This window comes from Arthrobacter sp. OAP107 (assembly GCF_040546765.1).
GTDB lineage: Bacteria > Actinomycetota > Actinomycetes > Actinomycetales > Micrococcaceae > Arthrobacter.
This window is the reverse complement of the sequence record NZ_JBEPOK010000001.1, coordinates 2786823-2902165: the sequence shown is the minus strand read 5'-3', so window position 1 is coordinate 2902165 and position 115343 is coordinate 2786823. Positions and strand designations below refer to the sequence as shown.

General features: G+C 61.7%; 82 protein-coding genes and 6 pseudogenes (2 of these 88 cut by a window edge). 45 read left to right on the top strand and 43 right to left on the bottom strand.

All coding sequences use genetic code 11. The features are described 5' to 3' along the window. The 3 genes from ABIE00_RS13440 to ABIE00_RS13430 form a co-directional block, all read left to right on the top strand. Positions 1 to 351 carry the 3' portion of a nuclear transport factor 2 family protein gene (locus ABIE00_RS13440; RefSeq protein ID WP_354263354.1) on the top strand. It extends 93 nt beyond the left edge of the window, so only the last 351 of its 444 coding nucleotides appear in the window; its start codon lies beyond the left edge, outside the window; its stop codon occupies positions 349 to 351. 72 nt (positions 352 to 423) lie between these two features. Further along, positions 424 to 951 carry a cupin domain-containing protein gene (locus ABIE00_RS13435; RefSeq protein WP_354260998.1) on the top strand — a complete coding sequence of 176 codons (528 nt, stop codon included), beginning with the start codon at positions 424 to 426 and terminating at the stop codon, positions 949 to 951. Positions 952 to 963: 12 nt separating this feature from the next. Next, positions 964 to 1458: a cupin domain-containing protein gene (locus tag ABIE00_RS13430; protein ID WP_354260996.1), complete on the top strand. Its 495-nt coding sequence runs from the start codon at positions 964 to 966 to the stop codon at positions 1456 to 1458. A gap of 1093 nt (positions 1459 to 2551) precedes the next feature. Here the strand turns inward: ABIE00_RS13430 and ABIE00_RS13425 are convergent. From ABIE00_RS13425 to ABIE00_RS13390, 8 genes are all read right to left on the bottom strand, one after another. Continuing rightward, positions 2552 to 3331, bottom strand: coding sequence for an isocitrate lyase/PEP mutase family protein (locus ABIE00_RS13425; protein ID WP_354260994.1), 780 nt, complete (start codon positions 3329 to 3331; stop codon positions 2552 to 2554). Positions 3332 to 3435: 104 nt separating this feature from the next. Next, positions 3436 to 4935 carry an aldehyde dehydrogenase family protein gene (locus ABIE00_RS13420; protein ID WP_354260992.1) on the bottom strand — a complete coding sequence of 500 codons (1500 nt, stop codon included), beginning with the start codon at positions 4933 to 4935 and terminating at the stop codon, positions 3436 to 3438. Positions 4936 to 4968: 33 nt separating this feature from the next. Next, a complete protein-coding gene (locus ABIE00_RS13415) occupies positions 4969 to 5997 on the bottom strand; it encodes a zinc-dependent alcohol dehydrogenase family protein (protein ID WP_354260990.1) in 1029 nt (342 codons plus the stop codon). Between the two features lie 302 nt (positions 5998 to 6299). Continuing rightward, the gene (locus ABIE00_RS13410; protein WP_354260988.1) at positions 6300 to 7703 is read right to left on the bottom strand and encodes an MFS transporter; all 1404 of its coding nucleotides are present in this window, start codon (positions 7701 to 7703) and stop codon (positions 6300 to 6302) included. A gap of 535 nt (positions 7704 to 8238) precedes the next feature. Beyond that, positions 8239 to 9564, bottom strand: a complete 1326-nt coding sequence (locus tag ABIE00_RS13405; RefSeq protein ID WP_354260986.1) for an MFS transporter — start codon at positions 9562 to 9564, stop codon at positions 8239 to 8241. A 306-nt stretch (positions 9565 to 9870) separates the two neighbouring features. Then, positions 9871 to 11253 (bottom strand): MmgE/PrpD family protein, encoded by a 1383-nt coding sequence (locus tag ABIE00_RS13400; protein WP_354260984.1) that lies wholly within the window; start codon positions 11251 to 11253, stop codon positions 9871 to 9873. A 177-nt stretch (positions 11254 to 11430) separates the two neighbouring features. Continuing rightward, on the bottom strand, positions 11431 to 12186 hold the full coding sequence (locus ABIE00_RS13395; RefSeq protein ID WP_354260981.1) for an SDR family NAD(P)-dependent oxidoreductase: 756 nt from the start codon (positions 12184 to 12186) through the stop codon (positions 11431 to 11433). Between the two features lie 457 nt (positions 12187 to 12643). After that, a complete protein-coding gene (locus ABIE00_RS13390; RefSeq protein ID WP_354260979.1) occupies positions 12644 to 13426 on the bottom strand; it encodes an IclR family transcriptional regulator in 783 nt (260 codons plus the stop codon). Positions 13427 to 13670: 244 nt separating this feature from the next. Between ABIE00_RS13390 and ABIE00_RS13385 the strand changes: the two genes are divergently transcribed. Together ABIE00_RS13385 and ABIE00_RS13380 are read left to right on the top strand one after the other, a co-directional pair. Continuing rightward, positions 13671 to 15827 (top strand): amylo-alpha-1,6-glucosidase, encoded by a 2157-nt coding sequence (locus tag ABIE00_RS13385; protein ID WP_354260977.1) that lies wholly within the window; start codon positions 13671 to 13673, stop codon positions 15825 to 15827. A gap of 77 nt (positions 15828 to 15904) precedes the next feature. Next, positions 15905 to 17254, top strand: a complete 1350-nt coding sequence (locus ABIE00_RS13380; RefSeq protein ID WP_354260975.1) for an MFS transporter — start codon at positions 15905 to 15907, stop codon at positions 17252 to 17254. 894 nt (positions 17255 to 18148) lie between these two features. On the opposite strand, the pseudogene ABIE00_RS13375 reads toward ABIE00_RS13380, so the two are convergent. The 4 genes and pseudogenes from ABIE00_RS13375 to ABIE00_RS13360 all read right to left on the bottom strand — a co-directional run bounded on the left by ABIE00_RS13375 (position 18149) and on the right by ABIE00_RS13360 (position 23547). Further along, a pseudogene (locus tag ABIE00_RS13375) lies at positions 18149 to 19193 on the bottom strand (zinc-binding dehydrogenase). A 325-nt stretch (positions 19194 to 19518) separates the two neighbouring features. Then, complete coding sequence (locus tag ABIE00_RS13370; RefSeq protein WP_354260973.1) at positions 19519 to 19764, bottom strand: hypothetical protein; 246 nt, start codon at positions 19762 to 19764, stop codon at positions 19519 to 19521. 207 nt (positions 19765 to 19971) lie between these two features. Next, positions 19972 to 22500, bottom strand: a complete 2529-nt coding sequence (locus ABIE00_RS13365) for an ATP-binding cassette domain-containing protein (RefSeq protein ID WP_354260971.1) — start codon at positions 22498 to 22500, stop codon at positions 19972 to 19974. A 114-nt stretch (positions 22501 to 22614) separates the two neighbouring features. Beyond that, positions 22615 to 23547 (bottom strand): ABC transporter permease, encoded by a 933-nt coding sequence (locus tag ABIE00_RS13360; protein ID WP_354260969.1) that lies wholly within the window; start codon positions 23545 to 23547, stop codon positions 22615 to 22617. A gap of 966 nt (positions 23548 to 24513) precedes the next feature. Here ABIE00_RS13360 and ABIE00_RS13355 point away from each other — a divergent pair. Together ABIE00_RS13355 and ABIE00_RS13350 are read left to right on the top strand one after the other, a co-directional pair. Then, positions 24514 to 25800, top strand: coding sequence for a substrate-binding domain-containing protein (locus ABIE00_RS13355; RefSeq protein ID WP_354260967.1), 1287 nt, complete (start codon positions 24514 to 24516; stop codon positions 25798 to 25800). Positions 25801 to 26008: 208 nt separating this feature from the next. Continuing rightward, entirely contained in the window at positions 26009 to 27295 is a 1287-nt protein-coding gene (locus ABIE00_RS13350) for a substrate-binding domain-containing protein (protein WP_354260965.1), read from the top strand. A gap of 794 nt (positions 27296 to 28089) precedes the next feature. Here ABIE00_RS13350 and ABIE00_RS13345 read toward each other — a convergent pair. Continuing rightward, positions 28090 to 28497: an aldehyde dehydrogenase family protein gene (locus tag ABIE00_RS13345; RefSeq protein ID WP_354260963.1), complete on the bottom strand. Its 408-nt coding sequence runs from the start codon at positions 28495 to 28497 to the stop codon at positions 28090 to 28092. Between the two features lie 628 nt (positions 28498 to 29125). Between ABIE00_RS13345 and ABIE00_RS13340 the strand changes: the two genes are divergently transcribed. Together ABIE00_RS13340 and ABIE00_RS13335 are read left to right on the top strand one after the other, a co-directional pair. Further along, entirely contained in the window at positions 29126 to 29554 is a 429-nt protein-coding gene (locus tag ABIE00_RS13340; RefSeq protein ID WP_354260961.1) for a universal stress protein, read from the top strand. A 278-nt stretch (positions 29555 to 29832) separates the two neighbouring features. Beyond that, positions 29833 to 30929, top strand: a pseudogene (locus tag ABIE00_RS13335) (IS256 family transposase); the annotation flags it as partial. Positions 30930 to 31343: 414 nt separating this feature from the next. Here ABIE00_RS13335 and ABIE00_RS13330 read toward each other — a convergent pair. From ABIE00_RS13330 to ABIE00_RS13315, 4 genes are all read right to left on the bottom strand, one after another. Beyond that, a complete protein-coding gene (locus ABIE00_RS13330) occupies positions 31344 to 32357 on the bottom strand; it encodes an alcohol dehydrogenase catalytic domain-containing protein (RefSeq protein ID WP_354260959.1) in 1014 nt (337 codons plus the stop codon). Positions 32358 to 32471: 114 nt separating this feature from the next. Next, a complete protein-coding gene (locus ABIE00_RS13325) occupies positions 32472 to 33944 on the bottom strand; it encodes an aldehyde dehydrogenase (protein WP_354260957.1) in 1473 nt (490 codons plus the stop codon). An 88-nt stretch (positions 33945 to 34032) separates the two neighbouring features. Beyond that, positions 34033 to 35385: an MFS transporter gene (locus tag ABIE00_RS13320; protein ID WP_354260955.1), complete on the bottom strand. Its 1353-nt coding sequence runs from the start codon at positions 35383 to 35385 to the stop codon at positions 34033 to 34035. A gap of 78 nt (positions 35386 to 35463) precedes the next feature. Continuing rightward, positions 35464 to 36867: an MmgE/PrpD family protein gene (locus ABIE00_RS13315; protein ID WP_354260953.1), complete on the bottom strand. Its 1404-nt coding sequence runs from the start codon at positions 36865 to 36867 to the stop codon at positions 35464 to 35466. Between the two features lie 296 nt (positions 36868 to 37163). On the opposite strand from ABIE00_RS13315, the gene ABIE00_RS13310 reads away from it, so the two are divergent. Beyond that, positions 37164 to 37964: an IclR family transcriptional regulator gene (locus tag ABIE00_RS13310; RefSeq protein ID WP_354260951.1), complete on the top strand. Its 801-nt coding sequence runs from the start codon at positions 37164 to 37166 to the stop codon at positions 37962 to 37964. A 281-nt stretch (positions 37965 to 38245) separates the two neighbouring features. Here ABIE00_RS13310 and ABIE00_RS13305 read toward each other — a convergent pair whose 3' ends face one another. Continuing rightward, entirely contained in the window at positions 38246 to 39181 is a 936-nt protein-coding gene (locus ABIE00_RS13305; RefSeq protein ID WP_354260949.1) for an AraC family transcriptional regulator, read from the bottom strand. 262 nt (positions 39182 to 39443) lie between these two features. Here ABIE00_RS13305 and ABIE00_RS13300 point away from each other — a divergent pair, with 262 nt between their 5' ends. The 9 genes and pseudogenes from ABIE00_RS13300 to ABIE00_RS13260 all read left to right on the top strand — a co-directional run. Further along, entirely contained in the window at positions 39444 to 40793 is a 1350-nt protein-coding gene (locus ABIE00_RS13300; RefSeq protein WP_354260947.1) for an ABC transporter substrate-binding protein, read from the top strand. Between the two features lie 62 nt (positions 40794 to 40855). Next, positions 40856 to 41827: a carbohydrate ABC transporter permease gene (locus ABIE00_RS13295; RefSeq protein WP_354260945.1), complete on the top strand. Its 972-nt coding sequence runs from the start codon at positions 40856 to 40858 to the stop codon at positions 41825 to 41827. Further along, positions 41824 to 42762 carry a carbohydrate ABC transporter permease gene (locus ABIE00_RS13290; protein ID WP_354260943.1) on the top strand — a complete coding sequence of 313 codons (939 nt, stop codon included), beginning with the start codon at positions 41824 to 41826 and terminating at the stop codon, positions 42760 to 42762. The genes ABIE00_RS13295 and ABIE00_RS13290 overlap by 4 nt, the downstream gene beginning before the upstream one ends. A 38-nt stretch (positions 42763 to 42800) precedes the next feature. Continuing rightward, on the top strand, positions 42801 to 43862 hold the full coding sequence (locus ABIE00_RS13285) for an NAD(P)-dependent alcohol dehydrogenase (RefSeq protein ID WP_354260941.1): 1062 nt from the start codon (positions 42801 to 42803) through the stop codon (positions 43860 to 43862). Positions 43863 to 43913: 51 nt separating this feature from the next. Beyond that, a complete protein-coding gene (locus ABIE00_RS13280) occupies positions 43914 to 44918 on the top strand; it encodes a carbohydrate kinase family protein (protein ID WP_354260939.1) in 1005 nt (334 codons plus the stop codon). 2 nt (positions 44919 to 44920) lie between these two features. Further along, complete coding sequence (locus ABIE00_RS13275; RefSeq protein WP_354260937.1) at positions 44921 to 46402, top strand: mannitol dehydrogenase family protein; 1482 nt, start codon at positions 44921 to 44923, stop codon at positions 46400 to 46402. Positions 46403 to 46445: 43 nt separating this feature from the next. Next, positions 46446 to 47000, top strand: coding sequence for a hypothetical protein (locus ABIE00_RS13270; protein WP_354260935.1), 555 nt, complete (start codon positions 46446 to 46448; stop codon positions 46998 to 47000). Positions 47001 to 47117: 117 nt separating this feature from the next. After that, the gene (locus ABIE00_RS13265) at positions 47118 to 48119 is read left to right on the top strand and encodes a LacI family DNA-binding transcriptional regulator (protein WP_354263352.1); all 1002 of its coding nucleotides are present in this window, start codon (positions 47118 to 47120) and stop codon (positions 48117 to 48119) included. 531 nt (positions 48120 to 48650) lie between these two features. Continuing rightward, positions 48651 to 49055: pseudogene (locus tag ABIE00_RS13260) on the top strand (hypothetical protein); the annotation flags it as partial. Between the two features lie 398 nt (positions 49056 to 49453). Here the strand turns inward: ABIE00_RS13260 and ABIE00_RS13255 are convergent. Beyond that, positions 49454 to 49606, bottom strand: coding sequence for a hypothetical protein (locus ABIE00_RS13255; protein ID WP_354260933.1), 153 nt, complete (start codon positions 49604 to 49606; stop codon positions 49454 to 49456). A gap of 616 nt (positions 49607 to 50222) precedes the next feature. Between ABIE00_RS13255 and ABIE00_RS13250 the strand changes: the two genes are divergently transcribed. The 3 genes and pseudogenes from ABIE00_RS13250 to ABIE00_RS13240 all read left to right on the top strand — a co-directional run. After that, on the top strand, positions 50223 to 51242 hold the full coding sequence (locus ABIE00_RS13250) for a zinc-dependent alcohol dehydrogenase family protein (protein ID WP_354260931.1): 1020 nt from the start codon (positions 50223 to 50225) through the stop codon (positions 51240 to 51242). Positions 51243 to 51314: 72 nt separating this feature from the next. Further along, a complete protein-coding gene (locus tag ABIE00_RS13245; protein ID WP_354260929.1) occupies positions 51315 to 52163 on the top strand; it encodes a helix-turn-helix transcriptional regulator in 849 nt (282 codons plus the stop codon). Positions 52164 to 52309: 146 nt separating this feature from the next. After that, positions 52310 to 53671: pseudogene (locus ABIE00_RS13240) on the top strand (IS1380 family transposase); the annotation flags it as partial. A gap of 570 nt (positions 53672 to 54241) precedes the next feature. Here ABIE00_RS13240 and ABIE00_RS13235 read toward each other — a convergent pair. Beyond that, on the bottom strand, positions 54242 to 54799 hold the full coding sequence (locus ABIE00_RS13235; protein WP_354260927.1) for a TetR/AcrR family transcriptional regulator: 558 nt from the start codon (positions 54797 to 54799) through the stop codon (positions 54242 to 54244). Between the two features lie 156 nt (positions 54800 to 54955). Between ABIE00_RS13235 and ABIE00_RS13230 the strand changes: the two genes are divergently transcribed. Next, positions 54956 to 55792, top strand: coding sequence for an oxidoreductase (locus tag ABIE00_RS13230; RefSeq protein WP_354260925.1), 837 nt, complete (start codon positions 54956 to 54958; stop codon positions 55790 to 55792). Positions 55793 to 56246: 454 nt separating this feature from the next. Here ABIE00_RS13230 and ABIE00_RS13225 read toward each other — a convergent pair whose 3' ends face one another. The 4 genes from ABIE00_RS13225 to ABIE00_RS13210 all read right to left on the bottom strand — a co-directional run bounded on the left by ABIE00_RS13225 (position 56247) and on the right by ABIE00_RS13210 (position 63892). Next, the gene (locus tag ABIE00_RS13225; protein ID WP_354260923.1) at positions 56247 to 57308 is read right to left on the bottom strand and encodes an aldo/keto reductase; all 1062 of its coding nucleotides are present in this window, start codon (positions 57306 to 57308) and stop codon (positions 56247 to 56249) included. A gap of 264 nt (positions 57309 to 57572) precedes the next feature. Continuing rightward, positions 57573 to 60812, bottom strand: a complete 3240-nt coding sequence (locus ABIE00_RS13220; protein WP_354260921.1) for a 2-oxoglutarate dehydrogenase E1 component — start codon at positions 60810 to 60812, stop codon at positions 57573 to 57575. 908 nt (positions 60813 to 61720) lie between these two features. Then, entirely contained in the window at positions 61721 to 63061 is a 1341-nt protein-coding gene (locus ABIE00_RS13215; RefSeq protein ID WP_354260919.1) for an MFS transporter, read from the bottom strand. Between the two features lie 54 nt (positions 63062 to 63115). Further along, positions 63116 to 63892: an SDR family NAD(P)-dependent oxidoreductase gene (locus ABIE00_RS13210; RefSeq protein WP_354260917.1), complete on the bottom strand. Its 777-nt coding sequence runs from the start codon at positions 63890 to 63892 to the stop codon at positions 63116 to 63118. A gap of 576 nt (positions 63893 to 64468) precedes the next feature. Here ABIE00_RS13210 and ABIE00_RS13205 point away from each other — a divergent pair. Then, on the top strand, positions 64469 to 65878 hold the full coding sequence (locus ABIE00_RS13205; RefSeq protein WP_354260915.1) for an aldehyde dehydrogenase family protein: 1410 nt from the start codon (positions 64469 to 64471) through the stop codon (positions 65876 to 65878). A 477-nt stretch (positions 65879 to 66355) separates the two neighbouring features. Here the strand turns inward: ABIE00_RS13205 and ABIE00_RS13200 are convergent, their stop codons facing one another. The 3 genes from ABIE00_RS13200 to ABIE00_RS13190 all read right to left on the bottom strand — a co-directional run bounded on the left by ABIE00_RS13200 (position 66356) and on the right by ABIE00_RS13190 (position 69231). After that, a complete protein-coding gene (locus ABIE00_RS13200) occupies positions 66356 to 67546 on the bottom strand; it encodes an MFS transporter (RefSeq protein ID WP_354260913.1) in 1191 nt (396 codons plus the stop codon). Positions 67547 to 67780: 234 nt separating this feature from the next. Next, positions 67781 to 68629 carry an HpcH/HpaI aldolase/citrate lyase family protein gene (locus ABIE00_RS13195; protein WP_354260911.1) on the bottom strand — a complete coding sequence of 283 codons (849 nt, stop codon included), beginning with the start codon at positions 68627 to 68629 and terminating at the stop codon, positions 67781 to 67783. A 35-nt stretch (positions 68630 to 68664) separates the two neighbouring features. Beyond that, the gene (locus ABIE00_RS13190) at positions 68665 to 69231 is read right to left on the bottom strand and encodes a MaoC family dehydratase (protein WP_354260909.1); all 567 of its coding nucleotides are present in this window, start codon (positions 69229 to 69231) and stop codon (positions 68665 to 68667) included. 222 nt (positions 69232 to 69453) lie between these two features. On the opposite strand from ABIE00_RS13190, the gene ABIE00_RS13185 reads away from it, so the two are divergent. The 3 genes and pseudogenes from ABIE00_RS13185 to ABIE00_RS13175 all read left to right on the top strand — a co-directional run bounded on the left by ABIE00_RS13185 (position 69454) and on the right by ABIE00_RS13175 (position 72528). Beyond that, positions 69454 to 70629 (top strand): acyl-CoA dehydrogenase family protein, encoded by a 1176-nt coding sequence (locus tag ABIE00_RS13185; RefSeq protein ID WP_354260907.1) that lies wholly within the window; start codon positions 69454 to 69456, stop codon positions 70627 to 70629. Between the two features lie 477 nt (positions 70630 to 71106). After that, positions 71107 to 71531: pseudogene (panD, locus tag ABIE00_RS13180) on the top strand (aspartate 1-decarboxylase). A gap of 259 nt (positions 71532 to 71790) precedes the next feature. Continuing rightward, positions 71791 to 72528 carry a GntR family transcriptional regulator gene (locus ABIE00_RS13175; RefSeq protein WP_354260905.1) on the top strand — a complete coding sequence of 246 codons (738 nt, stop codon included), beginning with the start codon at positions 71791 to 71793 and terminating at the stop codon, positions 72526 to 72528. A 149-nt stretch (positions 72529 to 72677) separates the two neighbouring features. Here the strand turns inward: ABIE00_RS13175 and ABIE00_RS13170 are convergent, their stop codons facing one another. The 5 genes from ABIE00_RS13170 to ABIE00_RS13150 all read right to left on the bottom strand — a co-directional run bounded on the left by ABIE00_RS13170 (position 72678) and on the right by ABIE00_RS13150 (position 78236). Further along, on the bottom strand, positions 72678 to 73070 hold the full coding sequence (locus ABIE00_RS13170) for a nuclear transport factor 2 family protein (protein ID WP_354260903.1): 393 nt from the start codon (positions 73068 to 73070) through the stop codon (positions 72678 to 72680). 241 nt (positions 73071 to 73311) lie between these two features. Beyond that, positions 73312 to 74415, bottom strand: coding sequence for a mandelate racemase/muconate lactonizing enzyme family protein (locus ABIE00_RS13165; RefSeq protein ID WP_354260901.1), 1104 nt, complete (start codon positions 74413 to 74415; stop codon positions 73312 to 73314). A gap of 231 nt (positions 74416 to 74646) precedes the next feature. After that, a complete protein-coding gene (locus ABIE00_RS13160) occupies positions 74647 to 75981 on the bottom strand; it encodes an MFS transporter (RefSeq protein ID WP_354260899.1) in 1335 nt (444 codons plus the stop codon). 117 nt (positions 75982 to 76098) lie between these two features. After that, positions 76099 to 77286: a CaiB/BaiF CoA transferase family protein gene (locus tag ABIE00_RS13155; protein ID WP_354260897.1), complete on the bottom strand. Its 1188-nt coding sequence runs from the start codon at positions 77284 to 77286 to the stop codon at positions 76099 to 76101. 20 nt (positions 77287 to 77306) lie between these two features. Beyond that, on the bottom strand, positions 77307 to 78236 hold the full coding sequence (locus ABIE00_RS13150) for an HpcH/HpaI aldolase/citrate lyase family protein (RefSeq protein ID WP_354260895.1): 930 nt from the start codon (positions 78234 to 78236) through the stop codon (positions 77307 to 77309). A gap of 891 nt (positions 78237 to 79127) precedes the next feature. On the opposite strand from ABIE00_RS13150, the gene ABIE00_RS13145 reads away from it, so the two are divergent. The 4 genes from ABIE00_RS13145 to ABIE00_RS13130 all read left to right on the top strand — a co-directional run bounded on the left by ABIE00_RS13145 (position 79128) and on the right by ABIE00_RS13130 (position 82947). Continuing rightward, a complete protein-coding gene (locus tag ABIE00_RS13145) occupies positions 79128 to 79832 on the top strand; it encodes a transporter substrate-binding domain-containing protein (RefSeq protein WP_354260893.1) in 705 nt (234 codons plus the stop codon). A gap of 202 nt (positions 79833 to 80034) precedes the next feature. Then, positions 80035 to 80460 (top strand): VOC family protein, encoded by a 426-nt coding sequence (locus ABIE00_RS13140; protein ID WP_354260891.1) that lies wholly within the window; start codon positions 80035 to 80037, stop codon positions 80458 to 80460. A 40-nt stretch (positions 80461 to 80500) separates the two neighbouring features. After that, on the top strand, positions 80501 to 81403 hold the full coding sequence (locus ABIE00_RS13135; protein ID WP_354260889.1) for an SDR family NAD(P)-dependent oxidoreductase: 903 nt from the start codon (positions 80501 to 80503) through the stop codon (positions 81401 to 81403). Between the two features lie 275 nt (positions 81404 to 81678). Continuing rightward, positions 81679 to 82947, top strand: a complete 1269-nt coding sequence (locus ABIE00_RS13130) for a CaiB/BaiF CoA transferase family protein (RefSeq protein ID WP_354260887.1) — start codon at positions 81679 to 81681, stop codon at positions 82945 to 82947. Positions 82948 to 83120: 173 nt separating this feature from the next. Here the strand turns inward: ABIE00_RS13130 and ABIE00_RS13125 are convergent, their stop codons facing one another. From ABIE00_RS13125 to ABIE00_RS13105, 5 genes are all read right to left on the bottom strand, one after another. Continuing rightward, entirely contained in the window at positions 83121 to 84056 is a 936-nt protein-coding gene (locus ABIE00_RS13125) for a LysR family transcriptional regulator (RefSeq protein WP_354260885.1), read from the bottom strand. A 417-nt stretch (positions 84057 to 84473) separates the two neighbouring features. Then, entirely contained in the window at positions 84474 to 85865 is a 1392-nt protein-coding gene (locus ABIE00_RS13120) for an MFS transporter (protein ID WP_354263351.1), read from the bottom strand. Positions 85866 to 86209: 344 nt separating this feature from the next. Next, positions 86210 to 87271: a zinc-dependent alcohol dehydrogenase family protein gene (locus ABIE00_RS13115; protein ID WP_354260883.1), complete on the bottom strand. Its 1062-nt coding sequence runs from the start codon at positions 87269 to 87271 to the stop codon at positions 86210 to 86212. Between the two features lie 425 nt (positions 87272 to 87696). Then, positions 87697 to 88635: a LysR family transcriptional regulator gene (locus ABIE00_RS13110; RefSeq protein ID WP_354260881.1), complete on the bottom strand. Its 939-nt coding sequence runs from the start codon at positions 88633 to 88635 to the stop codon at positions 87697 to 87699. Positions 88636 to 88817: 182 nt separating this feature from the next. Then, a complete protein-coding gene (locus tag ABIE00_RS13105; protein ID WP_354260879.1) occupies positions 88818 to 89828 on the bottom strand; it encodes a zinc-dependent alcohol dehydrogenase in 1011 nt (336 codons plus the stop codon). 524 nt (positions 89829 to 90352) lie between these two features. Between ABIE00_RS13105 and ABIE00_RS13100 the strand changes: the two genes are divergently transcribed. The 8 genes from ABIE00_RS13100 (at position 90353) to ABIE00_RS13065 (ending at position 99882) form a co-directional block, all read left to right on the top strand. Beyond that, positions 90353 to 91132 carry an SDR family oxidoreductase gene (locus ABIE00_RS13100; RefSeq protein WP_354260877.1) on the top strand — a complete coding sequence of 260 codons (780 nt, stop codon included), beginning with the start codon at positions 90353 to 90355 and terminating at the stop codon, positions 91130 to 91132. A gap of 43 nt (positions 91133 to 91175) precedes the next feature. After that, complete coding sequence (locus tag ABIE00_RS13095; RefSeq protein ID WP_354260875.1) at positions 91176 to 91580, top strand: nuclear transport factor 2 family protein; 405 nt, start codon at positions 91176 to 91178, stop codon at positions 91578 to 91580. A 211-nt stretch (positions 91581 to 91791) separates the two neighbouring features. After that, positions 91792 to 92943 carry an ABC transporter permease gene (locus tag ABIE00_RS13090; RefSeq protein ID WP_354260873.1) on the top strand — a complete coding sequence of 384 codons (1152 nt, stop codon included), beginning with the start codon at positions 91792 to 91794 and terminating at the stop codon, positions 92941 to 92943. Continuing rightward, entirely contained in the window at positions 92940 to 94235 is a 1296-nt protein-coding gene (locus ABIE00_RS13085; RefSeq protein WP_354260871.1) for a sugar ABC transporter substrate-binding protein, read from the top strand. The genes ABIE00_RS13090 and ABIE00_RS13085 overlap by 4 nt, the downstream gene beginning before the upstream one ends. A 97-nt stretch (positions 94236 to 94332) precedes the next feature. Continuing rightward, on the top strand, positions 94333 to 96903 hold the full coding sequence (locus tag ABIE00_RS13080) for an ATP-binding cassette domain-containing protein (RefSeq protein WP_354260869.1): 2571 nt from the start codon (positions 94333 to 94335) through the stop codon (positions 96901 to 96903). 161 nt (positions 96904 to 97064) lie between these two features. Further along, positions 97065 to 97595, top strand: coding sequence for a cupin domain-containing protein (locus ABIE00_RS13075; RefSeq protein WP_354260867.1), 531 nt, complete (start codon positions 97065 to 97067; stop codon positions 97593 to 97595). Between the two features lie 139 nt (positions 97596 to 97734). Further along, positions 97735 to 99288: an aldehyde dehydrogenase family protein gene (locus tag ABIE00_RS13070; RefSeq protein ID WP_354260865.1), complete on the top strand. Its 1554-nt coding sequence runs from the start codon at positions 97735 to 97737 to the stop codon at positions 99286 to 99288. A 123-nt stretch (positions 99289 to 99411) separates the two neighbouring features. Continuing rightward, positions 99412 to 99882: a hypothetical protein gene (locus tag ABIE00_RS13065; RefSeq protein ID WP_354260863.1), complete on the top strand. Its 471-nt coding sequence runs from the start codon at positions 99412 to 99414 to the stop codon at positions 99880 to 99882. 326 nt (positions 99883 to 100208) lie between these two features. Here the strand turns inward: ABIE00_RS13065 and ABIE00_RS13060 are convergent. Further along, positions 100209 to 101294: pseudogene (locus ABIE00_RS13060) on the bottom strand (transposase). 266 nt (positions 101295 to 101560) lie between these two features. On the opposite strand from ABIE00_RS13060, the gene ABIE00_RS13055 reads away from it, so the two are divergent. Both ABIE00_RS13055 and ABIE00_RS13050 read left to right on the top strand, forming a co-directional pair. Beyond that, positions 101561 to 102076, top strand: coding sequence for an IS110 family transposase (locus ABIE00_RS13055; RefSeq protein ID WP_354260861.1), 516 nt, complete (start codon positions 101561 to 101563; stop codon positions 102074 to 102076). A gap of 283 nt (positions 102077 to 102359) precedes the next feature. After that, a complete protein-coding gene (locus ABIE00_RS13050; RefSeq protein WP_354260859.1) occupies positions 102360 to 102785 on the top strand; it encodes a hypothetical protein in 426 nt (141 codons plus the stop codon). An 83-nt stretch (positions 102786 to 102868) separates the two neighbouring features. Here ABIE00_RS13050 and ABIE00_RS13045 read toward each other — a convergent pair whose 3' ends face one another. Further along, positions 102869 to 104098: an MFS transporter gene (locus ABIE00_RS13045; RefSeq protein WP_354260857.1), complete on the bottom strand. Its 1230-nt coding sequence runs from the start codon at positions 104096 to 104098 to the stop codon at positions 102869 to 102871. A gap of 118 nt (positions 104099 to 104216) precedes the next feature. Next, entirely contained in the window at positions 104217 to 104903 is a 687-nt protein-coding gene (locus ABIE00_RS13040; RefSeq protein WP_354260855.1) for an SDR family NAD(P)-dependent oxidoreductase, read from the bottom strand. Between the two features lie 157 nt (positions 104904 to 105060). On the opposite strand from ABIE00_RS13040, the gene ABIE00_RS13035 reads away from it, so the two are divergent. The 3 genes from ABIE00_RS13035 (at position 105061) to ABIE00_RS13025 (ending at position 110580) form a co-directional block, all read left to right on the top strand. Continuing rightward, positions 105061 to 105798, top strand: a complete 738-nt coding sequence (locus ABIE00_RS13035; protein ID WP_354260853.1) for an IclR family transcriptional regulator — start codon at positions 105061 to 105063, stop codon at positions 105796 to 105798. 724 nt (positions 105799 to 106522) lie between these two features. Then, positions 106523 to 107887 carry an MFS transporter gene (locus tag ABIE00_RS13030; protein ID WP_354260851.1) on the top strand — a complete coding sequence of 455 codons (1365 nt, stop codon included), beginning with the start codon at positions 106523 to 106525 and terminating at the stop codon, positions 107885 to 107887. Positions 107888 to 108423: 536 nt separating this feature from the next. Then, positions 108424 to 110580, top strand: coding sequence for an amylo-alpha-1,6-glucosidase (locus tag ABIE00_RS13025; RefSeq protein ID WP_354260849.1), 2157 nt, complete (start codon positions 108424 to 108426; stop codon positions 110578 to 110580). A gap of 557 nt (positions 110581 to 111137) precedes the next feature. On the opposite strand, the gene ABIE00_RS13020 is transcribed toward ABIE00_RS13025, so the two are convergent. Both ABIE00_RS13020 and ABIE00_RS13015 read right to left on the bottom strand, forming a co-directional pair. Then, positions 111138 to 111290 carry a hypothetical protein gene (locus ABIE00_RS13020; RefSeq protein WP_354260847.1) on the bottom strand — a complete coding sequence of 51 codons (153 nt, stop codon included), beginning with the start codon at positions 111288 to 111290 and terminating at the stop codon, positions 111138 to 111140. 765 nt (positions 111291 to 112055) lie between these two features. Then, on the bottom strand, positions 112056 to 112535 hold the full coding sequence (locus tag ABIE00_RS13015) for a hypothetical protein (protein WP_354260845.1): 480 nt from the start codon (positions 112533 to 112535) through the stop codon (positions 112056 to 112058). A gap of 233 nt (positions 112536 to 112768) precedes the next feature. Here ABIE00_RS13015 and ABIE00_RS13010 point away from each other — a divergent pair, with 233 nt between their 5' ends. Beyond that, on the top strand, positions 112769 to 113638 hold the full coding sequence (locus ABIE00_RS13010) for a GIY-YIG nuclease family protein (protein ID WP_354260843.1): 870 nt from the start codon (positions 112769 to 112771) through the stop codon (positions 113636 to 113638). A gap of 668 nt (positions 113639 to 114306) precedes the next feature. Here ABIE00_RS13010 and ABIE00_RS13005 read toward each other — a convergent pair. After that, positions 114307 to 115343, bottom strand: the 3' portion of a protein-coding gene (locus tag ABIE00_RS13005) for an MFS transporter (RefSeq protein ID WP_354260841.1). 277 nt of this gene lie beyond the right edge of the window; the window shows 1037 of its 1314 coding nt (coding positions 278-1314); its start codon lies off the right edge, out of view; its stop codon occupies positions 114307 to 114309.

Sequence of the window (115343 nt, the reverse complement as noted above, 5' to 3'; positions counted from 1 at the left end):
AACAACCCACGCGAGTTTGGGTCGTACTACGGGGAAAACATGACGCTGACGTTCGGGAACAGCCCGGAAATCAAGGGCCGGGAAAACATCATCGCCGCCTTTAGCGACAAGCTCAATGAGGTCGAATCGCTAGGGCACGACCTCGTGAACGTGTGGGAGGAAGAAGACGGAGTCGTCTTCTTCGAATCCGTCGGCCGTTGGACACTTCACAGCGGGGCCGTGATCGAGATCAAGGCGGCTTCCAAGATCACCGTAAAAGACGGGAAGTTCGTCGATCAGCGCATTTATGTGGACAATGCCCCTGTGTTTGAAGCCCTGGAGCAAGAAAAAGGGCTGGTGGGACGTCCTTGATTTCCAGCCTCTAACGGGGGCCAAGAATCTCCATCCGAACGAATGACCTCAACAATGGAAAGGACCACAATCATGGTGGGAGAACACCGGGAATTCCAGTCACGCCTGATCGTTACCGGCCTGAATGCAGACGGCAAGTCGACGTTCGTAAGTGACGGTCCAACGAGCGACCGGCTCGTTGCAGATGGCTACACGCGCAACCACCTGTGGCAGGCGACGGAAGTGCCGACACCTGTGATGGCGCCCAACGGACCCGGTGATGCGTCGATCATCCCGCCGCCGCCGGCAGGTTACAACTACGTGATCACGGCCTTTGCTCCGGACAGCGAATGGGACTACGAGGGCGGATACGCCAGGATCCTGGCCGAGTCCGGCGCTGGTGACGCAGTGGATCCCAACGATGCTCCCGGGATGCACACGACGGACACGATCGATATCGTCACCGTAATTTCCGGGGAAGCGTGCGTTCTTCTCGACACTGGCGAGACAACCATGCGGCAGGGCGACACAATCGTGCAGCGCGGCACCAAGCATGCCTGGAGGAACAGGACGGACAAACCATGCGTAGTCTCCGCCGTTCACGTCAGCGTGATTCGCTGACCGCCATCGATCATGAACGACAACAGCACTGACCTGTCCGCGCCTGCCCGTCGGGTCATCGTCGGGATCAACGCCTCAAAGGCGTCCGCAGTCGTCGCTGACGAGCGAAACGTCCCGTCCACCCGGCTCCCCAATGGAATCGTTCTGCAGGAGCTATGGCAACAGCGGAGTATCCCCGCTGCTCCGGATGATCATCCGGAGCCCGGCTGGACGCTGGGGCCTGATGCGCCGGCCGAGGGTGCCGTCGTCCGAATACTCACTGTGCCAGGTGCTTCGGGTGACACCTTGGCGGTGCCCAACCTGCACACGGACCATTCCCTGCATGTGATCACGATGCTCGACGGGGAGTTGGCCGTTGTCCTGGAGGACGGCGAGGTGACGCTCGCCAAGGGGGACTCGATCGTGCTGCGGGGCAGTATGCACGACCTCCGAAACGTACAGCCGCGGCCGGCCTCGTTCGTATACACCTCCTTTCCTCTCGCTATAAGCGGATCCAAGCCCCTCTGAAGGTCCTGCCGCCCCGGCAGACAGCTCCCTTCTAACCTGCAGCGGGCGAAATCTTAACGTAATTGGCCGCCGTCCGGACGGACGGCGGCCAATTGCGTTTTGTTCCGTCACAAAACCTGTCCAGCTCTTCGGTCGGTCCACTGAGTCATTCGGGCAAAAATGTGAGTCAGCTGCTACGGCTACATCGACCCGTGGGTTGGCTTCAGCGGAACAAAGTTGGCCGCTTCGGCTGCAAAGGACGGCTGCACCTATTGATACATACCTGTACACGAAGAGATTGGCCTAAGCCGGAACTGCATGCTGCTCCTGCTCCGGCCCCACCTTTGGATCCAGGTTCTGGGATTTCCCTCCCGGGTAATCAGCACAACGCGTGCAGCAGCGATGTCAAAGAACAAAACGATTGCCTGCCCTGCCACTCAGCCAGGGCAGGGGCCTGTCACAGAGTGATCCTCCAGCATGCGCAACTGTGCGGTGATACTGAGCGGTGCGCAAAGGGATGGACCGCAGCGGATGCCGCTCGACGCCGTCGTCCGCTGAGGAACATAATTTCCCTAGAGCGCGGCCCCAGCGGACGCCATCAAGGTGGACTGCGGGCTGCTGTCGGTGACGGAAGCGGGAACTCCCTCGGCTCCTGGCGCCGGGGCGCTCGATGAGCGGCATCACTGAAAGCTATTGTTCCCGTGCTCCTCCACCAGGACCGGGCCGCCGCAAGTCCGCTGCTGCATCCTCCGGGCAAGGAGTGCTCATCGAAGGCATGATCCAGAATCGCCGTTGGGCTCGGCCACAACGTTCTTCCCCTTCGGCATGGAATGAGCACGCGGTTCAGCCTCCGCTGAGCACAGAAGCTACGCGCCGGAATCGTTACGCGCGAGGGCCGGTTCGGTGTGACGGGTTGATGGGCCAGATCGTGGCGAATTTTCGTGCCGGTTTCCCCCGGTGGAACCGGCTGCCCGGCGTTGCGTCCGTGAGTGAAGACGGGGGACGCCGGGCAGTCTGCGCCATGTTTTCTGGATGGGGCTAGACCGCCGTGACGTGCAGCAGCACAGTATGTTCAGGGTTCAGGACGGGCATGGTGACACCTGCATGCCCGGACTCAGTTCAGGGGCGGAGTATCTAGTGGAACCAAACCGGTCCCGTACAGCTCGGCAGCGAGATCGCGAAGCGCACGAAGTGCGACGCGCTGCGGGAAGGGTCCATATGAAATACGTGCTACCCCGAGTTCTTCCAATTCGGCCGCGGGAAGCGCTCCAGGTGCGCCGATTACTGACAGCTTTCCTCTCCCGAGTCCGTCGACGAGAGGCTCGATGACCTGGCGGGTGAGTGCTCGGGGGACGAACACCAAGGCGGCACCGGCGTCGAGGTAGGCACGACCCCGAAGGATCGCGTCATCGATGCTGACCCTGATGGGGCGGTCCCCGCCCCGCACGAACGCGTCTGTCCGTGCGTTGAGCTGAAACGTGATGCCCTCGTCGTGGGCGGCTTTGATAATGGCGTGCACGCGGGCAACAGCTTCGTCGAAGGGTCGAAGCCGGTCTTCAACGTTGGCGCCTACAACGCCTAGTCCGATCGCCCGGCGGACCGTCTCAGCCGGGTTGTCGTAACCATCATCAAGATCAGCCGTGACCGGAAGATCAACTGCGTCCACGACTGTTTTGATCCCTGCCAACGCTATCTCCAGAGGCATCCTGCCGTCGGCGAAACCGTATGTGGCGGCGATCGAGTGGCCGGCGGTAGCGATCACTTTCGTCTCCGGTAGTGCCGCGACGGTTGCGGCGCTTATAGCATCCCAGACGTTTACAACCCGCAGGATCTCCGGTGCCTCGTACAAAGCTTTCAACTGCTGCGCACGGTCCGACGTGCTTGGTCCGGTCATTCTCCCTCTCCGTTCTCTATCGCTGATTTTGCAGGGGCTGAGGAGTACGCCGTTAACTTCCGCGGCCTGGGTCTGGTCTGGAGCATGTCATGCAAGGCGGCCGGTCACAGCTGCATGTAGACGCTCTTCGTGTAGAGGTAGGTGTCCATGTGCGCAGTGGTGCCTTTGTAGCCGTAGCCGCTCAGTTTGGTTCCGCTAAAGCCGACCAGCGGGTCGATGTAGCCGTAGCAGTTGACCCACATGGTGCCGGTGTGTACGCCGTGTACTGCGCGGAGGGCGGTGGACAGGTTTTGTGACCAGACAGCTCCGCCTAGACCGTACTCGCTGTCGTTGGCGATGGCGATGGCTTCGTCGATGTCATCGAACGGAAGGATGGAAAGAACCGGTCCGAAGATCTCTTCACGGGCGATGCGCATGTCGTTGTTCACGCCGCCAAAGACGCTCGGCTGCACGAAGTATCCGTTTCCGAGTTCACCGCCGAGGCGCTGGCCACCGTAGAGCAACTCGGCGCCCTCGTTGCGGCCGATATCGATGTAGTTCAGGACACTGTCCAACTGCGGCTGGGAGATCACCGGGCCCAAAGTGGCGGCGTCGTCCAGGCTGTGCCCGACCTTCAGGGTGTCCATAAATGCCAGCAACCGTTCGGTGAACTGCTCGACGATGGGCCGCTGAACGAGCACTCGTGTGCCGGCGAAGCAGATCTGGCCTGAATTCGAGAAGACACCCATGGCTGCTCCCGGCACGGCTTTGTCCAGGTCCGCATCCGCGCACACGATGTCTGCCGATTTGCCGCCCAGTTCGAGCTGCAGCTTTTTGATGTTCACGGTGGAGGCCTCGATGATCCGCCGCCCGGTCTCAGTCGAACCGGTGAACGCGACGCGGTCGACATCGGGGTGCGCCGCGAGAGCATTTCCGGCTGAGCTGCCGGAGCCCGTGACGACATTGATGACGCCGGCCGGGACCCCGGCTTCGTGCAGGATCTCGGCAACGCGCAGCACCGACAGGGAAGCTTCGGACGCCGGCTTGAGCACGGCGGTGCATCCGCTGGCCAGGACAGCACCGATAATCCAGAACTGTCCATTGAGTGGTCCATTCCAGGGGATGATGCCGCCAATGACCCCGACCGGTGCCTTCAGCGTCATCGTGGCCACGTTGCCGGGGATCCCGTTCATCAGCGTCTCACCGGAAATGCTCATCGCCTGGGAGGCGAAGAACGACAGCATCTTCATCAAGGAGGCCTTGGAATTGCGCAACCTCGAGACCGGTGCGCCCATGTCCAGGGCCTCGATCTGAATCAGTTCCTCGAACCTCTGGTCAAGGACCTGCGCGACACGGGTCAGGAGCGCCTGTCGCTCGTAAGGGCTCCAGGAGCTCCAGGGGCCGTTGAACGCCTTGCGTGCCGCGAGAACCGCCCGGTCCACATCGGAGGGTCCGCCGGCAGCGAACCGTGCCAGGACCTCGCCCGTGGACGGACTGGTGGTGGTCAGTGTCTGTCCGGACTCGGCCGGAACCATCTGGCCGTCGATAAAGAGGTGGTGCACGTCCCGGGACAGGAAGCTCTGTGCCTGTTCGGACGGGGTGAAGCTGTGTTGGGTGGTGGTCATGACATTCCTTCCAGGGTGACCTTTGACATTCCGTCAATCGAAGATGAAGACGCCTTTTCCGATCTTGCGCTGATCGAACAGCTCATAGGCCTTCTCGGCCTCAGCAAGACGGAACTCATCGGTGAACAGGGACTCCACGTCCAGGCCCCGTTCGGCGACGAACTGGGCGCAGTCTTCCTGCTGGTTCTTGCTGAACGTGAGCGACCCGAGGACGGTCTTGTGCAGATGGATGAGTTCTTCGCTGTCCAGGTCAATCTTGCCGAAGACTCCGACCATGCATGCGGTCCCCCACGGCCGGGCTGCCTGAATCGCTTGGCGGCGCACGGCGGGGATGGCGCTGCACTCGACGGTTTTATCCGCCCCTTCACCGCGCCGGGTCAGCTCGCGGATGGCTTCAACAGGGTCCTGTTCCCGGGAGTCGACGACGTGGTCGGCGCCGAACTGCTTGGCCATGTCCAGACGTGAAGGCTCCACGTCCACTGCAATGACCCTGGCTCCGAAGGCTTTGGCCAGCAGGGTGACGCTCAGTCCGACAGGCCCTTGACCGAAGACTGCGACGGTCTCGTCGGCGGACAGGTCGACCCTTTTGATCGCGGCGAAGGCCGTTCCGGTGCCGCATGAGATGGCTGCACCGGTCTTAAAGGAGAGTGAGTCCGGCAGTTTGATCAGGGTGTGTGCGGGGACCTTCATGAAATCGGCGTGCCCGCCGTCTCCGTTCAGTCCGCCGTAGACGATGCGTGCGTTGGGGCAGTACTGGGTCCAGCCGGAACGGCAGTATTGGCAGGTGCGGCATCCGTCGTAGTGGTGGACCATGACCCGGTCGCCTACCTTGGCCTCGCTCGGCCTGACGGCGTCGCCGACAATCTCCACGACCCCGCATGGTTCGTGCCCCTCGATGACCAACTCTGAGCCGGTACGGATAGGGCCGTGGAGGTGGTGGAGGTCGCTTCCGCACATGCCGGAGGCCTTGATGCGGATTACCACTTCATCCGGCCCGGGTACGGGGTCCGGATAGTCGCGGATCTCGAGCCTGCCCTCGCCTTGAAAAACAACGGCTTTCATAACTACTGCTCCTTGATGGTCAGGAGATGGATGGCATCGGTGACGCCTCGGGTACATTCTGCATCGGAGTTGTTGCGCCAAGGCCTCCCTGACCTGGAGGGGGTTGGCGTCACATTCAGTGGATTGGGGCGCAGTCCCCGGTGGTGCTGCGTTGGTGGACATTGGCGGCCAATGGATCTGACGTCCTCGGACCGATAAGTCAGGTCCGAGGACGTCAGGCTTAGTTGGTAGATATTCAGGCCTGGTGGCCGGCTGTCGCGGAAGTCAGCGGAGCCGCAAGCGTATCCGCCGCCGTCGTTGGGTCATGCGTGGGCCTTGGGCTCTTCGGCATCTGCGTCGGCGGTGTCGCCGGGAGGAGCGATGTGTGCCAGCGCCTCCGAGGAGGTGTCCACCCGGGCGGCCGCGAAGATCACCGTGGCGGCGATGTAGAAGCCTGAAACAGTCAGGATGACTCCAACAATTCCAAAGCTGGTGAACAGCCCCAGGACGATGAAGGGGGAGGCGATTAGGCAGACGCGGCCTACGGTCTGTGCAAGGCCACCGCCGCGGAAGCGGAAGGCGGTCGGGAAGAACTCCGGCACGGTGCCCAGGCACATGGTCAGGAACGACGCGGCCATGGCGACCAGGATGAAGCCGACCGTGATGATCAGTGCAGGTTGCGTCATGAAGGGGTAGATGCCAGCGAAGATCGCTGCAAGCGTTCCGGAGATCACGATGCTGCGGCGGCGTCCGAGGCGGTCTGCCAGCAGCATGCACAGCAGGGGGCCTGCGACGTAGCCGGACATGATGGCTGCGTTGAATCCCAGGGAGGATGTCACGGTCATCCCCTGCTTGACGAAGAAGGTGGGCATCCAGCCGGTCACGGAGTAGGAGCCGAACAGGCAGATGACGGTCAGGACCAGGGCCAGCAGGGTCCGCCGGATCACAGCCCGTGAGAAGAGCACCGTGATGGGGACGTAGTCAGTTTTCTGGTCCGCGCCGCCGGCCGCGTGGTTCACGACAGGTGCCGCAGGGATGGTCGGGCTGGAAACGCCGGACTCCTTCTCAATCTTCTGCAGGGCTGCTTCGGCCTCCTCGTAGCGGCCGCGGGACTCCAGCCAACGGGGAGACTCCGGCATATTACGGCGCAGCCACCACGCGATCAGGGCGCCGATGCCGCCGATGATGAACATTGCCCGCCACGAAAACGCGGGAATGACCAGGAAGCCGACGAGCGAGGACAGCGAGACGCCGAATCCGCCAAAAACCCCGAGCAGGCCCAGGTACCTGCCGCGGTGGGAACGCGGGAAGAACTCGGTGATCATCCCGTAGCAGATCACGTATTCAGCGCCCATGCCGATGGCCATCACGAGCCGCAGGCCGATGAGCACTTCAATGTTGGGTGCAAAGGCCGCAGCCAGTGCCAGGATTCCGAACAGGCCAAGGCTGAACTGGAACGCGAAGCCTCGTCCGATCCGGTCGCTGAGCCAGCCGGAAAATGCCGCTCCAGTTGCCAGGCCGGCGAATGTGGCTGACAGGAACAGCGAATTCAAAGCAAGCGTGGAGAACCCGCTGGGCAGCATGGAGGCCAGCACCGCTGAGGAGAGTGTGTTATCGAACGAGTCGAAGAACAACCCGAGGCCAACCAGCCACGCCATGCGCCGGTGGAATTTGCTGATCGGGAGGCTGTCGAGCCGGTGGGTCGCATTGACGTGCCTGGTGGTCATCGGACAGCATCTTTCGGACGTGCAGCCGGGGACTGTGGCTGGCAGGAAGCTGTGGCGGAGCGCGGGGCGGTGAGGGGGAGCAGAGCACGCTCCGGGAGAGCTCTTGCGGTGTGATCAGCTGGGCTGAGAGTACAGGCTTCGCATGAATTCGATCGACACTGTTCAGGCATGCGTCTTACTACCTTTGGCTTGGTGTTCGGTGCGCGACGGCGCGAACACGACGGTGTGTAGTGAACTGGTCCTCTCGGCCCTGCCGGACACTCTCAAGGACGATAGATTGCCGCTCCGCCGCGACAGTAAGGCCGGAATCCAACCCCTGCAGCGACGGTGACGGTGCACACAGTTCTTATGAACATGTTCGACGATATCCTGCATTATGAGACTTAGTCAATATCTCGTGATGGTTCCCCTCTGCCCGCCGGCAAACCCGATGTCCGGTACGCGGGCTGGATTTGCGCACGTCGGCGGTAACGCGCCCTTAAACGACGACGTTGGCCCCGCATGCAGGAGATGCGGGACCAACGCCAGAGGAAAGCTACGGCCGCTTGGCTGTTGACCTGTCAATGCCGACGCCGGGGCTTGTCCGGTGTGGAGGCTGGGGAAGCTCTTCCGGCGACTGAAGCCCGGCCCCGGTGCGGTCGGGGACTTTGACGAAGAGCAGCAGGACAAATGCCAGAGCCAGTGCGACCATCGGGACAGTCATTCCAACGATGGTGTCACCGGGAGTGGCGAGCTTGCCGATGAGGAAGGGGCCGAAGAACCCGCCCGCGGAAGCCAGGGCGTTGATGACGGCGATTCCGACGACGGCCTGCCGTTTGGTCAGTACCTCACTGATCAAAGCCCAGTATGTCGGGATGTTTCCGATCACGCCGCAGGCGAGCAGGATGAGACCGATCATGCCCAGCAGCGGGGAGCCGCGGAAGACGGCGGTCATGATCAGGCCGATGATCGCGGTAGCGAAGCAGGCGAGGACGATGAACTTCCGTCGTCCGCTGATGTCTGCGTACCGGACGAGCAGCAGCATCACGATGGCACCGCAAACATAGGGGATGGCGCCGAAGATGCCGATGTTGGTGGGGGAGTAGGACGGGTTCAGCTGGGAGACTACCTGGGGGAGGAAGAAGGTCATGCCGTACGTTGCAACTCCCGCGAGGGCGTTAATCAGCCCCAGATAGAGGATCTTGGGATTCCGCAAGGCACGAAGTTCGCTCGCGTTGTCGTGCTTTTCCTCGGGCATGGCGGCGTACTCTTCGGCGATGGCACCTTCCAGCCATTCTTTTTCGTCAGCCTTGAGCCACTTCGCCTTCCTCGGCCGGTCGGCCAGGGTGAGGAGGAGCCAGATGCCGAGGAGGACCGGCGGCAGGCCCTGAAGGATGAAGATCCAGCGCCAGGAGCTGAGTCCGAACCAGTTCGCATGGTCGAGGATAAAGCCGCCGCTGAGGCTTCCGATGATGAGGGCGACGGGCATGGCCAGTGCCATAGCGCCGATGGCGCGGCCGCGGTCATGGTTGAGGAACCAGTATGTGAGGAACAGGATGAGTCCGGGGAAGAGCCCGGCTTCGGCGACACCCAGCAGGATGCGGGCGATGTACAACTGCGTTACGTTGTACACGAAGCCGGTACCAATGGTGACCAGGCCCCACGTAATGGCAATGCGTGCCAGCCAGAGGCGGGCACCGACCTTGGCGAGGATCATGTTGCTGGGCACCTCAAGCACCACGTAAGCGATGAAGAAGATGGCTGCAATGGCGCCGTACGTGGCGACGTCGACGCCCAGCTCCTTGCCCATCGTCAATTGGGCATAACTGATGGAGGAGCGATCCATATAGTTGAATGCATAGAGCAGGAAAGCGACAGGCAAGATTGTCCGTCTAACCTTCCTGATGACCGCTTTTCGGTCAACGGCCGTTTTGGCCGGTACAGAATTTGTAGCCACGCTGCTACCTCCTTGTAGGGTGCGCCCCGGAGGGCTGAGTCAGTAAGACTGGCGACGTCCATTGACGTCCTTGATGGGTTCATGGCCAAGATTAGGGATCGCCCTGGCGGCCATTGGGGTGGTTCGTTGATCCGTCGGAAGAGCGGACCTGGCATCGCTATGATCGCCTGCGACCTCTGGGTCGCGATCGCAAATGGCTTTCCATAAGCCTCGCTGCTGCTCGGCCGATCTTCAGGAGAGCAGTTCTAAGACCGGGGTGATCTCCCCGCAGGTCTCCAGGACGGTAAGAAGGTTTTGTGCTTTGTTTATACTCTCAAGGGGCGCTGGTTGAATCGAGGCCTGTGCGCAATCGCTGAACTTTTGTAGGAGTTCTTCCCAGGTCATGTGGCGCTCCGGCGTGCCGGGCACCTCGGTTCCTAGCCGTTCGATGCGGCGGCCGTCGCGCATGATCACCTCGACCTTGCCTGCCGGTAATTTCAGGTCCCAGTTGAAGTCCGCGTCGAACACAGGCTCGACCTTATCGGCCAGTGCCAGGACCTGCTGGTCCTTGAGGGCGTCGGTGGAGAAGTCTGAGATGTTCATGCTGCCTTTGACGAGCGCCAGGGCGACGGTGAATGGCAGCGAGAACTTGGCGTCCATCATCGTTTGGGGCGCTTTACGTTCCTTCAGCGGTTGGCTCATGCGCTCAGCGAAATCTCCGACGTAGACGCGCACGCACTCAATGTCTTCGATCTTGAGTGGATTTTCACGTATCAGTTCGATGGCAGCGTGGATGTAAGTATGAGCGTTACCTACCGCTGGCCAGTACTTATAGGTCATCCCGGCCGAGAGATATTCTGACCCGAGGTTCTCGAGCATCTTCTCGCGGTTGTACTCCCCGTTGAAGTAGACCTTGAACACACCGGCTTCGCCCTCGAACAGGTTCTCCATCCCGAGCATGCCCTTCTGGGCCAGCAGAACGGCGTTCACACAGCTTTGGGCGATGAATCCGGCGTAAAGTCCGCGCAGATCCGTGCCGATGCCAAAGATCTGTTGCATTGTGCCGCCCGCATTCAGGCTGGCGATGCCCATAGCGTGTGCGATCTGCTCCGCGTTCAGGCCCAGGAGGGATCCGCAGGCGGCGGCGCCAGAATACACGCCAACCACCGATGACAAGTTCCAGTCCATGTGCCAACCCACGTTGCAGCGCAGGCGGATGAACATTTCCTGGCCGATTGCCACGGCTGTGATCAGTTCCTTGCCGGTTATGTCGCCTTTGCGTTCAGCCAAGGCCAGGAGGGCGGGTACGAGGGAGCTGTCCGGGTGAGCGCCCCAAGGCGTCTGGCTGTCGTAATCGAGGCCATGAGCCAGCGTACCGTTGGCGAAGGCCGCCGCCGCGGCCGGTACCCGGCCGCCAAAACCGAGGATCCGCGCTTCTTCCTTGCCGCCAGCATCCGTGACGAGATCGATGATGGGCCTAACGGCCGGCTCCATGCCGCTCGCCCCGAGCATGACGCCGATGGTGTCCAGAAGACTCTTTTTGGCGGCCTCGACCGCTTGCGGAGGAAGGTCGGAAAACCGCGTATTCGCCGCAAATTTTGCAAGGTCGTGGGACAGATCGAGGTTGTTTGCCATAACGTGTCTTTCTTAGTTTCTCAGAAGATTTCATGCCCCATCGCTGCTGATCGGAGTAAGCAGCGAAACGGTCTTGTAGGTCGGATGCGGGGCGACGGGTCGGATTGGATGAAGTGGCTCGGGCCCGTGATCGCAAGGTTGTCGAGTAAAGTTCGGCGGTGAAGTTTGTGACGAAGTTCAGAGGCAGGCCGTCTGGCCGCCGTCTACAGAAACGACCGAACCAGTCATGAAGCTCGCATCGTCGGTCAGGAGAAAGACGATAACGGCGGCGATTTCTTCCGGATCGCCAATCCGCCCGATCGGATGCTTCGCGTTTATACGGGCGACAGCGGCAGGATCCTCCATCATGTACTCGATCAAGGGTGTCCTGGTCATGCCTGGAGCAACCGCGTTGACCCTGATGCCGAGGGGACCGAGCTCGGGCGACATTGATTTCGTGATGCCGGAAATCCCAAACTTTGAGGCAACGTAAGACAGCCTGTTGGGCACGCCAAGCAGGCCAGCGCCCGAAGAGATGTTGACGATTGCACGGGGCCCGGTATCGTCTTTCACCGCACACACGAATGCCTGGCACATGTTGATTGTTCCGTCCAGGTTTACCGCCATGATCTGACGGTGCTTTTCCGGATCGGAATCGAGAATGCTTCCCTCACCAGTGATTCCGGCGCAGTTAATCAGGCCGCTAAGGCCACCGAGCTTCTTGCGCATGTCGGCCAGCAGCGCCATGGCCGAATCATGGTCGCAGACGTCCAGCACAGCACCGTGGACGCGGCTCGAATCGGCGGCGCCTGCCAGGGCAGAGTCCACGCCGGCTTGTGTGACATCTACGGCGACCACGGTGGCGCCCTCGTCCAGCAACCTCTTGACACTGGCCGCGCCAATGCCGCTGCCGGCGCCCGTCACAACGACGGTGCGCCCTTCGAATCGCTTCATCGAGACTCCTCCTGTTTCTGCGGACGCTTCTGCTTTTCGGCCTTGACGGCAACCGCAGAACGTGCGCGATATTTTGTATGTAAAACAGAGTTCCATATATGAGAGCGCCGGTCAATAGCGCGCTTCCTCATTGGTAGAAGTCGTGGCCGGCACCGGGAGGTGGGTGGGCAGATCGTGGGGCGCGCGAGCGCGGCCTCTTGGAGGGGTGGCAATGGAGCTGTTCCTGCCTGGGGGCCGGCTATCGCGCCGATGAAAGCCGGGCTGATGGTGTCAGGGAGCTCGTTGGGACGGGCTTCAAGTGCAGAACGCAGGATGGCGAAAGTTGCCGATCGGTGACCTCGGGCGCCGGGAGGCCGGTATCGCTTTTCGTCCCCTGGCTAGGCTGGCAGGTGCCGCAGAATAGCTTGGGGCAGCGAGCTTTGCCCCGTGAGCAGAAGAGCTCGGCGGTGGTTCGGGGCTATTTGCCGTTGGTGACGCCCGCGCCCATGCGGCGGGACAATTCTTTGCAGGTTTGGACGAGCAGCTCTCGAGCCTCGTCCACGGGCATGTTGTCAGTGCCCGTCAGGCGGTGGATGTAGGGCGTGGTGACTGCAGCGACGGCCTTGCCTGTGAAGTCGAAGACGGGGGCCGAGATGTTGGTGACCCCTTCAATGGTGAGTGACTTTCCTTGGCAGTAGCCCGCTTTGCGCACCTCGGGCAGGTCGGCGAGGAACCGGGCGCGCCTGGAACTGGTCTCATTCCCGGCAAGCGACAGCAGGTTGGAGAGCTCGTCTTCTCCCATGAAAGCAGCCAGAACCCTGCCCGAAGCAGAGTCGTCGATGGGGATCTGTGAGCCGAGGCGAACCGTATTGACGTTGGTGTCCGGGCAGTCAACCTGTGCGATGACGAGCAGCTTTCCGGAATTAAGGATGCACAGGTGAATGCTTTGGCTGATACGGTTCGCAAGCTTTTGCATCTCATCACCGGCAATGGCGGTCAGGCGCCTAATGATCGGATGGCGATGGGCGACTTCAAACAACCGAGTGGTCAGGTGATAGCGTTCGGCCTCATCAAGGTCCACGTAGCCTCGGTCGCGCAGCACCATAAGTACGCGGAAGATCTCCGAAGTGGTTCGACCAAGCTTCTTGCCGATGTCAGATTGGCTCAGGCCGTCATCGGCCGAAGAGAGAAGCTCAAGGATGTCCAGTCCCTTTGACAGGGCGGGCGCCCGGTACTTGCTGTCACTTGTCTCGGTGTCCATATGGAGCCCCGCTTCTCTCAACACCATGAGTGCACGGCGCAAACACAGCTGATTTTATATATGAAACTTATCGTCTTTTCCGTGCTTTGGTCAAACAATCTTCCCCGTGAACGGCTCTGGCCTCATCACGTCCCCAGGCGTAGCGTCAAGTCCGCAGGCAATGGCCGTGGACAACAGGAAGCGCACCAGCGCCCTGCGTGCCGGTTATACAGCGCTGTCGAAACAATCCATCAAAGGAGCCGCGATGTCTGGATGGAATGCTGATACTGCTGCCGGGCCGCTTGAACCCGGGTCCGTCACCTTGGTTGAGGGTTCGTCCTTCTGCATCTCGTCCCGAAACGGCGACATCCATCCCGGACTTCCGCATGGGGTCTTCCATGAAGATACGCGCATCGTGTCGGGCTTGAATCTGACAGTGAATGGCGAACCCGTGGAGCCGTTGACCGCGAAGTTGAAGGAACCGTACCGCGCCCTGTTTGCCGGACGGGTGCGCAGCTCAGACGGACACCCTGATACCCCGCTCATCGTGGAACGTCTTCGCGAGGTGGGAGTGGGAATTCTGGAGCGAATCACTGTCCGGAACTACTCCTCCGTTCCCGCCCAGTGCGTTGTTTCCGTGCTGGTGGAGGCGGACTTCGCCGATCTTTTCGAGGTGAAGGAGGCCAGATTCCGGCGGCAATGGAATCAGTCCCGCGAGGCTGACAGCAGCGGCCTGACTATCCGGGCCATGTGGCACGACATCCGGAAGGCCGTCGTCGTTTCGGGGTCTGGTGCTGAGGCATCCCCCGAAGGGCTCACATACGATGCCGTTGTTCCGCCGCACGGGGTATGGAGCGCCAGTCTGAGCGTTGTACCCATCGGAGAAGAGGCGCGCTCGGGTGGGCAGTTCGTTCGTCCCGACGAGGACCAGGTGACTCCCCGCGACCTGCGCCGGCAGGAGTGGGTGGCCAGAATTCCGGTATTGCAAATGGGGAACCACTCTATCGAACGGACACTCCGCCGCAGCTATGACGACCTGGGATCGCTCCGCATTGAGGATCCTGCCCACCCGGAACGCATCGTGGTGGCTGCGGGGGCGCCTTGGTTCATGACACTGTTCGGCAGGGATTCGCTGTGGGCGTCCCTTATGGCGCTCCCTGTGGATCCGTCGCTTGCTTTCGGCACGCTGCAAACGCTGGCCGACCACCAAGGCAGTGCTGTCGATGCCATGAGTGAGGAGGAGCCTGGCAAGATCCTGCATGAGGTCCGGTTCGGCGTCTCCAGTGGACTGGCGCTGGGTGGTAAATCCGCCTACTACGGCAGCGTGGATGCCACCCCATTGTTCGTGGCCCTTTTCGGGGAAGTCAGTCGGTGGGGGTTTGCCCCCGAATCCATCTCCGCACTGCTGCCCCACGTGGACCGGGCGTTGAGTTGGATCCGTAACTATGGCGACAGGGACGGCGACGGTTTCGTTGAATATGCCCGTCTCAACGACCGCGGGCTAATAAACCAGGGCTGGAAGGATTCCTGGGACGGTATTAACTTCGCGGACGGAAGGATGGCAGAGCCGCCGATCGCACTGTGCGAGGTGCAGGCATATGTCTATGGTGCCTATTTGGCCAGGTCCTGGCTGGCGTACGATGCAGGTGACTTCGCGTTGGCCGCCGAGTACAGAAACCTCGCTGAGAAGTTGAAGGCCCAATTCAACGAGGCGTTCTGGTTGCCGGAACGCGGGTATTACGCCATTGCGCTGGACGGAAGGAAGCGACCGGTTGATGCGTGCGCTTCGAATATGGGGCACTGCCTGCTGTTCGGCATCGTCGATGACGATAAGGCGCCCCTGGTGGCCGAGCGGCTCATGTCGAAGGAGATGTTCAGTGGCTGGGGCGTGAGAACGTTGGCCAGCGACATGGAGGCCTACAACCCCGTCAGCTATCACAACGGGTCAGTGTGGCCCCACGACAACGCAATCATTGCCGCCGGACTCCTGCGCCACGGATTCAAAGAGCACGTGCAGCGGATTTCCACGGCGCTCCTGGAGGCAGCTGAGTACTCTGATGGCCGGCTGCCGGAGTTGTTCTGCGGCTTTAGCCGGGAGCACTTCGACGAACCCGTCCCCTATCCCACGGCGTGCTCCCCCCAGGCCTGGGCTGCCACGACTCCGATCATGCTGATCAAGACACTGATGGGCTACTACGCCGACGTTGCCCGAGGGGGCCTTTGGATGGATCCAGCGTTCCCCGAGTCCTACGGGGACCTCCATATCACCAATGCGCCCATGGCAAACGGCAGGATCACCATCGACATCTCCGGCTCGCACGCGAAGGTGACAGGGATGCCCCCCGGCATGCAGTTCCACCAGGGGATTCGTCCACGGGCTACGGAGCTGGCGGAACGGGCCAAAGGCCGGGAGGGACCCTAGCCGTGTGTAGGACTCCTCACATTTCATCATGATATCCCGCTATATGGGATATCATTGATTTGTGCCGTCGGTATCAGATGGCGGTGCAGGAGAGAGATTCACACGCTTATTTTGCCTTGAAAGGGCCAACCTTGATGGTCACGCGCGAACACGCTCCCACCCGAACTCCTGGGATCAGCCTAGGCTTAACTCTTCTTTTCGCTTTCGTCGGCGGAGCCGGCGTCGGAAACCTGTACTGGGCGCAGCCGCTGCTGGGCGACATCGCTGCACAGCTCGGTGTCGTGCCCGGTACCGCCGGACTGCTCGTCACACTCACCCAGATCGGTTACGCGCTCGGGGTGTTCTTCGTCGTGCCGCTCGGCGACACCATTAACAGGAAGCGCCTGATCCCGGCGATCATGGTCTGCTGCTCCGTTTCCCTGGCGGGCTGTGTCCTGGCGCCCAACTTCGCCCTTCTGCTGAGCACTCTTGCCTTGGTCGGCTTCACTAACGTGGCCGGACAAATGCTGCTGCCACTCGCCGGGGATCTTGCCAGCGATGAACAACGCGGGCGCGTGCTCGGCACTGTGGCCTCCGGGCTATTGACCGGCATCCTGTTGTCCCGAACCATCAGCGGCATCGTGGCGGACGCCTTCGGATGGCGCATGATTTACGCTCTCGCATCAGGGGCGATCCTTGTCCTCGCCGTCATCATGTGGCGCGCAATTCCTGCCCTCACGCCCAGGAAACGGATACCCTACGGCAGGCTCCTCGCCTCGGTCGTTCAAGTTGCTCTCCGGCATCGGCGGGGAAAGATCATCCCGCTCTTCGGAGCGTCCCTGATGTGCGTTTTCACTGCCTTCTGGACCGGCCTTACCTTGCTGCTGGCGGCACCTCCATTCTCCCTTCCGGCGTCACACATTGGCCTGGTGAGCCTGCTCGGGGTTTTGGGAGTAATCGGCGCCCAGTACACCGGAAAAGTGTATGACCGCGGGTGGGCCGTCCCCGCCATCGGCATCGGCTTGGTCATCACGTTATCCGCAATCGCCATTGCTGGATTCGGCAGTTCATCTATCGTGGCCGTATTTATCGCAATCTCGTTGCTGTCAGTTGGCGCCCAGTCCGTGCTGGTGCTCCTTCAGACGATGATGGTCTCGATAAACCCTGCCGCGCGCAGCCGTCTCAACACTGCCCACATTGTCAGCAACTTCATCGGCGGGGCCATCGGTTCGACTATGGCCGCGACGCTTTGGCACATCGGCCAGTGGCCGGCAATCATGACTTGCTCGGCAGTGGTCATCGTCTTCGCGCTCACCCTCTGGTTCTTCCAAAGAAACCGTGCCCTCGCGGCAAAAGAGAGCCCATCGCCGAAACAAACGAAACGGGAGTCGACGCTGGCAGCGGGAGGAGCCGGGTGCCGTCTAGGCACCGGGGACATCAGTAGCTAATACAGAGGGGCTACGCACAGCCAGGAGGCGATCCGATGCAGTACTGGCCGCCAGCATGACGGCCAGTACTGCATGCTCGAGATGGATGTCACTGCGGGCTCTCTCGTCCCATGCGACCCCGACGCTGCCCACGGCTCCTTTCTGATCGTTAAAGATTGGTGCTCGCCACGGGTACACGACCTTCACTGTCGCCGTCAGCGTCAAAGTCCCCTACGGCCGGACTCTGGAGGAGGACGCGCCAGCCGGAGTGTTAGCTGCCACCTGAAACTTCCCGACTGGGGGACCGAAGGGGATGCGGACAGATCGCCACGAAGCCCGCCCACCCTCGGAGATTCGAGGATGCTGGAAATGTTTCCAGCCGGGCCACAAAGCCCAGGGGGAGTCACCTGGTGCTCCTCAGGAATTTTTCCTCCCTCAATGCCGCACAGAGAGTCGCTGCAGACGTGGTGGCCATGAAGGCCTGAACTCCGGACCGCAACGGCGCATTACACCTACGGGCCCTCTACCGAACCTCAGGCGCAGCCCTTCCCTGGCGACGACCAATTGCTGCCGTACGGCACCGATTGCCCTGGCCGCCAATGGGCGGTGCATGTGGGCATACGGTGCAGAATGATTGGAATCCTATTGGCCGTCAATGGGCAGTTTTGATTGGCCGCCAACACGCGGACTCGTTGCTCCGTCATCGGACGTCGCTCTGAATGGGCGCGGGTCTGTGAACAAAAGCCCGGCGTAACGAGGCCCAGATCACGCACGCCTTAGTCCTGGGCCGTGAACGTGTCTCATCCAAGTACGCAATCGACACATACAGCCTCCGCAACATGTAGAGCGGAAAGGGTGCCGGCGTAAGGCATGTGCCCCCGCCGCTGGCACTAACGTGACGTCCCTGTGGGCCGGCTAGGGCTTGATGAGTACTTTGAGGCTCGTGCGTTCGTCCATGTCCTTGTATCCCTGCACGATGCCGTCCAGGTCGGTAGTGACGTCGAAGACCTTGCCCGGTTCGATGCTGCCGTCGAGGATGTCCGGCAGGAGTTCTTCGATGTGGGCCCGAACCGGTGCAGGTCCGCCGGTGAGGCGAATGTTGTGACGGAAGAGGCTGCCGAACCCGATGGGCCTTTCCTCGTACTGGGGCACGCCGACCCTGCTGATCACACCGCCTGGGCGGACGACGCCGACTGCCTGGTCGTAGGCGGGCATGTGGCCGACGGCCTCCAGGACCACATGGGTGCCGTTACCCCCTGTGAGGTCCCGGACCTGTGCGATGCCGTCCTCCCCGCGGGCGGAGACGACGTCGGCGGCTTCGAACTCGCGGCCCAAATCGGTGCGGGACTTATGCCGCCCCATGAGAATGATCTCCTCGGCGCCGAGCCTCTTGGCGGACAGCACGGCCATCAGGCCGACGGCCCCGTCACCGATCACGGTGACACTGGTGAGCCCGCTGACTCCGCCAGCGACGGCAGCGTGGTACCCGGTCCCCAGGACATCGGCCATGGTCAACAGTGACGGAATGAGCGCGGAGTCCACTGCGACGGGCAGCTTCACGAGGGTCCCGTCAGCGAGCGGGACGCGCACGGCCTCGGCCTGGCCCCCCCTCGTCCGGAATACGGTCCCAGAAGTTGGCCTCGCGGTGTGAACAGGACGTGTGCAGCTTCTCCCGGCAGAAATCGCAGGTGTTGTCGGAGATAGCGAACGGTGCCACCACCAGGTCACCCTTTTTGAGGGTGGTGACTGCGGACCCGATGTCCTCAACGACCCCGATCAGCTCGTGGCCCATCCGGGCAGGACCGTTGACGGCGGACATTGAATGGTAAGGGTGCAGATCACTGCCACAGATGCAGGACGCCGTGATGCGCACCAGAGCATCCGTTGGCTGCTTGATAGCCGAGTCCGGGACGTTTTCGACACGGACGTCACCGGGGCCGTACATGAGAGTTGCACGCATGGGTTCATTCCTTCTTTTTGGTTAATGGTCTAAGGGCAATTACGACGACGGTTGGCGAGGCCGGGTGCGGTTATCGACTTGGTGCAACGGTGGCGCGAATAGGTGCTCGTCCCCCATTTCCCGTGCACCCCGCTTTTCCTGGGCCGCGCTCCGGCCCTCGCTTGCAGGCGCGGTCCCACTTGCAGATCGGGCCAAAAGGCTCAGGCACGCAAACGACGTGACCACGGTATTGTCTAGATTCCGGGTCCGCCCGATCTTCCTTTTTCCTCTCCCACAGTCGTCCGGAAGGCCCCGGGCTGGGAATGGATCTCCCAGAGACGATCGGCTAGCGCGTCCGGGCATAGAGTGGGTCACCGCCACCGATCGCTCCCTGGATGATGAGCTGTCCTACGTGAATGCCGTGTTGGCGCAGGGCCGCGTGGAGCATGGCGCCGTAGGCCGACTCACCGGCGAAGGCGGTCGATGTGCCGGGGACTCGCTCATTCCGGCTTGCGGCGCTGGAACCGTTGACGAAAAGGATGGTGCCGTGGAATGTAACGCGTGTTGTCTCGAACCCAGACGCGTTGCGCATTGTGTGCAGGCTGAGCGGAGGGGCCCTGCAGGGCCGGACGGGCCGGCTCTGCAGGGCCAGGGGCTCACCGCTCGACGGGGGATACCGGGTTTGGAGGCCGGAACATCAAATGAGATGTACTAGTGCCGAGGACAATCGTTTGGCACGCCATGAAGTGATAGGTCTCCTCATGGCTTCCTGGATCAGGCTGCACCATATGATTCCGGGTCACTTGCGGGTACGTAACCGCTGAGCCAATGTGTAGCCGGATACTGCGACGAGCAGGATGATGCCGTAGATGACCTGTTCGGTGGCATTGGGGATGTTTAGCAGCGGGGTGACATTGTCCAGCAGCGAGAGGAACACCGCGCCCAGAACCGCTCCGATAAAGGACCCCCTGCCACCGGTCATGACGGCCCCTCCCAGGAACACCGCGGCGAACGTGGGAAGCGAATATGTCGCGCCCACTGCGTTGGACCCGATTCCTGTCTGGGACGCCAAGAGGACGCCTCCGACGACTGCTCCGAGGGCAGCTACCAGAAGTCCGACGGACGTAACTACCCCGACCCGACGACCGATCCGGCGGCTTGCTTCAGGGTTGAAGCCGACACCACGCACTGCCAGTCCCAAACGGCTGCGATAGAGCCACAGCTCCAAGGCTACGGTCAGCACAACCAGGACGATGAACGGGGCCGGCACGAACGCGACTCCGAGGCTGACTGCGGTTCCGAGGTCCGGCGCAATGACACCGGCTGGGGTAGGTCGGAGGATGATGGCAATGCCCTGAACAATACCCGTTGTGGCGATAGTGGCGACGACCGCGTTGATCTTCAGCCAGCCAATCAGTATGGCGTTGAAACCACCGATCGCGGCCGCGACGAGGAGGAGCAATGGCACTGTTCCAAGGAGGGAAGCAGGGCTTAGGTCCGGTAGTGTCATCGAAACTAGGACCACGGTAAGACTCATCGTTGAACCGATGGACAGGTCGAAGCCTCTCGACAGCATGGTGAACTGCTGACCGAGGGCGACGAAGGCCAGAGGCAAACTGAGGATCAGCATGTTCGCCAGGTTGGGCCACGTCCAGAAGATGTCCGATTGAGTGCCGGCGTATCCGGCCACAACCGCCATCAATATCATCAGCACAAAGATGGGGAAGTGTGAGGAGGCGCGCGTGATGAGTCGGGAGGCGAACCCAGCGTCGCTGGGCACTTGATCGACGTGGTCCTCGTCGACGCCCGCTGCGCTAACAAAGCTACGGACGATGTCGGCCTCGGTTGTGGGCCCCACGATTTCCTGAACCACGGTGCCCCGCGACATTACGTAGACCCGGTCGCAGAGCCCGGCCAATTCCGAGGAGTCTGAGGAATTCACGAGAACCCCCATTCCTTCCTCGGCCGCCCCGGATAAAACACGGTAGATGTCCATGCGTGCGCGGGCATCGACTCCCTGGGTGGGTTCATCGACGATCAGAACCTTGGGCCGGCGGAGGGCTGGCCTGGCGAGGACAGCCTTTTGCTGGTTGCCGCCGGAGAGGCCGCTGATGGGCTGGTAGGGTGATGCGGCCACGATGCCGAGTTGTGTCGACACCTTACTGAAGGCCTGTCGCAGGCGACTGGGAAGGGCGAGACCGAACGGGCCGCTTTCAGGACCCAGTTGGGCAGTAGCGTTTTCCATCACAGACAGATCGCCATAGACCGATTCGACAGCGCGATCGCCGCTCTGGAAACTGATGCCAGCGTCCAGCGCGGCGGACGGACCGCCCCGTCCGACGTTCTTGCCATCAACCAGGACTTCGCCCGAGCTTCGCTTCTCACCGATGAGACCGCGAAGAAGGGCCCTCTGTCCGTTGCCTTCGGCGCCTGCGACGCCGACGATCTCGCCGGGACGAACGGTAATCGACACCGGGCCATAACCCTGCCCCGCCAGGTCTCGAACCTCCAGTCTGTTGCTCTCGGTGCTCGGCGGCGTCCGCGTGGGGAACTCGAGGTCGGTCGGCGCACCGACCATAAGCTCGACTATGTCGTCCACTTTCCAGTCACGGCCGCTGTAGGTTCCCTGGATGACGCCGTCACGGAGGACGGTGAGCCTGTCGGCAAGGCGACGGACTTCTTCCAGTCGGTGGCTGACATAGACGATTGCGACTCCTTCGTCGCGGGACTGCCGGATCAGCCCCTCCAGGTGTGCCGCGTACTGCATGTCAAGGGCGGCGGTTGGCTCGTCGAGCATCAGGACGCGTGGCTGGTGGCTCATGGCCCTGGCGACTTCAAGGAGTTGCCGGGCTCCGGGACCGAGCGCGCCCACGAGGTCTGTCGGTTTGAACGGCAGATCATAGCGGGCGAGCAGCGTGTCCAGATCCGCCGGCCGTGGCTCGCCGATGGCATTGAAGGAGAGCGCGATGTTGTCCGCGACGGTGAGTTCCTCAACCAGTGATGTGTCCTGGTAGGCGGTAACGAGACCGAGCTTGCGGGCGCGTTGCACCGTCCCGCCGGCCAGCGGCTGTCCCCCGATCGTGACTTCGCCGGTGTCGTGGGTGAGCACGCCCGAAGCGATCTTGATCAGGGTGGACTTTCCCGAGCCGTTCTCTCCCACAAGTGCGTGAACTTCCCCCGGCCGGCAGTCGAAATTCACATCCGTTAGCGCCTTCACCCCCGGATATGACTTGGACACACCGGTGAGTACGACAGCTGGCTGCTTGGAGTCAATCCCCGCCGACACAGAGCTGACACCTTCAGTTCCTGCGTCCACGATCTTGTCCACTACATGTTCTCCTTTGATTCTCCGCGAGGGCGGCGGCGTCAGTTGGCTCGTCATTTCAGGGGCCTACCTATCTGCAGCGCTCCGATTCGCCGGATTCCGGCGAGTCCGTATTGGCTAATGGTTATTGCCGCCACTGCCACCACAAGGGCGAAACCCTGAATCACGATGCGCGCGCCGGTGGAAAACCCGGCTACAACCAGTGGCCTGATCGAGCATCTGCAGGAAGACACAGGATACGAGCAGGCTCGCGACGCTGGTGGGTCCTCCGCTGAAGACGAGTCCGGCAATAGCTACGGCCGTTACCGTCGCAAGCTGGTACGGCGCACCGATCGAGATGTCTGGAGTCCCGATGAAGCCGGCGAGGAGGACCCCCGCGATTCCGTAGAGGAGGCCAACCGCGGCGAACGTGCTCATCTGAACCAGGGTGACACGAACCCCCAAGGCAGTAGCTGCTCGAGGATTTGATCCGACCTGGGCGACCCGGCGACCGGCACGGGTGTAGGAGAGCATGGCAGCGAGGATCAGGCCGACGACAATGGCAGCCATGAAACACGTGTTGATGTTCAAAAATGACCACTGGCTTACGTGCTGCAGTTGCTCGGGTGCCTCACCCGTCAGTGAAAAGGACACGCCGGTCCATAGCAGCATCCCTCCGGTAACAATGCCGTAAGTCGCCAGTGTCACGATGATCGAATTGAGGCGAAGAACGCAGATGAAGAAGCCGTTGACGACGCTGACGGCAACGGATACCGCAAGGGCGGCAGGAATGACGAGCCATAAGTTCGCCCCGGGCACGCCATAGTGGACTACTACTCCCGCGGAGGCAGCAAGCACTGCGGAGACCGAGAGGTCAATCGCACCCAACATAACGACGAGCATCTGCCCCATCGCTGCCAGCGCGAGGATGCCGGCCAGGGCACTGACAACCCTCACCGAATTTCCACCCAGGCTGGCCGGGGCAAAGACCACCGCAAACACCAGCAGCAGCACTAGCGCCGCCGAGCTGGCCAAATACCGGGCCGGGAACCGGTACTTCAAATCGGTCATCCGGTTTTGGGTAGAAGGCCGGGGCATATGGAGCGGACCGTTTCGGGTCACATCTGTCATCGCGGGTTCCTCCGCAGGGTCATCAGCACTTTTTGGACCTCCGAGTCAGAAGCAGCATTGCTTCTCTGAAGTTTCGGCCGGAGCGACCGAAAGGTTTGGGTTGCACGTATGCCGGGCGCACTATCTGCACTCGGCGCAAGTGGATCAAAGTCCGCAATCGGGACAGGCTGCAAGTGAAGACAACACATCCGACAGGCCGGCGTCTGCTGCGTTGCTTGCACCAGTCTCCTGCTCCTTTACAGATTGATGTCATCCTGGCAAGAGCCGTTGGGATGCGTTGGGCGTCCTCTCATGAGCACACATGGAGGCCCGCTGGATTGAAGGTATCCCATATTGCGGGATACAGTCAACAGAAATTTGTGATCTGGCGCACGATGCCGGGGCCCCGAATGGTCCTCAGAGTGTTGACGAATCCCATATGGTGGGACATACTTCGTTTTGAACGGATGGTTGAGACTCCCGATCGGAGTCTCGGTCCATATCTTCATCGAACGGAAGCGTCGCCCTAAAGGCGCTGCGAATCGCTTGGCCAGCAAGGGATCCGCCCTCGAGGGAAAGGCTTGTCGGCTGACGAAACAAGTTGAGCAGTTTCCCCTTTACACCGGAACACATCAAGGCTCACGGGTAAGCGGGTGTCGGGCTGGGGCAACGTCAGAGAAAGGGATCCCACCCGGAATTGCGTACCAGACACACCATCGGCATCGAGACGGGCAAACTCGGTTGAGGGTAGACGAGGCCAGGCTGGTGAAACCGAACCGCCGCCGACCGCACAATTGCGACGCAGTATCTCAGCGGCGTCCGCCGAGAACCACAGCCACAGCAGGGGCCCAGCTGGCTATCCGGTGTTCACGGTCGAAGGAGAGCTTTGGACGCCCCCACCCACATCCTGATAAGGAGCAACATCCAATGAGAACGGCATCCCCGGGCCCCAGGCGGCCCTTCAAGAACCGATCGGTCCTTCATCTGCTTTCAGCGTTCGTGCTGACAGGGCTGCTGGCTGCATGCTCGACGACGACGGGGTCGTCCGGCGGCTCCCAAGCGACCGCCTCCGCGTCCGCCGACGACATCACCGCGCAGAATGTCGACCAGAAGGCTCTCGCGGCCACGATCAAGAAGACCTTCCTTACCGACATCCCCGTTGACAAGCTGGACCCGGTGGCGGCGGATGCCATGGCGGCCGCGTCCAAGCCGATGACGTCCGAGCAGAATCAGTTGTTCAAGACCTGCTTGCAGCAGAGTTCCTGCGACACCGGCCACGGGTCCCTGACCGTGGCCATCGCGCTCGAGAGCAGCAACGCGTGGGATAGCATTTTCCGCGGCGAAGCCACGGCCCAGGCACTGGCCTATCCGCAGGTCAAGAAGATCGTCTACAGCAACGCGAACGGCGACGTCGCCGCGGTGCTGGCGAACCTGCGGAGCCTTATTGCGCAGAAGGTCGACATTATCGTGACCGACCCGGTCTTCGGCGGCGCGATCGCCTCCGCGCTCCAGCAGGCCAAGCAGGCAGGCATCACTGTGGTCACGGTGAATACCCCGCTCCCGGAATCTTCCGCGTCCTCCGTGGCCGCCCAGGTCCCGCTGGCGCTCTGCGACCTCTACACCGAAGGCGCCCAGGCCCTGGTAAAGGAGCTGGGGAACAACAAGTCCTACGCCCTCTACACCGGCATCCCCGGCAACAGCAACGCTGCGGCCTGGCAGCCGTGCCTGAAGAAGGTCCTCGACGGTGCCGGCTGGACCCAGGTCACCGAAGGCTTCACGCAGTGGACAGCCCAAGGCGCGGCGCAGGCTGCGAACGCACTCCTGGCCTCGGGCAAGGAGCCCGCGGCGATCATCTACGACTACACCACCGAGGACTTCGCCAAGCCCTACATTGACGAGAAAAAGACGCCGCCAGCGTTCTTGAGCGACGTCATGAACTACTCCTGGCTCAGCCTCGTTCAGCAGGCGAAGCAGGCCGGAATTAATCCGACCTCCTGGCTGGCCAGTGGACACGTCTGGTTCGGCAGGTTCGGGGTGACTGCCGGGATCAAGATCAAGGAAGGCCGCCAGGTTCCCGCCCAGGTCACCGTGCATGTTCCGGTGGTTTCATCCGACTCGGTCCTGGCCACCAACGGCCCGGATGTCCCCTCCAGCGTCCCCGTTTCCAGCCTGCTCACACCCGAACAGATGAAACTCGCGCTGGCGGCCCCCTAACACCTCCGCTGGCACTAACGCGCCGGGCTCCGCAGTCCGGGAACCGGCGCGTTGGTCTGGCGTTGGGGGCCGCCGATATTGAGCAATCGCTTTCCTCTTGAGCGCTCAACAAAGGCGGCAGGCCGGCAACGACTGTCATTTCCGGTGTTCACGGTCGAAGGAGAGCTTTGGACGCCCCCACCCACATCCTGATAAGGAGCAACATCCAATGAGAACGGCATCCCCGGGCCCCAGGCGGCCCTTCAAGAACCGATCGGTCCTTCATCTGCTTTCAGCGTTCGTGCTGACAGGGCTGCTGGCTGCATGCTCGACGACGACGGGGTCGTCCGGCGGCTCCCAAGCGACCGCCTCCGCGTCCGCCGACGACATCACCGCGCAGAATGTCGACCAGAAGGCTCTCGCGGCCACGATCAAGAAGACCTTCCTTACCGACATCCCCGTTGACAAGCTGGACCCGGTGGCGGCGGATGCCATGGCGGCCGCGTCCAAGCCGATGACGTCCGAGCAGAATCAGTTGTTCAAGACCTGCTTGCAGCAGAGTTCCTGCGACACCGGCCACGGGTCCCTGACCGTGGCCATCGCGCTCGAGAACAGCAACTCCTTTGCCAGCATCATGCGCGGCGAAGCCACGGCCCAGGCACTGGCCTATCCGCAGGTCAAGAAGATCGTCTACAACAACGCGAACGGCGACGTCGCCGCGGTGCTGGCGAACCTGCGGAGCCTGGTCGCGCAGAAGGTCGACATTATCGTGACCGACCCGGTCTTCGGCGGCGCGATCGCCTCCGCGCTCCAGCAGGCCAAGCAGGCAGGCATCACTGTGGTCACGGTGAATACCCCGCTCCCGGAATCTTCCGCGTCCTCCGTGGCCGCCCAGGTCCCGCTGGCGCTCTGCGACCTCTACACCGAAGGCGCCCAGGCCCTGGTAAAGGAGCTGGGGAACAACAAGTCCTACGCCCTCTACACCGGCATCCCCGGCAACAGCAACGCTGCGGCCTGGCAGCCGTGCGCGAAGAAGGTCCTCGACGGTGCCGGCTGGACCCAGGTCACCGAAGGCTTCACGCAGTGGACACCCCAAGGCGCAGCGCAGGCTGCGAACGCCCTCCTTGCTTCGGGCAAGGAGCCCGCGGCCATCATCTATGATGACTCGACCGACGACTTCGCCAAGCCCTACATCGCCGAGAAAAAGACGCCGCCAGCGTTCTTGAGCGACGTCATGACCCACTCCTGGCTCACCTTGGTTCAGCAGGCGAAGCAGGCCGGAATCAACCCGACCTCCTGGCTGGCAAGCAGCCACGTCTGGTTCCCGCGGTTCGGGGTCACTGCCGGGATCAAGATCAAGGAAGGCCGCCAGGTTCCCGCCCAGGTCCCTGTGCACGTTCCGGTCGTTACTACCGACTCGGTCCTGGCCACCAACGGCCCGGACGTCCCCTCCAGGGTTCCCGTTTCCAGCCTGCTCACACCCGAGCAGATGAAACTCGCGTTGGCAGCGCCGTAAGGAGGCCGCTCCTTCAGCGTGAGTCCACGCATTAGATAACTCTAATCTCTGGTGAACTGGTCCCCAGAAGTTGGACTTATCCAACTAGGAGACAGACCGCAAGGGCCTGAGTTCGGTATCGCACCGGGCTCAGGCCCTTGAGCTTCCAGATCCATTCGGTGCTGTACGGACTGCACGCGGCATGGTGTTGCCGCAGCCGGGGCATCAGGCCTAAGGCTCTGATGGTGGAACATTTCTTCCCTGACATGCCCGAAGGAAACTCTCCTTCACAGCCTTGTTTCAAGCAGTGTCCCTCGGACGCGTCGATCGGACTTCCCGGCGCTCTGCGGAAGAGTCCGCCGGAGTCCTGATCCGAATGCACCAGCACATTTCCCCCGCCCCGGAGTCTGCGTTGCTGCCCATTGTGGCTATGCGTCAGGCCCTTGGCCACGACCCGCGGGCTGAACGACGCATCGCGGGACCTGGCCTCAAGATATCCACGGGCCGGCCTGTGTCAGCGGCGACGTCGGATCGCCGGCCATTACGGCAAATTGCCGCCGTTACGGCCCGCCGGATCATGCTCGCCGTAGCCGAGATGATCGTCTAGCTCGTCCGCCAGCGCAGACTCCGTCCCAGCCTGGTCTGTTTCTGCAGCAGGCGGGCGCTCAGGCTGCTGCACCCCTCAGCCGGGCACAATGCATCAGATGCCGAACCGGTTCTTCATCATCACATCGACCGCGGCAGTGTAGTTGAGGGACGCTTTGAGATGCGGTTCTTAAATGCACTGAGGGCTGCCGTCAGACTGAACGCAGCCCTCAGTGTTTGTGTGCTGACAGCGGTTCCTCACAGTTGCATGTTGACGCTTTTGGTGTAGAGGTAGGTGTCCATGTGCGCAGTGGTGCCTTTGTAGCCGTAGCCAGTCTTGTGCCGCTGAATCCGACGAACGGGTCGATGTAGCCGTAGCAGTTGACCCATATAGTGCCGGTGTGTACGCCCTGTACTGCGCGGAGGGCGGTGGGCAGGCTTTGTGACCAGACAGCTCCGCCCGGACCGTACTCGCTGTCGTTGGCGATGGCTTCGTCGATGTCATCTAACGGAAGGATGGAAAGAACCGGTCCGAAGATCTCTTCACGGCCGATGCGCATGTCCGGTTCAACTCTGGCCGCCACGCTTTGGCACATCGGTGAGTGGCCGGCTGTCAAGGCTTGCTCGGCCGCGGTCATCGTCTTTGCGCTTATCCTATGTTTCTTCCACAGAAACGGCGCCCTCTCGGCCGACACGAAATCGTCGGCCGTGAGAATGAATGCCGATCACTCCTCTTTGCAGCATGGACAAGGGAATAAGAGCCCGGAAGCGGACGATTCCCATATGCTGTAGCCGCGGCAGTACCCGCAGCTAATTTCTACTCTCCCCGTTTTGCCGAGTACTTGCGGTCCGATTTCGATCTCCGACGCCTACCACGGCATGCCGAAAGAATCGGTGACGGGCCACGAGTCCGTGGTTGCGGTCGGGGACGCGGGTGGCGAGGAGGGGTCTTCCGTACGACCAAAATCCGATGAGGACACCGTCCACCAAGGGGCCATTTTCGCGCTGAGCCGGTCCAGGATCTGCAAAACCACGGCCAGACTCGACGCACTGCGTCCACTCGTCGCGTGAATATCCATCCTCCTCTTCGCTCGACCCGCTCAGCCGCGCCTGCATCTCGGCTATTGACCAAGTCCTACAATGAAGGATATCTTCAAAATCGCGTGGAGCGTATAGGCCCATGCGCTGCTGCCGGCAGGTACTCGCCAGTTCGACTGCCCGCAGGCGCGTCAACCCGTTCTCACAACAAAACAAAGGAGCATACACATGAGCGGAATAATAGTTGTAGGTGTTGACGGCAGCGGAACTGCAAGGAAGGCGGCAGAATCGGCACGGGATCTGGCGATTGCCCTAAACGCCTCGCTCCACGTGGTGTCGGCCTTCGACAGCGATCGCACCGAAGTTTTTGGCAGCGGCACCGACCAGTTGGTTGTCTCTGACGCTGATGCGGCTGAGCACGTCGCTCGAACAGTTGCGGAGTCGTTGGGGCAGGGCGTCGAGATGACAAGCTCTGCCGTCCGCGGCAGACCCGCGGACGCCCTCATCAAAGAAGCACTGCGGATAGATGCCCGCATCATCGTGGTGGGAAACCGCAGGATGAAGGGCATCGGCCGCGTCCTGGGAAGCGTCGCCAACAGCGTGGCCCATAACGCTCCCTGTGACGTCTATATCGCTAACACCTACGACGCCGACTGACGCCCCTTAGTCCAGCTTGCCGAGGCATGCACGGCCTTCGCCTTCGCCCCTATGCTGAGGGTCTGTTTCGGGCGGCAATGACAAGCGTGCCTCGCAGGACAGCTCCACAGGCGTTGGCACCTCGGCAGAACTCGCGTCCCCGCCATGTCACCATCTGGCCACGTCGCCTAACGTGCGGTTGCTAGCCGTGGGTGGGACTGTCTGAATAACGGTGGATCCGTGGTTGGCCTGACACGCCGGGCGTTGCCTGGCGGGGAGGATCGATCATGAGCGACACCATGGATCCCATGGCGACTGATGTGGATCAGCAAGAGTCAGCGCAGCAGCTCCTGGCCCAGGCCAGGGAGCAGGGCATCGACCTCGTCGGCCCTGACGGGTTGTTGAACCGGCTCACGAAAAACGTCCTGGAGACCGCGTTGGAAGCGGACATGGACGAACACCTCGGATACGAGAAGCACGACGTGTCCGGGCGCGGGAGCGGGAACTCCCGCAACGGCACCCGCACGAAGACCGTGCTGACCGAGATCGGGCCGGTGGAGATCGACGTGCCGCGGGATACCGGCTCGACCTTCGCTCCGCAGATCGTGGAGAAGCGCCAGCGTCGGCTGACCGGCGTGGATGAGATCGTGTTGTCACTCAGCGCGAAGGGCCTCACCACCGGGGAGATCGCGGCCCACTTCGCCGAGGTGTTCGGTGCCAGGGTCTCAAGGACACCATCTCACGGATCACGGAGAAGGTCATCGGCGAGATGGTCGAGTGGCAGAACCGGCCCCTGGACCGGGTCTACCCGGTGGTGTTCATCGACGCGATTCACGTCAAGGTCCGTGACGGGCAGGTCACCAACCGGCCGGTCTACGTCGCGATCGGCGTCAGCGTCAACGGCGAACGGGACCTCCTCGGGCTGTGGGCCGGGGACGGCGGCGAAGGGGCAAAGTTCTGGCTCTCGGTGCTGACCGAAATCAAGAACCGCGGCGTCGAGGACGTCTGCATCACTGTCTGCGACGGGCTCAAGGGCCTGCCCGAGGCCATCACCACGGTCTGGGAGCGCTCTGTGGTCCAGACCTGTATATCGTGCATCTGATCCGCAACACCTTCCGCTACGCGGCCCGGCAGTACTGGGACGAGATGTCCCGTGACCTGCGCCCGGTCTACACGGCACCTTCCGAGGCCGCGGCTAAGGAACGATTCGTGGAGTTCTCGACCAAATGGGGCCGGCAGTACCCGGCGATCACCCGGCTGTGGGAGAACGCCTGGAGCGAGTTCGTGCCGTTCCTGGACTACGACGTCGAAATCCGGCGGGTCATCTGCAGCACCAACGCCATCGAATCAGTCAACGCCCGTTACCGCCGCGGTCAGGTCCCGGGGGCACTTCCCCGGGGTCCTGACATCCTGGTTGCCATGGGCCGCGAGTATGTGGGCATCGTCGAGGAGGTCGCTCCGCAGTGAAGAACATTTAGGTGGGGCAGTTCGTCGTCGCCCTTTCTTCGGCTCGGACCACACGAGCGAGATTTGCCGCTCGGGCTACCAGCCCGGGGGTGTCCACTGTGTGGGTGTCGGAGGTTCCAAGGCATACTACAGCGCGTCCCCCTGGCCGACGGGACACAGGCCGCTACACCCGAGATGCCCGCTGCCGATAAGGTTCCGTAGCTGCGGGCGGCCTCCGATGTCCTGGAGGATCAAGGAGCACGCAGGTGGCATTGGTGCGCATTCGGTTGGTTCTTGAGGCGGGGTGGTTCCAGCAGTCAATGATGCAGTCATCCGCGCAACCCGCGGGACGGTTACGTCGAGGTCAGGGGACGATAACGCCCTTGCCGCTGCTCTGGCGGTCGAACCACTCGTAGGCCTTGACTGCCTCGCTGAGTTTCCAGCGGTCGGTGAAGAGTGCGTCGACGTTGACGCCGCGATCGAGGACGAAGTCCGCCAAGCGCCCCATTTGTTCGGTGGAGAGCGTCCAGGAGGTTTTGGCAGTTACTTGCTTCGAGACCTGTTCTGTCATGTCGACCTGTAGTGGGGCTCCGCGCCCTATCCAGCACACGGTGCTCCAGAGTCCGAGTACCTGCAGCGCGTGGTTGGTAGCGATCGGCGCCCCCGAGGTTTCAAGGCTCTTCGTCACGCCGCGGCCGCCGGTAAGGTCGAATACCGCGTCGCGTACGGAGTCCACCTCGAGCGGATTGATAACCTCAGCAGCACCGAACTCGCGCGCTCGTTCCAGCCGGCGCGGCTCGATATCGAGGGCGATGACCTTGGCGCCTAGTGCGGTGGCCAATTGGGTCGCGGAGAGACCGACGGGCCCCTGCCCGAAGATGGCGATGGTGTCGTCGCCGCGCAGGTTGATCATTTCCAGTGCCCCCCAGGCGGTTCCTGTCCCGCAGCTGATGGCGGCAGCCGCCTCGAACGAGAGTCCGTCAGGCAAGGGCAGAACGATCGAGAACGGAACCTTGATGTAGGTGGCGTGGCCCCCGTTCACCGCGTATCCGAGCGCCCGGTGCTCCTCACGGCACAGGTGCGTCCATCCGGTCCGGCACTGGTCGCATCGTCCACAACCGATGTAGTGGTGGATCATTACAGAGCGTCCGATCCACGATGCTGGCACCAGATCGCCGACGGCCACGACCACGCCGGCGGGTTCGTGGCCTGCGATGGCTTTCGGGGTCTGGCCCTGCGGCTTCCGATATTCGTGCAGATCAGAACCGCACATGCCAGAGGCGCGGACTTCGATGACAACCTCTTCCGGACCTGGTGTTGGGTCCGGAAACTCCCGCAACTCGAGTTGGCGGTCGCCCTTGAAAAGAACTCCTTGCAACGGATTCTCCTTGATATAACAGATTGAGCACGGTCAGTGATTCACCCGGTCGGCGGGCGGCTGTTTCGGTTCCACGCGGCCCCATGGTCAGACGCGGGGGACAGGACAAGCCGCTTACTGGAGTGAATCGGCGATTTCTTTCGGGATTCCGATGGACTTCAGTTCGACGTAGGCGTCGATGCCTTCGGGGCCGAACTCGCGGCCGAGTCCGCTGAGCTTGACTCCGCCCATCGGCGCGCGAAATCCTGCTGGATTCCCGTTCAGCTCCACCGTCCCCGTCTCCATCCGGGCTGCCACACGTAGTCCGTGCTCTGCATCCCGAGTGAAGACTGCCCCGTTGAGGCCGTAATTGGAGTTGTTGGCGATAGCGATCGCTTCGTCCTCAGTTTGGTAGGGGATGACCGAGACCACGGGTCCGAAGATCTCCTCCTGGGCGATCGTGGCGTTGGGGTCGACGCCGGTGAACACCGTCGGCTCGACGAACCAGCCCTTCTCCAGGCCGGAAGGCCGCCCGCCGCCTCGCACGAGCCGGGCGCCTTCGGCGATGCCGGAGGCGATATAGCCCTCAACCCGCTCACGCTGACGGGCGCTCACGAGGGGGCCGATCTGAGTGGCCTCGTCCCGAGGGTCACCGATCGGCATCGTCTCTATCATCGCGTTGAGGCGGTCGAGGAACTCCCCCTCGAGCTTCGAGGGCACCAGGAGCCGGGTCTTCAGGCTGCAGACCTGACCGTTGTTCCGGAAGGACCCCACCCGGAGCGCGGACACGGCGAAGTCAAGGTCGGCGTCCTCAAGGATGAGGGCGGCCGACTTGCCGCCCAGCTCCAAAGTCACACGTCGCAGATCCTGGGCGCAGATCTCAGCGATCCGCCGCCCGGCAACGCTCGAACCGGTAAAGGTCACCTTGTTCACACCCGGGTGCGACACCAGGTACTCGCTGACCTCTCGGCCTGCCGGCACCACGTTCACAACCCCCGGAGGCACGCCAGCCTCCGAAAGGAGCCGAGCCATAAAGTAGGCGTCCAGCGGAGTCTCTGGTGCCGGTTTGAGCACCACAGTGCAGCCGGCCAGCAACGCCGGAACGAGCTTCTGCGCCGTCAATGAGGCGGGCACATTCCACGGCACCACAGCCGCCACGACCCCGATCGGCGCACGCGTGACGAGAGCCTGGCCATTGGCAGAGCGGCGCACCGTGCGGAAAGGATACGTCTCCGCTGTCTCCAGGTACGCGTCCAGGATGCCAACGGGATTGACTACCTGGATGTTGCGGGACTGCGTGATGGTACAGCCCATCTCGGCGGTAATAAGCTGGGCGAGCTCCTCGTTGCGCTCGAGGAGGAGTTCGCGGAACCGCTTCAGGATTGCCACCCGTTCTTCAAGGGACATGGAGGGCCACGGCCCTGCGTCCAGGGCCCGCCGGGCAGCGGCCACCGCACGGTCAACGTCCTCACGGGAACCGGACGGCACAGTGGCAATGACGTCCTCGCTCCACGGTGAGACCACCTCGATGCGGTCAGCGGTTGCTGGAGCAACCCAGTCGCCGCCGATAAAGACCGAATCGTGGGTTGTCATCAACTTAGTGGTCATTCAAAACGCCTCCGGATAGTACGCGGCTGTGGTGGGTGTCTGGGGTGTGCAGGTGGTCCTGGGCAACGAACATTGCGTGTCTAAGCGCCTAGCGCGACGTCATGTCCGGCGACTTTGCAGCATCGGCCTTCTCAGCGACACTGCTGCTGTCACCGAGCAGCGAGTGGCGTAGGCTGACGTGCCGTGTTTCCGGTGTCAGCAGCAATCCTGCCACGCCCAGGGTCAGGGCGATCCCGATGGCGTAGAACGCTGGAGCGACGGGGGCGTCGAATTGATCCACAAGGGCCGTGGCGACAAGCGGGGTTGTTCCGCCAAAGACGGCTGCTGCGAGGTTGAATGCCAGTCCATGCCCGGCATACCTTACGCGGGTCGGGAAGATTTCGACCGCGACGACGAAGTACGCCGAGGTGATGAGTGCGCTGGCGGTGGCCAGAATGCACTGGCCGAGGAGGGCCCCGATTACGGTGCCGTTCGAGGCGAGGGCGAACGCTGGATAAGCCGTAACTGTCAGCCAGATGAAGCCTGCCCAAATCACGGGCTTGCGTCCAACGCGGTCGCTGAGGCTGCCGAAGACCGGGCCGAGGCAGGCGAGAAGCAGGACCGCCGCTCCGCTGGTCCACTGGGCATCAATCTGCCTAAGGCCACCCTGAGTCACAACGAACGTGTACATGTATCCCACAATCAGGTAGGCCACTGCTGCCTGCGGGGCCTGCAGGAGGAGAATGCGGCCGATCGACTTCCAGGATTCGGCGAGTCCGCGGACAGTGTCCTTGATGGTGACCTTCTTGGCCGTTGCGGCTTCGAATTCCTCAGGGTCATCGAGGTTCTTCCTCAGCCAGAAGCCGACTACCGCGAGTACTCCACCGAAGACGAAGGGGACGCGCCATCCCCAGTCCATGTATGCATCTCCCATAGCGCCCTGAATGCCAACGATCGTGAGGGACAGGAAAGTGTGCGGCACGTAGATAGCGAACATAACGATGCCGATCCACAGCCCTCGCTTGCTAGCGGGGGCGGATTCAATGACGTAGGTGTAACCGCCGGAGGATTCACCGCCCATCGACAGGCCTTGAATGATGCGGCAGGTCGCCAGCAGGACCGGCGCGGCGAGGCCGATCGCCTCGTAGGTGGGGAGCAAGCCGGTCACCAGCGTGCCACCACCCATCATCAGGACCGTCAGAGTGAGAATGCGCAATCGGCCGAGCCGATCGCCAAGGATACCGAAGATCAGGCCACCCAGGGGGCGTGCGAAGAATGCCGCCGCAAACACTGCGAACGTGCCCAGCAGAGCAGCTGCCGGATCGCCCTTCGGAAAGAAGTGGGCTGCCAGCGCCGGTGCCGTCAGCGCATACACTGACCAGTCAAAGGTCTCGACGACATTGCCAATGGCACCGCCCATGAGTCTCTGGAAGGGGCGAACCTCGGTCTTAGTGGTTTTCAAAGCATTTCTCCTCGTTGAGTGCTTGGAAGGGATTACTTGGATTGCTGCGCCGCGGCATATGGGACCTGCGGCGGGTGCTCAGATCCCGGTGAGGATCCTTACAAGCCTTGTGGCGTCGTTCTGCGACTCCAGGGTGCGTGTGAATTCCTGAGCTTCATGGATCTGCTCCGCGGAGAGTGGGACCGCGGCCGCGGTAGCGCAGTCGCTGAACTTTTGTGCCACCTGGTCCCAGATCATGGGTGCCTCCGGGCTTCCGGGCAGTCCGTCTCCCACCTTGGTGAAGCTTCGCCCGTCGTGGGTGAGGATCTCGACCCGGCCCGGAAGCATGTCGTACTTCCAGTCCAGGCTTGGATCAGGGACGGGGACGACCTTCTGTGCGGCGGCGAGCACTTCCGGGTCGCGTCGTGTCTCCTCGTTGAAGTCGGAGACGACGATGGTTCCCCGTAAGGCAGCCACCGCGACCAGGAAGGGAAGGCTGAACTTCGCATCGACGGCCGTGACCGGTGCGCGGCGGCGGGTGAGCGGCCGGCACATCAGCTCGTGATGATCCCCCACATATACGCGGATCTCGCTGATGTCACCTACGGTCAGCGACTGTTCCGCCAGGATCTGAACCGTTGCGTGGATGTGACCGTGGGACGTGCCCACGGACGGCCAGAACTTGTAAAGCGTTGTGCCACCCAGGTAGACGTCGCCCAGATCTTTCAGGAGGTTTTCGCGGTCGTACCGCCCACCAAAGTAGGTGTTGAAGACGCCGTGCTCGCCTTCAAACAGGGTTGATACCCCCGTGGTGCCCTTCTGCGCGAGAAGCGTGGCGAGCACCGCGCCTTTGGCAGAGAATCCCGCGTATGTCCCGTGCAGGTCACTGCCCGTTGAGAAGACAGTTTCGTTGACACCCGAGGACTGCATGCTTGCGATGCCCAGGGCGTTCCCAATGCGTTCAGCGGGAAGGCCGATCACCCGGGAGGCGGCGGCCGTTGCGGCGAACACGCCCATGGTCGTCGAAAGGTTCCAGTCCTTGCGCCAGTCGATGTTCCGACGGAACCGCGCGAAGATGTCTTGCCCCACTGCGACGCCTGCGATGAGGTCTTCGCCGGAGACGCCGCCATGCCTCTCCGCGACCGCCAACACTGCGGGGATGATGCTGCTGCCTGCATGCTGACCCCACGGCGTCTGGTCGTCGAAATCAAGGCAGTGCGCCATCGCACCGTTGGCGAAGGCCGCCATGATCGCCGGGACTTTACCGCCGAAGCCCAGCACAGAGGATTCTGCGCGCCCGCCCGACTCCTTCACCAGTTCGATGATCGGAGACATCGCAGGTTCGACGCCACTGGCGGCCAGGATGACACCCAGGGTATCCAGAATGCTCTTTTTCGCGCCTTCAACAGCGTCCTCCGGCAGACGCCGGCAGTCTGCACCCGCTGCAAACTCCGCCAGATCATGCACGATGTCGCGCCCGGGGATCGACATTCTTTCGGTCATGCGTCGCACTGCCTTTGCTTGGTCACCGCAGAGTTGCGTAGATTTTTGGAACTTAGTTCCACAACGGGATTGACGATATCCCGTCTTTTGGGACTTAGTCAATAGAATGAGTGTTGTGGAAGATTGGCAGCCAGTTTTATCGCGACTAGGCTGGCAATGCTGGCCGGCAGGCAGTGGGACCCGAGGCCCGGACGGAGGGGAAATTTCCCCCACGGCACGTCTGGAAGCGTCATCCTGCCGACGGCGAGGGGCATGGGTCCGGTCGAAAGAATTGGTGGTAGCAGTATGGAGAACGCATGAGCGCTGAACTGGAGCGCGGACTTCAAACAATCGAACTCCTGAGCCACGCCCCCCGCGGGCTGACCTTCACCGAGATCGCCACGGCTTTGGACGCTTCCAAAGGACCTGCGCACCGGTTGATGGGGGAGTTGACGCGGCTGGGGTATGCCCGCCTCGACGATTTTGGCCGGTATCACCTGACCCTGAAACTTACATCCCACGCACTGCAATACCTCGAACTGATCCCGCTGGTGGATCTTGCCCGCCCGCTGCTTGAAGAACTTGCCGCTGTGAGCGGTGAACTCGCCCGGCTTAACCTCGTTGACGGACCCCACCTGGTGCGGGTCGGTAAAGCCCAGGGCAGACAGTCGGGCCTGAAGTACGACCCCCTCCATGGCGGCAACCTTCCTCTTGCCTGTACCGCAAGCGGGCTGCTCCTGCTCAGTAGCTTCTCCGACGACGAGGCGGCAGCACGGTTGCAGGAAGAGGGGTTCGCATCACCGGGGGAGTATGGTTCTGCCGCGCCCCGCAGCACGGAGGAGACCTTGAGCATCATCCACAGGGCACGCTCTGATGGCTACCTCTACCTCCCCAACATCTACGAGGAGGGTGTCGCGCCTCTTGCCTATCCCATTCGCCCGGCGGGCAGTCGTGACATTGTGGGCGTACTCACCGTCTCTGGGCCCGGCTTCCGCTTTAATGAACAGGCAGCCCAGGACGTGCTGCCGGTCATGAAGGACGTTGCTGAAAAGCTGGGTCGGATACCTGTCGCAGACATGCTCGGATCCCACGGCCGCCCAACCGAGATCGCGAACTAAGCATCGAGCAGACAAAGCTCGACACCTGAGGCACACATTGCTGCCCCCGGCCAGCCGCGTCACCAACCTCTCAGGTCAATACAGCTAGCTGGCAGGCTCAAACACCAAGGTTACGCGGCGTCGACCGTGGCAGACACCTCCATGATCCGCCTCAAACTCACCCGATACCATCGTCCAACGTGACACGACGGCTCACTTTCTCTCACCACGGCGCGTCAGCGACGCTGGGCCGCTAGCTAGCTGAAACCCCCGGCGAGGAAGCAAACAAATAGCCGGGTGCGTCAGCGCTGTGCTCTCTGGCGGTATTGCCGTGGTGTGTCACCAATGTCGTTAAGAAAATGCCGGTTGAAATTGGACAGGTTTGAGAAGCCGACTTCGTAGCAAATCTCCGAGATCGGTTTGTCCGTGCGCTCGAGCAGACGTCGTGCATGGGCCAGGCGGAGTTTGCGGACCAGGTCGCTGAAGTTCTGCCCGGTGGAGCGCTTGAAATATTTGGAGAATGTCGGTTCGGCCATGCCCACGAGCGCCGCAGCCTCAGACAATTTGACGTTGCCGGCGTGGTTGCTGAACACATACTCGAGGACGAGGTCGACCACGGCCGCGGCCCGACCATCGAGTTGCGGCCGGAACCATTCGTCGGCGAGATAGCGCCGCTCTTCGTGCGGCGCCCTGGCCAAAGTTCCAAACAGTGCAAACAGGTGCTGGAGCCGTTCCACACCGGTGCTGGCGCCCATCGCCTCGATGGATACTGCCGCCGTATTGGCCGCACGACCCAAAAACTCAATCCCGCGCGCAGACTGCTCCAGTAGAGGCTTGATCTCAGCCATTTCCGGAACAGCGGCAGCTGCCTGCTGGACCCATTTTCCATCGAATTGGATCACGGCATCGCGCCGCTCGAGTACTTCGCCGGGCTCCAGATCGCTCACCCAGTCGTGTGGCAGGCCGGATCCGATCAGGGACACGTGGCCAGCTTCAAAGGTACCGATATGGTCTCCGACAATGAACTTGCCGGTGCCTTTCCTGATCAGGTGGATCTCGTACTCGGGGTGGTAGTTCCAGCGCGCTAGCGGGCTGGGATAGTCGTGCTCGTGCCACCGGACGGAATGGTTGGGATCCGGCGGGATGACCTCCCGGTTGGCGCGCATGCCCAGAAGCCGTTCGGCCAGCCGGGTACTTGCTCCGTCATTGGGGTCTAGGGCATTAATCGGGGTCTCCATGTGATGAGTGTTTATGAAGTAGGACGGCACTTTGAATGCATTGCCTTCAGATTAGCGGTTCCTAACGACGTAGGGACGGGAAAATTAGTATCAGTAATCGTCAACCAGGACGCTAGTTGTGCCCCGTCCCACAGGCCTAGTGTTGAGGAACATCAGCGCGGCAAATCGGATTTTCGACCTGAGCCCCGCTCCAGTACGGCACTTCGACACAGCAGTCGACGTGCAGTGACTGCGCCCCTCGTGAAGAACAAAGGAGTCCTCAATGCGCTCAAAAATGCGCGCTGCCTCAATGGCCGCCGGCGCCCTGTGCATCGCACTTTCCGCCTCGGCCTGCTCCGGGGCCGGCGGCGGAACAGCTGCCGGAGACCAAAACAGCATCAACGTCCTAATGGTGAACAACCCGCAGATGGAAGACCTGCAGAAGCTGACTGCGGATAACTTCACCAAGGAAACCGGCATCAAGGTCAACTACACAATCCTGCCTGAGAATGATGTCAGGGCGAAGATCAGCCAGGAGTTCTCCAGCCAGGCCGGCCAGTACGACGTGGCATCCCTGTCGAACTATGAGATCCCGTTCTACTCAGCAAACAAATGGCTGGCACCTTTGGACAATGTGGCCAAGGACGCCGAGTTCAACCAGGCCGACATTCTGCCCGCCTACACGGAATCACTCACCGGCACCGACGGGAAGCTGTACGGCGAGCCGTTCTACGGGGAGTCCTCCTTCCTGATGTACCGCAAGGACATTTTCGAGGCCAAGGGCCTGACCATGCCTGAGAAGCCCACCTGGGACCAGGTCGCTGATCTTGCCGCGAAGGCCGATGGTGCGGCTCCGGGCATGAAGGGTATTTGCCTGCGCGGCCAGCCTGGCTGGGGTCAGGTCTTCGCGCCGCTGACCACCGTGGTGAACACCTTCGGTGGCACCTGGTTCGACAAGGACTGGAACGCGAAGGTCAACGCCCCCGAGTTCACGGCCGCGACCGAGTTCTACACCAAGCTGGTGCGTGAGCACGGGGAGGCCGGCGCCGCGCAGGCAGGGTTCACCGAATGCCTGAACAACATGAGCCAGAGCAAGGTGGCCATGTGGTACGACGCAACCTCCGCGGCAGGCGCTCTGGAAGCCGATGCATCGCCGGTGAAGGGCAAGATCGGCTACGCCCAGGCACCGGTAAAAGAGACGAAGTCCTCCGGCTGGCTGTGGACCTGGTCCTGGGGTGTCCAGGCTGCGTCCAAGAAGCAGGACGCTGCCTCGAAGTTCATCGCCTGGGCCAGCTCCAAGAAGTACGAAGAGCTGGTGGCCTCCAAGCTTGGCTGGGCCAAGGTCCCGTCCGGCAAGCGCATCTCCACCTATGAGAACGCCGAGTTCCAGAAGGCGGCACCGTTCTTCAAGGCCGAACGCTCCGCCATTGAGAACGCCGACCCGAAGAACCCCGGCGTGCAGGAACGCCCCGTCGTCGGCATCCAGTTCGTCGGCATTCCCGAATTCGCCGACCTTGGCACCACGGTCTCCCAAGGTGTCAGCTCGGCCATCGCAGGACAAGGTTCCGTCACCGATGCGCTGGCCAAGGGCCAGGACGCCGCACAAAAAATCGGCGACAAGTACAAGAAGTAACCAACCACCACCCGGTGCTGCGGCCCGCCTTGCAGCGGGCCGCAGCACCGCAGGAGACCATCATGACTACCGCAACAGCGCGCACCGCCGCCCGCCCCGGGCGCAGCGCAAGTAAACCTTCCAAGAACGCCAGGTCCCGTGAACGTGCCCTGGCCTGGGCCCGGCGGGCGCCGCTGCTGCCAGCCCTGATCTTCCTCATCATCGTCACCCAGCTGCCGTTCGTGGTGACCCTGATCATCTCGTTCCTGAACTGGAACAGCCTCCGCCCTGACCAGACCGGATTCGCCGGCGTCCAGAACTACGTCACGGTCCTCACCGACCCCGACCTGCGCCAGGCCATCTTCACCACCATCATCCTCACCGTCTCCGTCGTCCTGGCAAGCCTGGTCATCGGCCTCGGACTCGCACTGCTGCTGGACAAGAAGTTCATCGGCCGGGGACTGGCCCGCACCCTCCTGATCGCCCCCTTCCTCGTGGTGCCCGTCGCAGCAGCCCTGATCTGGAAGCACGCCCTGCTCAACCCGACGTACGGCCTGATCAACGGCGTCCTGACCTGGGTCTGGTCACTGTTCAGCAGGGACACCCCGCCCCAGCCTGACCTTCTCTCGCAGGCACCCCTGATGGCAGTGATCGTGTCCCTGGTCTGGCAGTGGACGCCCTTCATGATGCTCATCCTGCTGGCTGGCCTGCAGTCCCGCCCCATGGACACCGTTGAGGCCGCCCAGATGGACGGGGCCACGCCGTGGGCCATCTTCCGGCACCTGACCCTGCCGCACCTGCGTCAGTACCTGGAACTCGGGGGCCTGCTCGGAGCGATCTACATCGTGCAGAACTTCGACGCCGTCTTCACCCTCACCTCCGGCGGCCTGGGAACCGCCAACCTGCCCTACGCCATCTACCAGACGTTCTACTTCGCCAACGAATACGGCCTGGCCTCCGCCGCCGGCGTGGTGGTAGTCATCGGCACCATCATTGTGGCGACCTTCGCCCTCCGTACCGTTTTCTCGCTCTTCAAGAAGGAGGCAGCACGATGAGCACCCTCACCCCCGCTGCACCCCAAAGCACACCCCCCGGGCCGACCGCGCTCACTACCGGTTCCCGCCGCCGCGGCGTCGGCTGGTTCGGCAGCGGGAAGTCCCGCATGGACCCCACGCGGAACAACACCGCCGCCGGCATCGCCGCCTGGCTCCTGGCCCTGCTCTTCGCCACTCCGGTTCTGTGGATGATCCTGACCTCGTTCCACTCGGAAACGGACGCCGCCACGAATCCGCCCTCCGTTGCGGCGAATCTGACCCTGGACGCCTACAGGGAGTTCTTCGGCGCCAGCTCCGGCGTCAGCCCCTGGCCGCCAATGATCAACTCAGCCACCGCCTCGATCCTTTCCACCGTCCTGGTGCTGGTCCTGGCCATCCCGGCGGCCTACGCATTGTCGATCAAGCCTGTGAAGAAGTGGACGGACGTCATGTTCTTCTTCCTCTCCACCAAGATGATGCCCGTCGTCGCCGCGATCCTGCCGCTGTACCTGTTCGCGAAGACCACCGGCGCGCTGGACAACATCTGGTTCCTGATCCTCATGTACACGTCCATGAACCTGCCCATCGCGGTATGGATGATGCGCTCCTTCCTCGCCGAAGTACCCGAGGAAATGCTCGAGGCGGCCCAGATCGACGGCGCAGGTCTGCTCCTAACTCTTCGCAAGATCGTTGCCCCCGTGGCCATGCCCGGTATCGCCGCGACAGCGCTGATCTGCTTCATCTTCAGCTGGAACGAACTCCTGCTGGCCCGCGTGCTCACCGGCGTCGTCGCTGGCACCGCCCCGGTTTTCCTCACCGGCTTCGTCTCCAGCCAGGGATTGTTCCTCGCCAAGGTGTGCGCGGCCGCCGTCGTGATCTCCCTCCCGGTGCTGTTCGCCGGCTTCGCCGCCCAGGACAAACTCGTCCAGGGCCTCTCCCTCGGCGCCGTCAAGTAACCAGCCATTCCAGCTTTCGATTTCCAAGGACTATTTCGATGACAACACCTACTGCAGAGACCAGCGCCCTCGCTCACTCTGAAATACCGGCCACCATGCGCGCCGCCGTACTGAAGTGCCAGGGCGACATGGCCATGGAAACCCTGGCCGTTCCGCACCTGGAGCCCGACCAGGTCCTGGTGCAGGTCGCCGCCGTCGGCGTCTGCGGCAGCGACGTCCACTATTACGAGCACGGCCGGATCGGCGACTACGTGGTGGACCATCCACTGATCCTGGGCCACGAACTCTCCGGCCGGATCACCGCGGTTGGAACCGCCGTCGACCCCGCACGGATAGGCAAGCGGGTCGCCGTCGAACCCCAGCGCCCCTGCCGTACGTGCAAACAGTGCAAGGCCGGACGCTACAACCTTTGCCCGGACATTGAGTTTTACGCGACCCCGCCGATCGACGGCGCCTTCGCCGAATACGTGACCATCCAGAGCGACTTTGCCTACGACATCCCCGACAGCGTCAGCGACGAGGCCGCCGCCCTCATCGAACCGCTCTCCGTGGGACTGTGGGCCTGCGAACGCGCCGAAATCCGTCCCGGTAGCCGGGTCCTCATCGCCGGGGCGGGCCCGATCGGCATCATCGCCGCCCAGGCCGCCGGCGCCTTCGGCGCCACGGACATTTACATCACGGACATCGCGGAGGACCGGTTGGCCTTCGCCTTGGAACACGGCGCCACGCACGCGCTGAACGCCAGGACAGAGACGGTGGAGGGGCTCGACGTCGATGTGTTCATTGATGCTTCCGGCGCGCCGCAGGCTGTCCGTTCCGGCATCAAGGCCGTGGGACCGGCCGGGAGGGTCATCCTCGTCGGGCTTGGGGCGGATGACGTCGAACTTCCCGTCTCGTACATCCAGAACCGGGAGATCTGGCTATCCGGCGTGTTCCGCTACACAAACACCTGGCCCCTGGCGATCCAGCTCATCGCCGACGGAAAAGTGGACCTGGACGTCCTGGTCACCGGCAAGTTCACCCTCGCAGAATCTGAAGAAGCCCTCAAAGCCGGCAAGCAGCCTGGACAGCTCAAGGCCGTCGTCTACCCGGGCCGCTGAACCGCACAGCCCATTTACGCCAGTACCGCACAAACCTGCAAGGAAGCAGCCATGCCACCACACGAGAACGGTCCCGAAGTAGGCATCTCCGACGACGCTGCACTGGTCACCGTCATCGGTGAGTCACTCGTTGACATCATCGATGACCCGCTCCGCGAAAACACCGCGCCCGAAACGCACCCCGGCGGCAGCCCCCTCAACGTTGCCGTCGGCTGCGCCCGCCTGGACCTCCGCACCAAACTCATCACGCACTTCGCTGAGGACCCCTACGGGCACACGATCGCTGACCACCTGGACAGCAACGGAGTCGAAACCATCGTCGGAGGCTCCCTGCCGACCTCAACCGCCCTGGCGTCCTTGGACGCCACCGGAGCCGCACAGTACACCTTCTCCATCAGCTGGGACATTAACGGCGCGTCCATCGCCGCGCTGGCAGCGGTTGAGAATTCCCTCCATGTCCACACCGGATCCATCGCGACGGTCCTGCCCCCGGGCAACAAATCCGTGCGCGGCCTGATCGAAGCAGCACGCCCCCACGCGACCATCAGCTTTGACCCCAACTGCCGACCGGGCATCAGCCCCGACGCGGCCGCGGCCCGCGAACAGGCCGAAGACTTCGTTGCAGCCAGCGACATCGTCAAAGCCAGTGACGAGGACCTGCTGTGGCTTTACCCCGACAGGTCGCTTGAGGAGTCGATGGCAGCCTGGCTGGAGTTCGGACCGTCGCTGGTGGTGTTGACCTGCGGCGCTCATGGCCCGGTGATCCTTACAAGGCAAGGACGCGTGCAGACGACTGGGGAATCCATCACGGTTGCCGACACCGTCGGAGCGGGGGACTCCTTCATGGCCGGACTGATCTCCGGGCTCGCCCAGATGGGCGCACTCGGGGCCCTTGGCAGATCACGCCTGCACAGCCTGTCCACAGAGGAACTACTCGTCCTGGCCGCCTATGCGAACCGGGCCGCGGCCATCACCTGCTCCCGCCAAGGGGCCAACCCACCCACGTCAGACGAGCTGGGTTCCCTGACCGGGTCCTTCACCGCCCGGAAAGCATGACAATGCTGACATTGAGCAACGGCTCCCTTCCCGGGATGCCTGGACTGCTGGCAATACCTTCGTATGACCGGAGCAAGCTGACTGCGGGCATCGTCCACTTCGGCGTGGGCGGTTTCCACCGGGCCCATCAGGCAATGTACCTGGACCGGCTGATGAACGCCGGGCAGGCGCACGACTGGGCCATCTGCGGAGTCGGGGTCCTGCCCGGCGATGGCCGCATGAAGCAGGTCATGGACAACCAAGACTGCCTCTACACCCTTGTCGTAAAGAATCCTGATGGAACCCGGGAAGCACGGGTCATTGGCTCCATCGTCGACTATCTCTTCGCCCCCGATGACCCCGAGGCCGTCATCGAAAAAATGGCCTCCGAGGCCATCCGGATCGTCTCACTCACCGTCACCGAAGGCGGTTACAACGTCCACCACGTCACGGGCGACTTCAACGGCGACAACCCCGACGTGACCCATGATCTCCAACCGGGAGCGGCGCCTCGGACCATCTTTGGCCTCATCACCGAGGCACTGTCCCGGCGGCGGGGTCGCGGGCTGGCCCCTTTCACCGTCATGTCCTGCGACAATATCCAAGGAAACGGGGACGTCGCCCGGAAGATGTTCGCCGCTTTCGCGCGCCTCAAAGAGCCGGAGCTTGGCGCCTGGGTCGCGGAAAAAGTCACATTTCCTAACAGCATGGTGGACCGGATCACACCGGTCACTACCGATGTAGACCGCACTGCTGTGGCTGAGGAAATCGGCGTCGAAGATGCTTGGCCTGTGGTCTGTGAGCCGTTTGAACAGTGGGTCCTCGAAGACCACTTCAGCCTCGGAAGGCCTCCGTTTGAAGATGCCGGTGTCCAGCTTGTGGAAGACGTCGAACCCTACGAACTGATGAAGCTGCGTCTGCTTAACGCCAGCCACCAGGGCATGTGTTATTTCGGCTACCTCGCCGGCTACCGTTACGCCCACGAAGCCGCTCAGGACCCGCTATTGGCGCGGTTCCTGCTCGACTACATGGACAACGAAGCCACCCCGACACTCCAGCCCGTCCCCGGCATCGATCTCGAATCCTACAAACGGACCCTGATTGAGCGGTTCTCCAACGAACACGTTAAAGACACCCTGGCCCGGCTCTGTGCCGAAAGTTCGGACCGGATCCCCAAATGGTTGCTCCCGGTCATCCGCGCCAACCTCGACCTGGAAGGCGAGATCCACCGGTCTGCGGCGATTGTGGCCAGCTGGGCCCGCTACGACGAAGGCACCGACGAGCAAGGAAACCCCATCGACGTCGTCGACCGGCTCAAAGAACCCCTGATGGCCGCCGCCGCACGCCAGCGCCAGGAACCTCTGGCGTTCATATCCAACCGCCAGATCTTTGGTGACCTCATCGACAATGAACGTTTCGTCGCCGCCTACACCCGGGTCCTGGAGGACCTCCACGGTGGCGGCGCCAAGGCGGCCTTGGCCTCCCTGGCAACGAGCCCTAAGTAAGCCAAAATTCGACCCATCTGCTGGGGACCAGTGAGGACTTAATATGCTCAAGGAATGCAGGATCGTGCTGTCATGGGCCCTCGCCGCCTGGGCTGTCTTCGCCCTTCCCAGCTGCCTGGTCTGGCAACTGGAGCTGCATCCAGGCACAACGTACCTTGACCACCTGGCTGCAACAATTCCGCTGCTCTGTGGAGCGCTCTTTCTATTGATAACGCCGTCATCCTGTACCGAGCCGAATAGATCTTTACCGGACGAGCATGTCGACGTATTCAGATATGCCATTCGCTCCGGAGCGCTGCCCATCGCCAGTCTTTTCAGCGACTGGACCCGGCCGCTGGAGCAACTGCGGAACCTGCTGAAAATAGTCCTCCGCTACTTGCCAATCACTACGGTCGCAGCCTTGGCCATGGATCTCCACGGGATCCTCATAGATCCCAAAGGCCATGCCTTCTTTCTCGTGAGCGCCCTAGCCGCCATATTGTTCAGTTTGGCAGCGTTCTCGCAGTCGGCTGTCGGGCTCAAAAACATTCAAGCTGTGGAAGCGCGACTACGGAGTCAAGAGCAACGCCTGGCAAGCAACCTTCAGCAGCCCTATTAAATGCGCACTTCCGGTGCGACACATGTCGACCCGTAGCGTCCGGAGATCGGAGGTGAAGGAATTTTGACGATGGCGTCTGCGCGTATCCCGGGGACGGGAGGAATAGCAAGGCCGACGATGCGGGATGTGGCCGCCTTGGCTGGCGTGGGCATCAAAACCGTTTCGCGGGTTATTAATGATGAGCCGGGTGTCTCGGGAGCCACGCGCCGGAAGGTGCTCGAGGCGACACAGCGGCTGAACTACCAGCCGGACATGGCAGCCCGAAGCCTGCGCCGTGCGGGCCGGGAGACACTGTCTATTGGGCTGCTCCTTCCCAGCGTTGCCAACCCGTTTCATGGACAGATCCACCGGGCCCTGGCAGATGTTCTGGCGACCCGCGGAATAGCGGTCCTCGCAGCAAGCATGGACGATGACGCAGGACGTGAAAAGGCGGTGGTCACTGCGTTTCTCCGGAGGCGCGTCGATGGGCTGGTTCTGACCCCAGTCGCAAAGAGCCAGGCGTACCTGATGCCGGAACATTCCAGGGACCTTCCGATGGTTTTCGTCGACAGGGAACCAGTCGGCATCGACGCCGATGCAGTGGTCAGCGATAACGCCTTGGGCGCGGCGAAGGCCGTCGCGCACCTCATTTCCCAAGGCCATACCAGGCTCGCCTACCTGGGTGGCCGCACCGATATCCAGACAGCCCATGAGCGGCGGCGCGGGTTCATTGATGAGCTGGGCCGCGCAGGTATTCCCACCACCACCATTCCATTCTTGGAAGGACTTCATGGGGAGGAGTCCGCCCGCATGGCTGCCACTGAACTACTGTCCGGCCCCGAGCCGCCGACTGCTATTTTCTCTGCACAGAATCTGGTCACACTTGGCATCATGCGGGCCTTGAAGGAGCTGGGACTGAACAGAGCTGTGGCCCTGGTCGGTTTCGGCGACTTCAGTCTCTCGGACATGACCGAGCCCGGCATAACCGTCGTCGCCCAGCACCCCGAACACATCGGCAGGGTCGCCGCGGAACGCGTCCTGGCGCGAATCGGCGGAGACCAGCAAGAACCGCGTACCTACGTAGTCCCCACCCAGCTGGTCCCCAGGGGGTCAGGGGAAATTCAACCGCCCGGCCCCTGACCCGGTGAATGCACGGCGCCGCCCACGACGACGGGCAGGCGCCGTCGCGGCTCGACTGCTTAAAGGCCGCCGCCCAGTTTCAGAAGCTGTCCTGCAGTTCGAGGGCAGTCCGATTCTGGGTGTTTCCAGCAATCAGTGACGCCCTGCCTGGATTCGCTCAAAAGGGGATTTGCCGGTTCGGCTTGGCTGAACTCCTTGTGATGCAGGGCCTTGTGATGCTGCGCCGCGATTCCAGGAAACGTCACCATCGTCGGACCGCTCTAGCGACCGTGGCAAGGGGTTCCTCGGTCGTCTCGAAGCATCGTGGCCGCCCCATGCCCGCCTGGCAAGGAGCTTGCATCTCCACCTCTCAACGAAAGGACTTTCGCTTGACCACGTTCGGCATACTCGGCGTCGGGTCTATCGCCTCGTCAATTGTCGTCGGCCTCTGCGAAGGCGTCGCGCAGCCCCCCACATAATGCTCTCCCCGCGCAGTCAGGCTCGTTCCGCTGACCTAGCTGGCGCTTCCAAACAGCGGGGGCCGCCTCCACCAACCAAGAGGTCATCGACCAGAGCGGCGTGGCCGTTTTGTGCGTATTACCGCAGCAGGCGGAGGAGGTGCTCAAGCAGCTGACGTTCCGCGAAAACCAGCCGGTCGTCAGTGTCGTCGCGGGTGTGCATCTGTTGGTTCTGCAGAACCTGGCAGCCCCGGCCAGGAACATCGTGCGGAGCATCCCGGCGCCAGCCGTGGCGACCCGGTCGCGCATCACCCCCCGGATGGATGCGCCATTCTCTCGTCCAGTGACGGGTCACTTGAAGCGCAGGTCACCGGCGTTTCGCATGTTGAAAGGTGCCGGGCCTTGCCGCAGTCCGGTGCTCGATAGGGCGAGGTTCGGGTCATGCCTTCTTCTGTGGTCTGCGCCCATGAGAAGTTCGAAGGAGGTGATAACGCTATGACGTATATTGAAGCCCAGCCCTCGGCTTGCTTCACACAGAATTGCTCAGACAGAGTCGTTCGTCGGATTGCGGCTGAGCCCTGGAATGGTATTGCACGGGGCGGAGCGGCGGCCGGTCGTGGAGAGGGTTCCCCCAAAGGGCCGTCGCACTCGGACTGGTTTGGGGCTCAAATTGCTCACAAAAAGAGGGTGTGGACACTGTCCACACCCTCGGCTTCGGATTCGGTTGTACCGGTATCGGACTGGGCCGGATTGGGGATGTTTTCGAAAGAGGGGCGGATTTGCAGGGGGAGCGGCTGGTTCGAGTCCCACCTCGGGCACGTGTTTTCCCTGTTCAGAGGCTTTTTAGCCTCTGACTGTGGACATTTGTTCACTTGTAGGCCCCTTCGGGGGCCTTTTTCATTGGTGGCCGGTGCTGTGGCCGGGTGCCTCCTTGCCTTCCTGGATGGACGGGTTGTTGTTCGTTACCAGTTCATGGGCGTTCATGGCTCGGCCGACATGACCTGTGAGATATTCGGTGTGAGTTTCTTTGGTGCGTCGCTGGGTGTTCACCAGGTGCCTCCTTACGGCTGTTGGTGGCTGATCTGCTTATCCATGGTGGGTGCGGGGGAGGGCGGCATGACCTGTCCCCGAATTGATTGCGGATATGGTTCTGCTGCCGCATTTCTTCAAGGTGAGATCTCCTTTGGCGTCGTTGGCCTACGCAGTGACCTGTTACTTGGTCATGACAGTTTCGGCACAGGGCAGCATGACCTTCTCGATGAAAGGCCGCATTAATTGTTGGCCCATAAGCGATCCTGCGACACGCGTTGCCTTGCAACGGTCGAAGAATTTGCCACGCCGAGGGCAGGTGGCGTCGAGGTGATGTTGATCCTGGATCCAGCAGCGTAAAAGCGTGAACCGGGGGTTGTTGTGCCGCTGTTGGCTATGCGAGGCATGCTGCTGACTCCATCGGTTTCGGGGCGACCAGCAGGGTGAGGAAGACATACCTATAACCCATGTCGTCAAATTGTTGCCCCTGGCTAGGACCGCTGATGGTGCGGCTAACGCTGGGGGGTTCTCGCATGGCCTCCCACAGCCTGCATCACTAAATGTCTAATAGGAGTATCAAACACCCGAAGCAATGGTGCGCGCTCGTGGCGCGCAGCAGCAAAGCTAGGAGAGTCATATGCGTGGAGTTGTCCTGTACACCGCCGGGGACGTCCGGGTGGAGGAACGTGAGGACCCGAAGATCATCGCCCCGACTGATGCGATTATCCGGCTGACGGCGACCTGCATCTGCGGATCGGACCTGTGGCCCTACCGTGGCATCGAACCGGCGGATCACAAGGTGATGGGGCACGAGTACGTCGGTGTGGTCGAGGAGGTCGGCGCGGAGGTGAAGAACGTCAAGGTGGGCGATTTCGTCGTCGGATCCTTCGTCATCTCCGACAATACCTGCGAGATCTGCCAGTCAGGTTTCCAGTCCAAGTGCGTGCATGCAGAGTTCGTCGCTGAGATCGGCACCCAGGCCGAGAAGGCCCGCATCCCTTACGCCGACGGAACCCTGGTGGCGACGCCCGGGCAGCCCGATCCGGAGCTGATTCCGTCGCTGCTGGCCACGTCCGATGTGCTGGGCACCGGCTGGTTCGCAGCCGTCGCCGCCCAGGCCGGACCCGGCAAGACGGTGGCCGTCGTCGGAGACGGGGCGGTGGGCCTCATGGCGATTCTCGCCGCCAAGGAACTCGGCGCGGAGCGGATCATCGCCATGAGCAGGCACAAGGACCGCCAGGAGCTGGCCAGGTTCTACGGCGCGACGGACATCGTCGAAGAGCGCGGTGACGAGGGCATCGCCAAGATCAAGGAACTGACCGGCGGGCTGGGTGCGCACTCGGTGGTCGAGGCGGTGGGCACGCAGGAATCGTTCATGCAGGCCATCGGCGCCACCCGCGGCGGAGGACACCTCGGCTACGTCGGCGTGAACTACGACGTCCACGTCCCCGGCATCGAGCTGTTCTTTGCCGGAATCCACACCCTCGGCGGCCCGGCGCCGGTGCGCCGATTCCTGCCGGACCTGATCCAGATGGTCTGGGACCGGAAGATCGATCCCGGCAAGGTCTTCGACCTCACGCTTCCCCTCGACCGGGCGCCGGAAGGGTACAAGGCGATGGACGAGCGCACCGCCACCAAGGTCCTTCTCACCCTCTGAAACACACGGTCAAACCAACCCGGCGGGGGCCACTGGGCTCCCGCCCGTCCCCCTTAGGCATAGCGTGAACACATGAGCAAAAAAGACGACATCCGGAAGTTCCTCGTCTCCCGGCGCGCGAACGTCACGCTCGCACAGGCCGGGCTGCCCGACTTCGGCGACGAACGGCGCGTGCCCGGCCTCCGGCGCGAAGAGGTCGCCCAGCTCGCCGGCGTAAGCGTCGATTACTACACGCGGCTGGAGCGCGGAAACATCCACGGCGCGTCCGACAGCGTGCTCAATGCGATCGCCCGCGCGCTGCACCTGTCCGACGTCGAACGCGAACACCTTCTGGACCTCGCCCGCGTCACCTCGCCGGTCACGAACGCCACGGGACGAACGACGGCGGCCGTCGCCGTCTGCCCGTCGGTCCAGCGGGTGCTCGACAACTTGGCCGTGCCCGCCGTCGTCTACAACGCCCGCCAGGACCTCGTTGCCTCGAACCTTCTGGGACGGGCGCTGTTTTCGCCCCACTTCGACTCCGACCGGCCCAACATGGCCCGCTTTATCTTCCTCGACTCCCGAGCGAAGGACTACTACGCCGACTGGCCGCTCGCCTGCAGCCTGAACGCAGCGATGCTCCGCTACGAGGCTGGCCGTGACCCGCTCAACGCCGAAATCACGGAACTCATCGGCGAACTCGCCACCCGCAGCCCCCAGTTCCGGAAGGACTGGGCGGACCACGACGTCCACGAGCACCGCACCGGCCGGAAGGTGTACAGCCACCCCGAGGTCGGTGACCTCGACCTCACCTACGACGTGTTCGAGATGCCCGGCGAACCAGGCTTGTCCATTAGTACCTACACGCCGGACGAGGGCTCCGAATCAGCCGACAAGATCATCCTGCTCGCCAGCTGGGCCGCCACCAACAATTCGGCTTGAAGCTCTTTCGGCGCGACTCTTAGCCTCGATCGACCGATGAGATTGGTGGGATGAGCAAGTCGTGAGGTGAGAATGCCCTTGCGGGCTGGGAAAATCGGATTTCTTCGGGGACCGACTCCAACCAGCACGAAGGGCATCTCGTAGAGATGCAACTCTGCCACACGCCGCGGATGACCTCGGCAGTGTTCAATGATCCGACTCTCGTGTCGTCGGCCGGGTGGTCCCGGTCGTGGCATTGGCCCGCTCCGCGGGACTGCATGCGATCGCTGACCGGCACCTGACTGTGCCGACGGACAAGGCGCGAATGCCGGGCCGAAGGTGACCTCGCTGGTCGCGGGGATGGTCGCTGGCGCGGACAGTATCGATGACAAGGCGCTGCTGCGGCACAGCGGGATGGGTCGGGTCTTCGCCAACGCCTACAGTCTTCGACGCTGGGCTCGTTCCTGCGGTCTTTCGCTTTCGGCCACGTCGGACAGCTCGACGCGGTCGCCTCGAAGTTCTTGCTGCCACTGGCCGAGCAAGCACCGCTCATCGCGCGGCCTCGGACCGGGCGGCCGAGCGGGTGATGGTCGATGTCGACGACACCATCATCGAGGTCCACGGCTATGCCAAGCAGGGCGCGGGCTACGGGTACTCCGGGGTCCGTGGCTTGAACGCGCTGCTGGCCACGGCCACCACCTTCGGGTCCGCACCGGTGGTCGCGGTCCAGCACGGAAGGGATCGTGTGGCTCACCGTGCGGCGCGAAGCGGCCGGTCGCTGACGCGCTCAAGACCGTCGCAGCGATGACACCGGCGCCGCCGGTCACCTCCGCCACCAGGCTGTTGGTGCGCGCCGATTCGGCGTTCTACGGTGCCGACTCGGTCAACGCCGCACTGCGTGCCGGCGCCGACGTCTCGGTCACCGTCCGCCTCGACAAGCGGGTCCGGGCTGCGATCGCTTCGATCGAGTCCTACCCTGGACCCCGATCGAGTACCGACGCGGTCTTCGATACCGACACGTGGATCTCGCGAGCCGAGGTCGCCGGGGTCCGCGTTCACCTCCCGCAAGAAGGCCGAGCGGGTGACTGGCCGGCTGGTGGTCCGCCGGATCCCGGACCTCAAGCCGACCAAGCCGCACGGCCACGACACCCTGTTCGGCACGGTTCCACGCGTTCTTCACCACCGACCAAGCTCTGGCTGACACCGTGGCCGCGGACCAGACCCACCGCGGCCACGCGATCATCGAGCAGGTCTATGCCGACTGAAGAACTCCGCGCTGGCGCACCTGCCCTCGGCGAGCTTCGCGGCCAACTTGGCGTGGCTGGTGCTGGCCGTGATCGCGTTAAACCTGACCCGTGCCGCCGCGAACCTGACCGGACCGGTCCTGGCCAGGGCGACCACCGCGACCATCCGCCGCAAGCTCATCGTCGTCCCGGCACGCATCGCCACGAATCACACTGCATCTGCCGACCGCCTGGCCTTGGGAACAATCGTGGACCGAGCTGTTCACCGGGGTCTGCGGACCACCACGTCAGCACACCGGGGTCTGCGGACCACCACGTCAGCGCGACGAATCACCCTGCACCTGCTGCCGACCGCCTGGCCTTGGGAACACCCCTGGACCGAGCTGTTCACCAGGGTGTGCGGACCACCACCAGCACCAGCGACCTGACCACCGAGCCGGCGACGGCACAACCTAGGACTCCTGGACGACCCGGAAGCAAGGCCAGACAGACCACCGACCCCTCACCGCCCAAGGGCCGACCTCAAGGCCGACCACTCAGACAACGCTCATGGGTGGGTCGAGGCTAAGACTAAGGCCGGCGCCGACCCCCTGCGCGTCATGATCGACAGTCGTCCCTGGTCCAAGTGCCCATCTGGAGAAATGAACTCCGCGGACCAGGCCTACCCCAAACTCGTCTGCTCGCGAGCAGCTCGTGTCGCGAGCAGGCATCCCACCCACGTCGTTCATCAATGTTCGTCGGCACGAGGGCGTCCCCGGGAGCGGCCGTCTCGGGTCGTCGACTGCCACCATCGTGAAGTAGCAGCTGTTGCGTGCCGGACGCGATGTCGGCGAGGTGTCCTCCGCCGTTAGCTGATCAGGTGGGGAAGGTGAGCCGCCGCACGCCCGCGACGAGCGTTTCTCGCTGGACTGCGAGACCGTCCTCGGAGGCGATGTGGGTCTCGGCGCCGCCGTGGATCAGCGTGAGCAGGAGCGCTAACAACTGGTCGGCGGGTAACTCGTCGCTGATTTTGCCGCTCTGCTGCGCGGCGGCCATCGCGTCGAGCTTGAGCGCGTTCGAGGCCGCGGTCTCGGGTAGCTGATTCATGACACCGGGCCGTTCGAGCTGGTGCCAGCGCGCGAGCCGAATCAGCTGCGGGTGCGCGACCGCGAAGTCGAACAGGGCCGCGGCGTACTCGGGGAGGTCGTCGGCAGTGAAGGGCACCGTGTCGAGCAACAGGGAGATGTTGGCCGCGAGGGCGTTGTCGAACAGGTCTTCCTTGTTGCCGAAGTACGCATAGATGAGCTGCTTGTTGGCTTCGGCGCGAATCGCGATCCGGTCGACGCGTGCGCCAGCCAGTCCGTACTCGGCGAACTCGGCGGTGGCAGCGTTGAGGATGCGCTGCTTCGTTGCGGCGGAGTCCCGGGTGGCCATGATTCCGATCATACAACCAACTAGCCAGTTGACAGCCGAGGCGTAATGGCCTACTATGTAACTAACCGGTTGGATGGAACTGGTCGTCCGACCACTGCCGTCGTCGCCGGAACTTCCATCAACGCACCAAGGCACGAGAATGAGAAGGAAAACGACATGTCCAGACCCACCAGGGTGGCTCTCGTCACCGGCGCCTCCTCCGGGATCGGAGCCGACGCGGCGCTGCGCCTGAAGGAAGCGGGCTACACCGTCTACGGCGCCGCACGGCGCACTGAGCGGATGTCCGCGCTTCAGGACGCAGGTGTGAACGTCCTCAGCCTCGACGTCACCGACGACGACTCGGTCCGCACCGCGGTCGACAGCATCATCCGGGAGTCGGGACGCGTAGACGTCCTGGTCAACAACGCCGGTTACGGCGCCTACGGCTCCATCGAAGACGTTCCGATGGTCGAGGCGCGCGCTCAGATGGAGGTCAACATCTTCGGCCTGGCCCGCCTGACGCAGCTCGTGCTGCCGCACATGCGCGCCCAACACAGTGGCACGGTCATCAACATCAGCTCCGTGGGCGGCGAATTCACCACGCTGCTAGGCGGCTGGTACCACGCCAGCAAGTACGCCGTCGAGGCCCTCAGCGACGCCCTTCGCATGGAGACCGCGCAGCACGGCATCCACGTCGTGGTCGTCCAGCCCGGCTCGATCCGCACCGAGTGGGGCGCCATCGCCGCGGAGAAGCTCAAAGAGACCTCCAGTACCGGCGCGTACGCGACCATGGCCAACGGTGCCGCCAAGGCCCTCGCCGCGAGCTCAGCACCGAACGCGCGCACCACGTCGGAGCCGGCGGTCATCGGCAAGACCATCGTCAAGATCGCCAATGCCCGACGGCCGCGCACCCGCTACCGCGTCGGCTTCGGGGCCAGGCCCCTGGTCTTCCTGCGCCGGCTGCTCTCGGACCGCGCCTTCGACTCAATCATGCGCCGCGCCATGGGTGTCTGACCCCAGGCGCCCTTGGAGCACCCTGGCAGATCAGCGAGGGTTACGCTCACTATCTGCGGACGAAAAACGTGTGGAAGTATGTCTGACCGACGCCGGCCTTGACTGGACCGTCGTCCGCCCCAGCCATATCCTCGACGAGCCCGGCGACGCACTCGATACCGCATGCCTACGCTCGTGGAGCAGGAGTCCGCCGCGACAACGTCGCAGCTTTCTTTGCCGGAGCCCCCACAACCTCGATCTGAGCCGTACTATCGCCGAGCTCACTGACGGCACTACCCCAGTCGCCGATGCTGTTGCAGCGGTAGCCGCGTGGGCCGGGGCTCGCCGGTAGCGTAGGGACAGGCACAGCGCGCCCCTCACATCGGTCTCCAAGGTACTTGTGGGTAGACGGGGTGAGGCTCGGGCTTGCCGTAGGTTGCCCACCCCGAGCCCCACCTTATTTGCAGGTCCCCATTTATGACCGGCTGTTTCTTAATGCCTCGTTGGGGACGATGTCGTGCGGGCCGAGTCGATCTGAAGCGGACTTGGCGTGGTGCCAGTAAGGGTAGATCAACGGCGGTGCCGAGACCTTATCCAAACGGTCGCACTCCTCTGCGGTGAGTGCAATGTCGGCCGCGGCAAGGTTGTCCAAGAGCTGCTCCTCAGTCCTAGCACCCACGACGAGCGACGACATCCCTGGACGGCCCAGCAGCCACGCCAGCGAAACCTGGGCGGCCGAGATCCCGCGGGAATCTCCGATGGCGACGAGCTCTTCCACAATGTCATACAGCGCGCCCTCGTCGCGCACCGGCGGCTCATTCCATTCGGCGAGCTGGCGGGAGCCCTCCGGTGCCGGCTGCCCGCGCCGATACTTGCCCGAGAGCAGGCCACCAGCCAGTGGGCTCCAGACCAGCACCCCGACGCCTGCGTCCTCCGCGATCGGCAGCAGTTCGTACTCGGCCTCCCGCGCTTGCAGCGTGTAGTGAATCTGCTGCGAGACGAATGGCTGATACCCCTTCCGCTCGGAGACCCCGAGGGCTTTCATCAGCTGCCAGCCGGCATAGTTCGAACTGCCGATGTATCTTACTTTGCCAGAACGCACGAGGGAGTCCAGTGCTTCCAGCGTCTCCTCGAGAGGAACCTGTCCATCCCACTCGTGCACCTGGTACAGGTCGATGTGGTCGGTGCCGAGGCGGCGCAGGCTGGCCTCGCACTGGGCGATGATGTGATGCCGCGACAGCCCGCCGTCATTCGGACCGTCAGCCATACCCATGCGTACCTTTGTGGCGACGAGCGTCCGGTCGCGCCGACCTTTTAGCGCCTTGCCCAGCATCTCCTCGGACGCGCCATAGGAGTAGACATTTGCAGTATCGACTAGGTTCACTCCGTGATCGAACGCAATATCCAGCAGCCGTTTCGCTTCATCCAGGCCGGTGCTGCCGGCGTACGCGAAAAAGCCCTGACCGCCAAACATCATCGCTCCGAGGGTGATGGTGGAGACCTTCAGCCCTGAACGTCCCAGGTAGCGGTATTCCATGATGATTTCCTTTCTCTTGAAGTAACTATTCGTTTTCCGGAGTGCCCCGGGGGTTGGAGCCGGAGCATTCCGGTGAGTACTTGTGGCCGCTCGTCACGGATCCGGAGTGCTGGAGAATGTTGCGTTCTCCTGACGGCTGACTTCGTACTTGCGAACACCGCTGGTTCCCTTCACTAGGTCAGGCGGTGCAGGATCCCTACACCGCCTGACCTGAGTCTTTGGTTACTTTAGGCCCCTCTGACCGGTTGGACGCGGGTCGAATGGTTACCCGATGCGGAAGTCGACGGTGCCAGCCTGGGCCGCCGTCGCCAACAGGCGTTCCTGGGCCGCTTTGTGCTCGGATGAGTAGCCTTCGGCGGGGGATGCTGCCTCTGGCCTGCCTACGTAACCGAGGCGGAACCGGCCCAGGCCCATTTTGAGCAGCTTGGGCAGGACGTAGCTCCATGCACCCATGTTCTCGGGTTCTTCCTGAAGCCAGACGATCTCTTCCAGTTCACCGGCAGCCGCCACTTCCCTCATGACCTCTTCGTGCGGGAACGGGTACAGCTGTTCGATGCGGAGCAGGCGAACGCCTTCACCCAGACGTTCTTTGGCCTCCACGCCCACCTTGCCGGAGCACAGCACTAGACGGCGGGTCTCCTCACTGGGCGCCCCCGTTGCCAGGACTGGGTGGAAGGTGCCCGCGGTGAAGTCCTCCACAGCGGACTTGGCTGACTCGGCCCTCAGCAATGACTTAGGCGTAAAGATGATGTACGGGCGGGGTTCGTCCATCGCGGCGGCGTTGACCAGTGCGTTGAAGTACTGGGCCGCAGTAGTGGGAATCAGGATGCGGGCGTTGTCACGGGCACCCAACTGGAGGAAGCGCTCCAGGCGTGCCGAGGAGTGCTCGGGTCCGGCACCTTCCCAGCCGTGGGGGAGCAGCGCCACGAAGCGGCTTTCGCGGCCCCATTTGTCGCGCCCGGCCATGATGAACTGATCGAAGATGACCTGGGCCACGTTCACGAAGTCGCCGAACTGCGCCTCCCACAACTGGAGGGAACCGGTATTCGTCCGGCCGTAGCCGTACTCGAAGCCGACGGTGGCCACTTCGGTCAGGGGGGTGTTAGCCACAAGGAAGGGCGCGTCGCCAAACGTCAACCGCTCGGCCTTGTCTCCGGTTTGCACATCGTGGACCACGATGTGCCTGTGGCTGAACGTACCGCGCTCCACATCTTCACCCGTAAGCCGCAAGGGGACTCCGGCCTGGTTGATGAGCTTAAGGGCAAGCAGCTCCGCCTGGCCCCAGTCAACCACGAAGTTCTGGTCACGCAGGGACCGCTTCTTGTCGAACTGTTTCATCAGCTTCGGGTGGATGATGACGTCATCGCGGGACTGCTCAGAAACCTCGAGGACCTCGGAGACCCACGATGCGGTGATGGATCCCAGCTTGTCCTGGACGTCGGGGCGAGACACGAATTCCTGCGTGACCACAGAATTGAGATCAAAGACCTTGGCTTTGTCCAAGGCTCCAACCAGATGCTTTTTGGCAGTGGCCCGGGTGTCAGCGACGTAGGTGTCCGTCACCAGCCCGGCCGCCGTAAGGGTGGACGCATAGATCTCGTGCACAGGTGGGTGCTCTTCGATATCGCTGTAGTAGACGGGCTGGGTGTAACGGGGCTCGTCAGTTTCGTTGTGGCCATGGCGCCGGTAGCCCTGGACGTGGATCACGATGTCCGTGCCAAACCGCTCGCGGTACTCAAAGGCGATCGTGGCCGCCATGAGATTGGCGTCAACATCGTCCGCGTCGGTGTGGATGACGGGTACGTCGAAGCCTCGGATGACGTCGGAGGGCCAGGTCGTGGACCGGAGTTGGAAGGGAGTGGCCGTGAAGCCCAGTCGGTTGTCCTGGACGATGTGAATCGTTCCGCCCACGTTGTACGGTTCGAGCCGCTGCAGGTTGAAGGTCTCGTACACCACGCCTTGACCTGTGAAAGCGGCGTCTCCGTGCAGCAGGACGGGAAGCACTTTACGGCGTGCCTCATGCGGGGTGAGGCCCTGCGCCACGAGGTCGTCCTGCTTAGCCCTTGCGGCGCCGAGGGCCACTGGGGACACAAATTCGAGGTGGCTGGGGTTCTGCTCCAGCATGACGCCCAGGGACGAACCGTCTGTATCGGTGAACGTGCCGCTGCCGCCCAGATGCTGCCGGACATCCCCGGAACGCGCGTGCGGTGTCGAGTGCGCAGTGGGCAGGAACTCGGCCAGGATCCGCTCCATAGGCCAGTTGAGGATGTGGGCCATGATGCTGAGCCGGCCGCGGTGAGCCATGCCCAGCACAGTTTCTGTGTAGCCTTTCCCGGCGGCCTGTCCGGCCATTTCGGCCAGCGCCAGCACCGAGGACTCAAGGCCTTGAACGGACAGTGTTTTTTGCCCGAGGAACTGGGTCTGCAAGTACGTTTCGAAGACGTCGATCTCGGTTGCAAGCCGCAGCGCCTGCAGGCGGCGGGCCGAGGCGGGCTGTGGAGTTCCGTGCCTGATCAGGTCGGCGAGCCAGCTGCGGGCTTCCGGATCGGACAGGTGTGCGAACTCGACTTCGACGCCGTCGGGCAGCCAGGAGCCTTCGACACGGGCCCGTACGGGCTCCAGCCGGGCGACGGCTGTACTGGCTGTACCGTTGAACTCGGCCAACCGTACGGCGCCGGACTGTGACGACGCCGGGAGGTCAAGCAGGGGGTCAGGCTCATTCTGGAGTATTTCCTGTTCCAGCTGCGCAAGGAACTCCTGCGACCGCAGGAATTTTTCTACGGCTCCCAAGAAGCTGCCGGAGTCTGCTCCCTGAATGGCACGGTGGTCATAGGTTGAAGACAACGTCAAAACGGGGTCTACGGGATGGGTGGCGGCCAGCTTTTCGAGTCCCGCGGGGACTCCGATGGCCCCAGCGGCAACGATGATGCCCGGACCGGCGGGAAGCAGGGGCACACCTGTTGTGGAACCAAAACGGCCCGTGCTGGTGAGGATGAGGGACGCCCCGCGCAGCTTGGCAACGGCGATAGTGCCTGTCCTGCACTCCTGCGAGAGCTGGCCGAGACGCTCAACCAGTTCCGGGAAGGTGAGATTGGCTGCGTCCTGGATGACAGGCACCATGATGGAGTGCCCGGCCGAAGTTTCGACGTCGACCGCAACTCCGAGGTTGACGCTGCCCTCTTCCACAAGCACGAGATCCGAACCGTCATTTTCTATGCGGCGACGCACCGCAGCAACCTGATGCTGTGCGGCCCGGGCCATAGCGGTCGCGAGCACGGCTGCGATAGGAACGTTGAACCCCTGGTCGCGGAGCCTTTCGCGCCACTCCATGAGACCGGAGACCTCGAACGTCCTCATGGTCGAAGCGGTTGGGACGCTGAGACTGGCCTCCATATTGCGGGCCAGGGCAGCGCCCCTGCCCCGTAGAACCCTGCGGGAGTCGGCCTCCGGCGTGGATCCGGACTGTGGCGGGGTGGAACCGGAAGTACTGGTGTTTTGAAGCATCTCTTTATCTTTCGCGCGGTGCTCGTGTCAGTGCCTTGGGGAGTGTGGCGTAAAGAAGGGGCCAGCTAGGCATCGAAGATGATGTATTCCATACTGTCTGTTATGGATCGGCCTCACCAATACCCATTTGTGATAGGTCTATATCTCCCTGCTATCCCGTTAATTCGGGGCTGCAGTCTCTGCGCCACGCCAGATGCTGGATGCGCGGTAGCGCTGGGGACGGGTGCCTTGTGACCCAGGCCGTGTGGACAACACCAGAGACGCGGTGCCGACGCAACAACCCGGGACATAGCGGTGCGACGCCAAGCGAGGTCTGTCCCCTCTGGGCTGGAGGCCAGCGTCACCGCGGGCATTTGCTGTCCTCTCTCTGGCGTTGGCTCCCATGCTCAGCGGGAGACGCACTTTTTCGTTGGGACCTAATAAGGCACCGACGGCAACGTCCTCGGTGCCTTCCGCGAGTGTCCTGCGAATCGAAACTAGGGATGTAAATTCCCGGCCTGTGTGAATGGCCGCACTGGCCTACGCCGCCTATAGCAGCTTTGCGGAGAAACCGTTGTGCGCTCCGCCATCAGAGTTCTCTGCCACCCGCTATAGCTCGACTAATGCATTCGTCCCGCAGTTGGCTTCGACTTTCCGTTGAAGCACTCGGGCCTAGTCCGCCAGGTCCGCGCAGAACTGCGCCCATGGCCCCACACGCCGCCTTAGTGGCGCCAACGCCTTCTTCTCGAGGGGCTTGCCGGACATGTGCGATTGCCGCCGGAAACCGACGACGGGCAACAGCTCACGTGAAAAACCGAAAGGTGCGGCGAAATTCGATCTTCGCCGCACCTCCTGGAACACAGCCTTTTTGGAAGCTTGCATTTTTCAAAATCAATGTGAAAGCAATTTCGGCTCAATGAGGCATGGACTTATCCAAGATCTTCAAGTCGTACCTTGCTCGTTTCCTTCGAGAACAGGGCCGCAAGGGCTGCGGCAATGCATGTGATCGCGACGATGATTGGCGCTGCTATCCAGTTGTCCCTGGTGACGAAGGCCGTGGCAATGGCTGGCACAAAGCCGACCACCACGATGCCTGCGTTGAAGCCCACTGCTGACGCAGAGTATCGAACACGGACGTCGAACAGCTCACCAGCGAACGTTTGACTTACGGCATTCACTGCTGCGTAGAAGATGGAGAAAGCACAAATGATTGACACGAATATCATTGGAATGTTGTGTGCAACGATGGCGGCGAAATAAGCGAATGTCATTACTGCAGAAGTAATAGCGCCGAATATGATCACCGGACGGCGACCGATGCGGTCCGAAAAAAGCCCCCAAAAGGGTTGAGCAATCGCATTAATTCCATATCCGGCGATGGAGGCCCAGATCATGGTGGTATACGAAATCTCGATCCCGAACTCAGGCCGAGTCGCAAAGGCCAGTCCAAACGTGAAGAGCATGGTACCGATTGAGGCGCTCGTCGTAAGCAGAAGGACTTTGATAATGCCCCACGGATAGCGGCGGAGAGCGGTGAAGAGTGGGATCTTGATCTCCTTGTGCTCCTCTACGACCTCCTTGATGAAGATGACCGCCTCCTCGAGCTTCGATCGCATAATCAAAGCGACGGCCACGACAATGGCGCTGGCGAAGAAGGGGATGCGCCATCCCCAGGAGAACAGGAGATCATGGGGGAGGGCCGCAATTGGTAGGAATGCGACGTTCGCGAGTACAAAGCCGAGGGAATTTCCTGACTGTGTAAATGATGTGTAGAACGCCCTCCTGCCGTGCGGGGCGGACTCCAGCGTAAGCGTACTGGCCCCGGTCGTTTCTGCGCCTGCAGACAATCCCTGTAAAAGTCTCATGACTACTAGAAGGGTTGGCGCCAAAAATCCAACCTGTTCATACGTAGGAAGGAAGCCAATAACAAATGTCGACAGCCCCATCAGTACGATCGTCAAAACCAGGATGCGCTTACGGCCGAACTTGTCGCCAAAATGCGAGAAGACTACGGCGCCCGCGGGGCGGGCCACGTACCCAACGCCGAGTGTGCCGAGAGAAAGCAAGATCCCAGTAGCGGCGCTGGTGCCGCTCGGGAACATCAACGTGGGGAAGACGATAGCCGCAGCCAGAGAGTAAAGGAAGAAGTCGTAATATTCGAGAGCACCACCTACCAGAGCCGATGCGGCAGCGCGACGCGCGCGAGACTTCTCTAGCTGAGTGCCCCCCGCCGATTTGGACGTTGCGGTCATTGAATTTGTGCTGGCCACGTTAGCTCCTTTGCTGAGGTGGTGGAAATGGGTTGGCAGTTGTATCCAGGCCCACTACTCGGCCGTGCGTCCACCGTCAACAGGCACCACGGTTCCCAAGGTGTAGCCGGCCTGCGGTGATGCGAGCCAAAGGACTGCCGAAGCAATCTCCTCAGGCCTGCCGAGGCGTCCGATCGGTTGTGTGGACTCCATAGCCGCTATGCCGTCCTGGCTGCCACCGGTGACCACGTGGGCCAGTTCCGTATCGACCGGACCGGGGGCTACTGCATTTACACGGATACCCTGGCGCGCGTAGTCGAGACTGGCTGCCCGAGTTAGCCCTGCAACTGCGTGTTTCGCCGCCGTATAAATGGCAAGTCCCCTCCGTCCACGCAGCCCCGCACCCGAGGCGGTGTTTACGATGGCACCGCCGCCGCTCTTTAGGAGCGCCGGGATTTGGTATTTCATGCCGAGGAACACTCCGAGCGCGTTCGTGTCCATGATCAGCCGCCACTCGTCGACGGTCGATTCCGCCAGTGGGATGGGCCTTTGGATCCTGCCTACATTGTTAAAGGCGACATCGAGCCTTCCGAATTCGCTCATGGTTTCGTCGATGGCCGAGCGAACGTCGTCTTCCGACGTCACATCGACGTGTATTGTGATGGCTTCCCCGCCTGCGTTTCGGATGATTTTGGCCGTCTGGCTGTTGGCCTCGTCGTCGAAATCCGCGAGGGCGAGTCGTGCTCCCTCCTGCGCGAACGCGATTGCGGTTGCGCGGCCGATTCCCTTGCCTGCGCCTGTCACGAACGCAATTTTGTTTTCGAACCGGGTTGCTGACGTCGTCGTCGACATGAAGCCTCTTTCTTCGGCAGGGGTGCATTCTGCCGTTGGATTCTTATTGGTAGCTAGGTGTTCACCGCTTTCCCGGTGACTAGGATCACAGGGAGCAAGCCCATCGTGTGATGTTATGAGAATGAATGGCAAATGTTTTCTCGTGATGGGGTTATTACTGACGTGCATGTGCGCATTTTTGCCCTAAGAGCCCTTTGTTATCGTCCTGGCACTGCGCAGCCGAATTCGTATGTGACTGGTTGATGCCTCTATCACTGAATGTCATTGGTCAACTGACAGCATCGCTGGTCAGTATGAGTAATACGCCTAAGGGCGGATTCTGATGGCTGACCCGGGCGCTGAAGGCGGGACGTGCAAGCAAGCGCGGACGCTGAAAGGGTGTCCGCAGTGAGATGCGCATATAAGTCGTCATGCGTTGTTGGCGAAAGAGAATTAAGCGATAAAGGAACGGCCGAACTGCTTGGCTGGTTTTAGAGAGAGCGGGTTATGCGCATGACAGGCAACGTGATCGGTGTTCGGCGGAACGTCGGGTACATTTCAGCTGAGGGAGTAGTCACTCCGGAAGGCGGATACGTCATGCCGATTGAGAATCCCTCGACCGGCAGGCAGATCGCCCAGTTGCACGAGGTGACCGCAGAGCAGCTTGACTGGATCATCCAAGGCGCTCAGCAGACCTACGAGTCGTCCTGGCGGCACACTGCTCCTGATGTGCGCGCGAAGCTGTTGTCGGCGTGGGCGGATCGCATAGTGGAACATCGCGAGGAGCTGGCCGACATCGAGGTGGCCGACGTTGGGCATCTGCGTCGAGAAGTGCTGGCCGAGCTGGGATCGTGTGAACGGACCCTCAGGTATTACGCCGGCATTGCCGACAAGATCGAGGGCCGATCCTTCGCCCAGTTGCCAGAACGGCTCTCGTATGAGCTGCGCGAGCCATTTGGGGTCGTAGCAGGAATCAGCCCCTACAACGGAAACGCCAATTTTGTCGCGATGAAGGCGGGGCCTGCGCTGGCTGCAGGCAACTGCATCGTCATTAAGGCGCCGGAAATCGCGCCTCTGCTCAACTATAGGCTGGTGGAACTCGCGCTCGAGGCGGGGTTCCCCCGCGGGGTCATCAATGTCGTCACGGGTCGCGGAGCAATCGTGGGACCGCTACTAAGTCAGCACCCGAACATCGGTATGGTCGCCTTCACCGGTGGCCCAGTTTCTGGTCGGGCGGTGCTAACCCAGTCGGCCACTAACATCGTGCCAACGGTTCTGGAACTGGGAGGAAAGAGCCCGGCCATCCTCTTACCTGATGCCGATTTGGACTATGCGATCCCGTCGGTGCTTCACTCGAACTTCGCCAAAAGCGGTCAGAGTTGCGTGGCTGGATCTCGTATCCTCGTGCATGAGTCAATCTATGGCCGTGTTCGTGAAGAACTTGCAGCCCGCGCGAAGATCGTGCGTGTCGGGCTTCCGGAGCGGGAGTCTTCCCAAATGGGCACGCTTATTAGCCGCCAGCATCGGAGCAGAGTCGATGACCTGGTGCGGCGATCGGTCGAGAACGGAGCGACCCTTTTGGCAGGTGGTGCGCCTGCCGAAGATGGGGAACTCAGAGACGGCGCGTTCTATCAGCCGACTGTTCTGGGTGAGGTCGTTGACGATAATCCGGCAGCGACCGAGGAGTTTTTCGGGCCGGTCGCCAGTGTAATGTCGTATGCCAGCTTGGACGAAGCACTCTCGCGTGCGAACAACTCGCCATTCGGTCTGAGCGCCCAGGTGTGGAGTAATGACGCTGGTGCGATCCAGTACCTTTCTAAGAATCTTGTCGCAGGAACGGTTTGGATCAACACCTACCGTTCGTTTCACCCGACGGTGCCGTTCGGGGGGATGAAACAGAGCGGATTCGGCAAGGAGAACGGTTTCGATTCGGTGGCCATGTACACACGCCAGAAGGCCGTGGTTTGGGATCTTTCGACAGAACGTGTCCTGCCTTACAGCGACTAATAGCATTGGGGCTAGGCCGCTCCTGTGCCCAGAGGCGCCCCCGCTCTCGCCCTGGGGATAGGGGAGAGCGGGGCCGCCTTCTGGTGTCCCGGACGCCAGAGTGGCTGCGCTGGCGTGCCTGCGACGAACGCAAATCGGACACACACCAGCCCGACCGCCGATGAAACAGGCTGAGGCGAACCGCCCCCTTCGCTGAGGACAGGGGCCTTTTTCATGTGGTGGAGTCGACAGCCCCCAAATTACGGCGGCCCCGGGCCACTCCGCAACAGGCGCGCTTGGCGTCACGCTCTGCTTAAGTCAGCTGCTCGCGCAGTAACGCACGTTGTCATCGGCCAGCGTCGGAGGCAACGTCTCGAGGAACTCCCGGGACGGCTGGCGTCTTCCGACGGATGGCGACTTCAAGGGATCCCGGGACGCAACGGAATCGTCTTCAGGAAGCGGCCGGCCGGGCCGCCTCCTGTCGGGTGATTCGGGCGGTCACAAGGGCCAAGACGGAGGCCAGCAGCAGCACCACCACACTCGCCGCGAAGGTGCCGCGGTAGCCGATGGAGTCGAACAGGAGGCCGCCCAGGGTGGAACCGAGGCGATGCATGTCTGGACCACGGCCACCATCAGACCGCCGCCCTGTTCGGCATTGTGGGGCATGGCTTTGGCGATCCAGCTCCACCAGCCGACGGGTGCTGAGGTCCCCAGCAGTCCCCACACGCCCAGGAGCACAACGACGGCGGCGATCCAGGCACCGAAGGGGATCAGGGCCGCCGCGATGAGCGCCATCAGGGCAGGGATGATAATGAGTGTCCGGTACAAGTTCGGTCCGAGGAAGCGGCCGATCAGGATGGTGCCGGCAAAGCCTGTCACTCCGAGCACGAGTAGAACGAGGGAAATCGCCGTCACGTCGATCCGGGTCACGGTCTCCAGGAACGGGCGGATATAGGTGAAGAGGATGAACTGGCCCATGAAGAAGGCGCCGCAGGCCGGCATGCCCCAGGCGATGGACCGGTTATTAAATGCCGAAAAGATCGTGAAAATATCGCGGACCGTCGTCGAACGCCGGGAAACCTTCAGGGAAGGCAAGCTGATCCATTGCCAAACCAGGACGATCATGGCAACCGGCACCAGGCAGAAGAACGCTCCGCGCCATCCCATGATGGCGCCCAGATAGCTGCCAAGGGGCGCTGCCAGCACCGTGGCGAGGGCGTTACCGCCGTTGAAGATCGCGAGGGCGCGGGATAGCCGGGTGGCCGGCACCAGGCGCATGGCAGTGGCTGCCGACATGGACCAGAAGCCGCCGATGACCACGCCGATGAGTGCCCGGCCGACCATGAATAGCAGATAGCCCGGTGACAGGGCGACCAGGGCGCCGGAAACGGCCATCAGTGCCGTCAGGCCCAGCAGGAGAGTCTTGCGGTTCATGCTGCCGGCAAGTGTGGAGATCGACAAGCTCGTCAGGACGGCGAACACGCCGGAGATCGCAATGCCTTGCCCGATCATCCCTTCGGAGACCTGCAGATCGACGGCCATGGGCGTGAGCAGGCTGACAGGCATGAACTCGGAGGCGACCAGCGCGAAGGCGCCAAACGACATGGCGAAGACGCCACCCCAGTGCCCGCGGTGGCCGCTGGCCGGTCCCTGCGTCTCGCGTTCGCGGACGACGGATGTGTCAGGCATGAATTTCCCTCTCTTTGGAGTATTTCTCCGATCATCCATCCGATCATGTCCCGGGCTCCCTGATGGAGACCCACTTAAGAGGGGGTACCGTTAGGGCCTCCCTTGGCGACGCCGGGGTGGTTGATGCCAATACGTGTCACTTGTGCTCTCCTTTTCCTGCACATGCTTTTTGCGTGGAGCCCGGGTGTTCCGGTCCCGTGAGATCACGCTCCTGCCCTCCGGCGACCTATCCGTTTATTGCTGCGTTTCTGCCCGTTGCAGGATGCGTTTGGCCCGCTCCGTTACCGGGCGGTCGATCATCTGTCCGTCCACCTGCGCGGCGCCCCCTTCGGCGCCAATCACCGAACGCGCCCACAGAAGTTCTGTTTTTGTCGGTGCGAACGCTCCGCGCACGACGGCCACCTGGGCCGGATGGATGCACAGCTTCCCACCGAAGCCGAAGTTTCGGGCGAGCGTGGCGGATTCGGCTACCTTGCCACTGTCAGCGATCTCGGTGGATGGCGAGTCCAGCGGGGCCGCGATTCCAGCGACCCGGGAGGCCAGGACCAGCTGCGCCCGGGCATGGTCCAGGAACCGGTCCCCGCCGTTGGCATTGATGTCCAGCGCGAAGTCGATAGCGCCGAAGGCCAGCCGTGTCACCCCAGGCACCCTCGCGAGCTCCACAGCATTCACCACACCGGCTGCCGATTCAATCAGCGGAACCAAGGCCAGACGCTGGGGCACTTGCGCGCGCAACTGCCCCAGGGCGCCGGCGTCTTCCGCTTTCGGCACCATGATGCCGAGCAGGCCGGTACCAGGCGCCCCGGCTGCCGCGAGCAGTGCGGTGATCTCGCCGTCGTAATGGTCCGAACCCATCGGGTTCACACGCACCAACGCGCTCACACGCCTGCCGTCTTCACCTGGGGCGAGTGCGGCTAGCACAGCGGCTAGCGCGCTGGCCTTGGCGGCCGGTGCGACGGCGTCTTCCAGATCGACGATCACGACACCGGCGCCCGCGGCGCCCGCCTTCGCGAACCGCTCCGGACGGTCACCCGGAACGAATAGTGCAGTGACCGCCGCCGCTACGGTGTCCGTGCTGTCCATGTTGGTATCGGTTGTGATGCTGCCAGTCGGCCCCCTCACTGGGCGTCCCCGATTAGAGGCAGGCTGGACTCGTCGGGGCGAGCAGATTCGACGCCGGGCAGATGGCCCTGCCTGTACACCATGAAGGTGCGGCGGTAGCTGATGACGATCTTGCTGTCCTGGTTGAAGCCTTCGGTGGCCACGGTCACCAGACCGAGGTTCGGGCGGGACTTCGATTCCCGGGTGGCGAGGACCTTGGAGCGTGAATAGATCGTGTCGCCTTCATAGACGGGGTTGGGCATGCGGACCTCGTCCCAGCCCATGTTGGCGAAGACGTTCATGGACAGATCGATGGTCGATTGGCCTGTGACCAGCGCGAGCGTGAACGTGGAGTTGACTAGCGGCAGGCCGAACTCAGTGGCTTTGGCGAAATTCCGGTCCACGTGGGTCTTTGCCACGTTCTGCGTCATCAGGGTGAAGTTCTGATTGTCGGCCTCGGTGACCGTCTTCCCGAACGGGTGGTAGTAGATGTCCCCGGGCGAGAAGTCCTCGAACAAGCGGCCCGTCCATCCCGGTACCTCACGGTTTTCCCCCGCCGTCGTTTGGGGTGCTTCTTCCGTCATGGATCGATCTCCTTGCTTCCGCTGTCTCCGCGACGGCGTGGCCGTCCGGGCTCCCAATATATTTGTTGGTCACCACAGTTTTGCCGCTTGTTCGCCGCGATGTCAAGGGTTTGAAGCATGGATGAAGCCCGACTCATCTCCTTGCCATGCCTCAATATATTGAGTAAGGTCAGTTCCCAGACGGTGGCCAGGGGCCGCCTCCACTTATCCGAAGGAGTCCTGATGCCCACTCTGCCCGCCGACCTCGAACAACTGCGCGAGAAGACGCGCCTCCTGTGCGCGGCATTTCCCGACGAGTATTGGCGAGAGACGGACCGCAACCGCCGCTATCCACAGGAATTCGTGGACACCCTGACCGAAGCGGGCCTGCTCTCGGCGCTGATCCCCACCGAGTACGGCGGCCTCGGCCTCGGCCTGACCGAGGCCAGCGTCATCATGGAGGAGATAAATAAGTCCGGCGGCCATTCAGCGGCCTGCCACGCGCAGATGTACACGATGGGTGCCCTGCTGCGCCACGGCAGCGATGCCCAGAAGCAGGAGTACCTGCCCCAAATCGCCGCGGGCGCGCTGCGGCTGCAGGCCTTCTCCATCACCGAGGACAAGGCCGGCTCGGACACTACCAGCATCGAAACCGCGGCTGTGCGCGACGGCGACGACTTCATCATCACTGGGCACAAGAGCTGGACCAGTCGGATCGACGAATCCGATCTCGCTTTCGTCCTGGCCCGGACGTCCGCGAAGCCGGAAGGCAAGGGCACTGACAAGACCCACGGCCTGACTCTGTTCCTGGTGGATTTGCGCCAGGTCCGGGCGGAGGAGCCGGACACGCTCAAGGTGGTCAAGGTCCGCACCATGTTTAACTATGCGACCAACCAGATCTTCTACCAGGGCATGCGCGTCCCCGCGTCGGCCGTAATTGGAGAGGTCGGAAACGGCTTTCGCTACGTCATTGATGGCTGGAATGCGGAACGGATTCTGCTGGCCTCGGAGGCTATCGGTGATGGCTACTGGTTCACACAGCGCGGCGTACAGTATGCCAACACTCGCGAGGTGTTCGGCAGAAAGATCGGCGCCAACCAGGGGGTTCAGTTTCCTATCACCGACGCCTACATGAAGGTCCGGGCCGCGGACATGATGAGGTACGAAGCAGCACGCCTTTTTGACGCCGGAGAGCCCTGTGGCGCGGAGGCAAACATGGCCAAGCACTTGGCATCGGAGGCGAGTTGGGCGGCAGCCAATGCGTGCCTTGACGCCCATGGCGGCTACGGCTTCGTAGACGAGTACGACGTCGAACGAAAGTTCCGCGAGACGCGCATGTTCCAGGTGGCGCCAGTGAACAACAACATGATTAAAAGCTTTGTTGCCACCAAGGTGCTGGGATTGCCCCGCTCCTACTAAGGCGTGTGCAGTGTGTCTGGTCCTCCCGCCCTCTTGCGCGAGGTACCAATCGCTTTATGACGCTCAGGCATACACGTGATCCGGTTTTGCTGTCCAAACTCGACTGCATCTAATTAGGAGTAAACGGTGGATATTCAGCTCCAACCAAATTGGCAACGGACTCTCGGCCAGCGCGTAGAGATTTGGAGAGGCGGGAAATTCATCCGGGAAGGGACAGTGGAGGCCGTCATGCCGGACAGTTCTCTTCTGTGGATTTCTGCGGAAGGCAACTTTTCGAGGCAGATGATTTCTCGCCGTGACGGGTACCAGGTTTTCACGCATTTCCTGCCGCCACGTCCATCCCCAAACGACCACTAAAATCCTCAGTTGAGAAGGCACACTGCAGGGCCCGGTCCCATCGGGTCCTGCAAGGCGACAGCGTCATGCAGGATGCTTAGTGGTGGCTTGGCTGCTAGACAGGAGTACTTGGAGCTCACCATGAATCGAACAATGTTCAAATCCAAATAAATCGGGCTACTGTCACCCACGCGGACATGCACTACGTTGGTTCTGTCACCGTTGACCTGGACCTCCTCGATGCAGCTGGCATCCTTCCGGGGGAGCTGGTGACCATCGTGGATATGACCAACGGCGCACGCCTTGAGACATACACCATCGCCGGCGAGCGTGGCTCGGACGTCATCCGCATCAACGGTGCGGCAGCATACTTGGTGCATGAAAACGACATCGTCATTCTGATGACGTATACCCAGGTGACGGCCGGGGACGTGAGTGCTTACGAACCAAGGGCGGTCCATGTCGACCAAGACAACCGGGTTATTGAACCGGGCCATGATCACGCCAAGGGCCCCGTACCGGGACTTTTACGCCCGCCGCCCGCACTGAACGACGCCGCCATCTAATACGGCCCGTAGGTGTAAGTAATCGACCTCAGTTGCGCCGAAGCGTACTTTCGCGCTCGACTTCTCCGCCTGGCCGCAGATGTCGGACCCAACCGCGATACGCGGAATCGCGGCCGGGCCGCGTGCAGGTTGTTCCAACCTCGCAGTAGGATGCCGCTGGCGCCCTCGCGCATTTGCAACGTCAGTCCTGCACAGCAGGTCAGCCGTGGCTGATGCCGTATGTTAGGTGGGGAAATTGATCAGAAAGAGTGCGCAGACCATGACCAGCCGAAGTCAACGCAGCAACGCACGCCCGCAACTGAGCGAGAAAGCGACGGCCCATATCCGGGGTCTCATTATGTCCGGTGAACTAAGGCCCGGGACACTAGTTCGTCCCGAGACCATTGGCGAGGAACTGGGCATCTCCACGACGCCGGCACGCGAGGCCCTGCAAGCTTTGCGCGTGGAGGGCTTTCTCCAACTGGTGCCGCGGCGCGGATTCGTCGTGGGTCCGCTCACGGGCGAAGACATACGGGACCTTTTCCAGGTCCAGGCCCTCATCGGCGGCGAGCTCGCCGCCCGCGCGGCCGCCAATGCGACCGAACGAGACGTGGCTGAGCTCGAGGCACTGCACCACGAGCTGATTGCCGCTGCCGCCCGGAACGATCATGAACGGCTGGAAGAGAAGAACCATGCCTTCCACCGCGAGATAAACCTGCTCGCCGATTCTCGCAAAATTATCTGGTTGCTGGGCCTGGTTACTCGGTACGTCCCGAGGCAGTTCTACTCATCCATTCCGGGCTGGCCGCGGGCAACCATGGACGACCACGCCGAACTGCTCAAGGGCATGAAGGCGAAAGACCCGGCGGCAACGCGGGTGGCTATGCACCAGCACATCGTCCATTCGGGTGAACTGCTGGCCGCCCACTTCGATGCGCGCGTCGCGGCAGCCGAAGCGGACAACGAGCCGACGTATACCGCGCAGACGAACGCCGGCGGAGGGCTGGCTTCGGCCTAAACGCCGCCCTTACGGACAAACCGGAAAACCGGTTTCAGTGTCATTATCTTTCCCTATTCGGTTGGAACAGCGCCAACACGGGTCCCATGCGGCCACCGGGGCATTGAGGGTTCCAAGCGGCGAAATAGGACTGGTGCCCGCGCTTACTTTCAAACGTGCAGCTGGGGTGTGGCCTGGTAGGCCACGAACTTCCAGGAACCCTCTTCGCGCACCCACACGGCCAGGGCACTGTTATGCATTGTCATGGAAGTGCCGTTGACGGTTAAGTCAGCGTTCATTTGGACACTGACTAGCGCTGTGTTCCCAATGATTGTGATGTTTTCGCTTCTGTGGTCTATTCGGTGGTACCGGACGGCGCCCGTCCGCAGCTTGTCCGTATAGGCTGTCAGGGAATCCCTGTTGCCTCCCGAATGCGTATATATGAGCTCCGGGTGGCATAGTCTTTCGAAGGTGTCGACGTCGCCTGCAAGGACCGCACTGTAGCGTTGGTCCTCGAGCCTTTGAACGACGACGGCCTCTGCGTCGATCCTTGCGGCAACCATGTTTTTCCTCCATCTTTCGGCTAGGGACTACCGGGGAGCTTCACATGAAGTTCCCCTTCGGGCGCATTACTCGCGAACGTAGTTTTCGAACTTTTCGCCTCGGGGGCAGGGAAGGTACCGACGTGGCGGTGGTCTCGTGTCATCGCAAGAGCCGGAGTCCATGCACCGGTGAGCCACCCTCGTGGCGAGGGGGAGGCAACAGAGACATCACTGTCGTGTTGTTGGTCCCCTCTGATCAGGATTACCGGTTGTCGATCCGGTAGTGCCTGAGCTTATCTTCATCGATTCCGACTCCAATTCCGGGGAGCTCCGATGGAATAAGAACGCCCTCCTTGACCACGAGCTGGTCAGTTACAAGGTGGTCCGTGAAAACGTTGAAGTAATCGAGTTCCCCGGGTTCGCAGGCCACTTGCCGAAACGCGGATCCGAACGCGAGCGAGGCTGCTGTCCCGACCATGCTGTCGGCCTGGGTGCCTAGCAGCGTTCGAGCACCTAGCGCGCCAGCCACAGCCACCAGCCGGGCGGACTCTGTAAACCCTGTTCGGGTGGTCTTGATGCTAAGCGCCCGTGCCGAGCCAGAGGTTAGCTCCCGTGCGGCGTCAGCGACGGTGGGTGCACTCTCGTCGGCCATGACCGTGACGGGGACGTGCTGTGCCAGGCGTTGTCGTCCGATCATGTCCTCGGCCGGGCTCGGCTCTTCTACGAGGTCCAGGCCGTAGTCGGCCATGGCAGTCAGGGCTCGGATCGCTTCTTCGGCGCGCCAGCCATGGTTGGCGTCAACGTAGATCGTAGCTTGGTCTCCGACCGCCTCACGGACTGCTGCAATGCGGGCGACATCGCTGCGCAAGCCGGTGCCGACTTTCACCTTGAAAGAGCTGATTCCGCTCTCGGCCACGGCCCGCCGGGCCTCGTCTGCCGCCTCCTCTGCTTCCCCCATGGTCAGGATCCGGGTCACGCGGATAGGAGTACTTACCCCGCCCAGGAGCCGCCACGAGGGCATCCCCGTCACCTTTCCGCGCAAGTCGTGGAGGGCGACGTCAATGGCGCCCCGAGTAGTGTTGTTCGCGATAAGCCACGACGTCTTCTCGTAGAGATCCTCGACGGCCAGCGGGTCGGCACCGAGCAGTGCGGGTTCCAGCCACTGCTGGATGGCCGCCACGATCGACGTCTGGGACTCACCGTAGACAAAGGAGCGGGACGAGGCTTCACCGATGCCGACCAGGCCCTCGTCAGTGTGGACACGCACCAAGACATGTTCGGCGCTGTTCAGGACTCCTGACGCAGCGACAATCGGATGGTGGTAAGGGATCGTGAATGGAACGGCCTCGATGGATGTGATCTTCAAGTGATGTCTCCTGGGGTTTGCCAACCCAGTTCCCCGTGGTCTTACGAGGTTCCTGGCTAAGGCTGCATGCTAGGCGCGTGAGAGTGGATAAGATCTCGGATTGGACGTCGGCCGTTAGGCCCTATGGAACCGAAGCAATGGGCTTCTCAGTGGTTTACGCAATAACGTCGATGGGCATTGCTAACCCAGTCCCAATTGCATTGCCGGAAAACTAGCGCCCACTTCGAATCGTCATTCCGGCAGGGGTCGATTGCTGGTTTCTTGTACGAAGAAGGCCCCAATGGCGGAAGGTAGGACTACCGCCATCAGGAGCCAGGCGGGCGAATAGACATTTCCGGTCGTACTGACGAGCCACTGTGCAATGTAGGGCGTTGGCCCAGCAATAACGGACACGATAAGACCCATCGAAAGCGCAAAACCCGTGTAGCGGATTCGGGTCGGGAAGGACTCGAGGACCGGAGCTACCTGGGTCCCGGTCCCCAGCCCATGCACGATGGCAATGAGGATTAGACCCAGTGTAGGAAGAACGTAGCCACCCATCTGGATCAAGGCAAAGGCCGGGTACGCTGATACGAGGGTTACGGTTGCGCAGGCGAACAGCATTGGACGCCGCCCGAAACGGTCCGAGGCGAGGCCAGCAACTGGTTGGACGATGATCATGACGACGACGGCGATGGAGATGCAAACTAGCGCCCCTCCGCTAGAGAGCCCCGCCGACTTCGTCAAATACGATGGCATGAACGTCATGAGGAGGAAACCCGGGACCTGGACGGGCAGGTTGAACAAGGTGGCGCGGCCCATCATCCTCCAACCGGCGGTATTGCTGACAACGGCTTTGAGAGGGCTCCGGCTCTTGGCGCCTTCATGCTCGATATTATCGAAGACAGGCGTTTCTTCGAGTCGGCCTCGGATGTAAAGCCCGATTGCGCCCATAGGTAAAGCGACGAGGAACGGGATTCTCCAGCCCCAGCTCTGCATTGCTTCAGCGGATAGCGTCGACACCAGTAGCGTCGCTACCAGCAAAGCCACCAACTGTGCACTCATGACCGCGATCGATAGGAAGCTAGTTAGGAATGCCCTGCGGTTATTTTGGGAATACTCGCCGATGAACAGGGCCGCACCGGGAAATTCACCGCCGGCTGAGATTCCTTGAACCAATCGGAGCAGGGCTAGCATGACAGGCGCCCAGATGCCGGCCGTGGCAAAGCTCGGAAGTATGCCGGTCAGGACCGTGGACACGGTCATGACGATGATGATCGCCGCCAAGGTTCGTTTGCGACCAATCCGATCACCGATAGGACCCCAGAGCAGCCCACCTAATGGCCGTGCTAGGAACGCCAGCGCAAAGACCGCGAAAGTCTGAAGAATTCCAGCGGCTTCATTGGAGGTCGGGAAAAAGACGGAAGCCATGACTGAGGCTAATGCCCCAAATGTCACCAAGTCGAAGTACTCGACAAAAGTTCCAATGGACCCGGCAACCAAGACATTTCTTGGTAAACCCTTAGCGCCTTGCTTCTCACCAAGGCGTGGCGATTGAAGACTGCTCTTCTCTGTGGTCCCGGCCATTTGGTATCTCTCCTTTGAGAACTGATGTTGAGTCCAAAATTATTTTGTTGAAAAATCCGCAGGCCGAAACCCAGCCGGACCACCAGGCATTACTTCAGCCCGCCTCCCGCAAGCACTTCAGCCCGCCTCCACACTGGCTACCGACAAAGCGGGCGAGGAACCCTGACTAACGTTGTTTTTGGTGGCGGGTGCGTTGAGGAGTTGGTTGTGTGCTCCGAGTTTTGGGCCGAGTGAGCGGACTTGCCCGGGAGTTCGCGAGAGGCGGGGTACGGGGGCGGGTACGGTGAATTTTCCGTATTCTTCGCTCTCAACGGGGACGAGGTTGTGGCGGGCGGCGATGTGGGGGTCTTTGGTGATGTCGCTGGGTTTGCTGACCTTTTCCGCGATCACGCCGACGGATTTGAGGCTTGCGACTGCTTCGTCGGAGTTTTGTGTTCCGAGCCAGGCGCCGAGGGCGTCCTTGATCACTGAGACAGGGATGTCGTCCTCACCCTTGACTTCCAGGTGCCCGCCTTCCTGCAGGAAGTCCACGACGTTGCCGACGTGTTTTCCGGTTGCCGCGGATACGACCACGAACTTGCCGTCGATGGTGGGCAGAATTTCTGTGATGAAGCCGCCAGCAAAGGGAAATGATGCCCCTGCGCGGGTGGAATCTATTCCTAGAACGTCAAGGAAGGGCACCTGCCAATCGATCATCCTGAACAGGCCTTCATAGAGGGGCAGGTCGATCATCTGTCCCAGTCCGGATGTGTTCCGCTCGTGGAGAGCGAGCATCACGCCAAATGCGCCGAAAACACCGGTGACCAGGTCTCCGTGGGAGTAGCCCGGGTGGACCGGCGGGCCGTCAGTGTAGCCGGTGAGGTTCGTGGCACCGCTGAAGGCTTCACTGATTTTGCCGAAGCCTGGACGGGCACTGTAGGGACCGGTCTGGCCGAATCCGGAGATTCGGAGCATCACCGCTCTGGGATTGATGGCATGGACGTCATCCCAGCCCAGGCCGAACTGTTCCATGACTCCGGGGCGGTAGTTTTCAATCACTACGTCCGCGCTTTCGACCAGCTCGCGGGCAAAGGCCGCGCCTTCGGGGCTACCCAGGTCGACTTCCACGCTCTTCTTGTTCCGTGCGCTGACCTCGAACCAGAGCCCGCGCGCGTTTTGTGGGCCCATCTTCCGGAGGCTGTCGCCCTGGTTTGGGCGCTCAATCTTTATAACCTCGGCACCGTGATCGCCCAGCAGGCTTGCTGCGAAGGGCCCTGCAATCACGTGGCCGAATTCAAGTACCCGGATTCCTTCTAATGAGGACATTGCTTCTCTTCTCGTAGTCTTTAGTTAATGGGGCTGACAGTGAGTCTGTATTCCGAGGCACGTTCAAGCGTGGCTCGGGCTGTAACGCCGTGTGCGGTATCGATCATCTGGCCGTCAAGTGCGACTGCACCACGGCGCTCTGTATGCGCGTGTTCCAGAGCCTTGAGGACCCGTTCGGCCCTCTCGATCTCTTCACTGCTGGGACCGAAAGTCGTGTTTGCGGCCAGCACATGCGATGGATGTATCAGCGTCGCCCCGGCATATCCAATATTTCTTGCCTGCTGCAGCTTCTCTTGCATCTCGTCCTCACCATGGCGCACCGAGGCCGAGACCATGGCATAGGTGGCGCAGCCGGCGGCCCGGCCTTCCAGCTGAACGTAGGAAAGCAGGAACAGAGTCTCCAGACCGGATCTCGTCGGCGTGAAGCCGACCGACCGTGCAACGTCTCCGTCCGGTATCGTGCCTGTCATCAGGCTCTTGACACGCTCATCGCAGCTGCCCAATTCGAAGGCCTTGCGGATACCTGCGGCACTCTCCAGCATCACGTGGACGTCAAGCGGCCGGGCCCGGTTCGAGTGCTGCTCGAAGAGTTTGACCGTGTTTATCAGCATCTTCAGGTCGTCGACACTCTCCGCCTTCGGCACCACCACACCAGCGCAACGGGAGGCGACAATGGCCTGAATGTCCTCGAGAAGATGGCCGGAATGTATCTCATTCATCCGGGCCAGCAGCTGCACGTCACCGTGATCGTCCGCCTGGATTGATTTCAGGGCCTCCCTCGCGACAGGCTTATCTGCTTCAGCAACAGCATCCTCTAGGTCGAGAATAAGGGCGTCTGCCCCGGCGCGGATACCGCTGCTGACCCACCCAACCTTGGTCGCCGGGATAAACAGCAGGGACCTGAAGAGCTGCCGCGTATTGGCGACAGCAGCGTCGGTTGAGATCGTCATGGGGCTCCCGTGCAAATCGAGAAGGACGCTGGTCATTCAACGTCCATCGGGTAGTGACAATCACAGCGTTCACGCCGGTGATACGAGTCACAGATCGGATAAACCCATCCTCCGTTGTGATGAGACTCGACGGCAAATGACCATTCCTGATACCTCCATCACCTCGCGACATCAATACACCGCACAACGACGGACGCCGCCCCACTAACCCGCCACAAGCGCCCGGGCTCCCTCCCCGGATCGCGGCCAACGGCAGTAAGCCGGAAAATGCTTATCCAACAAGTCGGGAGGATTAGCCGTCAAGGAAAAGTCGCAACTCGTCGGGTTGAATCAGCCTGGGAGATCTGCTCCAATGCCGATGGCAGGATGACCAACTCGCCCTGATCAACCAAGTGAGCTGCCCGGTCCGGCGCCCTCTTGGGGTCTTGAACGAGTTGGAACGGCGTCAAGGTGGGGGACCGAGGTTCGGTGCCCGCGCCCGGAAAGGATTAAATCCCAACGGAGGAAGTTGGGTGTGGCCCGGCCTCCCCAAGCCGGGGTACCGGCAGGCCCTGGCAGCGGCCGATCACGCGGTGCCGGGGTGAACCGGCCGCGCTCTGGCGCGTGCTAAAGTTCGCACACAGGCGGAGTTATGGAGCATCCCCCGTTGCCGGCGACGCGCCGATGGGCAGGCCGGACTGCTTGCGGCGCAAGGGCCGACGGCCTCCGCCCCCATAACCAACAACGGTGCAACGCCCTTGGACGAACGAGGTGCCTATGCTGCTCTCGGACACCACATTGAGACCTTGCGCATCGAGTTCACCGCTGACCACCCGGAGGCTGGGGGAGGATCAATTCGGACTCCTGCCAGCCAAGAGCGCGCCTACATTCGTTTAGTGAAAGGGAAAATTCGTGACTGTCGAAGTGCCTAATGCGGAGTTAGTGAAAGCTCTGGTACCAACTGGGGTACTGCGTGCGGCCATTAATCTGGGAAACCCGGTCCTGGCCCAGGGGGACGCAGTTCGGCCAACCGGCATCACGGTGATGCTTGCGCGCGAAATGGCAACCTGGCTGAATTCCCCTCTTCAGTTCCTGTGCGTCGAAGCAGCCCGTGACGCGTACGGCGCGATGGCTGAGCGGAGGGCAGACGTGTGCTTCCTCGCCAATGAGCCCAAGCGACGCGAACATGTTGCCTTCACTCCGCCCTACGTGGTTCTCGAAGGCGTATATGCAACGCGACCACATGCCCCATTCGAAAATGCGACGGAGGTTGACCGAGTTGGAGTACGTATCGCGGTACGGCGCGGGTCGGCCTATGATCTTTACCTGTCACGAACGATAAACGAAGCGCAAATAGTGCGTGCTGAGTCAGAGACGGAGGCTTACGCCCAGCAGGGGCTGGATGTCATTGCCGGGGTCCGGCAGCCTCTGACGGTCTACGCCTCTTCCTCCGGTGATCGCATCCTTGAGCCGCCATTTATGCGGATACAACAATCGATCGGGCTCCCGCAGGGCACGCCTGAAGGGGTTATCGGCGTAGTCGCCGATTGGCTTGAACGCATCAAGCCTACGATGCCGGTGCGCGGGGAGCTCGAGCGGATAACCGAAGGATCATAGCCCCCTCTTTTGGCGCACCCCGCAGCTGAGAAGCTGCATCTATGTCTGGGCGTAATGCTCCCATCAGAAAATGTGAATGGTGGGAGCTTTCCATCACGGGCTACTATGGCAACTGTCGCTCTTCAGGGACATAAATGGTGCCCTGAGGACTCGCACTAATCTTCCGTTTTACGGCCGAAACATACAGAGGAGCTGCATCCCAATGAGGTCTCGAATTCACCATGTAAACATCCCTGCTCTCAGGTTCGAAGAGACGATTGCCTTTTACCAGGACATTTTTGATTTGGCCGATTTGAAGCCAAACTTCGCGAAGGACTACAACCAACGAGGCGGAACTCGCTTCGTAGGGCCGAAGACAGCGGAAACGTCCGAGGGAGCCGAGTGGCCCACCATTCACATCTCGGAATCTACACCTCAGTACGCGAAGGCCGTGAGTGATCTGGGAATCAACCCCCGGCTCAACGGGCATATCGCGATTGCAGTAGATGATATTGAGGAAGTGAAGTCTCGTCTGTCTGCCGCAGGCATCTTCTACGTTGAGGCCGGGCGCTGGGCTGTTCAGGACTACCATCAGATCTACACTTACGACCCCTCAATGAACCTCATCGAGATCAACCAGGCATTCTGACTGTACTCCGCAGAGGGCCAGATTCGGATCGAGGTGTCGGTTGGTCGTCGCACTCGAGTCAGATCTTCGCGGTACTGCGGAATTCTCCCAGGCTCCGAACCCGGCCTGCGATGCAATAACTGACTACGAGTGGAGAAGTGGATTTATGGACTTGTTATTGGCCGGCAAGAGCGCCATCGTCACAGGTGCGAGTAAAGGGATCGGGTTTTCGGTAGCTACTGCCCTGGCTCGTGAAGGCGCCAAAATCACGATGGTGGCGCGCAACGGCGATGAGCTGGAGCGGGCATGCGCTCAGATTCGCTCTACTGGTGGCCAGGCGTTGACTGTAACCGCCGATACGACAAACGAGGCGGCCATCAGCGAAGTGCTTGCCACGACCCTGCAGGAGTCCGGAAGCGTTGACATACTCGTTAACGCGGCCGCACAAGCCGCCGATGCGACCAAGTCTGCCGCTATCAACGACCTGCGCGGAGCAGACCTGCTGCATGAGATGGACACCAAAGTGCTCGGCTATCTCCGCTGCGCTCAAGCGGTGGTGCCCCACATGGCAAGGTCCGGGTGGGGGAGAATAATCAATGTTGCGGGTCTGGGAGCACGGTCGACGGGGTCCGCTTTCAACTCGATCCGCAATGTCTCTGTCGCAGCCATGACCAAGAATCTTGCAGACGAGCTGGGTCAGTCGGGTATCAACGTAATCGCAGTCCATCCAGGCATGACAGTGACAGAGCGGACAGACGATCTGCTCCAGCGCATGGCCGTAGCGAGTGGTGAGGATGTGCCTGCGGTGAAGGAACGTCTGGATAACGCAACGTCTATCGGTCGGATGGTCACATCTGCTGAGGTTGCGGACGTCATCACCTTCCTCTGTTCTCCACGCAGTGTCGCCATTACAGGGGACTCGGTACCGGTGGGTGGCGGCCAGCGCGGAGCGATCTATTACTGAGGAGGGGCGCCGCAGGAACGCGCCGGTCTGTTACTTCTTTTGAACACGCACTGTAAGCGCCTCGATTCTCTTTCCCCATTCGACCGAGTTGGAGGAGAAGCTCGGACTGGTTCGAGCTTCTCCTCCAGGGCTTCGTACTTCCACAAGCGCCGAATGTACCCCACGGGTGACGCAGATCCTGCGGTGCCCTGGCCCGGACCGGAGGATCATGTCCCTCTGCATCGAGTTCGACGTACTGGTCGCCAGAGGTTGCGGGTTACAGGATAGGAGTAGACGTGGCGTCCCTGCCATTGGAAGGACTCACGGTAGTCGCGCTCGAGCAGGCTGTTGCCGCCCCATTTGCGACGCGACAGCTCGCCGATCTGGGCGCCCGGGTCATCAAGGTGGAGCGAGACACTGGTGACTTCGCCCGCGGCTACGACGACAAGGTCGACGGCATGGCCAGTTACTTTGTCTGGCTGAACCGCAGCAAGGAATCCATAGTGCTGGACCTCAAGTCCGCCAGCGGGCTGCAGGTCCTGCGGCGGCTCGTCGAGGAAGCCGACATCCTCGTCCAGAACCTAGCCCCAGGTGCCGTCGAACGCATGGGGCTCGGCCCAGATGACGCGCTGCAACTGAACCCGCGCCTGATCCACACCTCCATATCAGGCTATGGCCGGGGCGGCTCCTACGGATCGAAGAAGGCCTATGACCTGCTCATCCAGTGTGAATCCGGACTGCTGTCCGTGACGGGCACGCCAGAGTCTCCGACCAAGGTTGGCGTCTCCATCGCCGATATCTGCGCTGGGATGTACGCCTACTCCGGAATCCTTACCGCACTGATCCAGCGCGGTAAGACCGGACACGGCGACGTGATCGAAGTATCGATGCTGGAGGCACTGGCCGAATGGGTCACACAGCCCTACTTTTACTCCGAGTACGGTGGCCAACCTCCGCGCCGAAGCGGCGCCGAGCACGCTTCGATTGCGCCCTACGGCCCGTTCCCCGCCGCCGACGGAACGGTGTTCTTCGGTGTGCAGAACGAACGAGAGTTCAAAGTATTCTGCTCCGATGTGCTTGGCACCCCCGAACTTTTCGCGGATCCCCGCTTCCAGGGCAATGCGGCTCGCGTAGCCAACCGGCTTGCCTTGCACGAGGTCATCATTGCCGTCTTCGCAGGACTACCCTCCGAGCGGGTTCTGCAGCGACTCGACGATGCAGGGATCGCCAATGCGCGGCTGCGCACCATGGCAGAACTTTCCGCTCACCCGCAGCTGGCCGAGCGCGAACGCTGGCGAAACGTCGAGTCGCCGGTCGGCCCGCTGCGCAGCCTTGTCCCACCGGTGACCTCACGCGAGTCGACGATCCGCATGGATCCGATACCCGGCATCGGCGATCACACGGCGACCATTCTGGCGGAGCTGGGCATGCCGGAGGCCAAGGCGGGAAGGTGTCCGCCGACCGGTGCGACCGGGGAAATCGACAAGGAAGGTCCGGCAGCTAGGGAAGCGGAGCCGGGCGAAGAAACAAAGCGCGGCAACTGGCGATCGTCCGGCTGCAACTGAGCAAACACGCCTCCGCCTGAATCTGGGGCCTCATCGGTCCAATGGACTCATCAAGAAGGTAAGCGTTCCCCACGACGAGTTGCACGCAGCTGGGATTTCTCTAGAGCCGGGCCAGGGCGCTGTCCTCAAGCCTCTGTGGGTTGAGACGCTCTGCAGCTGCTGAGACGGTATCGTTACGGCGAGTCCAGGAGCGTCGCGGAGGGCCACTCGCCTGTCAAGACCAGCCGCCGAGATACTTGCAGTAGCTCTGTCGCAACAGCTTCGACGGCACGAGGTACCCGAGCCGCCCTCGGCAGCCCGATTACCACAGAGCGCGACACGCTCGGCTCTGAGAGAGGGGCACCGCTGAGCTTGCCTTGCTGAACGTCTCGGGCCACGCCGGCAGCTGGCAGGATAGCCCAACCTCGACCGGAAGACACCATCTGCTTCTGAACGCTCATCGAATTAGTCTCGACAATGATTTTCGGCTCAAGAGGGATGTCCGCCCGCGCCTTATCGATGAGCGTGCGTAGACCGTGTCCGACGATTGGCAGAATGAGTGGTTCACGGAGTACCTGCTGCCAGGTGCTCGGTTCTGTTGGTAGTAAGCCCGCTTCCGGGGGTGCCACCGCCCAAAGGAGCTCGGTGAGCAGTGGCTTCACACGCATCGACGTAGTATCTGCCACGTTATAGAGCAGGGCGACGTCGACGATACCGTCGTCCAACCATTGTTGGAGATCGCGAGAGACTCCTGACAGCAAATGGAGCTCCACCCCCGGGAACTTCTCTGCTACCGAATCGATAAGCGTCGGGACCATGACACCTAACAGGCTATCCAGCACCCCTACCGAAACTAGCCCCATTACCTGACCTGGCGCTGGAGTCAGTTCGGATCGGGCGCGCTCCAACTCTTGCAGGGCGCGGCGGGCATGCGAGAGGAAGACTTCGCCAGCTGGGGTGAGAACCATGCCATGACGTGTCCGGTCGAAGAGGACGACGCCCAGTTCGTCCTCAAGCGTCTTGATCTGCCGCGTCACCGCCGGCTGCACGAGATGCAACAGCTGGGCAGCCCTGGTGACACTCTCGACTTCGGCCACGGTAACCATGGCAATGAGTTGCTTCATCTCCATAGGAACTCCTTGGCTTAGGATGCAATGACCCGAACCTATGGATCCAGGGAGCCGCACTCTCCAGATGAGGGACTACGAAGTCGGAGATTTCTGATCACGTTCACTGGTGGGAAGGCGCATGCCTACGGTAACACAGTGCCCGAGACATGCATGGGCGAGCGCCTCCTTCGGCGTCTGGAACGGCGTCATCCTCCGAATTGTCGTTCGTGCGAGATTCGACTGGGTTCTGCACCAACTCCAGCCGGAAGGGAAGGTTGTCGGCGCATCACGAACCTTGCAGGAGTGCGAAAAGCTGAATGCAATTCGCGCCGTTGATCCTCGAACTACCGTCGGCGGTGTGGTCCGAATCGTATTGCGTTCCATTCCTCGGCCAGCAAGGGTCAGCGTTCGCACCGGCAGCCGGAACCCGCTCCTGCGTCAGCTGACCACAACGTCAGGTCGCCCGTCCGATGCCCGGCGGGCATGGTTTTTCATGGCGTGGAAAAGCAGGGCCGCGAACACCACCGCGCAAAGGAGCGCTCCTATGGCGAAGGTCGTACTTATTCCGGTCCCAGTTGGGTGCCGGGTCGGCGCCATGTTGGCCGCGAGCACCGCACCGGAGATGGCTGTACCGAAGGAGCTTCCCACCGTTCGCAGTACTTGGTTGAAGCTCACGGAACTGCCCAATTCTGCGGTCGCGACGCTACGGGCGATGAGCGCCGGCATCGCAGCGTAGCTGGCCCCCATTCCTAAGCCGAATATCAGCGTTCCAACCAGGATTTCCCAGAGCTGGGTGTGGGCAAGCCATAGCAGCATTCCAGATGCCATCACTGTGCCTGCGCCGATTGGCAGCAACATCGCAAGAGGGATCCGGCGTGATAGGCGGCGAACGAGACGGTTCGCGGTGAAGCTTCCTACCGAAAGCGGAAACATCACAAATCCAGCCCAGAACACGGGCAGCGCGATGCCGTAGCCGGTAGAAGCCGGTGCTTGAGCGACGAGACTTGAAATCGATAGCCCTATGTATAGGGCAGCACCCAGCCCTATTGCTGCACAGTTAGCCAGCAGTACCTCCGCGTTTCGGAGAACCCGAAGATTGACTAAGGGATGCCGCTTCCGCAGCCCCGTCCCGACCCAGGCTGTCAACATAACCGCTGTGAAGATAAGTACACCAATTGTCCACACTGAGCCCCACCCCCAGCTCGACCCTTCGCTGACCGCAAGGAGCAGGCCAGCCAAACCCAATCCGAGAAGAGCCACACCCTGGTAGTCGAACGGTACCCGGGCTGCCCGCGCTTCTGTCCCGCTAGGAATGGCCCTCAGCACCACAATGAACGCCGTAACCACGAACAGCGCGGCAAACCAGAACGCGAACCTAAAGTCGAAAAGCCCGGCAATGACTCCGGTCAGGGGATACCCAACACCGAGGCCGGTAGCCACTGTTACGGACAGGCTGGATATGGAGACCTGTACCTTTTCAGGCGGGACGTAGCGGCGGGCGAGGGCGATCGTCACCGGAACGATGGCATAAGTGAGTCCCTGAAGCGCCCGTCCGATCAGAAAGACCGTGAAGTTCGGGGCCGAGGCGGCAAGCACCGACCCCACGAAGATAGCCGCCAGTGAGCAGAGGAGGAGGCGCTTCTTGTGCGGGCCGTCGCTGAGGCGCCCCAAAACAGGAGTGGCAACAGCACCAACTAGAAGGTTTATGGTCAACATCCACTGTGCCGTGCTGACGGAAACATCCATCTCACTGGCAATGGACGGCACCAACAGCATGCCTAATGAGCTCACGACCGCTGTCGAAAGCGCCGCACAAATTAGCGCTGGCACCAGTCTCAACGATCTCGCCGACTCGCCCACCGGATGCCTCCGCTCCTGGCTTCCGAAAAGACGGCATGATCGTTGTTGGACCGTTGCAAGGTCCCGACTGCCCGCTCGGGAGAAAGGATATCCGAGTAGTCAGGTGTCAACCAGTCGAAGGATTCAAAGTTGTCGGTGAAGAATTGATTGAATATACGCATAGTATTTCCCCTCGGAGCATCCCTCTGACTTGTTCAAGCGACTTTCCGCAACTCGTGCCTCAAAGCCATCACTGGGTCGCATGCGGGGACTGCTTGATGCAGGCTTGATGTGCAGGCCATCGCAGGCTACCTCTCCAAGCCCCGTCTGCCCTCCTAATTGGGCAAGAAAACGCCCTTGCCATCGCTCTGACGGTCGAACCACTGGTACGCCTCTGCGGCCTGACTCAGCGTCCAGCGCTCGGTAAAGAGGGCGTCGACATCGATACCGCGGTCCAGCACGAAGTCGGCAAGATGTGCCATCTGCACGGAAGAGAGGGTCCAGGAAGTCTTGGCTGTGATCTGTTTCGTCAGCTGTTCCGTCATGTCCACCTGCAGCCCCGCTCCTCGTCCGATCCAGCACACGGAGCCCCAGAGGCCGAGTACCTGCAACGCTTGCTGGGTGGCGATGGGGGCAGCCGAGGTCTCGAGACTCTTGGTCACCCCGCGGCCGCCAGTAAGAGCGAGCACCGCGTCCGCGACGGAGTCGACCTCCAGGGGATTGATGGTTTCCGCGGCGCCGAACTCCTGCGCACGCTGCAGCCTCTTCGGTTCGATGTCCAGGGCGATCACCTTCGCGCCCATGGCGGTCGCCAGTTGCGTGGCGGAGAGGCCGACGGGACCCTGCCCGAAGATGGCGATGGTGTCATCGCCTCTCACGTTGATCATCTCGAGCGCACCCCACGCGGTGCCCGTACCGCAGCTGATGGCAGCCGCTGCCTGAAAGGACAGCCCCTCCGACAGGGGCATAACACTCGAGAACGGCATTTTGATGAAGTCGGCATGCCCTCCATGAACATTCAAGGCCAGCGCGCGTAATTCTTGGCGGCAGAGGTGCGTCCACCCCGCACGGCACTGGTCGCAGCGGCCACAACCGATGTAATGGTGAATCATGACCGCACGCCCGACCCACGATGTTGGCACTAGCTCGCCGACGGCCACGATAACCCCGGCCGGCTCGTGGCCAGCGATCACGTTCGGCGCTGAACCCTTGGGCTTGCGGTACTCGTGTAGATCAGACCCGCACATGCCTGAGGCGCGCACCTCGACGACTACCTCCTCCGGACCGGGAGTAGGGTCGGGGAAGTGCTGTAGTTCTAGTTCGCGGTCTCCGCGGAAAACGACTCCTTGCATCGGAATCTCCTGCTTCTTCTCAGATGAATGTGAGCGTGCCAACATTGGCTCGCCAAACGAATCGTCGGTCGGTACTTGTGGTTTCGGGGGAGTGCGTCCTCTTGGGCAAGGGAAGCAGAAGGTCACCGGCGCCGCCGGGACCAAAGGCCGCAACCCTGACGTGGCTCCTTCAGAGGCTGTCTCGAAGAAATCTAGGACACCCTTCGAAATTCCTCTTCGACTCCAGCGCGACTAGCGCGTGGAGACATTTCTAGCCGAACTCGCGATGCGCTTGTGCCGAGCGGGCTTCCGCATCCCGTGAGCTTTCCTACTCGAACGTGCATCGCCGGACGCTTACTATAGTAGGCCGTGATACAACCCTGCGATATTAGTATTTTCTGATGGGTGTATATCACTGCGACATAGCCTCATTTGCCAAGCTGCTAGAACGTTAGCGCGGCCAGACAGCAGCATTTATCAAGGCGCAGTCACTACTTAGGTGCGTCCAATAGTGTGGCAGAGGGCCACACGCCTGAAACCACCAAATGGCGTGAGACTTGCAGCAGTTCGGAGTTGACGGCTTGGACGGCTCGAGAAATGCGGGGCGTTCGCTGCAATCCCACTACAACGGAACGCGACAGACTCGGCTCCGCCAGGGGCGCACCGCTGAGCTTCCCCTCTTGGATATCTCGAGCGACGCCCGCTCCTGGAAGTATGGTCCACCCGCGCCCGGCGAGGACCATCTGCTTCTGAACGCTCATTGAGTTTGTCTCGAGGGAAATGTCCGGCTCGATGGGAATATCACACCGAGCCTTGTCGATGAGCGTGCGCAGTCCGTGGCCGAGAATCGGCAGGATCAACGGGCCGCTGAGCACCCGGTGCCAAGTGACGTCCTCTGTTGGCAGGAGCCCCACGTCAGCGGGAGCAACGGCCCACAGACGCTCGGAGAGCAGCGGCTTCACGCGCATCGCCGGCGTATCTGCCAGGTTGTACAGCACCGCAATGTCGACAAGGCCGTCGTCCAGCCAATTCTGCAGATAGCCGGAGAATCCTGACATCACCCGGAGCTCGACTCCGGGAAATCTCGCCGCAACAGACTTGGCAAGAGGGGAAACTATCACGTCAAGCAGACTCTCCAGCACACCCACGGACACGACTCCGGTGATTTCACCCGTCTGCGGCGTCAGTTCAGTACGCGCACGTTCCAACTCCTGGAGCGCGCGGCGTGCGTGCGAGAGGAAGACTTCACCGGCTGAGGTGAGAACCATGCCATGACGTGTCCGATCGAAGAGCACGACGCCTAGCTCGTCCTCGAGCGTCTTGATCTGCCGCGTAACCGCCGGCTGCACAATATGCAGCATTTGAGCAGCGTATGTGACACTCCCAGCCTCGGCCACGGTCACCATGGCAACCAGCTGCTTCATCTCCATGCGACCTCCTTGCCTGATGAGCTGTGTACAGGACATGCGACCACCCCGAGCAGCCTCAGCCTCATGCGAACAATCGCTGAGTCGCCGCGTCACCTTGGGGGCGTCACCTCGCTAGGTCACGGCCAATTGTGAATCGGTACTGTTGCCAAGCAACTGATCAGTTCTCGTGGAGAAACGGGAGCCTACGGCGCCAGGAGCACTTTTGAGGCTTGGCGCGTTGCAGTGAGATGGATGGCATGGTCCAGCTCGTCCAGGCCTACTGCTTTCACGTCTATCGCTGCAAGCCCAGTGGCTTTGGCCAGCATTTGCGGCACGTTCTTCCAGTCAGAAATGTCGTGGGCTCGTGCGCCGACGAGGCTTTTCTCAGTCATAGCGAGCCTGCCGGAGTTGATCTCGACAGGGTGCGCAGGTAGCCCCACACAGACGACTGTTCCGCCCGGGGCGACGAGCTCGACCGCTAGTGAAACCGCGGACGCATGGCCAGCTGTCTCGAAAACGACGTCGAAAGTGCCGGCGACTTGATCGGTATCGCGGCCGACGATCCTGATCTCGTCCACGCCCATAGAAGACGCGAGCTCCAACTGGTGAAGATCGGCTTCGGTGCCGATAGCTGTCGTTGACACGCGCTCAGCCCCCAGTGCTGCAATCGTCATCAGCCCTACAGATCCAGGACCGACAACCGCGACCTTCATGCCCGACTGTACAGACCCTCGCTTCAGCGCGTGGAGGCCCACTGCAAAAGGCTCCGCAAGGGCAGCCACGGTATCAGGGACCTCGTCCGGCACGATAGCAACGTTGCGCTGCGGCACAACGAACCGCTCAGCGAACACGCCATCAACGTCCAAGCCCAAAACTTTGAGACGCTGGCAAAGCATGGATCTGCCCGCCAGACAGGGAGGACACGCGCCGCAAACAACGTGCCCGGATCCTACGACCCTGGACCCGACTGGGAGGTCGCTTCCCGGCCCTGATGCGATGACTCGTCCCAGATACTCGTGACCGATGATCTGCGGGAAATTGGGCCGATATGTCGCCTGCGCTGCTGCGTTCCACTCGACGAAGGACACATCCGTACGACACAGGCCGCCGTAAATCAGTTCTAGGAGAACCTCGTCTTCACCGATCTGAGGCACCGGCATTTCGCGGAGCTCCACACCGCCCGGGGCGGCTTCTTTCTTCACAAGGGCTCGCATTGTTCCTCCTGAACTTAGGTCTCTACGAAGTTGGATGGGTGAGTCGGGAATAGGTAGAGCAGGCACTGATTGCACGTCACGTAGGAGCTGCGTCCCTGCCGCGTTCACGGTCCTGGCTTCCGTGCCAGCGGCCACACGCCAACGGTCACACCTGGACTCACAGCACCCATACTGCCCAGCTATACCCGCCTTCCACAAATAGCAACTATTGATGCCTTCATCAATTGAACACATGCGTCTTGGGGCAACTATGTCCCATGTCTGGCGCGCGATTCAGGCGCAAAATGGATCCGACAGAGAAGGTTCGGCCTCCGGCAGCACAAGCAACTGAAGCGATGAGGGGAAATCATGGACCCATCACAAATAGTCATTTGCGGGTCACTCTGTTCACGCTTCATGATGGGACTTAGCGAACTGTGATTGAGGTCACGGGCGTTGCAAGGGCATCAGCCCTCTCACCAGAATCGAGTACGTCGGCTTCTCCTCGATAGAGGCAGGCGGCGTTGGATGGAGAAGCAAACAGTATGGCTACCCAGGATTTTTCAGGCAAGGTTGCAATGGTGACCGGTGGCGGCAGCGGCATGGGCCGTTCCACCGCACTCGCCTTTGCAGCAGCTGGGGCGCGTACGGTGGTCGTTGACTTGTCGGAAGAGTCCGCCCGGGCCACCGTAGACCTCATCAAGGAACAGGGCGGCGAGGCAATTGCTGTGCGGTGCGACGTAACCCGGAGCGAAGACGTAAAGGCCGCGCTGGAAGATACGGTCGCGACGTACGGACGTCTCGATGCGGCGTTCAACAACGCTGGCCTCGAGCATGGGCTCATCGCAACCGCTGAGATCTCTGACGCTGAGTTCGACCGCATTGTGAGTGTGAGTCTGAAGGGGGTCTTTCTCAGCATGAAGCACCAGATCCCCCTTATGCTTGCCAACGGCGGTGGCGCTATCGTCAACAACTCTTCCGCCGCTGGACTGGTCGGGTTCAAGGGGCAGGCCGCCTATACCGCCGCAAAGCACGGCATGGTTGGTCTCACCAAGGCCGCTGCCCTCGATTATGCGCCGGAAAATGTGCGTATAAACGCCATTTGTCCCGGCATCGTCGACACCCCGATGATGGACCGTGTTACGGGTGGCACCTCAGACGGGCGTGCTGCTGTGATCACAATGGAGCCCATTGGGCGTATGGGCCGTCCCGAAGAAATCGCGGCGACCGTGCTGTGGTTGTGCTCCGACGCGGCGTCGTTCGTCGTCGGCCATGCATTGTCGGTCGATGGGGGAATGTCCACGGGCCATTTTGGCGAACGCTAATCAATCCCTTGCAAAACTACCGCTCGCAATGAAGGAGGACCTGGTGCGTGCCAGCGAATCAACAATCGAATTCTTGACCCAGTACTACGCCGCTATGGAGGCGAAGAACTTGGAGCGTTGCAGGGCCTATTACACCGACGACATGACGGTGACCTTCGCTAACGCTCCAAAACTCCAGGGCGCGGACGCCTTCGTTGCAACGCTTTCCGGCCTGCTCGAACAGATCGAAACGCTGCATCATGACGTCGTCGCAGCCTGGGAGGAAGGCGATGGCGTCCTGATCTTCGAGTCTGTCGCGACCTGGACGCTCCTCGATGGAAGCTCCCTAACCATCCCGGCTTGCTCGGTGTGCAGGATGGTCGACGGAAAGTTCGTGGATCAGCAGGTCTACGTGGACAATGCACCGCTGTTCGCCGCCCTCGAGCAGGATGAGGCGGTAAAGGCCTGAGCACCTACCGCTCAGGCTGCGACCCCATAGGTCTGGCATAACCGTCCTCCGACAAGGGTGAGGATGACATGCGGCCGTCCGTTCTTCACATTCACAACCGAAAATTTCAGTCTAGGGACGCCGATGTCTCTTGCCGCTTCGCGAACTCGGCGCCACAGCCCGAGATCGACGGACTCGCAAAGCGCTTGACGCTGAAAAGAAAAGGTACATTGTGCACAAATACGAACCTATCTCGGAAGTGACCGAGCGGCGGGACTCGGAAACTCCGTTATCCCAGCCGGGCCGGGCGCCGGCGCCTTCCGGCCTAATCACCGATCTAAAGTATCGGTTTCCCGGGCGATACATAGCAAGCTGGGGAGCGTTGGTGCTTGCCCTGTTGGTAATTGCCCTCGTTGTTCCGGTTGCACTACGACCAGATGGCCTACGGGTCGCAACGGCGCTCGCTGGAGTGCTGGCACTTGCGTCGTTCGGGCAAATGCTTGTCGTAATGCTCGGTGCGATCGACCTTTCGCTTCCTGCCGTAATCACATGCTCTGCAGGAGTAGTGGTGCACTACGGAACACCGGGGTCGAATCTCCTAGCGGTTGTCGGCGGAGCACTCGCGATCGCCGTCGTGATCAGCCTTTTGAATTGGTTTTTCATCTCTGTCATCCGCTTGAACGCCATCATCGTCACATTGGCCACCTTCGGAATCGTAACCGGCGCGGTGGTGCTATGGACCGGCACGTCCTTCTCCCTCACCGGTCTGGCACCCGCAGACCTGCAGAATTTCACCCGCTGGTCCGTTCTGAGCCTCAACGGCTCCTTCGTCGTTGCGGTCGCGGTCGGCGTCACTATCGCACTGGTTCTGTCCAAGACCCGCGGTGGCCGGCAAGTTGGCGCCATTGGGGCAAATAGGCGGGCGGCGCGGTTTCACGGCATCAAAGTCCGTCGCGTCGAATTCTTTACTTTCGGCGGCGTCGGACTCCTCTACGGCCTCGCCGGCGTCCTGGTGGCGGGTATTGTCGGGACGCCGGACACCTCGGTAGGCACGCCCTACCAACTCGCCACCATCACCGCGGTCGCTATTGCAGGTACAGCGTTCAACGGTGGCCCATCCAGCACGGCCAGTGTGCTGTGTGCTTGCTTGTTTTTGCAACTGCTCGATCAAGCTCTTTCCATCTACGGGTTCGCCGCCGGCCCCCGGGTCGTGGCACAGGGTGTCGCCCTTGTCCTCGCGGTATCGGCGATCACCCTCGGGCAATTCGCACTCTCCGGCTTGCGCTGGAGCAACCGCGGTATCCATCGAGGCGGCGGACCAAACCGTGAACAGGGCGTGGAGTCGAAGACGACCCCGCCACTTAATATCAAGGAGACAATATGAAAACTACTGGCGCGGGTTGGACTGAAATCCGACGGACCCGCTTCTCGATGACCATTGTGGCCGGCGCTGTGTTTGCCACAATCCTCACCGGCTGTTCGAGCACGACGGGGGCCAGCACTACCGGCACCGTCTCGCACGGTGTCCCCAAGGATCTGATCACCGCGTCCTCTGTGGATTCCAAACAACTTGCAGCGACAGCGAAGAAGGCGCTCCTGGCCGATGTGCCGGCCTCTGAGCTTCCCCCGATCGTGGCCGACGCGTTCGCAGTGGCGTCAAAGCCACTAACTGACGCCCAGCTGCAGCTACTCAAGACCTGCTTGAGGCAGCGCTCCTGTGACACTGGGCAGGGAACCCTGACCGTGGCGATCAACGCCGACTTTACGAACAATCCAGTGTGGAGCACCCGCCGGGCTGAAGCGACGGCCCAGGCCCTTGCCTACCCCCAGGTCAAGCGAATTATCTTCACCAGCTCGTCAAGCGGAAACATTGCCGAAGTACTGGCCAACCTTCGAAGCCTCATCGCCCAAAAGGTCGACATTATTGTCGAAGACCCGGTTTTCGGTGCCGCGATTCTGCCGGCGGCGAGGGAAGCGAAGGCCGCTGGCATCACCTTTGTCACTGCAAACTCGCCCCTTCCCCCCGAGGCGGCGGAAATGGTCTCGGCACAACTTCCCTACGACCTGTGCGGTATCGGCACCGACGCTGCGAAGAAGATTGTGGCCGGGGCAGGAACTGGCTCGAAGTCATATGCGTTCTACACCGGCGTCCCGGGAAATGCCAACGCCGCTGAATGGCAGCCCTGTGCAGAGAAAGAACTGAAAGCGGCTGGCTGGAACCAGGCCGTGTCCGGATTCACACAGTGGACAGGGCAGGGGGAGACACAGGCAGCCAATGAGCTTCTTGCCTCGGGTAAGGATGTGTCAGCGATGTTCTATGACTACAGCGCTGATGCCTTCCTGCGGCCCTATATCAACGCTGGAAAGACTCCGCCCGCCTCATTTGTCGACACCGCCAACTATTCTGCTTTCGACGTGGCCGACGACGCGAAAAAAGCCGGCCTTAACTCAGCGAACTACGTATCCAACGGCCATGTTTGGTACGCCCGTATGGGAGTGACCGCCGGCATCGAGATCAAGCTGGGTGTGAACGTCCCGAACAAAGTTCTCGCACCCGTGCCGGTAGTCGCGCTCGCTGACATTCGTGACCAAAACGTGTCGGGGATGCCGTCGAACGTTCCGCTACCAACCCTGCTCAGCCCTGAGCTGGCCAAACTGGCTCTCTCTGCCGGTTGAGCCGTTTATCCGGAGCCGGTCGGGCTTCAGATCCTAGGAAACCCGACCGGCGACCCAAATAACTACGTGGACCTACCCACGTAGGGGAGAACTGCTAATGATGAAAGAACAAATTATGGTGACTCCGGATGGCGGGACACTGACTTCGTCAAACACTGATTCGGCTCTCGTTCTGACTAATGTGTCAAAGTCGTTCCCTGGTGTTAGAGCTCTAACGGATGTCGACTTTGATTGCCAGCCTGGCGAGGTGCACGCGCTCGTCGGAGAGAACGGCTCAGGAAAGTCGACACTGATTAAGATTGCCGCTGGTGTCTTGACGCCGGATAGCGGATCAGTGCTTATCGAAGGAAGGTCCCTGACGCGAGGGGGTATCAGACAGGCCCGGCGCCTAGGCCTTGAGACTGCATATCAGGACACTTCGCTTGTGCCCGAGCTGACAGTCGCAGAGAATGTCGCACTGTCCTTCGACGCCGTCGGTAAAAAGCGGCCCGGCGACTTGAGGAACCTGTTGGCCGCCTACCAGCTGCCTTTCGATCTGTCGGCCACTGTCTCCGCGCTCGGGCCGGGGGCGCGTCAACTCCTTGAGGTAGCTCGAGCCATGAGCCATCGCCCCCGCGTCTTGCTCCTTGACGAGCCCACAGCAGCGCTGGATATGAGGCTGGCCGCTCACCTAGAGGAACTGGTGCGAACCGCACGAGACGAGGGCACTGCCATTGTTTACGTCAGCCATCGTTTGGAGGAGGTTCGTCGCCTTGCCGATCGGCTGACCGTTCTCCGTGACGGCGTCATCCAGGGAACCCACAGGTCCCGCGACTGGCATGTCGACGACATAGTGGAGCTCATGGTTGGCGCACCAACCGAACTGGAGTTTCCTCAGCGTAGCAATCAGCCCTCGCCCAGGCCGCGTCTCGAGGTTCGGGACCTTGCCGGGTCCGACTTCGGCCCTGTGTCCCTCGCAGTCAAGGGTGGTGAGATTGTTGGGGTCGCCGGCGCGGAAGGAAACGGTCAGCGGGCATTGCTGCGGGGGCTCATCGGAATCGGTCGAAGCGACGGCGACATCTGTGTCGACGGTGAGGTGCTTACTAAGCCCAATCCAGCCACTGCGTTGCATGCAGGCATCAATTTTCAGAGTGGTGATCGGGCCGCGGAGTCTGTTTACGGTCCACTTCCCGTGATGGATAACCTCACAATTCAGTCCGGCGCAGCCAACGGGCCGGGCGGCCTCGCCCTGCTCCGGAGGTTGAAGGGCGCTTGGGACCGCGCGGCAGCTCAGTTCGGTATTGTCGCGGCCTCGCCGTTCCAGCCGATCAGCGCACTCTCCGGGGGTAATCAACAAAAGATCGTTCTTGCACGGACAACCCTGCGAACGCCAAAAGTCCTGGTTGTTGACGAGCCGACCCAAGGTGTTGACGCACGTGCCCGGATGGACATCTATAGGATGCTCTCAGAGGCCGCCGAGGACGGTACTGCCGTGCTCGTAAACTCGTCGGACTCAGCCGAATTGGCTGGCTTGTGCGACCGCGTTTACGTCATGTCGCGGGGAGAAATCAGCGCCGAACTAGTCGGACCGACAACCGAGGCAGAGATCGTTCGTAGCTTCGTGAGCGCTGGCGGAATAGCGGAGCGGTCGGACTCAGGGGCAGCTGGGTCGGGGTGGCTCGCCCGGTCGCTGGGCCGAGTGACCCCCTACGTCCCAATTATCGTGCTGCTTCTGCTCTCGGCGCTCCTAGCGATATACACAGGCGCTCATTCGCCCGTATTTTGGACGGGACCGAACCTGGCCAACCTGATGCTCCTGTGCCTTCCCCTCGCGTTCGTCGCGCTGGGACAACAGTTCACTTTGCTATCGGGAGGCTTCGACATATCTGTGGGTGCCACGATGAGTCTCACCGTGGTTCTAGCGTCGATGACGCTTCCCAATCTGAGTGCCGGATCGATGCTTGTCACTGTGCCTCTGGTCCTTCTTGCAGCGGGACTCGTGGGTGCCTTGAACGCGCTCCTTATCGGACCCCTCAAGGTCAACCCAATCGTCGCGACTATTGCGACGCTTGGCATCATTCAGGGTATCGCCATCGTTCTCCGGCCCCAGCCGGGTGGCCTGATCGCTCCTGATCTGGGCACGGCCTTCAGCATGGGCGTGGGCTTTATCCCGGCCCCGTTCATAATTCTCGTAGTCCTCACCGTCGCCCTTGAGCTCTGGCTATATCGCACCCGCGGTGGGCTCGCGCTCCGCGCAGTCGGGTTCAACTCGCAGTCAAGCGACCGCGTCGGGCGGCGTTCGGTCCTGGTTCGCTCGGCGGGTCTGATCATCTGCGCAATCGGAGCAGTAGCAGGCGGCATCTGCCTTGCCTCGCTCACCGGCATCGGTACTAATGATGTGGGTTCCGGCTATTCACTGCCCTGCTTTGCCGCGGTTTTCCTCGGCGGCGCGGTGCTCACCGGGGGCCGCGGCTCCTTCATTGGCGCTGTTCTTGGCGCGCTCTTCCTTTCCCTGATCGACAACGCGACGCCACTGCTCAGCATCCCCGACGGGGCTAAGCAGACCCTCTACGGAGCCATTTTGATCATCGCGGTGGCCGCCTACGTGGGAGTGGAGCGCCTGCGGAACGGTGCAGGCCGAACTGGCAAGCGTTCTAGAGGAAGCACGGAACAGAAGGCACATGTCTAGTCAGCCAGTCTGGATACGCGTTCCCAACATTCTTCGGTTGAGAACGCCGCATCCTACGGGGGCTCGCAAACCACACAACCGGCTCTCACCGGCTACCCGAACAAAAGCACGAGTAGCCCGTTTCTGAAACCCACACGCACCACAACCGAAAGGAATACATCATGGCAGGCGAATACCGCGACCTACGCGCACGACGGGTCGTGACAGGCTTGGACGACCAGGGGCGGTCAACGATCGTCAGTGACGACTTTACCGACACCCGTCTCGTCACCGACGCCTTCATGCGTAACGACATCTGGCAGGCCAAGGAAGTCCCCGGTTCAGCCCTGGCCGAGAACACCCTCGCCGAGGTCGCCGTCATTCCCCCACCGCCGTTGGGCTACACCTACAACCTCACCGCGTTCCCGCCTGATAACGAGTGGGACTACGAGGCAGGTTACGCGCAAGCGCTGGCGAATGCGGCCGCCTCGGAGTCGACGAGCGCCACGGATATTCCCGGCATGCACACCACGGAGACCGTCGATATCGTCACGATCATCTCCGGTGAGCTTTGGGCGATTCTCGAGACTGGAGAGACCCTGCTCAAGCCTGGTGACACACTCGTCCAGCGGGGCACCAAACACGCTTGGCGAAACAAGGGCGATGTGCCGGCAGTCATGGCGGCCATCCAGATCTCCGCGACCCGCCCGTGAAGGCGTGCGATCTCTCTTGCAACCCAATGGATTGCCTGTCCGCTGCCAAGAGTCGCCGAATGGTTCGTTCTGCGCAGGGTTGGCAGGCGTTTTCCATTTCTAATCGACGGAATGTCAAAGGTCAGGTGAGAGGAAAACAATGACCACCACACCCCAGCAGAAGTTCGCTCCGTCCGAGCAGGCCCAGGGCTTCTTGTCCCGCGACGTACACCAACTCGTCATCGGCGGCCAGAACGTCCCGGCCGCGTCCGGGATGACAATGACAACCGTCAGTCCGTCGACCGGTGAAGTCCTGGCGCGCCTTGCCGCCGGCGACCAGTCCGACGTCGATCGTGCGGTCTTGGCTGCCCGTGAGGCTTTCAAGGGTCAGTGGAGTACCTGGAGCCCCTACGAGCGCCAGGCTCTGCTGACCCGGGTCGCCCAGGTCATGGACGAAAGATTCGAGGAACTGGTCCAGATCGAGGCCATGGACATGGGCGCCCCCGTCTCGAGGTTGCGCAACACCAAGGCCTCCTTGATGAAGATGCTCTCCTTCTTTGCTTCGCAGGCGACGAGCATCAGCGGTGAGACGCTGATGAATGGCATTCCCGGCAACGTCACCACGATGACGCTAAAGGCTCCGGTTGGGGTGATTGGCGGAATCATCCCTTGGAACGGCCCGCTCAACAGCCAGTTCTGGATCATCGGGGCAGTTCTGGCCAGCGGATGCACCGCTGTACTGAAGCCGGCCTCCGAAGCTTCGCTGTCGGTGCTGCGGGTGGCCGAAATCCTGCTCGAAGCCGGAGTGCCGGCGGGGGTGATCAATGTCGTCACTGGCTCGGGCAGGGAAGCTGGTCATGCGCTGGCGGCCCACCCGGACGTTGACCGCATCGCTTTCACCGGATCGACTCAGACCGGCCGCAGCATCATTCAGGCGTCCACGGTAAACATCAAAAAGCTACAGCTGGAACTGGGCGGCAAATCGGCAGACATCGTCTGCGCGGACGCGGATCTGGACAAGGCGGTGCCCGGAGCAGCCATGGGTGTTTTCGCCAACTCCGGCCAGATCTGTTTCGCCGGCACCCGGGTGCTGGTTCAACGGCCCATCGTTGAGGAGTTCACCGAACGGCTGCTGGCGTTCATGCGGACCCTGCGAGTCGGGCACAGCTTGGACACCACGGCCACCCTGGGCCCGGTTATCTCCCAGACCCAGTTGGACAGCGTACTGTCCTACATCGATCTCGGCCGGGCTGAAGGGGCTGAACTGCTCTCCGGCGGCCAACGGCTCGAGGGTGATCTGGGGAACGGATACTTCATGCAGCCGAGCGTATTCGGGGGCGTGACCAATGAAATGCGAATCGCTCGCGAAGAAATTTTCGGCCCGGTTCTGTCCATCATGCCGTTTGATGACGTGGACGAGGCCGTCGCCATCGCCAATGACAGCGACTACGGTCTCGGCGGAGCGGTTTGGTCGGAAAGCCTATCCACAGCTCTTCGCGTGGTCCGCGGGGTCCACACAGGCACCATGTGGGTGAACTGCTACGGCTACATTGACCCGCTGGTCGGATTCAGTGGAACGAAGCTCAGTGGGTATGGCTACAAGGGCACTGCCGCACATATGGACACCTACCTGTACACGAAGAGTGTCTATATCGATTTGGCGGGGAGGACCCCGGCGCCGGCACCGGCGGCGGGACTAGCTGAGATTGACTAGGTCTGTGTCATGCCTAGCGTGAATGACGGTCAAGATACTTCCCCTGACGCTGGTCCTGATCATTCGCAGGCAACGACAGCGGCTCAGCTTTGTCCAAATCACAGGGGTACTAGGAGAGATTCCATGGCCGATATTCAAAGTGGATTTGCTGAGATTCACGTCGTTACCAACGTCACTGGATGGTCGACGGGCCGTCTCAACCAATTGATGGCAGCTATCAACTCGGTTGAGGCGGGCCTTGGCACTGCGCCCGAAAAGGTTGAAAGCTCCGGGTGGACAAATGATCTTGTGGAAAGGGCCCTAGATCTGCTGGCCGGCTCGCGGGCAACCCTGCAATTAGAGGTCGTGAGACGAGCCATAGAACGGGGCGGCAGTATCAGCCGTGAAGAAGTCTACGACCTCGGCCAGGACCGGAGCCTGAAGGGTTTCACACGACCAACTAACCTTGCGACGCAGGCACTTCGAGATTCGGGGACACTGCCGGAGGATGCGGAGGAGTTGCTCGAACCCATATATGACGTGAACGCCCGAGAGCATCCGCAGGCGAAGGGCTTTCGCGTTCCCCCGGAAATCGTGCACCTGTACGCCGAATAGGATGCGACTCCCGGGATGGGGTCGGCCCGGACCTTGGGTCGTCCCTTCTATCCTGGCTCTACAAACGACTGGGTCATCTATCCAAGACAGGTTAGTTTAGACAAGTAAGGCCACCACATTGGTGGCCTTACTTGTTTACAGGGCCTTCGGAAGGACCTCTCAGTTATCTGACGGAACCTTTGGGAGCGCCTCTCCCTGTAGCGTGGCAACGGATTCACGGTTCGTCTGTGTTTGAAGTCTGCACTAACGACGCGTCCTTCGTGATCGGTCGGAACGACCGAAGGTCCGCGAATCGCTCTTCACCTTCCTCAACCCATACGTCAGCTTCATGTCCGACGCCGACGTAACCGATGCGTGCCCCGGCGCGTCGGGATGGTTTCCTCGGAGGCGGTGAGTGCGTTGAGAGCGCGATAGAGGTGGCGGGCGAGGTAGCGCTTGAGGCACCGCCGGATCTCGCGTGGTGTCGTCCCGTCAGCCTTCCGGCGCACGCTCGGCTTAGGCACGGGTGGCGGGGTCATGGACAGCCCGGACGACGGTGGCCATAGGCAACGCCCTGTCGAGGCGCCTGTCGCCGCCCCGGTTGATGCGGTGCCTTGCGGTGTTCCCGGATGATGCTGGAATGGGGTTCACGCCGGCGAGGGCGGCGAACGCGGCCTCTGAGCGCACGCGGCCCAGATGCGACCACGCCGTGTAGACCACAGCTGCGGGAACGGGACCGATGCCGGTCTCCTCGAGCAGGGGCGCCGCGGTGCTGTACTCGAGGAGCTCGGTGGTGCGGGCGTGGTTGTCCTTGACCTCGGCATCGAGGACGGTGATGCTTGCCGAGCCGGACAGCCTCCGCACGGGCGGTGGCAGCAACGAGTGCCTCGTCGCGGGCGGGTGCGCCGGTGGGAGATCTCGGTGATCTGAGGGTTGGTCATAGGCCTGCCGGCGTCGATGCCGAGGTCGACACTACGGAGGAGCGCGGTGAGGGCGTTGACCTTCGCTGTACGCTCGAGCGTCATCTGCTCCCTCGACAAAGACCCTCAAGGCGGCCGGGACGCCCTCGTCCTGCCGGGGAATGCGCAAATGGGCCTCATCGAGAGGCAGAGCGGCTGCGGCGATGGTGGCCGTCTCCAGCGGGTCGGACTTCCCGCTACCGCCGCGCGCGGGCGCATAGGCTTTGACTCTGGGCGCTTCGACGATGCGGTAGCCGTCCGGTGCGACGGTGCCGGCGAGCAGCGCCCGTAGCTGCCGGTGCCCTCGATGACCCAGAGGGCTCCGAGGTCCCCGCCCGTGCACCGGGCTGCCCAGGTGATCGCGCGGGATCTGCCCGCGTGGATGTTGGGGAACGACTCAGTTCCCAGATGCTCGCCGTTGGCGGCGAGTACAGCGAAGGTGTGGGAGCGGGCGTGGGTGTGCTGACGGCGCAACTGCTAAAAGAGCACGTTTCAACCTGCAAAAATCGGTAATACTAGAAAAGTCCTTGAGCCGGCGTGGCCCAGCCAAAAACTGACGTGCCTGGCGGCTTTCTTTCCGACGATCTGTCAGCCGGCTCAAGGTCCGTCAGAGGGTGTCGAGCCAGGCGGACATGACTTCATAGCAGCCTGATTCGACCAGTCCCATTACCGTTTTGTCTGCCCACCTGGCCCGCGTCCGATCAATCAGCATTCGACGCGACTGAGGGGCAATTTCCATCTTGGCAAACGAAACGATCAAAGTCATCGCGGGTATCGACACACACGCTGACACACACCATCGTGGCCGTGATCAACGAACACGGCAAACCCCTCGCGGACAGGGAATTCGTGGCCGTGGGTCCGGATACCGGAAGATCGTGGACGTCAGCTACGGCACGGTTACCGCCGTCGGTGTCGAAGGAACAGGCTCCTACGGCGCCGAACTCGCCAGAACCCTCCGGGCCGCGGGGCTGACAGTGCTGGAGGTGAACCGCCCGAACTGGGCCGCGCGGCGGCTAAAGGGCAAGTCCGACCCGCTGGACGCCTACGAAGCCGCAAAGTCGATACTTGACGGCCGGTCGACGTCGGTCCCGAAAGCCAAGGACGGGCCCGTTGAATGCCTGCGGATCCTCCGCACAGGGCGTGCCTCCGCGCTCAAGGCCCGTAGCGCGGCAATCAACCAGATCAAGGGCCTCATCGTTTCAGCCCCGACAAACTCCGGGCGAAATACCGGGCAATGGCCACGTCCACGCTGATCCCAGCTCTGCAGCGCACGAGACCTTCGGGACACACGGCTGACCCGGAGTACGTGACCCTCCTGACGCTGAAAGCCCTCGCCACGCGCTGCCAGTCCCTGTCCGGGAGATAGCCGCCGCGGACGCAGCGCTCCAGGAAATCATGGACACCTTCGCACCGATGCTGTACGATATGCCCGGCGTCGGCACGGACGTGGCCAGCCAGCTGCTGGTCACCGTCGGAGACAACCCGGACCGGTTGTGAAGCGAAGCCCAGTTCGCTTCACTCGTCGGGGTCGCCCCCGTGCCGGCATCATCAGGCAAGACAACCCGCCACCGGCTCAGCAGGGGCGGGGACCGCAACGCCAATCAGCCCTCTATCAGGTGGTCCTGGTCCGGATGGCATCGTGCCAAAGAACCAAAGAATACGTGGCAAAACGCACCGCGGAGGGCAAGAGCAAACGGGAAAATCATGCGCTGCCTCAAACCTAGCCCGGGAAATCTACCGTCAGATCACCAACCCCAAAGCGGCGCCCGACAACTCCGACCTGCGCCAAATCCGCACCACACTAGGCGTCACCATCAGCATCGCAGCTCACGAACTCGGCCAATGGCCCTCGAAAATTTCGCTCCTGGGACGGGGACTCTCTGCAACGACACTCTGGCCGCGACCTACCGCCAATGGTTGACCGAGCAATCACTAAACCCAGCACCGAAAGTGCTCGTTTGAGCGGGTTCAATGAAAAAGAGGCCTCGCTTTTGGTCGCTCGCGTTGACTTCCTTTCGTGAGCGCAGGGCGCTGATCGGGCTGGATTAGGAGAGCACGAGCACGGAGGCCAGTGCGGGCCCGATCGCGCCGCCGAGGAGGTAGATCAGGGTGAACAGCCCGATCGCTGCCGGCCTTTCATGCTCGGGGACGTCTGCGGTTGCGGTAGCGACCTGGGTGGCGTTGGCCGAGGTCGCGGCGAAGAGGGCCAGGAAGATTCCGATCAGCAGAAAAATCGGTGCACTTGCGAAGATTGCCGTGAGCACGGCAAGAGCTCCGGCTGTCAGGAGTGCGGTCCGCACGGCGCTTCGGGAGAAGCGGGCGGCGATGAAGGTGAACACGAGCGTCGCGAGCGAGGCCGCGACCATCGCGGCGAGTTGCCCGGCGGCAGCGGCGTCCTTCGTCCAATCCGAGCGGGCGATGAGCAGTTGAGGGATGACGAACAGCAGCGTGAAGTATCCCATCGACAGAGCAAGGGTCAGGCTTGTGGCGGTCACGAACTGTCCCGAGCGGATGGTGCTAACAGGCACGTACCCTTTAGGCCGGCGACGGACATGAACGACGAGCAAGATGATCGAGATCGTGACCGCGCCCATGGCCGGCAGCGGGTTCGATGCAAAGATCACGACGCTTCCCGAAAGCACCGCGACCAGCAGCGCGCCCCACGCATCGAAGCGGGCAGTCTTGGAGGTCTCCTGCGTCACGTAGCGGTTCACAACGGGCACAGCGATCAGGGTAATGGCGAGCATAGAGAGGGCAACGCGCCACGACACTGTCGCGGCGAGCTGGGTCCCGATTAGCGGGCTAACGGCACCGAACAGCCCCATCCCTGCGCTGATGGCCCCGATCCTGCGGGCGCTGCCAGCCAGAGCGATGGCGAGTACGTTCAGCCCGGCGCCACCGGCGGCCTGGGTTGCCCGTCCGGCTATGGCAAACGGCAGCCAGGGTGAGAGCACGACGATGAGTGTGCCTGCTGCGATGAGCGCCGCGCTTGTCCAGAGAACAGCGCGCTGGCCGTGGTGCCGCATGAGGGCGGCCTGCAACGGTGTCGCTACCGCGAGCACGAGCGCGAAGACGGCTGCGAGCCAGGAAGCGGCCGCGGCGGTCGTATCTAGTGCCGCGCCGATATCACCAAGGATGAGCACCGTTGCGTTGTTCGCAGCGGCCACCGGGGAAGCCATGAGCACGAGCCACCACACCGGCACCAGGTGCCGGGAAACGGCCGGCGCGCGGCTCTCGCTGGATGCGCGGGAACGTAAGGGTGAATTGTCAGTCATGGTTCTCCGGCTTCGGGATGCTGGCGGGTCTATGTACAGGCCACGCGCCCCCCGGCGTCGCTTGAAAGGCGGTAGGGCCAGGACCGCTTTGGGCGGCCCTGGCCCTACCTGGTCGTGGTTACCAGGGCAGGATCTGCTGGTCCTGGTAGAAGCCCCCGGTGCCTGCCCCGACTGGCAGGTTGACGACGTGCTTGATGCTTGCCGTGCCCTCTGCGATGGGGCGGCCGCCCTCGCCGCCGAGATCGGTGGCCGTCCAGCCCGGGCTTGCGGAGTGGACGATAATTCCGTCCCCTGCGAGCTCGGCTGCCAGTGAGCGGGTCAGCGCGTTCAGAGCTGCCTTGGAAGCGCTGTAGGCAGGAGTGCCAGCGCCCATGCGCTCCAGCGATGCAGCCTCGCTGGACACATTCACGATCCGTGCGCCCTGGGCCTTGCGCAGCAGCGGCAGCAGCGCCTGGGTGACGCGCCAGGTGCTGAAGAGGTTGATGTTCAATGCTTCCTGGACCACGCCGAGGTCGGCGTTGGACGCCTGCTGGGCATAGTCGAAAACGCCTCCGACATTGTTGACCAGCACGTCGAGGCGACCGTGCGTGGCCTCAATCTGCTTCACCGCCACGTCGATGCTCGCCTGGTCCGTGGCGTCGAGCTGGATCGGGTGGACGTCACCGCCGATTTCCGCGGCGGCCTGTGCTGCAGCGTCGCCGTTGCGTGCGCTGAGCAGTACGGTTTCGCCGTCCGCGGCGAACTGGGCGGCGAGACCGCGGCCAATGCCGCGGTTTGCGCCGGTGATGAGGATGATGCGTGACATAGCTGTGTCTCTTCCTGAACGGGGGGGTGACGGGGCAGACCCAATGGGGCTCCTGATAGGGACGTCCACTTCGGACGCCAGGCCTCGCACCAATCCTGACCCCACGTGGTCCATAATGTCAAACAAAACAACCATATTTCTGATATGGTTCAGCATTATGGAATCCAAGACATCATCTGGCCGTGTGATCCAGTCCGTGCAGCGGGCGTTTGACCTGCTCGAACGCATAGCAGTGCACCCCGAAGGCGCTCGGTTAAGCGAACTTGCGGACGGCGCGGGCCTTAATCGCAGCACCGCCCATAACCTTCTCGCCTCCCTCGAGGAACTCGGCTACATCAGCCAGGACAAGAAGGGCGCCGCGTATCGGTTGACCGGCAAGCTCAACCGGCTGCTGCGTCTGGACGCCGAGGCAGAGCAGGCGCTGAGAGCCCGCATCCGGCCGGTCCTGAAAAAGGTCAGTGAAGCCTCGGGCGAGTCCACCTTCCTCGCGCTGGTCACCGGCACCGACTATCTCTGCGTGGACGCACTACAGTCGGACAAGCCCCTGCACCTGGCAGTCAGGCCCGGTGAGCGAAAGCCGCTGATCGGCGAGGCCCTTGGCCACGCTCTACTGGCGGCGGACCCCGATCTCGCTGGCACCGTCCGCTCCGATGATCCTCAGCAGTGGCAGCATTATGCCCAGGAGATCGCAAACGCGGAGCGCCACGGCTTCGCCCTCGATCTAGACAGCCAGCAGGCTGGGATTTCGTGTGTGGCTGTTGCGATCACCCCACGCGCCGCGATCGCAGTCGCCGGCCCCACGAACCGCCTGCCGAAATCGCGGCTAGTCACAATAGGCCAGCAGATACGTGAGGAGCTGGATAAGATTCGACCAGCAAACCAAGGATGGCTGTGACCCCGGACAGCCCGAAGATGGCACGGCTGTGAGCGTGCTTGCGCCTGCCTACTACGACTCCGGCAGCTCAAACTCGAGGCGGTAGCCGGGCGGCCAACGTAGACGTCGCGAAGGCCGGTACTGCTGAGCTAAACGATCCGGCAGTCCACGGCGCTGCCGGTAAAACGCTCCTTAGGACTCCTATAGGAGCATCGGTAATACTGGAAAAGGTCTTGAGCCGGCTTGACTCAGCAAAAAACTGACGTGCCTGGCGGCACTGTCTTTCCGACGATTTGTTCGCCGGCTCAAGGTCCATCAAAGGGGGTGATGTGCCAGGCGGACATGACTTCATAGGAGCCTGATAACGGCTAATCCCATTACCGTTATGTCTGCCCACCATAAATTTCTATGCCATCCGGCCAGACTAAACGAATAGAAAATGATTATAGCCTCATCACGCACCGTTATTTGCTGACTGCGGACTTCACGCAGCATTATGGGTAAGGCGTGATTCGGATCACTAGCTCTTGAAGGCGGAAGTCTTCCACGTGATATCGAGTTCGCTGGGGAAAGCCTTGGCCGGCCTCTCCCCTTATGCACTCTCAAACGCCGGGCTCTGCCAAAGTTGCCCACCCCGGCCCAGTAAAAAAGACGGAGAGCTTCCTATGAGCACATATGCCCATCCAGATCGTGAGATCCCGGTTTCCAAATCAGCGGCAATGCTGTCCGGGAAGGATTCCTTCACGTGGTAGGCCCTCAATCTGAGGCGTTGAAGGCCACGAAGCGTCCTGGTCACACCCGCCGTGTTGCATTCGCAACCGCTGCAGGAGCGATGGTCGAAAGTTACGACTTTGGCATCTACGGTTTTGCAGCCGCATTTGTCTTTCCTCATACTTTTTTCCCATCCTTAGGTTCCTCCGCTGCCATCGTGGCATCGATGGCTACATTGGGCGTTGCTTTTGTGACGCGTCCGGCTGGAGCAATCCTCTTCGGCTACCTCGGCGACCGATATGGCAGGAAGAAAACACTCATCGCGACAGTTCTCGGCATGGGCCTTTGCACAGTAGCGATGGGACTGGTGCCTTCTGCGGAGAGCATCGGCATTGCGGCGCCGATAATTGTTGTGGCCCTGCGGGCATTTCAGGGCTTGGCCTTTGGAGGTGAGTGGGCAGGCGCCCAGCTCTTCGCCACTGAGCATGCGCCCGCTGGTCACAGGGGGCTGTACGGCATGTTCCCTCAAGTGGGCAATGGTTTGTCGAACGTGCTGGGGCCCTTGACGCTCCTGGGCGTCAGTTCGTTCGGACAAAGCGCTTTCCAAGAATGGGCATGGAGAATCCCCTTTCTCGGAAGTGGGATCCTGGTCCTTGTTGCTTTTTACATTCGCCTGAAGGTTGAGGAAACGCCGATCTTTGCGAAGGAAGTAGGCGGGGGAAAGCCCACCCGACCGCCTCTGCTGGGGGCGTTTAGGCAACAGCCCTGGACAATCGTCCTATCCGCAGGCGCACTTCTCATCACTTTTGCGTTCTACTTCAGTGTCCAGACTTTCATTCCTCACTACGGCGTTGAAAATCTCGGTCTTTCTCAAAACGAGGTCCTCGGCGTAACGGCTATCGCTGGTGCAATTTATGGTGCGGCTGCTTGTGCCAGCGCCGTAATTTCAGACAAGTATGGGCGCCGGCCCGTGATTGCTGTGACGCAGGTGTTCGGTGTGCTTTGGGGCTTGGCTCTTTTTCCGGTGCTCGCCATGCCAGGCATTGTCACGTTCGCCGTGGCGCTATGTGCCACCACACTCGTAGCTGGGGTCACGCTCGGAGCTCTAGGCGTGCTGATTCCTGAGCAATTTCCGACGGAGTACCGCTATACAGCAGTGGGCGTGTCATATCAGTTGGCTGCCGTAGTAGGCGGCGGCATCATTCCCATCGTGGCGCCAATCCTGACGGCTTCATCTTACGGCCCAATAGCGTTCGGGGTCGTCCTTGCCGTCATTGCAGCTATAGCAGCGCTGTGTACCCTGTCGTTGAAGGAGGGGCGGAACACAAGTATGGATTGGAGTATGGAGGGTGACAGCGACCGGGATCGAGCTGTGGCGCCCGGGGCTTTGCGTGACTAGTTGTACTGTCCCGGCAGGTTGACGACACGGGATTGATTTGACCCAATACGAGGACCTCCGGGTGTTGTGAGTTGCTTGACGAGAGCGAACACAAACCGGGAGGTCCTCGTACGCGTTTGCTGGGGGACGTCCACCCACAATGGGAATCCGCAAAGGCTAGCCAGGCGGGTTATCGACACATTCTTTTGTCGCTGTCGAAACTGGCCTCAGCGACGTAGAACGGCTCGACAACTGCGGGTGCATACGTCCGTCCGCTATGGAGTGCACCCGCACAGCTTTGTGGTGGGCAAGGGCAGGGACCACGGCTGGGGCTCCTGATCTCGGCAGTTATAAGGGCCGCGAGTAGGGTAGGGAACCGGACGCCGTGTCGCTGATCTTCATGATTGGACTCCCACCGCTTTTCCGACGATCCAAGCTAGTTCAGCTGCACTTGTGGGTTGGCATTGGTTGACTCACCGCGTAGCGTCGTCAGCAGACGACAGGCGCGGATAATTGCAGGGCTGAGCAGATGAAGTCAATCGGTTGAAGGAGCCGGGATGGCTGGATGGAATGCTGATACTGCCGCCGGCCCAGTGGGGGCAGGGTCAATCACATTGGTTGAGGGTTCATCCTTTTGCATCTCAGCAGCCAATGGTGACATCAACCCTGAGCACCCGCATGGGCTGTTCGTTGAAGACGCCCGTATCCTGTCCCGCTGGAACCTAACTATTAACGGCACGCCCTTGGAACCGCTAGCGGCAAAGGCGAGTGAACCCTACCGCGGCGTTTTCATCGGGCGCGTACCTCACTCTGATGCTCATGCTGACAGCCCACTAATTGTCGAACGCCGCCGAGAAATCGATGCCGGAGTTGTGGAACACATAACTGTTCGAAATTACTCACGGGATACTGCAGAGTGCTTGATGGCCCTTCAAATAGAAGCGGATTTTGCGGACCTCTTCGAGGTGAAGGAAGCACGCATCCAACGGCGCTGGGAAGCGTCCCATGACGCGAAAGAGGATTCACTAACCATTCGGGTCGCCTGGCAGGATATTAGGAAAGGTGTTTTAGTATCGGCCGAGGGAGCCGACATCGCCGCTGATGGCCTAACTTACCGGATCAGCGTCCCTCCGAACGGAGAGTGGAGCGCGACCGTGAGCGCGGTGCCCGTGGCTGACGCAAGCGCTAGTCTGGCACGGCCTGTCCGACAAAGCGAAGGAAAAATGTCTCCTCGCGACCGGCGCCGCCAGGAGTGGGTGTCAAAGATTCCTGTGTTGCACATCGGCAACCGCTCCATCCAGAGGACCCTTCGGCGCAGCTACGATGACCTGGGTGCACTTCGTATCGAGGATTCCCACCACCCGGAACGGGTGGTGGTAGCAGCCGGCGCCCCATGGTTCATGGCTCTGTTCGGACGCGACTCTCTCTGGGCGTCCCTCATGGCACTGCCAGTCGATCCGTCCCTGGCCTTCGGCACCATCCAGACGCTAGCTGACCGTCAAGGGACCGTTGTGGATGAGATGAGCGAAGAGGAACCGGGTAAGATCCTCCATGAAGTGAGGTTCGACGTCTCCAGCGGACTGGCGCTGGGAGGCAAATCAACTTACTTCGGCAGCGTCGACGCCACCCCACTGTTCGTTGCCCTGTTTGGTGAAGTCAGCCGCTGGGGGTTTGCCCCTGAAACCATCTCGGCCCTGCTGCCACACGTTGACCGCGCGCTGGACTGGATCCGCGACTACGGCGACAAGGACGGCGACGGCTTCGTCGAGTACGCGCGACTCACCGACCGCGGATTAATCAACCAAGGCTGGAAGGACTCCTGGGACGGAATCAACTTCGCCGACGGGACCCTGGCCGAGCCGCCGATCGCATTGTGCGAGGTGCAGGCCTACGTCTACAGCGCGTATCTGGCCCGCTCCTGGATGGCCTACGATGCCGGTGACACAGGTCTGTCGGCGGAGTACCGAAACCGCGCGGTGCAGCTAAAAAGACAGTTCAACGAACAGTTCTGGCTGCCCGACCGCGGCTACTACGCCGTCGCTCTGGACGGCCGCAAGCGGCCAGTAGATGCATGCACCTCCAACATGGGCCAATGCCTGATGTTTGGCATCATCGACTACGACAAGGCTCCACTCGTTGTGGAACGGCTCATGTCCCCGGAGATGTTCAGCGGCTGGGGCATACGAACCCTGGCGAGCAATATGGGCGCCTACAACCCCGCGAGCTACCACAACGGATCAGTGTGGCCCCATGACAATGCGATCATCGCTAACGGACTCGTGCGCTACGGGTTCGTAGAGCAGGCGCAGCGGGTCTCCACGGCCCTGTTTGAAGCGGCTGATTACTCGGAAGGGCGGTTGCCCGAATTGTTCTGTGGCTTCAGCCGGGAGCAGTACGACGAACCCGTTCCTTATCCCACGGCATGCTCACCGCAGGCCTGGGCGGCCACCACACCAATCCAGCTCGTGAAGAACCTGATGGGCTACTACGCCGACGTTGCCCGCGGTGGTCTCTGGATGGATCCCGTGCTCCCTGCATCCTATGGCGACCTGCATATCACCAATGCCCCCATGGCTGAAAGCCGGATCACAATTGACATCTCGGGTTCCAGCGTGACGGTGCAGGGGCTGCCCAAAGGCATGCTGTTCCACCACGGAATTCGACCGAGAGCTGCCGACCTGGCACAACGACCCGAAAAGTCTAACGAGGGTTAGCGAGGGTGCGTTCCTACCCTCCGAGTTCCAAGGGTCCAAGACAGGAGAAAATCACACCACCACTCCGCCGGCGCTTCCGGGGCGGCTGGGCGAAGCGTCATGGTCATGCAGGTTTCTATTCTTTCGGCCACGAATGTCCGAAGGAAGCGAAACCCATGACGCTCGTGGAGTCCGATCCTGCAGCTTCCCCCGTAGGCTGCGGCTCGATCGAGGCAGTACGCCCAGCCACGGCTAGGACAGCGGACCTTCGTGGCTTAGCACGGAATGAAGAGGACGCAACAGACATTGTGCGTTGGCGTGGCTACGGCATTCCTTGGAGGGTGCATCAGAGTGAACGAAAAGAGGGTGTGGACAGTGTCCACACCCTGCGCTTCGGATTCGGTTGTACCGGCATCGGACCGGGCCGTACTGGGGATGTTTTCGAGAAAGTGGCGGATTTTCAGGGGGAGAGGCTGGTTCGAGTCCCACCTCGGGCACAGTGTTTTCCCTGTTCAGGGGCTTTTTAGCCTCTGAGTGTGCACATATTGTGTTATGAAGGGCCCCTTCGGGGGCCTTTTTCATCGGTGGCCGGTGCTGCGGCCGGATACCTCCTTGCCTTCCTGGATCGACTGGTTGTTGTTCGTTACCTGTTCATGGGCGTTCATGGTTCTTCGGACATGACTTGAGAAAAATTCGGTGCGAGTTTCTTTATTGCATTGCTGGGTGTTCACCGAGTTTCCTCCATAGCGGCTGTTGGTGGCTGTTCTTCTTCTTCATGGCGGGTGCGGGGGAGGCCGGCATGACTTGCGTTCGACCGGTAGGGAATCGGTGTCGCCGGGCCCTGACAGCCTGTCCGATACTGCCCGACGGCGGGGCAACGGTGCCCTTTGTTGTGGCCCATGATGCTCACGCCCTTCTTCCTGGGATCGAGGGTTTTTCTGTAGATAGTTGTTCATGGTTTCCCTGGAGTCGACTGCATGACGCTGTGGGCTTTTTTAGCGCGATGCGCCGAAGCGGGGTGCTGCTGGCTGGCCTGTCTTTCATGGTTGTTCATTGCCGGCCCCTTGGGTGACTGCATGACGGAATGATGAGCCGCCGAACCATCCTTAGCGGATAAGAGCCTGTACGTCAGGCTGTGGTGCGGCTTTGTGTTCTGAGGTGACTGGCCTGCAGACGTCCGAAAGCCCCGCCGGCCGGCATTGCCGCTCTTGGCCACCCTGTCCGGACAGGGCTGCGGGAGGCACGAGGCTGTCCCAGTTGAATTCCAAGAGTCGGGACATGGTTCCCACCGCGAACGGTTGAGCATGATTCATGTCGAAGCAGAAAGTCATCGTCCTCGCAGTCCGTGACCAAGGCCTAACCATCGCTGACGCGGCCCGCCGATACGGGGTCAGCGGACTTCAGCAGAGTCGACGACGGGAAGCCGGCTTGTCCATTGGGATGGTTCCAGAGCGACATAGACAGGCTGCGCAGCATTATGGCCTGATGCTCTGCCCCTAGTCCCGTCCCTCGGTCGGCAGGCGCTGCGGGCGCATGTTCTCAACGTCGAGCTCCAAGGCGATCTTCTCGTTATCGGTCAGCGGGCGCACCGCCTTTTCGAACAGGGCCACACCGGCGGCCCAGTTATCCCATCGCCCGTCCGTTCGAAAGGCGGTCACGGTGGAGTCCATGGCGCGGACAGCAGCAGCGATCAGGATGGCCGTCACGACCTCGTCGTAGGGCTTGTGTTCCGTCTTGCAGAAGGTCCACATTTCCGGGTAGTGAGGCTCCTTGGTGCCGCGCAGGCGGAACGTCTCGTTCGCTTCCCCGGCGACTCTGAACCCGTTCAGAACGATACCGTCCGCCTCGTTCAGGACAGGCAGGCCCTGCCCCTTCGGACCACAGATCGTGACCCCGGAAGCCTCGATGATCTTCCGGGCGTCGTCGATCACCTCCAGTGTTGCCGTCAGGCGCGGAAAGTAGTGCGTATAGCCCATGTCATTGGTCCTCGCGTCATTCTTCAAGGCTACTGTCCACTCCCACCGACTCGCCGAATGTCGCCGCCGGGGGGCCGGAAGACATCCGCGCATACTCCTTCATGAGGATCGGGGCCTCCTGTTGTTGCCACCTTGGACATTTCAGCGACCTGCTCTCCGAAACGCCGCGACGCCCCCACCCTTACTCTCAAAGCGCCAGCGTGTTGTGGCAGTATCGACGCATGCTTCGGAATATGGCGCTTCCACAGACGATCCAGATTTACCTGCCCCAGGGTGACCCGGCAGGCATCCGGATGGCTGAGATCACGACCCGTACGGTGCGCGTCTTCGAGGTGCCCCGCCCGTTGCTGCGCGACTTTCGGGAAATGACTGAATCCAAGCAGGTCGGGGTCTACTTTCTGTTCGGCTCATCGGCCTCGGGAGGGCCATCCTGCTACATCGGCCAGAGCGGCAGCGTCGGCGACCGGCTGAAGCAGCACTCGGACAAAAAGGACTTCTGGGACCACGCTCTAGTCGCAGTTTCGCTCACCAATGCGTGGACAAACACCCATACCGGCTACATGGAATGGCAGGCGATCAGGAAGGCCACAGAAGCTGGACGGTACGAACTGCACAACGGCAACGACGCCTCGAATCCCCATACGCCGGCGCCTTTGGAATCGGACTGCCGTGAGTACCTAGAGACTATCTCCGTCCTCCTGACAACTCTCGGCTACCCGGTGCTCGAGCCGCTGCGGGAAATCCGCCTGGCAGGGTCTGAAGGCAATGGCGCTGCAGAGACGCTGATCTTCAGGGAGGGCGGGGCCGAGGCCAGGGCAAGGCCGACGACGGAAGGCCTCCTCGTCCTGGCCGGCTCCGTGGGCAAAGCAATTGCTCGTCCCTCCCTGCCCGCCTCGCTCGTGCGCAGGCGCCTCGACCTCGTTGAGCAAGGCGTAGTCGAGATCCGCGGCGACTCCTACGTGTTTGTCAAGGACCAGCTTTTCAGCAGCCCGAGCACCGCCGGCGCGGTGGTTTTGGGAGGCAGCATCAACGGCAGAATCACATGGAAGACGGCAATGGCTCGGACCTTCCAACAGCTCGAAGATGAGGCGCTGAGCTCTTAAAACAGAGCCTCACCAAGAGAAGCGGATCCGCTTTTGGCGTATGGCGCCAGCAACAACGTCAGCCGTGTCGGTGAGACCTGAAAAGGTGCGGACGGACAAGTTCCTACCCGAAGTCGGACCACCGCCATTTAATTAGCGCCCGCCGTTGGATGGTTACGCATGGATTCTGGCATGACGGCCGGAGCCAAACAGGCGAAGAGCGGACCAAGTGGCACCGTTGTCCGGCTTGACCGGCAGCAGCGCGGTCGTCCGCACACATCCGCGCATGGCTACGACTATCAAGCGTGCTGACGATCAGATCAAAAACCCGAGACCGGGTGCGTGATCGTGATCGCGCCGAGGTTTATACCGCCAAGGAGCAAGTCGACGCGATACTCGATCTCGCTGCGTCAGAATGCCGTCACCTCGACACGACCTTCCTCGAGCCTGCCTGCGGTAACGGCAATTTCCTTGCCGAATCCTACGCGCAAGATCCAGCGCATCCACAAGCCCAAGGGCGGCGAAGCCGGCCTGGAAGTTCGAACCCTGACATGCTTGTGTCAGGGCAGGAGAAGCGAATCTGGGTCCCGATCTCCCTGCAGCCAATGAGTAAACGCCCGGCTGGATGCTCCAGCCGGGCGTTTACATGGTTTTCATTTTTGGTTACCTGCCACCGGTTTTGAGGGCCCTCACGCCGACGGTGTCGAGACCAGGTTCTGTTCTTCGAGTTTGGTCTTGTTGCCCGTTCGTGAGCGTTCATCGCTTGGGCGGAAGGCCAGGGTGAGAAGTGCGGCAAGGCCGTAGCAGCCGGCGAAGAGCCAGACCATTCCTTCCTGCCCGAGTGAGCCGTAGAACAACGCGACGAGCAGGGGCCCGACGGCGACTGAGGCGCCCATGCCGATGTTGTAGGCGGACATGACTGCGCCGGGGTGACCTGGTTCAAGACCTGCTGTCAGTGCGGAGAGGGGCACGAAGCCTGCAAGTGCGATGCCGAAGGCGATACCAGCAAGGACCGCAAGAGGGTAGGAGCCAGTCCAAGCAGGAAGGTAATACAGTGCGAGCAGGCTAACGCCGCTGAATACCGCACCGAACCATCGGACCGTGTTGCGCCAGCCGATTCGGTCTCCGAGCATTCCGAAAATGACGTTGAAGGGGATGTTGGCGGCGTAGATGATCGTTGTGAGGAGCAGCCAGCCGCTGAGGCCGAAGTTGAACCGGTCGGCGAACAGGACCGGGAAGAACACGAATGAGCCGTACTGCGGGGCAGTGTTAAGCATCCTGATGATTGATGCGCAGAGCACCTTCGGACGTGTGGCCATGAGCTTCAGCCCGAGACTGAGCGTGCCGAAGGCCTTATCGCCGGGGCGGACCAATGGGCGGCTTCCGGTCTTCTCGCGGAGACCGAGCAGGGCGATAAGCGAACCCGCGACCACGAGGCCCAGGGAGAGCCAGAGGGTGTTGAGAGGGCCGAGCACGGGGATTGATCCGTTTGCGATCAGTGCGCCAAGAGTGGGAAGGCCGGCTGTGAAGGAGACGTAGAACCAGCCGATTGCGGTGGCCAGGCGGGCGCGGTCGGCAACCGCTGCGATCCATACCAGGAAACCGAAGGCAAACAAGGGGTATCCGATTCCCCGGGCGGCGTAGGCGAGGAAGATGATGCTTTCGTTGTCCGCTGCCACGCCGAAGGCCAGGAAGATGACTTCGAAGACTATCCAGCCGGTGGCGC

Bases quoted from the DNA above. Each gene is read 5' to 3' on its own strand.
- ABIE00_RS13435 (WP_354260998.1), top strand. From the start codon at position 424: ATGGTGGGAGAACACCGGGAATTCCAGTCACGCCTGATCGTTACCGGC.
- ABIE00_RS13430 (WP_354260996.1), top strand. From the start codon at position 964: ATGAACGACAACAGCACTGACCTGTCCGCGCCTGCCCGTCGGGTCATC.
- ABIE00_RS13425 (WP_354260994.1), bottom strand. From the start codon at position 3,331: ATGACCGGACCAAGCACGTCGGACCGTGCGCAGCAGTTGAAAGCTTTG.
- ABIE00_RS13420 (WP_354260992.1), bottom strand. From the start codon at position 4,935: ATGACCACCACCCAACACAGCTTCACCCCGTCCGAACAGGCACAGAGC.
- ABIE00_RS13415 (WP_354260990.1), bottom strand. From the start codon at position 5,997: ATGAAAGCCGTTGTTTTTCAAGGCGAGGGCAGGCTCGAGATCCGCGAC.
- ABIE00_RS13410 (WP_354260988.1), bottom strand. From the start codon at position 7,703: ATGACCACCAGGCACGTCAATGCGACCCACCGGCTCGACAGCCTCCCG.
- ABIE00_RS13400 (WP_354260984.1), bottom strand. From the start codon at position 11,253: ATGGCAAACAACCTCGATCTGTCCCACGACCTTGCAAAATTTGCGGCG.
- ABIE00_RS13395 (WP_354260981.1), bottom strand. From the start codon at position 12,186: ATGAAGCGATTCGAAGGGCGCACCGTCGTTGTGACGGGCGCCGGCAGC.
- ABIE00_RS13390 (WP_354260979.1), bottom strand. From the start codon at position 13,426: ATGGACACCGAGACAAGTGACAGCAAGTACCGGGCGCCCGCCCTGTCA.
- ABIE00_RS13385 (WP_354260977.1), top strand. From the start codon at position 13,671: ATGTCTGGATGGAATGCTGATACTGCTGCCGGGCCGCTTGAACCCGGG.
- ABIE00_RS13380 (WP_354260975.1), top strand. From the start codon at position 15,905: ATGGCGGTGCAGGAGAGAGATTCACACGCTTATTTTGCCTTGAAAGGG.
- ABIE00_RS13370 (WP_354260973.1), bottom strand. From the start codon at position 19,764: ATGCGCAACGCGTCTGGGTTCGAGACAACACGCGTTACATTCCACGGC.
- ABIE00_RS13360 (WP_354260969.1), bottom strand. From the start codon at position 23,547: ATGACCGATTTGAAGTACCGGTTCCCGGCCCGGTATTTGGCCAGCTCG.
- ABIE00_RS13355 (WP_354260967.1), top strand. From the start codon at position 24,514: ATGAGAACGGCATCCCCGGGCCCCAGGCGGCCCTTCAAGAACCGATCG.
- ABIE00_RS13350 (WP_354260965.1), top strand. From the start codon at position 26,009: ATGAGAACGGCATCCCCGGGCCCCAGGCGGCCCTTCAAGAACCGATCG.
- ABIE00_RS13345 (WP_354260963.1), bottom strand. From the start codon at position 28,497: ATGACCGCGGCCGAGCAAGCCTTGACAGCCGGCCACTCACCGATGTGC.
- ABIE00_RS13340 (WP_354260961.1), top strand. From the start codon at position 29,126: ATGAGCGGAATAATAGTTGTAGGTGTTGACGGCAGCGGAACTGCAAGG.
- ABIE00_RS13325 (WP_354260957.1), bottom strand. From the start codon at position 33,944: ATGACCACTAAGTTGATGACAACCCACGATTCGGTCTTTATCGGCGGC.
- ABIE00_RS13315 (WP_354260953.1), bottom strand. From the start codon at position 36,867: ATGACCGAAAGAATGTCGATCCCCGGGCGCGACATCGTGCATGATCTG.
- ABIE00_RS13310 (WP_354260951.1), top strand. From the start codon at position 37,164: ATGAGCGCTGAACTGGAGCGCGGACTTCAAACAATCGAACTCCTGAGC.
- ABIE00_RS13305 (WP_354260949.1), bottom strand. From the start codon at position 39,181: ATGGAGACCCCGATTAATGCCCTAGACCCCAATGACGGAGCAAGTACC.
- ABIE00_RS13300 (WP_354260947.1), top strand. From the start codon at position 39,444: ATGCGCTCAAAAATGCGCGCTGCCTCAATGGCCGCCGGCGCCCTGTGC.
- ABIE00_RS13295 (WP_354260945.1), top strand. From the start codon at position 40,856: ATGACTACCGCAACAGCGCGCACCGCCGCCCGCCCCGGGCGCAGCGCA.
- ABIE00_RS13290 (WP_354260943.1), top strand. From the start codon at position 41,824: ATGAGCACCCTCACCCCCGCTGCACCCCAAAGCACACCCCCCGGGCCG.
- ABIE00_RS13285 (WP_354260941.1), top strand. From the start codon at position 42,801: ATGACAACACCTACTGCAGAGACCAGCGCCCTCGCTCACTCTGAAATA.
- ABIE00_RS13280 (WP_354260939.1), top strand. From the start codon at position 43,914: ATGCCACCACACGAGAACGGTCCCGAAGTAGGCATCTCCGACGACGCT.
- ABIE00_RS13275 (WP_354260937.1), top strand. From the start codon at position 44,921: ATGCTGACATTGAGCAACGGCTCCCTTCCCGGGATGCCTGGACTGCTG.
- ABIE00_RS13270 (WP_354260935.1), top strand. From the start codon at position 46,446: ATGCTCAAGGAATGCAGGATCGTGCTGTCATGGGCCCTCGCCGCCTGG.
- ABIE00_RS13265 (WP_354263352.1), top strand. From the start codon at position 47,118: ATGCGGGATGTGGCCGCCTTGGCTGGCGTGGGCATCAAAACCGTTTCG.
- ABIE00_RS13250 (WP_354260931.1), top strand. From the start codon at position 50,223: ATGCGTGGAGTTGTCCTGTACACCGCCGGGGACGTCCGGGTGGAGGAA.
- ABIE00_RS13245 (WP_354260929.1), top strand. From the start codon at position 51,315: ATGAGCAAAAAAGACGACATCCGGAAGTTCCTCGTCTCCCGGCGCGCG.
- ABIE00_RS13235 (WP_354260927.1), bottom strand. From the start codon at position 54,799: ATGGCCACCCGGGACTCCGCCGCAACGAAGCAGCGCATCCTCAACGCT.
- ABIE00_RS13230 (WP_354260925.1), top strand. From the start codon at position 54,956: ATGTCCAGACCCACCAGGGTGGCTCTCGTCACCGGCGCCTCCTCCGGG.
- ABIE00_RS13225 (WP_354260923.1), bottom strand. From the start codon at position 57,308: ATGGAATACCGCTACCTGGGACGTTCAGGGCTGAAGGTCTCCACCATC.
- ABIE00_RS13220 (WP_354260921.1), bottom strand. From the start codon at position 60,812: ATGCTTCAAAACACCAGTACTTCCGGTTCCACCCCGCCACAGTCCGGA.
- ABIE00_RS13210 (WP_354260917.1), bottom strand. From the start codon at position 63,892: ATGTCGACGACGACGTCAGCAACCCGGTTCGAAAACAAAATTGCGTTC.
- ABIE00_RS13205 (WP_354260915.1), top strand. From the start codon at position 64,469: ATGCCGATTGAGAATCCCTCGACCGGCAGGCAGATCGCCCAGTTGCAC.
- ABIE00_RS13200 (WP_354260913.1), bottom strand. From the start codon at position 67,546: ATGCCTGACACATCCGTCGTCCGCGAACGCGAGACGCAGGGACCGGCC.
- ABIE00_RS13195 (WP_354260911.1), bottom strand. From the start codon at position 68,629: ATGGACAGCACGGACACCGTAGCGGCGGCGGTCACTGCACTATTCGTT.
- ABIE00_RS13190 (WP_354260909.1), bottom strand. From the start codon at position 69,231: ATGACGGAAGAAGCACCCCAAACGACGGCGGGGGAAAACCGTGAGGTA.
- ABIE00_RS13185 (WP_354260907.1), top strand. From the start codon at position 69,454: ATGCCCACTCTGCCCGCCGACCTCGAACAACTGCGCGAGAAGACGCGC.
- ABIE00_RS13175 (WP_354260905.1), top strand. From the start codon at position 71,791: ATGACCAGCCGAAGTCAACGCAGCAACGCACGCCCGCAACTGAGCGAG.
- ABIE00_RS13170 (WP_354260903.1), bottom strand. From the start codon at position 73,070: ATGGTTGCCGCAAGGATCGACGCAGAGGCCGTCGTCGTTCAAAGGCTC.
- ABIE00_RS13160 (WP_354260899.1), bottom strand. From the start codon at position 75,981: ATGGCCGGGACCACAGAGAAGAGCAGTCTTCAATCGCCACGCCTTGGT.
- ABIE00_RS13155 (WP_354260897.1), bottom strand. From the start codon at position 77,286: ATGTCCTCATTAGAAGGAATCCGGGTACTTGAATTCGGCCACGTGATT.
- ABIE00_RS13150 (WP_354260895.1), bottom strand. From the start codon at position 78,236: ATGACGATCTCAACCGACGCTGCTGTCGCCAATACGCGGCAGCTCTTC.
- ABIE00_RS13140 (WP_354260891.1), top strand. From the start codon at position 80,035: ATGAGGTCTCGAATTCACCATGTAAACATCCCTGCTCTCAGGTTCGAA.
- ABIE00_RS13125 (WP_354260885.1), bottom strand. From the start codon at position 84,056: ATGGAGATGAAGCAACTCATTGCCATGGTTACCGTGGCCGAAGTCGAG.
- ABIE00_RS13115 (WP_354260883.1), bottom strand. From the start codon at position 87,271: ATGTTGGCACGCTCACATTCATCTGAGAAGAAGCAGGAGATTCCGATG.
- ABIE00_RS13110 (WP_354260881.1), bottom strand. From the start codon at position 88,635: ATGGAGATGAAGCAGCTGGTTGCCATGGTGACCGTGGCCGAGGCTGGG.
- ABIE00_RS13105 (WP_354260879.1), bottom strand. From the start codon at position 89,828: ATGCGAGCCCTTGTGAAGAAAGAAGCCGCCCCGGGCGGTGTGGAGCTC.
- ABIE00_RS13100 (WP_354260877.1), top strand. From the start codon at position 90,353: ATGGCTACCCAGGATTTTTCAGGCAAGGTTGCAATGGTGACCGGTGGC.
- ABIE00_RS13085 (WP_354260871.1), top strand. From the start codon at position 92,940: ATGAAAACTACTGGCGCGGGTTGGACTGAAATCCGACGGACCCGCTTC.
- ABIE00_RS13080 (WP_354260869.1), top strand. From the start codon at position 94,333: ATGATGAAAGAACAAATTATGGTGACTCCGGATGGCGGGACACTGACT.
- ABIE00_RS13075 (WP_354260867.1), top strand. From the start codon at position 97,065: ATGGCAGGCGAATACCGCGACCTACGCGCACGACGGGTCGTGACAGGC.
- ABIE00_RS13070 (WP_354260865.1), top strand. From the start codon at position 97,735: ATGACCACCACACCCCAGCAGAAGTTCGCTCCGTCCGAGCAGGCCCAG.
- ABIE00_RS13065 (WP_354260863.1), top strand. From the start codon at position 99,412: ATGGCCGATATTCAAAGTGGATTTGCTGAGATTCACGTCGTTACCAAC.
- ABIE00_RS13045 (WP_354260857.1), bottom strand. From the start codon at position 104,098: ATGACTGACAATTCACCCTTACGTTCCCGCGCATCCAGCGAGAGCCGC.
- ABIE00_RS13040 (WP_354260855.1), bottom strand. From the start codon at position 104,903: ATGTCACGCATCATCCTCATCACCGGCGCAAACCGCGGCATTGGCCGC.
- ABIE00_RS13035 (WP_354260853.1), top strand. From the start codon at position 105,061: ATGGAATCCAAGACATCATCTGGCCGTGTGATCCAGTCCGTGCAGCGG.
- ABIE00_RS13025 (WP_354260849.1), top strand. From the start codon at position 108,424: ATGGCTGGATGGAATGCTGATACTGCCGCCGGCCCAGTGGGGGCAGGG.
- ABIE00_RS13015 (WP_354260845.1), bottom strand. From the start codon at position 112,535: ATGGGCTATACGCACTACTTTCCGCGCCTGACGGCAACACTGGAGGTG.
- ABIE00_RS13010 (WP_354260843.1), top strand. From the start codon at position 112,769: ATGGCGCTTCCACAGACGATCCAGATTTACCTGCCCCAGGGTGACCCG.